At 73.6% G+C, this 115,343-nt stretch carries 99 protein-coding genes (1 of these 99 only partly in view); 54 read left to right on the top strand and 45 right to left on the bottom strand.

Annotated elements, in window-relative coordinates:
- Positions 1-1,174: the 5' portion of a glycoside hydrolase family 47 protein gene (locus PV364_RS07515; RefSeq protein ID WP_319658934.1), read on the bottom strand. The gene continues 245 nt to the left of window position 1, outside the view; only the first 1,174 of its 1,419 coding nucleotides appear in the window; the start codon lies at positions 1,172-1,174; its stop codon lies beyond the left edge, outside the window.
- Between the two features lie 91 nt (positions 1,175-1,265).
- Between PV364_RS07515 and PV364_RS07520 the strand changes: the two genes are divergently transcribed.
- Complete coding sequence (locus tag PV364_RS07520) at positions 1,266-4,436, top strand: alpha-mannosidase (protein WP_319658935.1); 3,171 nt, start codon at positions 1,266-1,268, stop codon at positions 4,434-4,436.
- On the opposite strand, the gene PV364_RS07525 is transcribed toward PV364_RS07520, so the two are convergent.
- A complete protein-coding gene (locus PV364_RS07525) occupies positions 4,394-5,806 on the bottom strand; it encodes a protein phosphatase 2C domain-containing protein (RefSeq protein ID WP_319658936.1) in 1,413 nt (470 codons plus the stop codon). The genes PV364_RS07520 and PV364_RS07525 overlap by 43 nt on opposite strands.
- Positions 5,807-6,063: 257 nt before the next feature.
- Here PV364_RS07525 and PV364_RS07530 point away from each other — a divergent pair, with 257 nt between their 5' ends.
- From PV364_RS07530 to PV364_RS07540, 3 genes are all read left to right on the top strand, one after another.
- Positions 6,064-7,053: a helix-turn-helix domain-containing protein gene (locus tag PV364_RS07530; RefSeq protein ID WP_319658937.1), complete on the top strand. Its 990-nt coding sequence runs from the start codon at positions 6,064-6,066 to the stop codon at positions 7,051-7,053.
- Between the two features lie 884 nt (positions 7,054-7,937).
- Complete coding sequence (locus PV364_RS07535; protein ID WP_319658938.1) at positions 7,938-8,780, top strand: polysaccharide deacetylase family protein; 843 nt, start codon at positions 7,938-7,940, stop codon at positions 8,778-8,780.
- Between the two features lie 70 nt (positions 8,781-8,850).
- Entirely contained in the window at positions 8,851-9,900 is a 1,050-nt protein-coding gene (locus PV364_RS07540; RefSeq protein ID WP_319658939.1) for a LacI family DNA-binding transcriptional regulator, read from the top strand.
- Positions 9,901-9,923: 23 nt separating this feature from the next.
- Here PV364_RS07540 and PV364_RS07545 read toward each other — a convergent pair whose 3' ends face one another.
- The 3 genes from PV364_RS07545 to PV364_RS07555 all read right to left on the bottom strand — a co-directional run bounded on the left by PV364_RS07545 (position 9,924) and on the right by PV364_RS07555 (position 11,925).
- Entirely contained in the window at positions 9,924-10,313 is a 390-nt protein-coding gene (locus PV364_RS07545) for a hypothetical protein (protein ID WP_319659239.1), read from the bottom strand.
- Positions 10,314-10,380: 67 nt separating this feature from the next.
- The gene (locus tag PV364_RS07550) at positions 10,381-10,809 is read right to left on the bottom strand and encodes a roadblock/LC7 domain-containing protein (protein WP_319658940.1); all 429 of its coding nucleotides are present in this window, start codon (positions 10,807-10,809) and stop codon (positions 10,381-10,383) included.
- Between the two features lie 66 nt (positions 10,810-10,875).
- Positions 10,876-11,925, bottom strand: coding sequence for a MarR family transcriptional regulator (locus PV364_RS07555; protein WP_319658941.1), 1,050 nt, complete (start codon positions 11,923-11,925; stop codon positions 10,876-10,878).
- 358 nt (positions 11,926-12,283) lie between these two features.
- Here PV364_RS07555 and PV364_RS07560 point away from each other — a divergent pair, with 358 nt between their 5' ends.
- A complete protein-coding gene (locus tag PV364_RS07560) occupies positions 12,284-12,412 on the top strand; it encodes a hypothetical protein (RefSeq protein WP_319658942.1) in 129 nt (42 codons plus the stop codon).
- Positions 12,413-12,483: 71 nt separating this feature from the next.
- On the opposite strand, the gene rsgA is transcribed toward PV364_RS07560, so the two are convergent.
- Both rsgA and PV364_RS07570 read right to left on the bottom strand, forming a co-directional pair.
- Positions 12,484-13,614 (bottom strand): ribosome small subunit-dependent GTPase A, encoded by a 1,131-nt coding sequence (gene rsgA, locus PV364_RS07565; RefSeq protein ID WP_319658943.1) that lies wholly within the window; start codon positions 13,612-13,614, stop codon positions 12,484-12,486.
- Between the two features lie 243 nt (positions 13,615-13,857).
- Positions 13,858-14,868: a hypothetical protein gene (locus tag PV364_RS07570; RefSeq protein WP_319658944.1), complete on the bottom strand. Its 1,011-nt coding sequence runs from the start codon at positions 14,866-14,868 to the stop codon at positions 13,858-13,860.
- 398 nt (positions 14,869-15,266) lie between these two features.
- Here PV364_RS07570 and PV364_RS07575 point away from each other — a divergent pair, with 398 nt between their 5' ends.
- The gene (locus PV364_RS07575; protein WP_319658945.1) at positions 15,267-15,662 is read left to right on the top strand and encodes a VOC family protein; all 396 of its coding nucleotides are present in this window, start codon (positions 15,267-15,269) and stop codon (positions 15,660-15,662) included.
- Positions 15,663-15,739: 77 nt separating this feature from the next.
- Here PV364_RS07575 and PV364_RS07580 read toward each other — a convergent pair whose 3' ends face one another.
- Together PV364_RS07580 and PV364_RS07585 are read right to left on the bottom strand one after the other, a co-directional pair.
- Entirely contained in the window at positions 15,740-16,420 is a 681-nt protein-coding gene (locus PV364_RS07580; RefSeq protein WP_319658946.1) for a helix-turn-helix transcriptional regulator, read from the bottom strand.
- A gap of 34 nt (positions 16,421-16,454) precedes the next feature.
- Positions 16,455-17,612, bottom strand: coding sequence for a YihY/virulence factor BrkB family protein (locus PV364_RS07585; RefSeq protein WP_319658947.1), 1,158 nt, complete (start codon positions 17,610-17,612; stop codon positions 16,455-16,457).
- Between the two features lie 18 nt (positions 17,613-17,630).
- Here PV364_RS07585 and PV364_RS07590 point away from each other — a divergent pair, with 18 nt between their 5' ends.
- The 15 genes from PV364_RS07590 (at position 17,631) to PV364_RS07655 (ending at position 32,843) form a co-directional block, all read left to right on the top strand.
- Positions 17,631-19,280 (top strand): acyl-CoA dehydrogenase family protein, encoded by a 1,650-nt coding sequence (locus PV364_RS07590; protein WP_319658948.1) that lies wholly within the window; start codon positions 17,631-17,633, stop codon positions 19,278-19,280.
- Positions 19,281-19,637: 357 nt separating this feature from the next.
- Positions 19,638-20,933 carry a helix-turn-helix domain-containing protein gene (locus tag PV364_RS07595; RefSeq protein WP_319658949.1) on the top strand — a complete coding sequence of 432 codons (1,296 nt, stop codon included), beginning with the start codon at positions 19,638-19,640 and terminating at the stop codon, positions 20,931-20,933.
- A gap of 327 nt (positions 20,934-21,260) precedes the next feature.
- Positions 21,261-21,845: a GNAT family N-acetyltransferase gene (locus tag PV364_RS07600; protein ID WP_319658950.1), complete on the top strand. Its 585-nt coding sequence runs from the start codon at positions 21,261-21,263 to the stop codon at positions 21,843-21,845.
- Between the two features lie 60 nt (positions 21,846-21,905).
- Positions 21,906-22,943 carry a PfkB family carbohydrate kinase gene (locus tag PV364_RS07605; protein WP_319658951.1) on the top strand — a complete coding sequence of 346 codons (1,038 nt, stop codon included), beginning with the start codon at positions 21,906-21,908 and terminating at the stop codon, positions 22,941-22,943.
- A 114-nt stretch (positions 22,944-23,057) separates the two neighbouring features.
- A complete protein-coding gene (locus PV364_RS41215) occupies positions 23,058-23,141 on the top strand; it encodes a putative leader peptide (protein WP_384281964.1) in 84 nt (27 codons plus the stop codon).
- A gap of 178 nt (positions 23,142-23,319) precedes the next feature.
- Entirely contained in the window at positions 23,320-25,014 is a 1,695-nt protein-coding gene (locus PV364_RS07610; RefSeq protein ID WP_319658952.1) for a nitrite/sulfite reductase, read from the top strand.
- Positions 25,011-25,190 carry a hypothetical protein gene (locus tag PV364_RS07615; RefSeq protein WP_319658953.1) on the top strand — a complete coding sequence of 60 codons (180 nt, stop codon included), beginning with the start codon at positions 25,011-25,013 and terminating at the stop codon, positions 25,188-25,190. The genes PV364_RS07610 and PV364_RS07615 overlap by 4 nt, the downstream gene beginning before the upstream one ends.
- Positions 25,187-25,894, top strand: a complete 708-nt coding sequence (locus tag PV364_RS07620; protein WP_319658954.1) for a phosphoadenylyl-sulfate reductase — start codon at positions 25,187-25,189, stop codon at positions 25,892-25,894. The genes PV364_RS07615 and PV364_RS07620 overlap by 4 nt, the downstream gene beginning before the upstream one ends.
- 35 nt (positions 25,895-25,929) lie before the next feature.
- Positions 25,930-26,475: an adenylyl-sulfate kinase gene (gene cysC / locus PV364_RS07625; RefSeq protein WP_319659240.1), complete on the top strand. Its 546-nt coding sequence runs from the start codon at positions 25,930-25,932 to the stop codon at positions 26,473-26,475.
- Positions 26,476-26,590: 115 nt separating this feature from the next.
- A complete protein-coding gene (gene cysD, locus PV364_RS07630) occupies positions 26,591-27,526 on the top strand; it encodes a sulfate adenylyltransferase subunit CysD (RefSeq protein ID WP_319658955.1) in 936 nt (311 codons plus the stop codon).
- A gap of 2 nt (positions 27,527-27,528) precedes the next feature.
- Positions 27,529-28,878 carry a sulfate adenylyltransferase subunit 1 gene (locus PV364_RS07635; RefSeq protein ID WP_319658956.1) on the top strand — a complete coding sequence of 450 codons (1,350 nt, stop codon included), beginning with the start codon at positions 27,529-27,531 and terminating at the stop codon, positions 28,876-28,878.
- 233 nt (positions 28,879-29,111) lie between these two features.
- A complete protein-coding gene (locus tag PV364_RS07640) occupies positions 29,112-30,254 on the top strand; it encodes an aliphatic sulfonate ABC transporter substrate-binding protein (RefSeq protein WP_319658957.1) in 1,143 nt (380 codons plus the stop codon).
- A gap of 37 nt (positions 30,255-30,291) precedes the next feature.
- Entirely contained in the window at positions 30,292-31,086 is a 795-nt protein-coding gene (locus PV364_RS07645; RefSeq protein WP_319658958.1) for an ABC transporter ATP-binding protein, read from the top strand.
- Complete coding sequence (locus tag PV364_RS07650) at positions 31,073-32,047, top strand: ABC transporter permease (protein WP_319658959.1); 975 nt, start codon at positions 31,073-31,075, stop codon at positions 32,045-32,047. Before PV364_RS07645 ends, PV364_RS07650 begins: the two co-directional genes overlap by 14 nt.
- A 4-nt stretch (positions 32,048-32,051) precedes the next feature.
- Positions 32,052-32,843 carry a sirohydrochlorin chelatase gene (locus PV364_RS07655; protein WP_319658960.1) on the top strand — a complete coding sequence of 264 codons (792 nt, stop codon included), beginning with the start codon at positions 32,052-32,054 and terminating at the stop codon, positions 32,841-32,843.
- 640 nt (positions 32,844-33,483) lie between these two features.
- On the opposite strand, the gene PV364_RS07660 is transcribed toward PV364_RS07655, so the two are convergent.
- The 3 genes from PV364_RS07660 to PV364_RS07670 are packed head-to-tail and all read right to left on the bottom strand — an operon-like array spanning position 33,484 to position 36,445.
- On the bottom strand, positions 33,484-34,959 hold the full coding sequence (locus PV364_RS07660; RefSeq protein ID WP_319658961.1) for a glycosyltransferase family 39 protein: 1,476 nt from the start codon (positions 34,957-34,959) through the stop codon (positions 33,484-33,486).
- 57 nt (positions 34,960-35,016) lie between these two features.
- Positions 35,017-35,805: a class I SAM-dependent methyltransferase gene (locus PV364_RS07665; RefSeq protein ID WP_319658962.1), complete on the bottom strand. Its 789-nt coding sequence runs from the start codon at positions 35,803-35,805 to the stop codon at positions 35,017-35,019.
- A gap of 22 nt (positions 35,806-35,827) precedes the next feature.
- Positions 35,828-36,445 (bottom strand): helix-turn-helix domain-containing protein, encoded by a 618-nt coding sequence (locus PV364_RS07670; RefSeq protein WP_319659241.1) that lies wholly within the window; start codon positions 36,443-36,445, stop codon positions 35,828-35,830.
- Between the two features lie 106 nt (positions 36,446-36,551).
- Here PV364_RS07670 and PV364_RS07675 point away from each other — a divergent pair, with 106 nt between their 5' ends.
- The 3 genes from PV364_RS07675 (at position 36,552) to PV364_RS07685 (ending at position 40,795) form a co-directional block, all read left to right on the top strand.
- Entirely contained in the window at positions 36,552-37,763 is a 1,212-nt protein-coding gene (locus PV364_RS07675; RefSeq protein WP_319658963.1) for a pyridoxal phosphate-dependent aminotransferase, read from the top strand.
- Positions 37,764-38,085: 322 nt separating this feature from the next.
- Positions 38,086-40,317 (top strand): MMPL family transporter, encoded by a 2,232-nt coding sequence (locus PV364_RS07680; RefSeq protein ID WP_319659242.1) that lies wholly within the window; start codon positions 38,086-38,088, stop codon positions 40,315-40,317.
- Positions 40,318-40,465: 148 nt separating this feature from the next.
- Entirely contained in the window at positions 40,466-40,795 is a 330-nt protein-coding gene (locus tag PV364_RS07685; RefSeq protein WP_319658964.1) for a hypothetical protein, read from the top strand.
- A gap of 21 nt (positions 40,796-40,816) precedes the next feature.
- Here PV364_RS07685 and PV364_RS07690 read toward each other — a convergent pair whose 3' ends face one another.
- The 15 genes from PV364_RS07690 to pstC all read right to left on the bottom strand — a co-directional run bounded on the left by PV364_RS07690 (position 40,817) and on the right by pstC (position 57,863).
- On the bottom strand, positions 40,817-41,002 hold the full coding sequence (locus PV364_RS07690) for a hypothetical protein (RefSeq protein ID WP_319658965.1): 186 nt from the start codon (positions 41,000-41,002) through the stop codon (positions 40,817-40,819).
- A 50-nt stretch (positions 41,003-41,052) separates the two neighbouring features.
- Positions 41,053-42,483, bottom strand: coding sequence for a carboxylesterase family protein (locus tag PV364_RS07695; protein ID WP_319658966.1), 1,431 nt, complete (start codon positions 42,481-42,483; stop codon positions 41,053-41,055).
- Positions 42,484-42,597: 114 nt separating this feature from the next.
- On the bottom strand, positions 42,598-43,311 hold the full coding sequence (locus PV364_RS07700) for a VC0807 family protein (protein WP_319658967.1): 714 nt from the start codon (positions 43,309-43,311) through the stop codon (positions 42,598-42,600).
- A 112-nt stretch (positions 43,312-43,423) separates the two neighbouring features.
- Positions 43,424-43,807, bottom strand: coding sequence for a tetratricopeptide repeat protein (locus PV364_RS07705; protein ID WP_319658968.1), 384 nt, complete (start codon positions 43,805-43,807; stop codon positions 43,424-43,426).
- Positions 43,804-44,793, bottom strand: coding sequence for a pirin family protein (locus PV364_RS07710; protein ID WP_319658969.1), 990 nt, complete (start codon positions 44,791-44,793; stop codon positions 43,804-43,806). Before PV364_RS07710 ends, PV364_RS07705 begins: the two co-directional genes overlap by 4 nt.
- A gap of 144 nt (positions 44,794-44,937) precedes the next feature.
- Positions 44,938-45,261 carry a GNAT family N-acetyltransferase gene (locus PV364_RS07715; RefSeq protein WP_319658970.1) on the bottom strand — a complete coding sequence of 108 codons (324 nt, stop codon included), beginning with the start codon at positions 45,259-45,261 and terminating at the stop codon, positions 44,938-44,940.
- Positions 45,262-45,277: 16 nt separating this feature from the next.
- Positions 45,278-45,910: an FMN reductase gene (locus PV364_RS07720; RefSeq protein WP_319658971.1), complete on the bottom strand. Its 633-nt coding sequence runs from the start codon at positions 45,908-45,910 to the stop codon at positions 45,278-45,280.
- Positions 45,907-47,004 carry an LLM class flavin-dependent oxidoreductase gene (locus PV364_RS07725; protein WP_319658972.1) on the bottom strand — a complete coding sequence of 366 codons (1,098 nt, stop codon included), beginning with the start codon at positions 47,002-47,004 and terminating at the stop codon, positions 45,907-45,909. The genes PV364_RS07720 and PV364_RS07725 overlap by 4 nt, the downstream gene beginning before the upstream one ends.
- A gap of 130 nt (positions 47,005-47,134) precedes the next feature.
- Entirely contained in the window at positions 47,135-47,857 is a 723-nt protein-coding gene (locus PV364_RS07730; RefSeq protein WP_319659243.1) for a phosphate ABC transporter ATP-binding protein, read from the bottom strand.
- Between the two features lie 279 nt (positions 47,858-48,136).
- The gene (locus PV364_RS07735; RefSeq protein WP_319658973.1) at positions 48,137-49,057 is read right to left on the bottom strand and encodes a sortase; all 921 of its coding nucleotides are present in this window, start codon (positions 49,055-49,057) and stop codon (positions 48,137-48,139) included.
- 75 nt (positions 49,058-49,132) lie between these two features.
- Positions 49,133-51,103, bottom strand: coding sequence for an Ig-like domain repeat protein (locus PV364_RS07740; RefSeq protein WP_319658974.1), 1,971 nt, complete (start codon positions 51,101-51,103; stop codon positions 49,133-49,135).
- 131 nt (positions 51,104-51,234) lie between these two features.
- Complete coding sequence (locus PV364_RS07745) at positions 51,235-53,856, bottom strand: hypothetical protein (RefSeq protein ID WP_319658975.1); 2,622 nt, start codon at positions 53,854-53,856, stop codon at positions 51,235-51,237.
- On the bottom strand, positions 53,853-55,553 hold the full coding sequence (locus tag PV364_RS07750) for a phosphate ABC transporter substrate-binding protein PstS (protein WP_319658976.1): 1,701 nt from the start codon (positions 55,551-55,553) through the stop codon (positions 53,853-53,855). Before PV364_RS07750 ends, PV364_RS07745 begins: the two co-directional genes overlap by 4 nt.
- On the bottom strand, positions 55,553-56,836 hold the full coding sequence (gene pstA / locus PV364_RS07755) for a phosphate ABC transporter permease PstA (protein ID WP_319658977.1): 1,284 nt from the start codon (positions 56,834-56,836) through the stop codon (positions 55,553-55,555). Before pstA ends, PV364_RS07750 begins: the two co-directional genes overlap by 1 nt.
- A 1-nt stretch (position 56,837) precedes the next feature.
- Entirely contained in the window at positions 56,838-57,863 is a 1,026-nt protein-coding gene (gene pstC, locus PV364_RS07760; RefSeq protein WP_319658978.1) for a phosphate ABC transporter permease subunit PstC, read from the bottom strand.
- Between the two features lie 349 nt (positions 57,864-58,212).
- Here pstC and PV364_RS07765 point away from each other — a divergent pair, with 349 nt between their 5' ends.
- The 7 genes from PV364_RS07765 (at position 58,213) to PV364_RS07795 (ending at position 69,902) form a co-directional block, all read left to right on the top strand.
- Positions 58,213-59,478: a cytochrome P450 gene (locus PV364_RS07765; protein WP_319658979.1), complete on the top strand. Its 1,266-nt coding sequence runs from the start codon at positions 58,213-58,215 to the stop codon at positions 59,476-59,478.
- Entirely contained in the window at positions 59,475-60,716 is a 1,242-nt protein-coding gene (locus PV364_RS07770) for an aminotransferase class I/II-fold pyridoxal phosphate-dependent enzyme (RefSeq protein ID WP_319658980.1), read from the top strand. Before PV364_RS07765 ends, PV364_RS07770 begins: the two co-directional genes overlap by 4 nt.
- On the top strand, positions 60,713-61,900 hold the full coding sequence (locus PV364_RS07775; protein ID WP_319658981.1) for a hypothetical protein: 1,188 nt from the start codon (positions 60,713-60,715) through the stop codon (positions 61,898-61,900). The genes PV364_RS07770 and PV364_RS07775 overlap by 4 nt, the downstream gene beginning before the upstream one ends.
- The gene (locus tag PV364_RS07780) at positions 61,897-62,805 is read left to right on the top strand and encodes an NAD(P)-dependent oxidoreductase (RefSeq protein ID WP_319658982.1); all 909 of its coding nucleotides are present in this window, start codon (positions 61,897-61,899) and stop codon (positions 62,803-62,805) included. Before PV364_RS07775 ends, PV364_RS07780 begins: the two co-directional genes overlap by 4 nt.
- Before the next feature lie 40 nt (positions 62,806-62,845).
- Positions 62,846-64,081 (top strand): condensation domain-containing protein, encoded by a 1,236-nt coding sequence (locus tag PV364_RS07785; RefSeq protein ID WP_319658983.1) that lies wholly within the window; start codon positions 62,846-62,848, stop codon positions 64,079-64,081.
- Between the two features lie 46 nt (positions 64,082-64,127).
- Positions 64,128-65,204: a glutamate--cysteine ligase gene (locus tag PV364_RS07790; protein WP_319658984.1), complete on the top strand. Its 1,077-nt coding sequence runs from the start codon at positions 64,128-64,130 to the stop codon at positions 65,202-65,204.
- Positions 65,205-66,242: 1,038 nt separating this feature from the next.
- Positions 66,243-69,902, top strand: coding sequence for a CHAT domain-containing protein (locus PV364_RS07795; RefSeq protein ID WP_319658985.1), 3,660 nt, complete (start codon positions 66,243-66,245; stop codon positions 69,900-69,902).
- Between the two features lie 30 nt (positions 69,903-69,932).
- Here PV364_RS07795 and PV364_RS07800 read toward each other — a convergent pair whose 3' ends face one another.
- Together PV364_RS07800 and PV364_RS07805 are read right to left on the bottom strand one after the other, a co-directional pair.
- A complete protein-coding gene (locus PV364_RS07800; protein ID WP_319658986.1) occupies positions 69,933-70,832 on the bottom strand; it encodes a hypothetical protein in 900 nt (299 codons plus the stop codon).
- 2 nt (positions 70,833-70,834) lie between these two features.
- Positions 70,835-71,191 carry a hypothetical protein gene (locus PV364_RS07805; RefSeq protein ID WP_319658987.1) on the bottom strand — a complete coding sequence of 119 codons (357 nt, stop codon included), beginning with the start codon at positions 71,189-71,191 and terminating at the stop codon, positions 70,835-70,837.
- Between the two features lie 33 nt (positions 71,192-71,224).
- Between PV364_RS07805 and PV364_RS07810 the strand changes: the two genes are divergently transcribed.
- On the top strand, positions 71,225-72,085 hold the full coding sequence (locus tag PV364_RS07810; protein WP_319658988.1) for an aminoglycoside phosphotransferase family protein: 861 nt from the start codon (positions 71,225-71,227) through the stop codon (positions 72,083-72,085).
- Positions 72,086-72,290: 205 nt separating this feature from the next.
- Here the strand turns inward: PV364_RS07810 and PV364_RS07815 are convergent, their stop codons facing one another.
- The 4 genes from PV364_RS07815 to PV364_RS07830 form a co-directional block, all read right to left on the bottom strand.
- The gene (locus tag PV364_RS07815; protein WP_319659244.1) at positions 72,291-72,998 is read right to left on the bottom strand and encodes a 3'-5' exonuclease; all 708 of its coding nucleotides are present in this window, start codon (positions 72,996-72,998) and stop codon (positions 72,291-72,293) included.
- Between the two features lie 94 nt (positions 72,999-73,092).
- Positions 73,093-74,340 (bottom strand): SAV2148 family HEPN domain-containing protein, encoded by a 1,248-nt coding sequence (locus PV364_RS07820; protein WP_319658989.1) that lies wholly within the window; start codon positions 74,338-74,340, stop codon positions 73,093-73,095.
- A 124-nt stretch (positions 74,341-74,464) separates the two neighbouring features.
- On the bottom strand, positions 74,465-75,763 hold the full coding sequence (locus PV364_RS07825) for a copper amine oxidase (RefSeq protein WP_319658991.1): 1,299 nt from the start codon (positions 75,761-75,763) through the stop codon (positions 74,465-74,467).
- A gap of 19 nt (positions 75,764-75,782) precedes the next feature.
- Entirely contained in the window at positions 75,783-76,562 is a 780-nt protein-coding gene (locus PV364_RS07830) for a Tat pathway signal sequence domain protein (RefSeq protein WP_319658992.1), read from the bottom strand.
- A 318-nt stretch (positions 76,563-76,880) separates the two neighbouring features.
- Between PV364_RS07830 and glgX the strand changes: the two genes are divergently transcribed.
- The 3 genes from glgX (at position 76,881) to PV364_RS07845 (ending at position 82,150) form a co-directional block, all read left to right on the top strand.
- The gene (gene glgX, locus PV364_RS07835) at positions 76,881-78,998 is read left to right on the top strand and encodes a glycogen debranching protein GlgX (RefSeq protein ID WP_319658993.1); all 2,118 of its coding nucleotides are present in this window, start codon (positions 76,881-76,883) and stop codon (positions 78,996-78,998) included.
- A 51-nt stretch (positions 78,999-79,049) separates the two neighbouring features.
- On the top strand, positions 79,050-81,518 hold the full coding sequence (treY, locus tag PV364_RS07840; RefSeq protein WP_319658994.1) for a malto-oligosyltrehalose synthase: 2,469 nt from the start codon (positions 79,050-79,052) through the stop codon (positions 81,516-81,518).
- A gap of 71 nt (positions 81,519-81,589) precedes the next feature.
- Positions 81,590-82,150, top strand: a complete 561-nt coding sequence (locus PV364_RS07845) for a hypothetical protein (protein ID WP_319658995.1) — start codon at positions 81,590-81,592, stop codon at positions 82,148-82,150.
- Positions 82,151-82,197: 47 nt separating this feature from the next.
- Here PV364_RS07845 and PV364_RS07850 read toward each other — a convergent pair whose 3' ends face one another.
- Positions 82,198-82,773, bottom strand: a complete 576-nt coding sequence (locus PV364_RS07850; protein WP_319658996.1) for a DUF1707 and FHA domain-containing protein — start codon at positions 82,771-82,773, stop codon at positions 82,198-82,200.
- 276 nt (positions 82,774-83,049) lie between these two features.
- On the opposite strand from PV364_RS07850, the gene PV364_RS07855 reads away from it, so the two are divergent.
- Both PV364_RS07855 and treZ read left to right on the top strand, forming a co-directional pair.
- On the top strand, positions 83,050-83,958 hold the full coding sequence (locus PV364_RS07855; RefSeq protein ID WP_319658997.1) for a GNAT family N-acetyltransferase: 909 nt from the start codon (positions 83,050-83,052) through the stop codon (positions 83,956-83,958).
- A gap of 29 nt (positions 83,959-83,987) precedes the next feature.
- Positions 83,988-85,766, top strand: coding sequence for a malto-oligosyltrehalose trehalohydrolase (gene treZ, locus PV364_RS07860; RefSeq protein ID WP_319658998.1), 1,779 nt, complete (start codon positions 83,988-83,990; stop codon positions 85,764-85,766).
- Positions 85,767-85,789: 23 nt separating this feature from the next.
- Here treZ and PV364_RS07865 read toward each other — a convergent pair whose 3' ends face one another.
- Both PV364_RS07865 and zapE read right to left on the bottom strand, forming a co-directional pair.
- Positions 85,790-86,656, bottom strand: coding sequence for a PPK2 family polyphosphate kinase (locus tag PV364_RS07865; protein WP_319658999.1), 867 nt, complete (start codon positions 86,654-86,656; stop codon positions 85,790-85,792).
- 437 nt (positions 86,657-87,093) lie between these two features.
- Positions 87,094-88,188, bottom strand: coding sequence for a cell division protein ZapE (gene zapE, locus PV364_RS07870; protein ID WP_319659000.1), 1,095 nt, complete (start codon positions 88,186-88,188; stop codon positions 87,094-87,096).
- Positions 88,189-88,275: 87 nt separating this feature from the next.
- Here zapE and PV364_RS07875 point away from each other — a divergent pair, with 87 nt between their 5' ends.
- The 5 genes from PV364_RS07875 to PV364_RS07895 all read left to right on the top strand — a co-directional run bounded on the left by PV364_RS07875 (position 88,276) and on the right by PV364_RS07895 (position 92,419).
- On the top strand, positions 88,276-89,076 hold the full coding sequence (locus tag PV364_RS07875) for a pyrimidine reductase family protein (protein ID WP_319659001.1): 801 nt from the start codon (positions 88,276-88,278) through the stop codon (positions 89,074-89,076).
- Positions 89,077-89,245: 169 nt separating this feature from the next.
- Positions 89,246-89,719, top strand: coding sequence for an indole-3-glycerol phosphate synthase (locus PV364_RS07880; protein WP_319659002.1), 474 nt, complete (start codon positions 89,246-89,248; stop codon positions 89,717-89,719).
- A gap of 104 nt (positions 89,720-89,823) precedes the next feature.
- Positions 89,824-91,215 (top strand): UDP-N-acetylmuramate--L-alanine ligase, encoded by a 1,392-nt coding sequence (gene murC / locus PV364_RS07885; protein ID WP_319659003.1) that lies wholly within the window; start codon positions 89,824-89,826, stop codon positions 91,213-91,215.
- 28 nt (positions 91,216-91,243) lie between these two features.
- Positions 91,244-91,651, top strand: a complete 408-nt coding sequence (gene msrB / locus PV364_RS07890; RefSeq protein ID WP_319659004.1) for a peptide-methionine (R)-S-oxide reductase MsrB — start codon at positions 91,244-91,246, stop codon at positions 91,649-91,651.
- Positions 91,652-91,792: 141 nt separating this feature from the next.
- Positions 91,793-92,419: a LysE family translocator gene (locus PV364_RS07895; protein ID WP_319659005.1), complete on the top strand. Its 627-nt coding sequence runs from the start codon at positions 91,793-91,795 to the stop codon at positions 92,417-92,419.
- 7 nt (positions 92,420-92,426) lie between these two features.
- Here the strand turns inward: PV364_RS07895 and PV364_RS07900 are convergent, their stop codons facing one another.
- From PV364_RS07900 to PV364_RS07910, 3 genes are read right to left on the bottom strand one after another with little or no spacing between them, the layout of a single operon-like run.
- Positions 92,427-93,098: an ABC transporter gene (locus PV364_RS07900; RefSeq protein WP_319659006.1), complete on the bottom strand. Its 672-nt coding sequence runs from the start codon at positions 93,096-93,098 to the stop codon at positions 92,427-92,429.
- On the bottom strand, positions 93,095-93,937 hold the full coding sequence (locus tag PV364_RS07905; protein ID WP_319659007.1) for an ATP-binding cassette domain-containing protein: 843 nt from the start codon (positions 93,935-93,937) through the stop codon (positions 93,095-93,097). Before PV364_RS07905 ends, PV364_RS07900 begins: the two co-directional genes overlap by 4 nt.
- Before the next feature lies 1 nt (position 93,938).
- Positions 93,939-94,616: an AIM24 family protein gene (locus tag PV364_RS07910; protein ID WP_319659008.1), complete on the bottom strand. Its 678-nt coding sequence runs from the start codon at positions 94,614-94,616 to the stop codon at positions 93,939-93,941.
- On the opposite strand from PV364_RS07910, the gene PV364_RS07915 reads away from it, so the two are divergent.
- The 5 genes from PV364_RS07915 to PV364_RS07935 all read left to right on the top strand — a co-directional run bounded on the left by PV364_RS07915 (position 94,558) and on the right by PV364_RS07935 (position 99,787).
- Positions 94,558-95,361, top strand: coding sequence for a peptidyl-tRNA hydrolase (locus tag PV364_RS07915; protein ID WP_319659009.1), 804 nt, complete (start codon positions 94,558-94,560; stop codon positions 95,359-95,361). The two genes, PV364_RS07910 and PV364_RS07915, sit on opposite strands and share 59 nt — an antisense overlap.
- Positions 95,362-95,481: 120 nt before the next feature.
- Positions 95,482-96,879, top strand: a complete 1,398-nt coding sequence (locus PV364_RS07920; RefSeq protein WP_319659245.1) for a DUF692 domain-containing protein — start codon at positions 95,482-95,484, stop codon at positions 96,877-96,879.
- A 160-nt stretch (positions 96,880-97,039) separates the two neighbouring features.
- On the top strand, positions 97,040-97,777 hold the full coding sequence (locus PV364_RS07925; protein ID WP_319659010.1) for a DUF4142 domain-containing protein: 738 nt from the start codon (positions 97,040-97,042) through the stop codon (positions 97,775-97,777).
- 13 nt (positions 97,778-97,790) lie between these two features.
- A complete protein-coding gene (locus tag PV364_RS07930) occupies positions 97,791-98,969 on the top strand; it encodes a DUF1996 domain-containing protein (RefSeq protein WP_319659011.1) in 1,179 nt (392 codons plus the stop codon).
- 71 nt (positions 98,970-99,040) lie between these two features.
- Entirely contained in the window at positions 99,041-99,787 is a 747-nt protein-coding gene (locus PV364_RS07935) for a TIGR04222 domain-containing membrane protein (RefSeq protein ID WP_319659012.1), read from the top strand.
- Between the two features lie 57 nt (positions 99,788-99,844).
- Here the strand turns inward: PV364_RS07935 and hemQ are convergent, their stop codons facing one another.
- Positions 99,845-100,576 (bottom strand): hydrogen peroxide-dependent heme synthase, encoded by a 732-nt coding sequence (hemQ, locus tag PV364_RS07940; protein ID WP_319659013.1) that lies wholly within the window; start codon positions 100,574-100,576, stop codon positions 99,845-99,847.
- Positions 100,577-100,580: 4 nt separating this feature from the next.
- Complete coding sequence (gene hemG, locus PV364_RS07945; RefSeq protein ID WP_319659014.1) at positions 100,581-102,050, bottom strand: protoporphyrinogen oxidase; 1,470 nt, start codon at positions 102,048-102,050, stop codon at positions 100,581-100,583.
- A gap of 126 nt (positions 102,051-102,176) precedes the next feature.
- Here hemG and PV364_RS07950 point away from each other — a divergent pair, with 126 nt between their 5' ends.
- On the top strand, positions 102,177-103,136 hold the full coding sequence (locus PV364_RS07950; protein ID WP_319659015.1) for a DUF4349 domain-containing protein: 960 nt from the start codon (positions 102,177-102,179) through the stop codon (positions 103,134-103,136).
- A 63-nt stretch (positions 103,137-103,199) separates the two neighbouring features.
- Here PV364_RS07950 and hemE read toward each other — a convergent pair whose 3' ends face one another.
- On the bottom strand, positions 103,200-104,243 hold the full coding sequence (gene hemE / locus PV364_RS07955; protein ID WP_401975107.1) for a uroporphyrinogen decarboxylase: 1,044 nt from the start codon (positions 104,241-104,243) through the stop codon (positions 103,200-103,202).
- A gap of 89 nt (positions 104,244-104,332) precedes the next feature.
- Between hemE and PV364_RS07960 the strand changes: the two genes are divergently transcribed.
- The 5 genes from PV364_RS07960 to PV364_RS07980 all read left to right on the top strand — a co-directional run bounded on the left by PV364_RS07960 (position 104,333) and on the right by PV364_RS07980 (position 111,133).
- The gene (locus PV364_RS07960) at positions 104,333-104,980 is read left to right on the top strand and encodes a DUF3000 domain-containing protein (RefSeq protein WP_319659017.1); all 648 of its coding nucleotides are present in this window, start codon (positions 104,333-104,335) and stop codon (positions 104,978-104,980) included.
- Positions 104,981-105,204: 224 nt separating this feature from the next.
- Entirely contained in the window at positions 105,205-105,867 is a 663-nt protein-coding gene (locus PV364_RS07965) for a response regulator transcription factor (protein WP_319659018.1), read from the top strand.
- 80 nt (positions 105,868-105,947) lie between these two features.
- On the top strand, positions 105,948-107,186 hold the full coding sequence (locus PV364_RS07970) for a ribonuclease D (RefSeq protein WP_319659019.1): 1,239 nt from the start codon (positions 105,948-105,950) through the stop codon (positions 107,184-107,186).
- A gap of 591 nt (positions 107,187-107,777) precedes the next feature.
- Positions 107,778-108,998: an acetyl-CoA C-acyltransferase gene (locus PV364_RS07975; RefSeq protein ID WP_319659020.1), complete on the top strand. Its 1,221-nt coding sequence runs from the start codon at positions 107,778-107,780 to the stop codon at positions 108,996-108,998.
- Positions 108,995-111,133, top strand: a complete 2,139-nt coding sequence (locus PV364_RS07980) for a 3-hydroxyacyl-CoA dehydrogenase NAD-binding domain-containing protein (RefSeq protein ID WP_319659021.1) — start codon at positions 108,995-108,997, stop codon at positions 111,131-111,133. The genes PV364_RS07975 and PV364_RS07980 overlap by 4 nt, the downstream gene beginning before the upstream one ends.
- An 80-nt stretch (positions 111,134-111,213) precedes the next feature.
- On the opposite strand, the gene PV364_RS07985 is transcribed toward PV364_RS07980, so the two are convergent.
- The 3 genes from PV364_RS07985 to PV364_RS07995 all read right to left on the bottom strand — a co-directional run bounded on the left by PV364_RS07985 (position 111,214) and on the right by PV364_RS07995 (position 114,372).
- Positions 111,214-112,155, bottom strand: a complete 942-nt coding sequence (locus PV364_RS07985; protein ID WP_319659022.1) for an SPFH domain-containing protein — start codon at positions 112,153-112,155, stop codon at positions 111,214-111,216.
- Complete coding sequence (locus PV364_RS07990) at positions 112,152-113,405, bottom strand: peptidoglycan-binding protein (RefSeq protein WP_319659023.1); 1,254 nt, start codon at positions 113,403-113,405, stop codon at positions 112,152-112,154. The genes PV364_RS07985 and PV364_RS07990 overlap by 4 nt, the downstream gene beginning before the upstream one ends.
- 88 nt (positions 113,406-113,493) lie before the next feature.
- Entirely contained in the window at positions 113,494-114,372 is an 879-nt protein-coding gene (locus PV364_RS07995; protein WP_319659024.1) for a DsbA family protein, read from the bottom strand.
- Positions 114,373-114,464: 92 nt separating this feature from the next.
- On the opposite strand from PV364_RS07995, the gene PV364_RS08000 reads away from it, so the two are divergent.
- A complete protein-coding gene (locus PV364_RS08000; protein ID WP_415924535.1) occupies positions 114,465-114,884 on the top strand; it encodes an NTP pyrophosphohydrolase in 420 nt (139 codons plus the stop codon).
- Positions 114,885-115,343: the final 459 nt, after the last annotated feature.

Here is a 115,343-nt window from a genome sequence, read left to right on the forward strand (position 1 = left end):
CCTTCTTCGTGATGAGCCAGAGGAAGAGGCAGGAGTCGACGTACTCGGGACGCAGGGGGTAGGAGGCGTCGACGGCGCGCAGGGTGGTGTAGTCGATCATCTCCGGGGGCAGGCGGTGGGCGGCGATCACGGCCGCCCAGCTGTCGTGGTAGGCCTCCCCGTCGGCGATCCGGCCGCTCTGGGCGAGCAGTCCGGCGTAGAAGGCGGTGAGCTCCGACTGGTAGTGGCCGGTGGTGCGGCCGGTGGTCATGTCGGCCTGGCGGAACCAGAGCCGGCCGTCGCGCCGCTCGGCCAGGTGGCGGAAGACGCCGGCGGTGAGCGTGGTGTACCAGGTCCTCAGGTCCTGGTCGCGGTACAGCTGCCAGCCGTCCCACAGGTATTCGAAGAAGGAGTCGACAGGCGGGTCGAGGGTGGCGGTGGTGCCGGTCCACGCGCCGGTCTCGACGTTCAGCGCCGTGCCCACCAGGTCGATCCGCGAGCGGCGGTCGTAGACGGCGCGCAACGCCTTCTTGGCCGCGTCGTAGTAGCGCCGGTCGCCGGTGAGCCGGGACAGCTCGCCGAACTCGGTGATGCAGGTGCCGATCTCGGCGAGGTTGTTCTCCTTGCCGCGCACGGCGCCGGTGGAGAGGTTGACGTAGCGGTACGGGGCCCCGGTGGGCGACCGGGTGAAGGCGGGCAGCAGGCGGTCGGCGAGGTCCCGCGCCCGGTCGAGCAGGACCGGGTCCTTGGTGGCCAGGTGACCGGAGAGCAGGCCGCCCACCAGCCGGATGATCGTCTCGAAGACCTGGACAGGGGCGTCCTGGTCGAGCACGAGGTCGTTCTTGACCCAGGCGACGCCCGCGGCCAGGTCGTCGTCCAGTTCCATCAGGTAGAGCGTGTCCAGCGCCTCGATGATCGTCAGGCCGAGGGTGCTGCCGGGGATGAAGAAGTCCGAGCCGGTGCCGCTGATCGGGCGCAGCTCGTCCCGTCCCCAGGCGAGGCGCCGGTAGGCGTCCCAGGCGCTGCGGAACGCGGTGACGGCCTCCTGGGCGAGCCCCGCGTAGGGGTCGGGGGCGGCGGCAGCGGCCGTACCGGACAGGGGCAGCGACGAGGCCATGGTGACAGGGGCGAGAGCGGCGGCTGCTCCGAGCAGCCTGCGCCGAGAGAGTCCGCCGGGACGCGCGAGTTTTCTCATGCCCCGAAAACCCCGTCCGTCTTGCGGGCGTTACGGGACACCGCCGCATTGACGGGGAATCCATCCGGTGAGCCGACCCCGAGGAGTTGAGATGCACGACGACCGACTGCTGGTCGAGGGACGTCTGACCAGGGCGATGGGCCAGTTCATCCGGCCCGCGACCTATGCCGACCGGGTGCCGCTCGCCCTGACGGCGTGGCATGTGGACGGCGAGCCGGTGCCCGTCGGGGAGGCGCTCAAGGCGCTCTCGGACGGCGCCTTCGAGCCGTTCTCCCCGGGTATGCCCTGGGGGCCGCCCTGGTCGACCAGCTGGTTCCGGCTGGAGGGCGCCGTCCCGGCCGGGTGGGCGGGCCGCCGGGTGGAGGCGGTGATCGACCCCGGCTTCGGCGGCGACGGACCGGGCTTCGTGGCCGAGGGACTGGTGTACGACGCCGAGGGCGCGCCCGTGAAGGGTGTCCATCCGCTCAACCGCCATGTCCCGGTCGCCGCTCCCGCCAGGGGCGGCGAGCAGGTGCGGCTGCTGCTGGAGGCCGCCGCGAACCCGGCGGTGCTGCGCGACTGGCGGCCGACCCGGCTCGGCGACGTGCGCACGGCCGGCCGCGAGCCGCTGTACCGCTTCGACACCGCGGAGCTCGCCGTCCTGGACGAGGACGTCTGGCACCTGGTGCTGGACATCGAGGTCCTCGAGGGACTCATGCACGAACTGGACTTCCACGACCCCCGCAGGCACGAGATCCTGCGCTCCTTGGAGGACGCGCTCGACGCCCTCGACCTGCACGACGTCCCGGGCACCGCGGCCGCCGCCCGCGGGGAGCTGGCCGAGGCCCTCGCCCGGCCCGCGCACGCCAGCGCGCACCGGGTCTCCGCGACCGGCCACGCCCACATCGACTCGGCCTGGCTGTGGCCGCTGCGCGAGACCGTGCGCAAGGCGTCGCGCACCTTCGCCAACGTCACCGCGCTCGCGCGCGACTATCCCGAGCTGGTCTTCTCCTGCTCTCAGGCCCAGCAGTACGCATGGGTCAAGGAGCACCAGCCGGTGGTGTGGCAGCGCATCCAGCAGGCGGTGCGGGCGGGCAACTGGGCGCCGGTCGGCTCCATGTGGGTGGAGTCCGACGCCAACATGCCCGGCGGTGAGGCGCTGGCCCGGCAGCTCGTCCACGGCAAGCGCTTCTTCCTGGACGAACTGGGCGTGGAGACCGAGGAGATCTGGCTGCCCGACTCCTTCGGCTACACCGCCGCCTTCCCCCAGCTGGCACGGCTGGCAGGGGTGCGGTGGTTCCTCACCCAGAAGCTGTCCTGGAACCAGACGAACAAGATGCCGCACCACACCTTCTGGTGGGAGGGCATCGACGGCACCCGCGTGTTCACCCACTTCCCGCCCGTCGACACCTACAACTCGCAGCTCGACGGCCGCGAACTCGCCCACGCGGTACGCAATTTCGCGGAGAAGGGCCGGGCCACCCGGTCACTGGTGCCGTTCGGCTGGGGCGACGGCGGGGGCGGCCCCACCCGCGAGATGCTGGAGCGGGCACGCCGGCTGCGCTCCCTGGAGGGCTCGCCGCGAGTGGAGATCGAGAAGCCCGCCGCCTTCTTCGCCGCCGCCGAGGCCGAGTACGGGGACCGGGCGCCGGTCTGGTCCGGCGAGATGTACCTGGAGCTGCACCGCGCCACGTACACCACGCAGGCGAAGACCAAGCAGGGCAACCGGCGCAGCGAGCACCTGCTGCGGGAGGCCGAACTGTGGTGCACGGCGGCGGCCCTGCGCGACCCGGAGGGGTACGCGTATCCGTACGAGGACCTGGACCGGCTGTGGAAGACGGTACTGCTCCACCAGTTCCACGACATCCTGCCGGGCAGCTCGATCGCCTGGGTGCACCGCGAGGCCCGGGACACCTACGCCGAGGTCCGCGAGGAACTGGAGTGGATCGTCGCGGGGGCGGTGGCCTCCCTCACCGGCGACCGCGCGGAGGACGACCGCGGGCCGGGTGTCCTCAACGCCTCGCCGTACGCGCGCCGCGAGGTCGTGGCGCTCGCGGCGGAGGCGCTGGCGGCACTGCCGCCGGACACGCCCGCGCAGCCGCTGCCGGACGGCGGGGCGGCCGTGGCGGTCGCGGCACCCGCGCTCGGGGGCGCCGCCGTCGACGGACCCTCGATCGGCGAACCGGTCACCGCGGCGCGGGAGGACGGCCTGATCGTCCTGGACAACGGGCTGCTCCGCGTGCACGTCGACCGCGACGGGCTGCTGTCCTCGGTGCACGACCTGACCGCGGGCCGCGAGGTGCTGGCCCCGGGCGCCCACGGCAACCTGCTGCAGCTGCATCCCGACCACCCCAACAAGTGGGACGCCTGGGACATCGACCGCCACTACCGCCGCAAGGTCACCGACCTGACGGACGCGGAGTCCGTCGACCTCGTCGAGCGGGGCCCGCTGCGCGCCGTGGTCCGGGTCGTACGGGCCTTCGGCGCCAGCCGGATCACCCAGGAGCTGCGCCTGACGGCCGGCAGCCGGCGGCTGGACGTCGTCACGGACGCCGACTGGCACGAGTCCGAGAAGGTGCTCAAGGCCGCCTTCCCGCTGGACGTGCTCGCCGACCGCTCCACCGCCGAGATCCAGTTCGGCCATGTGCACCGCCCCACCCACGCCAACACCGGCTGGGACGCGGCCCGTTTCGAGATCTGCGCCCACCGATGGCTGCACGTCGGCGAGCCCGGCTACGGGGTCGCGCTGCTCAACGACTCCACATACGGCCACGACGCGTCCCGCTCCGGCACGGACACGACGGTACGGCTGACGCTGCTGCGCGCCCCGCACAGCCCCGACCCGGAGACGGATCAGGGCTCCCACCGCTTCACCTACGCGCTGCTTCCCGGGGCGGCCGTCGGCGACGCGGTCGCCGAGGGGCTCGCCCTCAACCTGCCGCTGCGCCCCGCCGCGCAGGCGGAACCCGTCCGGCCGCCGCTGCGCGTCGGCCACCCCGGGATCACGGTGGAGTCGGTCAAGCTCGCCGACGACCGCTCGGGGGACGTGGTGGTGCGCCTGTACGAGTCCCGCGGCGGCCGGGCCTCGGGCACGCTCGTGCCCGGTTTCGCGCTCGCCGGGGCGCGCGTCACGGATCTGCTGGAGCGGCCGGAGCGGGACGCCCCGCGTGACGGGGACGGCGTCGCGGTGAGCCTGCGCCCCTTCCAGATCCTGACGCTGCGCCTGACGCCCGCGGCGCCTCAGGCGTCCCAGACGGCCACCACGGTGCGGTCGTCGGCGTAGCCCTTGACGCGGGTCCGGGCGTCGCCGAGGAAGGCCGGCAGCCCCGGCGGCTCGGCGGCGCCCCAGCGCTCCGCGAGGTGCGCGGCGAGCGCCGGCTCGCCGCGCAGCGGGTCGGCGAGGCCGCTGCTGCACAGCAGCAGCGTGTCGCCGGGGCGGGCGATCGAGGCCCGGAAGCGGAAGTCCACGGCCGGGCCGTCCTCGGGTTCGGCGGGCTCCCCCGACCGGAGCGGTTCCAGGTCCTGCCACTCACCGCCCCGGATGCGGAACAGCCCGCCGTCGCCGACGCCGAAGAACAGCCGGATGCGGCAGTCCGGGTCGACGGGCAGCAGCAGGCAGCGCAGGCCGGCGTCGTACTCGCCCGGGTCCAGGCCCAGTTCCTCGCCCTTGGCGCGCAGCCGGCCGCAGCAGCGGTCGGTCAGGCGCTGCAGCCCCGACTTGAGGGAGCCGCGCCGCGAGCCGCGGATGTCCTCCGCGAGGCGGGCGTGGCTGCGGCCCACGGCGGAGGCGATCCCGTGGCAGGCGTCGCGGGCGGCGCGGTGGGCGACGGCGGAGACGCGCGGGCCGGTGGCGACGGCGAACAGCAGCAGCGCGTCGTCCCCCGCCCCGAAGCGGGCGGTCAGCAGGGCGTCGCGGCGCGGCTCGCCCCGGTAGCGGGCGGAGTCGCCGCGCGTGACGGCCGTACGCACCGTCAGCACGCCGTACCGGGCGCCGTCCAGGACGGTGTCGGGGACCAGGTCGTCGAGAGCTCCGGGGTCCGCGAGCGGCCACGCGGTCGGCTCGGGCGCGTAGGTGGGCGGGCCGTCACCGAGGAACGCGGTGTCGGGGACCGTGACCGCACTGGTCGCGGACCCGCCGTCGCCCGGCGGGCCGGACGGGCCGGGTATGCGGACACCGGGTGCGGTACGGGCCTGCGGGACCCGGGCGTCGGGGGTCACGGGGGCGGTGGCCGCGGTCCTCCCGGTCTGCCCTGTCTTCCCGGTCTCCCCGGTCTCCCCGGTCGAGGGTTCGGCCGGCACCCAGCCCGGGGGCAGTCCCGGGGGCTCCGCCGCGCTCGGCTCCGGCGGGCTCTGGTACTGCCAGGGGCGCGGGACGTCACCCGCGGGCGGCGGCTCCTGGCGGCGCAGCCGCAGGGTGTCCGGCGGCCCGGGCTCGGGCTCCGTCCGGTCCCCGTCCGGACGGTCGGCTCCCGTGCCCGGCGGTCCCGGGTCCAGGTGCGGCTCACCGCCCAGCGCGCTGACCGCCGACGTGTAGCGGTCGTCGAGCGTGTCGTCCTGCTCACCGGCTCCGCCGGCCCCGGGATCGGTCCTGCCGTACAACTGCCGCCACCACTCGTCCTCTTGGCGGCGGCCGGTCTCCCCCTGCTGGCTCATGCCCCTATTGTCCACCGGGACGCGCACGGCGAAACAGACTTCGGGCACGCCGGCGGTCCGACGGGCGGCCGGCCCCCTCCTCGGGCCGCACGTCGGACGTTCCAGTGGGGACACCTTGCCAGGACAGGGGTTCGAGCAGGGATGATGTCCGGAGGCGGAATTACGCCATGGCTCATTCCCGCCATGCCCGCGTGTTGTCCGCGGCCGTTCCGGGATCCCCCCGCGAAGCTCCCGGAAGTCCGGGGAAAGGAGTGCCCGTGCTCGGTGCCATAGGGCTGGACGATGCCCAGGAGGCGGCCTACCGCGCCCTCGTGGGCCTGGGGGCCGCCGAGGTCGTCGACCTGTCGCACCGGCTCGGACGGCCCGACGAGGAGACCGTCGCACTTCTGAGGCGCCTGGAGCGGCACGGGCTGGTCGCGCAGTCCTCCGCCGGCTCCGGCCGCTGGGTGGCCGCACCGCCCAACGTCGCGCTCGGCGCCCTGCTGACCCAGCAACGGCACGGTCTGGAGCAGGCCGAGTTGGCCGCCGCCGTGCTCGCGCAGGAGTACCGGGCGGAGGCGGCCGAGCCGTCCGTGCACGATCTGGTGGAGGTCGTCACCGGCGCGAGCGCCGTGACGCACCGCTTCGCGCAGCTCCAACTGGGCGCGGAGAAGGAGGTGTGCGCCCTGGTCACGGGCAGCCCGATGGTCGTCAGCGGCATGGAGAACACCGCCGAGGAACGCGCCGTCGCACGCGGCGTCCGCTTCCGCGTGGTCGTCGAGCGGGAGGTGATCAGCGGCCCCAACGGCATCGTCGAGATCACCGCCGCCCTCAGCCGCGAGGAGGAGGTCCGCGTCGTGGACCGGGTCCCGACCAAACTCGTCGTCGCGGACCGCTCCCTGGCGATGGTCCCGCTCGGCCGCAACTCCGCGGGACCGGCCGTGCTGGTCGTGCACGGCAGCGGCCTCCTGGACTCGCTGATGGGCCTCTTCGAGAGCGTGTGGCGCGAGGCGCTGCCGATCCGCCTCGACCCCGACGGCGTGCCGGAAGAGGATTCGCCCGACGGTCCGGACGCGGTGGACCTGCGGATCCTCTCGCTCCTGCTCGCCGGGCTCACCGACGCCAGCGCGGCCAAGCAGCTCGACCTCGGCCTGCGCACGGTCCAGCGCCGCGTCAAGCGCCTGATGGAACTGGCCGACGTCACCACCCGCCTCCAACTGGGCTGGCACGCCTACGAACGCGGCTGGGTCGCCCGCACCCTCGACTGACGCGCCCCCGCGCGGCGACCGCACCTGCGACGCGCTGCCACCCGGCGGCCGGTTCGCCGCCTGCCCGCTCGACGCCGACGGCGAGCCGTACGGTCCGTCCCCTCCGGCCCCGCCCGAAAGCCCCGGCTCCGGACCCGGACCCGGACCCGGACCACGCCGCCGGCCGGCGCCCCGTGCGGATTCAGGTGCCCGTGGCCCCCGCGGCCGACTGCACGTCGGCGGCGGACGAAAAGAGCAGGCGCCGACCGGCGCAACCCGAGATGTCGTCCCCTGCCCCGAACCACGCCACCCCGCCCGGCACGACGCGGCGCCGCCTGGCGGTCGCGTCGGCCACACCGCCGCCGGGCCGCGAGATCAGCCCACCCAGCCCCGCTCCAGGACGACTCCGCCCCGGACGCGCACCACACCGCGCCTCCGGACCCGCCTCCATTCGAGACGGCGTCAGTGGTGCCGGAGGGCCGACGCCAACCGCCGTGCCCGCGGGGGACTCCTCAGCGGCAGGGCCCCGGACGGCACGCCGCGAGGCCGCATCCGACGGCCCTGGCCGCCCACGGCGACACGGGCCCCGGAGCCGGCTGACCCCGGCGGCCGGGTTCGCCGTCGCGCCTGCGACGTTGCGGTGCCCCGGAGGCATGCCCCTGCCCCAGGCCGGCCGGCCCCGGCCGGCCGCGGCGTCCGCCCACCCCTCCGGCGGCCCGAGGCCCACTTCCCACCGCGGGCCCTGCAGACGGCGGCGTCCGCGCCGCGGGATGCGCGGCCCCGCGCTGAGCGTTGCCGTCTCCCGGCGGAATCGTCCGGGATCCGTAACAGAGGGATCCCGGAGCGCCCGCGCTCCGTCCTCCTTTGTGCACAGCGGTACGGAGAACTCAGGGAGCGGGGCGGACATGGTGTGGAGCGGTATACGGGGGACGAACGGGCGTCTGCTGGGGGCGGCCGTCGGCCTCGCGGCCGTGACGGCGGCGGTGTCGGCGTGGACCGCCCAGGCGGGGTCCACCGGTGACCGGGCGGCGGCGGCCGTGCCCCATGCGTCCACGAAGCCCTCCGCGACGGCCACGGCCACGCCCACACCCCGCCCCATACCGGGGCAGACCTCCGTGCCGGACGCGCAACTCCCGGCCCCGCTGGTCAACATGGACATCGCGCACGCCTCGGACAAGGGCCCCCGGGGCGTGAACATCACCATCGACGACGGCCCCGACCCCGCCTGGACCCCGCAGGTTCTCCAGGTGCTCGAGGACAACGGCGTGAAGGCGACCTTCTGCATGGTCGGCACGCAGGCGCAGGCGCACCCCGATCTGGTGAAGGCCGTGGTCGCCGCCGGGCACCGGCTGTGCGACCACTCCGTCACCCACGACACGACGATGAACACCAAGTCGCGGGCCTACCAGGCCAAGGAGATCCTGGACGCCGAGCGCATGATCACCGAGGCGTCGGGGGGCGTCAAGCCGCTCTACTACCGCGCCCCCGGCGGCGCCTTCACCCCGTACAGCCGTCAGCTCGCCGCGTCGCGCGGTATGCGTCCGCTGGGCTGGAACGTGGACTCCGAGGACTTCAAGCAGCCGGGCACGGCCGCCGTGGTGGGCACCGTCAAGAACGAGATCGCCAACGGCCCGACCGTGCTCTTCCACGACGCGGGCGGCGACCGCGGGCAGACCGTGGAGGCGCTGCGCCAGATCCTGCCGTGGCTGAAGCAGCAGGGGTACACCTTCGGCTTCCCCGTGCGCTGACGGTTCGTCAGCGCGACGGTCACCCGCGCGGGCCGGGACTACGCTGTTGCCGTCCCGAGAGGAGCTCCCGTTGCCCGACCAGATCTCCACGCCGCGCCCCACACTGGAAGCCGTCGCCGAGCGGGCCGGTGTCTCCCGGGCCACGGTCTCACGGGTGGTGAACGGCGGGGACGGGGTGCGCGAGGTCCTGGTCGAGAAGGTCCGACGGGCCGTCGAGGAACTGGGGTACGTGCCCAACCAGGCCGCGCGTTCCCTGGTCACCCGGCGGACGGGGGCGGTCGCCGTGATCGTGGCCGAACCGGAGACCCGGGTCTTCGCGGACCCCTTCTTCGCCGAGCAGTTGCTCGGCATCAGCCGCGAGCTGGCCGTCCACGACTCGCAGCTCGTCCTGCTGCTGGTGGAGGGGACGGCCGACTACGACCGGGTCGGCCGCTATCTCTCGGGCGGTCACGTCGACGGCGCCCTGGTCTTCTCCCTGCACGCCGAGGACCCGCTGCCGGGGATCATCCGGCGGATCGGCCTGCCCACCGTCTTCGGCGGCCGTCCCGGCTGGCCCGGGGCGGACGGCGACCACGGGATCCTCTACGTCGACTCCGACAACCGGGGCGGCGCACGGGAGGCCGTGCGCCATCTGGTCTCCCTGGGACGCGAGCGCATCGCGACCATCACCGGACCGCTCGACCAAACCGCGTCCGTCGACCGGCTCGACGGTTACCGCGACGTCCTGCCGGACGCCGACCCGCGACTGGTCGCCGTGGGTGACTTCTCCGCAGGCGGCGGCGGACGGGCCATGGCCGAACTCCTGGAGCGCGCACCCGATCTGGACGCCGTGTTCGTCGCCTCCGACCTCATGGCCACCGGCGCGCTGCGCGTGCTGCGCGACCACGGCCGCCGGGTGCCGGAGGACGTGGCGGTCGTCGGCTTCGACGACATGGCCTCGGTGGCCGGGCCCGCCGATCCGCCGCTGACGACGGTCCGTCAGGAGATCGAGGAGATGGGGCGGCTGATGGTACGGCTGCTGCTGCGCGGTCTGGCCCGGCGTTCGGAGGAGGGCAGCGGCGGCCGTCCGCTGTCCTCGGTCGTCACGCCGACCCGGCTGGTACGGCGGGCCACCGCCTGACCCGCCGTACCCACCGGGCCTGGTCAGTACTCCCCCTGCTCCTTCATCACCCGGCGGGCCTGGGCGAAGAGCATGCCGACATTGACCGAGCGGCGGCAGACGACGACCGCGACGATGTCCTCGTGCGTGGTGTTGCGCAAGAACAGGTGGGTGAGGTTCTCGCTGTTGACGAGGATCTCCTGGAAGTAGTGCTGGTCGGTGGTGACTCCGCGACGCTCCTTGAAGACGTCCTCGATCATCACCACCGTGCGGCCCTGGAACAGGTCGAGGGTCGCGGCGGCCAGCAGGTCCAGTACCTCCGGGGGATGGCTGTCGACGGTGTCGACGGACAGCAGCATGCCGGTCGCCATGTCGACCACGCCGGCGGCGAGGCAATCGGGGACCTCCTGCCGCAGGTTCTTCACCAGCATCATGATCTGGTCGGCCATGTTCGCACTCGGGCGCTTTCCGGTGGTGCTCACAGCACTCCTTCTTCGGGGGTCATCCGAGGACTCCTTCGTGGTCGGGCACGGGCTCGACCACCGATGCGGGGCCCGGTTCGGGCTGGAGGAGGATCGACGCGATCCGCTCGATCGCGGTGCGGGCCTCCACGTGGAGCTGGGGGACGTTCATCCCCTCGTCGCCCACGACGATCAACAGGGCGGTGTCGTCGACCGCGTACACGGCGGTGTAGCCGCCGCTGCTGCAGGTCACGGTCCTGCGCAGGGAGCCGCGCAGGGCCGCGGACGCGATCCGCTGGGACAGGCCGAGGCTGGCGGCGGCCAGCGCGGCCAGGCCGTTGGGATCGATGGCGTCCTCGGTGTCCGCGGCGATCAGCAGACCGTCGACCGCCGCCACGACGGTGTCGGTGATACCGACCACCTGGTCCCGCAGAGCACGCATCTCGGCGACCAGGGCGTCATGATTCATGCACGTGCACCTCCTTGAATTCATTGCGGAATGGATGATGTGCCGTCACTGCCCCGTGAATCGACGTCAGGGGGAATCCGGCCGGCCCCGTCCCCGGGGCCGGAGAAATCCCTTCCAGCCCGAAGGCGGGCGGGAGGCCTCCAGTGCCTCGTGGATGCCGCTGGCCCCTGGAAGGCGACGCGGCAGCCCTTCCTCGGTGACGGTCATCGGCCCCGGAGCGGGACCGCGCGCGGCCGGGGGCCCCGGCGAGTACGGCGGCCGGGGCGGGTCGGGGTCGAGGTCGGGGTCGGGGTCGGAATCGGGTTCAGGGGCAGGGCCGGGGAGCGGCACCGCTTCCGGGTCCGGGGCGGGCGCGGAGGACCTGGGGGCGGGCGCGGAGGGAGGCGCGGGCGCGGGCACGGTCTCCACCAGGCCCTCGGCGAGCATCCGGGAGACCTCGACGGTGACGGTCCAGACCCCGCGGCCCAGGTGGAAGGCGATGTCCCGGGGACTGCGGCGGCCGTTGGCGCACTCCAGGATGTCCCGCCGGGTGGCGGGCAGCGTCTCGTCGTCCCCGGAACCGGCCAGGGCGATCACCCGGTCGCGGTCCGGGGAGACCGGGCGGGGCAGGGAGGCCAGCGCCGCGATCCGCCGGCCCGCCTCGACCAGCAGTTCCTCGGGCTCGACGCCGCGTCCGACGGCCGGCGCGAGGGCGGGCACCGGATCGTCGGGCCGCGCCGGGTCGAGGACGCAGTTCTCCAGCCGGCCGGCCAGGACGGCGAAGACCGCGTCCTGCGCCGCCATCAGGTGGATCACCTGGAACTCCGCGTTGCCGAGCCGTCCGGCACCGGCGAACGCGACCCCGGGCCACGCTCCGGTGGCGGCCGCGTCGTGCGCGGCGCCCCACTCGGCCTCGTCGATGCGCCCGGAACGCAGCAGCAGCGTGCCCACCCCCGGGGAGCCGGGGCTCTCCACGGCGACGACCGCGCCGCCGAGCAGATGGAAGGCGCCGCCGGGGCTGCCCTGCACTCTCAGCACGCCGCTGGCCCTCTCGTCCCGGCACCTGGCCAGCGCGCGGCCGAGCAGATCGTGGGCGGCATTCCGGGTGGGCACGGAACCGGTCGGTGCCGAGGTCATCGCTCCCCTTGCTGCGCGCATACGGGCATTCCGACAGGCGCCGAAATGCCGTACGTGTGCACGATCAATCGCGCCTGGGGGTAATTCCTACCAGCGCCCGGCGGGACCCCTCGGGGATTCCCAGGAGATGGCCGCGGAAGAGTATTTGAGTATGTTCACTGCCCCTATCGTGCCCATCCGCGACCGTTCCTGTGGCATGTGCGCGAAGCGGCCCACCTCCGGACCCAAAGGTCAAGAGGCCCACGTCTTCTGTGAGTTGACCCGCATCGCGTGTGGGAGGGACCGGTCACGGGAAGGTCACGGGCAGACAGCGAAGGCAAAGGCGCGGTAAACGCGTCCCGAACGGGCTGGAGGAGCCATGGTCTACTCGATCGTCCTCGGCGTCGTGATCGTCGCGCTCGGCCTCGGCAGCATCGTCTACACCTTCTGGCACGAGGGCAGTCCGCTGACCCTGCGCCGCCGGCAGCGGCACAACGGCGCCGGATGACCACCGGCCCGGCCCCCAGGGGGAGCCGGGCCGGCACGTCGGCGCACCGCGCTCGGCGCGGCGCGGCGCGCTCAGTACACCTTGCGGTGCCCGCCGCCTCGCTTGCGTTCGTACATCTCCCGTCCCGCCGCGGAGCGCTGCTTCCATTCACGGCGCATCTCCGCGCGCATCCGGGCGTCGGTGCGGGAGGCGATCCACGCGTTCTCGCGCAGCAACTTGCGGTAGCTGTCCAGCCGTCGGTGCGCCAGGGAGCCGTCCTCCAGCGCGGCGAGGACCGCGCAGCCGGGCTCGGCGGTGTGCGAGCAGTCCTGGAAACGGCACCGCGCCGCCAGGTCCTCGATGTCGGAGAAGGCCTGGGTGAGCCCGGCGTCGGCGTCCCACAGCCCGACCCCGCGCAGCCCCGGGGTGTCGATGACCACCCCGCCGCCGGGCAGCGGCAGCAGGTCGCGGGTGGTCGTGGTGTGCCGCCCCTTGCCGTCGCTGTCACGGATGGCCTGCACCTCCTGGACCTCACGGCCCAGCAGCGCGTTGGTCAGCGTGGACTTGCCGGCGCCCGACTGCCCGAGCAGCACGGACGTGGCCCCGGCCAGCGCCTCGGCCATCTCCGCCACGCCGTCGCCGGTCGCGGCGCTCACGACGCGCACGTCCACGCCCGGCGCGGCGGACTTCGCGTCGGCCAGCAGATAGGTGGTGTCGGGGACCAGGTCGGCCTTGGTGAGGACGACCATCGGCTGGGCGCCGCTGGTCCACGCCAGCGACACGAAGCGCTCCAGCCGGCCGAGGTCCAGTTCCGCGGCGATGGACACCGCGATGACCGCGAAGTCGACGTTCGCGGCCAGGACCTGCCCCTCGGAACGCTTGGAGGAGGTGGAGCGGACGAAGGTGGTGCGGCGCGGCAGCAGGGCGCGTACCGCGGGCCCGGTGGCCGGCGTGAGGTCGACGGCGGCCCAGTCGCCGGTGCACGCGACCCGCATCGGGTCACGGGTGAAGACGTCCTCGGTGTCGGCGCGTACCGTCACGGTGCCGTGGGTACCGCCGGGGCCGTCGGGGACGACGACGTCGCACAGTCCGCGGTCGACGCGGACCACGCGGCCGGGGACGAGGCCCCGCTCCGCGTGGGACGCGAAGGCGGAGTCGAGCAGGGAGTCCCAGCCGTAGGCGACGAGCGCGGTGGACGGCTGCGGGACGGTTCCGTTCTTCAACGGGGAGAGCCCTTCGGGAGGGCGGTCGCGCGCGGCTGCGCCGTCAGGGCGTACGAGACGTCGGGACGGACGCGGTCAGCCGAGGACCGCCGAGGTGGGGTTGATGGTCTTCTGGATGCGGGCAGCGCCCGGCACAGTGACAGTCATCGCTCCAACACCTCCTCGATCGCTCGCGGTCCGACGGCGAAACCATAGCCCGGCCCCCCGAGGGGCGCGCAACTCGTTTTCCGCGGCTCCCGCTTCTCAGGCCGTCTCGGCGTAGCGCTCCCCCGCGTACGCCCGGAGGACCGGTACGACTGCCTCCGCGCCGCCGGGCAGACGGTCCAGCCGGACCAGGGCGTAGGCCTTGTGGCCGTCGACCAGGTAGCTGGGGTTGGAGCCCGGCCTCGTGCCCGGCAGCGGCCACACCACGAGCCAGGGCCGCTTGTCGGTGGTCGCCTCCGACGTGCCGACCGTGACAGCCGCGATCTCCGCCCAGGCGAAGTGCTGTTCGTCCTCGGTGACCTCGCGCATGCTGATCCCGGTGGGGCCGATCCGCAGCCGCAGCGGCTTGCGCCAGCGCCGGTACGAGCGGGCGGTGAGGAACCAGCAGCCGATGGCGCCCAGCGGCCCGAAAGCGCTGAAGGGCTCCGGGCCCACGGTGCGGCCGTGGACCAGTTCCCAGAACGAGTAGCTGAAGACGACGGCCGCCGCCGCCCAGACCAGGGCCCAGGTACCGGCCTGCCGCCCGTCGGCGAAGACCTGTTCCCCGCCCGGCACGCTCCGTTCGGGCCCCGACACGGTCACCGGGATCGGCGGGCGCACGGCGCGCGGCGCCGTCTCGAAGCGCGCACCGGCGTTCCCGGCGAGGGCGGTCGTCACCTCGGTGACACTCTGGTCCAGGTCCTCGCAGTCCACGAGGGTGTAGCGGATCCGGTTGTCCCATGTGCGGTCCGCCTTCCGGGGCAGCGTCACGCCCGGCGCGGTCCACAGCGTCAGCCGCGGCTTGGGGGGCGTCGTCTCCTCGCTGTGCTCGCCGGTGTTCGGGACGTGCCACAGGGCGACCGCCTCGATCTGCTCCCAGGCGAGCTCGGCGTCGTGCAGCGTGATCCCGAACCCGTCGATCCGCAGCCGGAACGGCCGCGCCGCCTTGCGCAGGTCCTGCCGGCCCCTGAAGACCGCCAGCAGCGACAGGAACATCAGGATCAGCGGTGCCGAAGCACCGCCGGCGCCGCCCAACGCGGCGACCAGCCAGGCCAGGGTGCCCGCCGTCACGACGGCCCCTCCCGCGACCCACCGCCGGCCGCGTCGTCGCAGCGTCCGCTCGACCGTGAATTCCACCGCTCCGTCCCCCCCCCTTGTCCTCTCCGCCCAGCACTCATGATGCGGCCCCGCCGACCCGGCTCCCAGCCCCTCGGACCCGCTGGTTGCCCAACCGTGACGCCCACGGGACACCGCCGCCCGCGGGCCGTACGTCCGCCTCCGGGCGTTCACCCGGGCGTCCCCGCCCGGTGGGTTTCCCGCCGGGGCCGGCCGTGCGGGCGCCTTCCCGGCGCATCGGCGCGCGCGCCGAGGATGCCGTGCGGCGGGTCCCCGGGGCCGTGGGGTACCCGGTGGCGTAGGCGTCCGATTCGTTCAAGACGAGGCGCTGGAGGGCTGCGTACGGTGGCGGCATGACCGTGCGAATGGGACTGATCGAGATCGTGGTGGCCGACATGGGGGCGTCGCTGGCGTTCTACCGGCGCCTGGGGCTGGAGATCGCCGAGGGGGTGGAGGGCGAACCGCACGTGGAGGCGGAGGTGCCCGGAGGCCTGCGGATCGCCTGGGACACCCAGGAGACGATCCGCTCCTTCGACCCGGAGTGGACGGCGCCTGGTGGCGGCGGGCACGGCATGGCGCTGGCGTTCGCGTGCGACGGCCCGGCGGAGGTGGACACGGTGTTCGCGGAGCTGACGGCCGCCGGGTACGAGGGGCACCTCAAGCCGTTCGACGCCGTGTGGGGGATGCGGTACGCGACCGTGCGCGACCCGGACGGCAACGCGGTGGACCTCTACGCGCCGCTGGCCTAAGGCTGGGCCCTGTCGTCACGTCGGCTCCCCCGGCTTTCGGCCCGGGGGAGGCGACGTGACGACAGAACACCTGAGGACTACCGCGTGAGCAGCCGGCCGAGCGGGACGCCGGTGAGGGCGCGGACGTCCCGGGCGAGGTGCGCCTGGTCCGCGTAGCCGGCGCGGCCGGCGAGCTCGGCGAACGGGAAGCCGTGGCGGGCCAGGCGCAGCGCGCGCTGGAGGCGCAGGATACGGGCGAGGGTCTTGGGGCCGTAACCGAAGGCGTCCAGGCAGCGGCGGTGCAGTTGCCGCTCGCTGACGCCGAGGGCCGCGGCGACGTCGAGCACCCTGGCGCCGGCGGCGAGGCCCGCGGCCGTCTCGGGCGCGTAGGGGACCGGGGGCCGCGACGGACGGCCCAGCACCACCGCCTCCAGAGCCGTGCCGGGGTCGGTGGCCGCCGCCACGCGCTCGGTCAGGCGCCGCGCCTCCGCGCTCGGCCAGAGCGCGTCCAGCGGCACACGCCGGTCCCGCAGTTCGTGCGCCGGCGCGCCGAGTACGGCGGGCCCGACCCCGGGGGCGAAGCGCAGCCCGGCGTAGCGGGTGCCGGGCGGGCTCGCGGAGAGATGGGCGCGGGTGTCGGGCCCGGCGGCGAAGAGCCCGGCGTCCTCCCCCCAGATGAGGTCGATGCAGCCGTCGGGCAGCACCCGGGCCGCCCCGGCGTCCGCTGTCCTGGTCCACAGCACGGCGCCAGGGACGGCGGAGGCACGTTCCCGGTACATGCCACCAGGATGGCACCGCCCTGTGACAGCGCGCTCACTCCGCGGTCGGCGGCCCGCCCTTCCCGTGCGGGCGCCGGCCGCGCAGCCGGCCGCGGACGTCCTCGGGCGGCAGGAAGCCCGCCCAGCGTTCGGGGAATTCGGCGGGCGGGTCCACGGGGCCCACCTCGTCGTCGGGGCCGTCGTCGAAGGCGGCCCGGCGGGCGGCGGCCTCGGCGAGCCGGTCGGCGGCCTGGCGCTGGCGCACCCGGGCGTTCTTCTCCCGTGCCGCGGCGGTCTCGATGGACGGCCAGACCCGGTCGATCGCGGCGTTGACGGCCGCGCCGACCAGCACCGCGAAGGCCGAAACGAAGATCCACAGCAGGACGGCGACGGGCGCGGCCAGTGATCCGTAGATGGTCGGGCCCTCGACCGTGTGGGTGAGGTAGATGCGCAGCACGAAGCTGCCGAGGACCCACATCAGCAGGGCGACGGCGGCCCCGGGCATGTCTTCGTACCAGGGCGACCGCACCGGCACGGACACGTGGTAGAGCGTGGTGAGGAAGGTGATGGACAGCAGCAGCACCACGGGCCAGTACAGGATGCGGACGACCCACTCGCTCCACGGCAGGAACGCCACGACCGCGTCCGGGCCGACGACCATCAGCGGCATCACGACGGCGCCGATGACCAGGGCGACGACGTAGAGCAGCAGGGCCAGCAGGCGGGTCTTGACGATGCCCCGTATGCCCTCCAGCCCGTACATGATCGTGATGGTGTCCACGAAGACGTTCAGGGCCCGCGAGCCCGACCACAGAGCGATGACGAAGCCGATGGAGATCACGTCGGGCCGGCCGCCGCCGAACACGTCGTCGACCAGGGGGCGCATCAGCTGGTCGACGCCCTTGTCCGACAGGACGGTGGCCGCCGCGGTGAGGATGTTGCGCCGGATGTTGTCGATGGTGTCGGTGCCGATCACCTCGTCCACGTACCCGATGGCGCCGACGAGGCCGAGCAGAAGGGGCGGCAGGGACAGCAGCACGAAGAAGGCGGCCTCGGCGGCCAGGCCCGTGACGCGGTACTCCAGGCAGGAGTTGACCGTGTCCTTGAGCAGCAGCCAGCCGACCTTGCGCTTGGAGACGTTCCGGTAGAGGGACCGCGCCTGGAGAAGCCGGCCCTTCCGGGGCCGCTCGGGTGTTTCATCTGCTGCCTGCACGCGCCTACGGTAGCTGTCATGAGCGCCCCCACACACACCGTGACCAACCAGCCCCCGCCGCTGGTCGGGTATGACGTGTACGCCGCCGACGACGCCCTCGTGGAGGGGGTGGCCCGGCACGCCGCGCCCGAGCGCCGGCCGGAGATCGACCAGGAGCTGGGCGAGATCGGCCGGTCGGCCGGCTCGGTCCAGGCACAGTCGTGGGCGCAGGAGGCGAACACGCACTCCCCCGTGCTGCGCACCCACGACCGCTACGGCAACCGCCTCGACGAGGTGGACTTCCATCCCTCCTACCACCGGCTGCTGGGCCGGGCGGTCTCCTCGGGGCTGACCGACGCCTGGTCCCGCCCGGACGGCCACCTGCGGCGCGCGGCGGGCTTCCTCGTGTGGTCCCAGGTCGAGCAGGGCCACGGCTGCCCGGTCTCGATGACGCACGCGGCGGTGCCCGCCCTGCGCACCGATCCGGCCCTGGCGGCGGAGTGGGAGCCGCGGCTGGGGTCGCGGGTCTACGATCCGCAGCTGGTGGCAGCGGGGCGGAAGCCGGGCGCGCTGTTCGGGATGGGCATGACCGAGAAGCAGGGCGGCTCGGACGTGCGCGCGAACACCACGCGGGCGGAGCCGCTCGCCGAGGAGGGCGCCTACCTGCTCACCGGGCACAAGTGGTTCTGCTCGGCGCCGATGTCGGACGGCTTCCTGGTGCTCGCCCAGGTGACCGGGTCCGCCGGCGACGGCGGCCTGACCTGCTTCCTGCTGCCCCGCGTCCTGCCGGACGGCACCCGCAACGTGTTCCGCATCCAGCGGCTGAAGGACAAGCTGGGCAACCGCTCCAACGCCTCGTCGGAGGTCGAGTTCGACGGCACCTGGGCGCGCCGGGTCGGCGAGGAGGGGCGGGGGGTGGCGACCATCATCGAGATGGTGGCGGCCACCCGGCTGGACTGCGCGATCGGCTCGGCGGCGGTGATGCGGCAGGCGGTGGCCCAGGCGGTCCACCACACCGCCCACCGCAGCGCCTTCGGCGGTCCGCTGATCGACAAGCCGCTGATGCGCAACGTCCTGGCGGACCTGGCGCTGGAGTCGGAGGCGGCGACGACGACCGTGCTGCGGCTGGCGGCCGCGTACGACGCGGACACCGAGCAGGAGCGGCACTTCCGGCGGCTGGCGGTGGCCGTGTCCAAGTTCTGGATCACCAAGCGCTGCCCCGTGGTGGCGGCCGAGGCGCTGGAGTGCCTGGGCGGCAACGGCTACGTGGAGGAGTCCGGCATGCCGCGGCTGTTCCGCGAGTCGCCGCTGAACTCGGTGTGGGAGGGCTCCGGCAACGTCCAGGCGCTGGACGTGCTGCGGGCGCTGCAGAGGGAGCCGCAGGCGCTCAACGCGTTCCTCGGGGAACTCGGGCTGGCGCGGGGCGCGGACCACCGGCTGGACGGGGCGATCAAGTCGCTGCTGACCGAACTCGCCGACCTGGAGGGCATCGAGGGGCGCGCGCGACGGGTCGTGGAGCGGATGGCGCTGGTGCTGCAGGGCTCCCTGCTGGTGCGTTTCGCGCCGGCGGAGGTCTCGGACGCCTTCTGCGCCTCCCGGCTCGGCGGCGACTGGGGGGCGACCTTCGGAACGCTTCCGCGCGGGCTGGACCTGGAGGCCGTGGTGGAGCGGGCGCGCCCGGTGGCGTGAAGCGCGGGCGCGGCGGCGGTCCCCCTGTTCCCGGTGGAAGGTCCGGGATCACGGGAGAAACGATCCGCCGCCGCGCCGCGCGGAAGGTGGTGCCGCGCCGACTCGGCACCACCCCCGGTCTCCAACCTCACCGTCGCACGGATGGTGTTCCGTACGAGTAGCGTGATGCGCCGTCACTGTCCGTCGGGGGCGTGCATATTCGCAACCGTTGCAGACCGTTGCAAGCTATTGGCCGGATATGCCGCCGGAACACCACCGACGGCGGCACCATATGCACAGGGTGTGGTCGCCGATGCACCGTCGCGATCACTGCCGGGCGCACAGCGCAGACCAGCGCACACGCACGCGGGGAGCACCATGAGCCAGGTTCCGTTCGACTCCCGGTCGTTGTCGGCACAGTCGGCCCAGGAGACGCGCCGGTCGGCGCGGATGCTGGGCGGGATGCGGGAGGCCGCACTGGGTGGTGGCGGGAAGGCCGCCGCGACGGTCCCCCGGCAGATCATCCAGGACTCCTGGCGGCGTGCCCTGGACCTCGGCGTCGACCCCGACAACGGCAGCCACAACGCGATGCTGACGGCGGACGAGATCGAGCAGCGCCGGCGCCGCACCCCGCTGGTCGAGGTGATGCCCGCGCTGCGCGACGGGCTGGTCTCGGTGGCCGACGAGGCCCGGCACATCATGGTCGTCACCGATCCCGAGGGCCGGGTGCTGTGGCGCGACGGCAGTGTCGCCGTCCGCAAGAGCGCGGACCGGCTGGGCTTCGCCGAGGGCGCCTCGTGGGCCGAGGACACGGTGGGCACCAACGCGATCGGCACCGCGCTGGTGGCCGGGCGCCCGGTGCAGGTGCACCAGGCCGAGCACTTCGTGCGGGAGCTGCACCAGTGGACCTGCGCGGCGGCGCCGCTGCACGACCCCCGCGACGGACGGCTGCTCGGCGCCGTCGACGTCAGCGGCCCGGCGGCCACCGTGCACCCGGCGATGCTGTCGCTGGTCACGGCGGTGACCAAGGTCGCCGAGGGCGAACTGCGCTCCCGGCACTGGGCGGCGGTCGACCGGCTGCGCTCGGTCGCGGCCCCGCTGCTGGCCCGGATGTCCGGCCGGGCGGCGGTCGTCGACCCCAACGGCTGGACGGCCGCCGTCACCGGCATGCCGGCGGTCGAGCGGATCACCCTGCCCGCCTCCCCGAGCGCCGGGCCCACCTGGGTGCCCTCGCTCGGCCTGTGCACCCTGGAACCGCTGCCCGGCGGCTGGCTGGTGCGGGTCCGCGACGAGGCGGAGGACCGGACACCGGCGGGCCGGGTGGTGCTGGACGTGAGCCGCCCGCGGACCTGGAGCATCACGGTCTCCGGCGGCGCGGGCGGCTGGTCGCAGGAGCTCAGCCCGCGCCATGCGGAGCTGCTGTTCGTCCTCGCCCTGCACCGGGCCGGGCGCAGCGCCGCCGAACTGGCGGGCGACCTGTTCGGCGACACCACCCGCACGGTCACCGTCCGCGCCGAGCTGTCCCGGCTGCGCCGTACGCTCTCCGGCGTCCTGGACCACCGGCCGTACCGTTTCGCCGACGGTGTCGAGGTCGAACTCCTGCGCCCGGCGCACCCCGCCGACCTGCTGCCGCACTCGGCGGCCCCGGCGGTCCGCGCGGCGCGTTTCTCGTGACCGCGGGCGACCCGCCCACCCGGTGAGCCCCGGCACCACGGCTCGGCCCCCTGCGAACGCAGGATCCGCTGCCCGCGGCCGCCGCGGGGTCGCGGCCCCGCGTACACGCCCCGGCGCCAAGGCCTCCAGGACCGCCGGCCCCGCCAGGTCACCGTCGGCCGGCCCCCTCGACCCCGCGGGTTCCCACGGCACGCTCCGCGTGAGCGCGAGGACTCGCGGCCCCGCTTCACTGGTCGTCCCTCCAGGAGTACGTACTCCTCCACCCATGGTCCGCGTGACCGCGGGGCACCCCGCCGCCGGGGCCGCCGGCGTGGTTGGCTGGGCCCCATGAGCAACACCGTCACCGTGACCACCTGGTCGCTGGAACAGACCTCACCGGCCGATATGCGGCCGTCGGTGCCGGCCATGGAGCCCGATCCCGCGACCGCGGGGGTCAGGATCGTCCGGGCCGAGGTGCCGTCCCCGGAGTTCAGCCGCTTCCTCTACACCTCGGTCGGCGCCGACTGCGCGTGGACCGACCGGCTGCCCTGGACGTACGAGCAGTGGCGCGCCTGTCTGGACCGCCCCGGCGTGGAGACCTGGGTCGCCTGGGACCACGGAACGCCCGCCGGCTACATCGAGTTGGACGCGCAGGACGAGGCCCAGGTCGAGATCGCGTACTTCGGGCTGCTGCCCGCCTTCCGGGGGCGCCGGATCGGCGCGCAGCTGCTGTCGTTCGGCATCGCGCGGGCCTGGGACCTGGCCGAGCGGTGGCCGGACCGGACGCCGACCAAGCGGGTGTGGGTGCACACCTGCAGCCTGGACGGCCCGCACGCGCTGGCCAACTACGAGAAGCGCGGCTTCCGCATCTTCCGTACCGAGACGGGGGAAGAGGAGAAGAGGCCGATCGACGGTCCCTGGCCCGGGGCCTGACGGCGACCGCACCGCGCGGGCCGGGCGGTGCGGGGCGAGAACGCCGTGGAAGGGGAGGGCATGGACGTCGTCGGGGTCGGGGCGCTCAACCTGGACCTGATCACGGGAGCGTCCGCCGTGGGCGGAAGCCCGGTGCTGGCCCGGCTCGACGCGCACATGGGACTGCGTCCCCCGCTGGAGAGCGGTTCCGAGCGGCTGGTGGAGGAGCCCGCCGTCCGCGCCGCCCTGGAGTGCCTGCGCACGGAAGGGGTGCCGCTCACGCCCGAGCTCGGCGGCTCGGCCTTCAACGCGCTGCACGCCCTGGCCCGGCTGGGCCGTGGGCTGCGGCTGGGGTACGTGAGCGTCGCCGGCCGCAGCCCGCTGGACGCGGTCGATCCGCTCGCCCTTCTCGACCGGCTCGGCATCGACCGCTCCCTGGTGCTGGCGGACCCCGAGCGGCTGTGCGGCATCTGCCTGTCGGTGTACGACGAGGGAGAGCGCACGCTGCTCACCCACACCGGCGCCAACACGGGCATCGCCGGGCATGTGCGGCGGCACTTCGAGGAGATCGCCGGCACCCTGGCGCGGGCCCGGGTGGTGCACGTGACGTCCTTCCTGGACCCCGACGGAGGGGCGGCGCTGCGCGGGCTGCTGGCGGCGGTCCGGGAGCGCTCGCCGCGCACGGTCGTCACCTTCGACCCGGGCCACGCGTGGTCCACCGCGCCGAGCGACGACGTGCTGGCGATGGCCGCGGCGAGCGACTATCTGCTGCTCAACGGGCGCGAGTTCACCGATCTGGCGCCGCTGCTGCCCGGACTGCGCGGCACGGCGGTGGTGAAGTACCCGGACCGTGTGGAGGTGCGCCGGCCGGGTTCGGTGGAGCGCTACGCCCACCGTCCGCTGCCGGACGGCGAGATCGAGGACGCGACGGGGGCGGGCGACGTCTTCGCGGCCGGGGTGCTCGCGGCACTCGCCGCCGACCGCGCGCTGCTGGGCGCCGGGGTGCGGCTCGGCTCCGCACTGGCGGCCCACAAGCTGCGGCACATCGGCACCCGGGGGCACGACGGGTTCCGGGCGATCACGGGCGATTTCCTGCGGCATCCGAGCAGGGTGCGGTGATCTGTCCGGTCCGTCCGGTCGCGGACACCGCAGCCGTATCAGGATGTGGGATGATCGGGTCCAGATAGCGGATAACGGTGGACTCGCCCGAGATCCGCGTGACACGCTTTCGACATGTCTCGCACTGGAATCGCCTTGGTAGGTCGGCTGCACGTCGACCTCGGACGCATGTCCAGCGCCATCTGTCGGGCGTACTGAGCCCGCACGCCGTCCCGCCCCGGACTGACCCGGCCGTCCCCGACGTCGCGGACGTGCACCGGCCCCCGCACCTCGGACCGCCGCTGAGCGCGCCGTGTTTCCGCAGGCCGCAGGGGCCCTTCGCCGTACGATCCCATCCTGCCGAGCCTCCTCAGCCTGCCAGAAGGACTGCATCGCCATGGCTTCCACCCCCGACCAGCAGGGCGCCGCCGCACGCCGCAAGGTGAGCCGTCACCGTGGTGAGGGCCAGTGGGCGGTCGGCCACATGACACCGCTCAACGCCAACGAGCAGTTCAAGCGCGACGACGACGGTCTCAATGTGCGGACGCGCATTGAGACGATCTACCAGTACCGCGGTTTCGACGCGATCGACGGGGCCGACCTGCGCGGCCGCATGCGCTGGTGGGGGCTGTACACCCAGCGCAAGCCCGGGATCGACGGCGGCAAGACCGCGATCCTGGAGCCGGAGGAGCTGGACGACAAGTACTTCATGCTGCGGGTCCGCATCGACGGCGGCCGGCTCACCACCGAGCAGCTGCGCGTGATCGGCGAGGTCTCCCAGGAGTTCGCCCGCGGCACCGCCGACATCACCGACCGGCAGAACATCCAGCTGCACTGGATCCGCATCGAGGACGTGCCGGAGATCTGGCGCCGCCTGGAGGGTGTCGGGCTGTCCACCACCGAGGCCTGCGGCGACACCCCGCGCGTCATCCTCGGCTCGCCGGTGGCCGGCATCGCCGAGGACGAGATCATCGACGGCACCTGGGCCGTGGACGAGGCCCACCGCCGGATCATCGGCAACAAGGAGTTCTCCAACCTCCCCCGCAAGTTCAAGTCGGCGATCTCCGGCTCCCCGCTGCTGGACGTGGCCCACGAGATCAACGACGTCGCCTTCGTCGGCGTCGTCCACCCCGAGCACGGCCCGGGCTTCGACGTGTGGGTCGGCGGCGGCCTGTCGACCAACCCCAAGATCGGTGTCCGGCTGGGCGCGTGGGTGCCGCTGGAGGAGGTGCCGGACGTCTTCGAGGGGGTCATCTCGGTCTTCCGCGACTACGGGTACCGGCGGCTGCGCACCCGCGCCCGGCTGAAGTTCCTGGTCGCCGACTGGGGAGTGGAGAAGTTCCGGCAGGTGCTGGAGGACGAGTACCTGCTGCGCAAGCTGGTCGACGGCCCCGCCCCCGACCAGCCGGTCCAGCAGTGGCGCGACCACGTCGGGGTGCACCGTCAGCGGGACGGCCGCTTCTACGTCGGCTTCGCGCCCCGCGTCGGGCGGGTGGACGGCACCACGCTCAGCAAGATCGCGGAACTGGCGGAGGCGCACGGCTCGGGCCGGCTGCGGACCACCGTCGAGCAGAAGATGATCGTGCTCGACGTCGAGCAGGACCGCGTCGACTCCCTCGTCGCGGGCCTGGAGGCGCTGGACCTCCAGGTGAAGCCCTCGACTTTCCGGCGCGGCACGATGGCCTGCACCGGCATCGAGTTCTGCAAGCTGGCCATCGTCGAGACGAAGGCGCGCGGCGCCTCCCTCATCGACGAACTGGAGCGCAGGCTGCCGGACTTCGCCGAACCGATCACCATCAACGTCAACGGCTGCCCCAACGCCTGCGCCCGCATCCAGGTCGCCGACATCGGCCTGAAGGGCCAGCTGGTCCTGGACGGCGACGGCAACCAGGTCGAGGGCTTCCAGGTGCACCTGGGCGGCGCGCTGGGCCTGGAGGCCGGTTTCGGCCGCAAGGTCCGCGGCCTGAAGGTGACCTCGGACGAGCTGCCGGACTACGTGGAGCGGGTCCTGCGGCGCTTCCAGGCCGGACGCGAGGACGGCGAGCGGTTCGCCCAGTGGGTCACGCGCGCGTCGGAGGAGGACCTGTCGTGAGCGAGCGTGCCGCACCGTTCTACTGCCCGTACTGCGGCGACGAGGACCTGCACCCCGCGGAGCAGGGCCACGGCGCCTGGGAGTGCCGCGCCTGCAACCGCGCCTTCCAGCTGAAGTTCCTGGGCCTGCTGGCCCGCGGCCTGCAGACCGGACCCTCCGAAGGAGGCAGTTCGTGACCACCGCGCAGCAGCACTCCGCGGACGAGTACCGGCTCCTGGCCGAACGGGCGGGACGCGACCTGGAGGACGCCCCGGCCGCGGACATCCTGGGCTGGGCCGTCGACACCTTCGGGCCGCGCTTCTGCGTGACCTCCTCCATGGAGGACGCCGTCGTGGCGCACCTGGCCTCGCGGGTGGCGCCGGGTGTCGACGTGGTCTTCCTGGACACCGGCTACCACTTCCCGGAGACCATCGGCACCCGCGACGCCGTCGCCGCCGTGATGGACGTCAACGTGATCACCCTGACGCCCCGCCGGACCGTCGCCGAGCAGGACGCCGAGTACGGGCCGCGGCTGCACGACCGCGACCCCGACCTGTGCTGCGCGCTGCGGAAGGTCCAGCCGCTGGAGGAGGGGCTGACCGCGTACGACGCCTGGGCGACCGGACTGCGCCGCGACGAGTCCCCGACCCGGGCGAACACCCCCGTCGTCGGCTGGGACGCCCGGCGCGCGAAGGTCAAGGTCTCCCCCATCGCCCGCTGGACCCAGGCCGACGTGGACGCCTACGTCAGCGAGCAGGGCGTGCTCACCAATCCGCTGCTCATGGACGGCTACGCCTCGGTCGGCTGCGCCCCCTGCACCCGGCGGGTGCTGGAGGGCGAGGACGCGCGGGCCGGCCGCTGGGCAGGCCGCGGCAAGACCGAGTGCGGGCTGCACGGCTGATGACGACGACGGAACGGACCGACCGGGAGGGGCGGATGGGCGTCACGGACGCGGGGGCCACGGTGTGGCTCACGGGCCTGCCGAGCGCGGGCAAGACGACGATCGCCCGCGCGCTGGCGGACCGGCTGCGCGGCGACGGACACCGGGTGGAGGTGCTCGACGGCGACGAGATCCGCGCGTTCCTCTCCGCGGGGCTCGGCTTCAGCCGCGAGGACCGGCACACCAATGTGCAGCGCATCGGCTTCGTCGCCGAACTCCTGGCCTCCCAGGGGGTCAAGGTCCTGGTCCCGGTCATCGCGCCGTACGCCGACAGCCGCGAGGCGGTCCGCAAGCGGCACGACGCCCGGGGCACCACGTACCTGGAGGTGCACGTGGCCACGCCGCTGGACGTCTGCTCGGCGCGCGACGTGAAGGGCCTGTACGCCCGCCAGGCCGCGGGCGAGATATCGGGCCTGACCGGTGTCGACGACCCGTACGAGGCGCCCGCGACCCCCGACCTGCGCATCGAGACCCAGGACCACACCGTGGACGACTCGGCGGCGCTGCTCGTGGCGCTGCTGGTGGAGAGGGGACTGGCGTGAGTCCGGGGCACCGCCCAGCGGTGGCTGGGGAAGTACGCGCGGCCACCGGGCCGCAGCCGACCCACGACCCGCGCGTTCGCCGCGCGGGCGGAGAAGCTCACAAGGGGGACGCAGCGTGACAACCGTCGTCGCGATCGACGAGAGCACCGAGAACCCCTTCGCGCTGTCGCACCTGGACGCGCTGGAGTCGGAGGCGGTGCACATCTTCCGTGAGGTGGCGGGGGAGTTCGAGCGCCCGGTGATCCTCTTCTCGGGCGGCAAGGACTCGATCGTCATGCTCCACCTGGCGCTGAAGGCGTTCGCCCCCGCGGCGGTGCCCTTCTCGCTGCTGCACGTCGACACCGGGCACAACTTCCCCGAGGTGCTGGAGTACCGGGACCGCACGGTCGCCCGGCACGGGCTGCGGCTGCACGTCGCGTCCGTACAGGACTACATCGACGACGGGCGGCTGCGCGAGCGCCCCGACGGCACGCGCAACCCGCTGCAGACCGTGCCGTTGACCGAGGCCATCCAGGAGCACCGCTTCGACGCGGTCTTCGGCGGCGGGCGCCGGGACGAGGAGAAGGCCCGCGCCAAGGAGCGCGTCTTCTCGCTGCGCGACGAGTTCTCGCAGTGGGACCCGCGCCGCCAGCGCCCCGAACTGTGGCAGCTGTACAACGGCCGGCACGCCCCCGGCGAGCACGTGCGGGTCTTCCCGCTGTCCAACTGGACCGAGCTGGACGTCTGGCAGTACATCGCCCGCGAGGGCATCGAGCTGCCGGGGATCTACTACGCCCACGAGCGCGAGGTGTTCCGCCGCGCGGGGATGTGGCTGACCGCGGGCGGCTGGGGCGGGCCCAAGGACGGCGAGACGGTCGAGACGCGGCTGATCCGCTACCGCACGGTGGGCGACATGTCCTGCACCGGCGCGGTGGACTCCGACGCCGCCACCATCGACGCGGTGATCACCGAGATCGCCGCCTCCCGGCTCACCGAACGCGGGGCCACCCGGGCCGACGACAAGCTCTCCGAGGCCGCGATGGAAGACCGCAAGCGCGAGGGGTACTTCTAACGATGACCGCCGGCATCACCGCCGCCGAGCACCTCGCGGCCACCTCCCTGCTGCGCTTCGCCACCGCGGGTTCCGTGGACGACGGCAAGTCCACCCTGGTCGGACGGCTGCTGCACGACTCCAAATCGGTCCTCGCCGACCAGTTGGAGGCCGTGGAGCTCGCCTCCGCCCGCCGCGGCCAGGACGCGCCGGACCTGGCGCTGCTGACCGACGGCCTGCGCGCCGAACGCGAGCAGGGCATCACGATCGACGTGGCGTACCGCTACTTCGCCACGCCCCGGCGCCGGTTCATCCTGGCCGACACCCCCGGGCACGTGCAGTACACCCGCAACATGGTCACCGGCGCCTCGACCGCCGAACTGACCGTGGTCCTGGTGGACGCGCGCAACGGCGTGGTCGAGCAGACCCGCCGGCACGCGGCCGTCGCGGCCCTGCTGCGCGTCCCGCACGTCGTGCTGGCGGTCAACAAGATGGACCTGGTGGACTGGTCGGAACCCGTCTTCGCGGCCATCGCCGAGGAGTTCACCGCGTACGCCGCCTCGATCGGCGTGCCGGAGGTCACCGCCATCCCGATCTCGGCGCTGACCGGGGACAACGTGGTGACCGCCTCGGCCGCCATGGACTGGTACGGCGGCCCGACGGTGCTGGAGCACCTGGAGACCGTCCCGGTCGGCACCGACCCGAGCGCGCACCCGGCGCGCTTCCCGGTCCAGTACGTCATCCGGCCGCAGAGCGCCGAGCATCCCGACTACCGCGGCTACGCCGGGCAGATCTCCTCCGGTGTGCTGCGCGTCGGTGACCATGTCACGGTGCTGCCGTCTGGTCTGACCAGCACGATCACCGGAATCGACGCGCTGGGCACGGCGGTCGGCGTGGCGTGGGCGCCGCAGTCGGTGACGCTGCTGCTCGGCGACGACCTGGACATCTCCCGCGGCGACCTGATCGCGCCGAGCGCGGCCGCCCCGGCCACCACGCAGGACGTCGAGGCGACGGTGTGCCATCTGCACGAGCGCCCGCTGACCGTCGGGGCCCGCGTGCTGCTGAAGCACACCACGCGCACGGTGAAGGCGATCGTCAAGCGCCTCCCGTACAAGATCGACCTGACGCACGGACTGGAGCACCGCGACGAGCCCGCCGAGTTCGGAGTCAACGACATCGGCACCGTCGTCCTGCGCACCTCCGAGCCGCTGCCGCTGGACGCCTACGCGGACTCCCGGCTCACCGGCTCCTTCCTGCTGATCGACCCGGCGGACGGCATCACGCTGACCGCCGGCATGGCGGGCGAGGCCTTCGCCGCCCGCAACGCCACGGCCGCGAGTGACGCGGCCGGTGACGAGGGGTGGGACTTCTGATGGCAGGCAAGAGCGGCTTCGACGCGTTCGCCGGATTCGCCAAGGAGGGCGGCCGTGTCGGCAGCGGCTGTCTGGGCAGCGGCACGGGCGGTGTGACGCGATGTGCGCGCTGACACCGACCGAGCACCGCACCACGGCCGCGCACGCGGCATGGCACCACCTGGAACCAGACAGCCACCACTCCGGCGCGCCCTAGAGAGCGCGACCCGGGGCCTTCGAGAGGACCACCTCCCGTGACTGCCGATCGCACCACCGCCCCGAGAACGGCCACCCGCCGCCGTGTCATCGCCGGCGCCGCCCTTGCGCCGCTGCTGGCCCTGGCCGCCTGCGGCTACGGCTCCGACAAGAAGGACGACACCTCCGACGCGGCCGCGAGCAGCGGCGCCAGCAGCAGCGTCGCCAGCAAGAAGCTCTCCGCGTCCACGGTGAAGATCGGCTACTTCGCGAACCTGACGCACGCCACGCCGCTGGTGGGGCTGAAGGAGGGCTTCTTCGCCCAGGAGCTCGGCTCCGGCACCACGATCAAGGAGTCGGTCTTCAACGCGGGCCCCGCCGAGATCGAGGCCCTCAACGCCGGTTCCATCGACATCGGCTGGATCGGCCCCTCCCCCGCCGTCAACGGCTGGACCAAGTCGGGCGGCAAGAGCCTGAAGATCATCTCGGGCTCGGCCTCCGGCGGCGTGAAGCTGGTCGTCAACCCCAAGAAGATCAAGAGCCTGAAGGACGTCAAGGGCAAGCGGATCGCCACCCCGCAGCTCGGCAACACCCAGGACGTCGCGCTGCTCAACTGGATATCCGAGCAGGGCTGGAAGGTCGACGCGACCAGCGGCAAGGGCGATGTCTCCGTCATCCGCACGGACAACAAGATCACCCCGGACGCCTACAAGTCCGGCTCCATCGACGGCGCCTGGGTCCCCGAGCCCACCGCGTCCAAGCTGGTCGCCGAGGGCGCCAAGGTGCTGCTGGACGAGAGCAGCCTGTGGAAGGACGGCAAGTTCGTCATCACAAACGTGATCGTCTCCCAGAAGTTCCTCACCGAGCACCCCGACGTCGTCGAGGCCGTGCTGCGCGGCTCGGTGAAGACCAACGCGTGGATCACCGCCAACCCCGACAAGGCCAAGGCCGACGCCAACGCCCAGTTGGAGAAGCTGTCCGGCAAGCCGCTGCCCGACGACGTCATCGACCCGGCGTGGAAGAGCATCCAGGTCACCGACGACCCGCTGGCGTCCACGCTGCAGACCGAGGCCGACCACGCCGTCACCGCCGGACTCCTGGAGAAGCCCGAGCTGAAGGGCATCTACGACCTCACGATCCTCAACAAGATCCTCACCGCCGAAGGAAAGACCGAGCTCGGCAACGCCGGTCTCGGCAGCTGACCCGTCCGCACGCCCAGCCCCCAGGAGGTGACGTTCCATGACCACCGCACTCAGCACCCAGCCCGCCGTGACGGACGAGGCGGCGCCCTACGCCGCCCGGCTCGCGCACGTCTCGAAGTCCTTCGGCCGCCCCGGCGCGCAGGCGCAGGTGCTGGACGACATCAGCATCGATGTCGCTCCCGGTGAGTTCGTCTGCCTCCTGGGGGCCTCCGGCTGCGGCAAGTCCACCCTGCTCAACCTCGTCGCCGGGCTCGACCTGCCGTCCGCCGGGGGCATCGAGACCCCCGGCGGGCGCCCCTCCCTGATGTTCCAGGAGCACGCGCTGTTCCCGTGGCTGACCGCGGGCAAGAACATCGAACTCGCCCTGCGCATGCGCGGCGTGCCGCGCGCCGGACGGCGCCCGGAGGCCGAGCGGCTGCTGGAGCTGGTCCGTCTCGAGGGCGCCTACGGCAAGCGGGTGCACGAACTGTCCGGCGGCATGCGGCAGCGCGTCGCGCTCGCCCGCGCGCTGGCGCAGGACAGCCAACTGCTGCTGATGGACGAGCCGTTCGCGGCACTCGACGCCATCACCCGGGACGTCCTGCACGAGGAGCTCACCCGCATCTGGACGGAGACCTCGCTGTCCGTGCTCTTCGTGACCCACAACGTGCGGGAGGCGGTACGGCTCGCGCAGCGCGTCGTGCTGATGTCGTCGCGCCCCGGACGGATCGCCCGCGAGTGGCGGATCGACATCCCGCAGCCGCGGCGCATCGAGGACGCCGCCGTCGCCGAACTGTCCGTCGAGATCACCGAGCACCTGCGTGGGGAGATTCGCCGTCATGGCCAGCACTGAGACCAAGGCAGACAGCGGTCCCGCCGGTTCCGCGGGCTCCGCCGGTTCCGCGGGCTCCGCCGGTTCCGCGGGCTCCGCCGGTTCCGCGGGCTCCGCCGGTTCCGCGGCGGACCTGGCGGGCCTCGGGGCGGGCCTGGACGCACTGGAGACGCCCTCGGAGCCCCGGGTCCCGCTCGGCCGCCTGCTGCGCGAGAAGGCCCTGCCGCCCGTGCTGGCCGTGGCCCTGGTACTGGTGGTCTGGCAGCTCGCCTACCACTTCGAGGTCAAGCCGCACTACCAGCTGCCCAGCCCGGCGGACGTCGGCCGCGCCCTGCGGGACAAGTGGCTGGACGGCACACTGCTCGGCTACGTGTGGACCAGCCTGTCGCGCGGCGCCCTCGGCTTCCTCGCCTCGGTCGTCATCGGCACGCCGCTGGGCCTGCTCGTGGCGCGGGTCCGGCCCGTGCGCGCGGCGATCGGACCGATCCTGTCCGGGCTCCAGTCGCTGCCGTCGGTGGCCTGGGTGCCCGCGGCCATCATCTGGTTCGGGCTGACCGACGCCACCATCTACTGCGTGGTGCTGCTCGGCGCGGTGCCCTCGATCGCCAACGGCCTGGTGGCGGGCGTCGACCAGATCCCGCCGCTCTTCCTGCGGGCGGGACGGACGATGGGCGCCAGCGGGCTGCACTCCGTACGGCACGTCCTGCTGCCCGCGGCCCTGCCCGGCTACCTCGCCGGCCTGAAGCAGGGCTGGGCCTTCTCCTGGCGCTCCCTGATGGCCGCCGAGCTCATCGCCACCTCGCCCGATCTCGGCATCGGCCTCGGCCAGTTGCTCGAACAGGGCCGCGAGCTGTCCGACATGCCCACCGTCCTGGCCGCGATCCTGCTCATCCTCGTCGTGGGCATCGGCATCGAACTGCTGGTGTTCGCCCCGCTGGAGCGGTCGGTACTGCGCAGCCGCGGCCTGTTCGCGCGGGGGTGACGCGATGAGCCCGTCCCCGGCAGCCCCCGTCCTGCTCGTCATCGCCCACGGCAGCCGCGACCCGCGGCACGCGGCGACCGTCCACGCGCTCACCGGACGGGTCCGCGCGGCCCGTCCGGGCCTGCGCGTCGAGACCGCCTTCCTCGACCACTGCGCACCCGGCGTGCCGCAGGTCCTGGAACGCCTCGCCGCGGACGGCGTGCGCGACGTGGTGGCACTGCCGCTGCTGCTGACCCGCGCCTTCCACGCCAAGGCCGACATCCCGGCCGCGTTGCGCGAGGCGACCGCCCGGCACCCGCGGCTGCGGGTGCACCAGGCCGGGGTGCTCGGGCCCTCGCCGCTGCTCGTCGGCGCGCTGGAGCGGCGGCTGTCCGAGGCCGGGGTCGGCCCCACCGACGCCGGCGATCCGGGCGACCGCGGCCGGACCGGGATCGTGCTGGCCTCTGCGGGCTCCTCGGACCCGGAGGCGATCGCGGTGATCGCGCGCATCGCGCGGGAGTGGCGGCGCACCGGCTGGCAGGCCGTGCGTCCCGCCTACGCCGCGACGCTGTCCGGGTCCCTGCCCAGCACCGCCGACGCGGTGCGCGCCCTGCGCGCCGAGGGCGTGCGGCACATCGCGGTCGCCCCCTACGTCATCGCCCCCGGCTTCCTCCCCGACCGCATCGCGCGCGGTGCGCGGGAAGCCGGCGCCGACGTCCTCGCCGACGTCCTGGGCGACGCCCCGGAGATGGCACGGCTCCTGCTGCGCCGCTTCGACGAGGCCCTGATGCCCCGCCTGGCGCTGGCGCTGGCCTGAGGGCACGCCGTGCCCCGCACCCCGGGGCCGGGCCGGGCCGCCGGGCCCACCGCGCAGAGTCCCGGCCCATGCCGACGGAGTTCAGCGACGCCTTCCTCCACGAAGCCGAACGGCGCGCCGCCTGGGGTGCCGGACGACCCGAGGCGGCCCTGGGCGCCTTCCTGCCCGAGGGGCCGTGCACGGCGGACGTGCCCTCCCGCCTCCACCGGCATGGGCACCAGGAACCGCGCGTCGCGGTACCGGGCACGCACGACGAGCGCGGGAGCGGTCCTGGATGCGGGGCCGGCCCGGCCGGGGCTGGGCGGTACCCCGGTGGTCTCCCTGCCGGGTCCCCCGAGACCGGCGAGGCGGCGTGGGTTCCGGTGAACACGCCGGACGGCCCCGGTGTGCCGGTGCGGTCCGACTCGGACTGCGTCCCCGCGGGCCGCCGAACCCGGGAAGGCCACGGCGCGGCTGCCCACCGCTCCGACCGGCCGTCGCGTCGAAGGCCGGTGGCCCGGCACCCGTGGCCGCGTGGCAGGCCCGGTTGCCGGCCGAGTGGGTCACGGCGTGGAGAACGGCCGCGGCCGTTCGGCCGCTTCGGGTCTCTCCGTCCCCTGCCGAACGACCGCAGCGTCCGCGGGGATGAGCGGGCGCCGGCCTAGTAGAAGTGCCGCAGCGACGGCCAGAGGGTCGACCAGGGGGCGGCGGGGCCCGCGCACAGGACGATGGCGGCCTGCTGTTCCTCGTTGTCGAGGCCGTGGCCGTTGTCGACGGTGCCGACCCGGCGGCAGCCGGTGAAGTGGGCCTCGATGCCGTCGGCCTCCCGCTGGCGGACCAGCAGGACGGGCCCGTCGGCGGAGTCCGGGGGCGGGCCCCAGTCGTAGAAGCTCATGTGGCCGGAGTAGGGGGCGGGCAGGCCGCGGGAGGGGCCGTAGTGGGCGAGGGCGCCGGCCTCGCCGTAGTTCTGGGCCAGGAGGACCGCGCGGCCCCGGTCGCCCTCGGGGATGCGGGACCACGCCGCGGCGGTGGCGTCGGCCAGCCGGGGCCAGCCGATCTGCTCGCCCTGCTCGGGGTTGACGGCGTTCACGACGGAGACCGCGCCCGGCGGCAGCACGGGCAGCGACAGCAGGGCGGTCAGCACGGCCGTCAGCGCGACCGGGACGATCGTGTCGCGGGGTCTGGCGGCGTAGCGCTCGCAGCCCGCGGCGAGCAGGACGACGAGCAGTGGAAGCGCGTAGTACGGCTTGCCGCCGCTCGCGAGCACGAGGACGCACAGGATCAGGTAGGCCGGGGCGAAGGCGCGGGCCCAGCGCAGTTCCGGGTCGCGCCACAGCCGCAGACCACCGGCGATCCAGACCGGGACGAACACCGGCGAGAGGTAGAGGAGTTGCTCCGGCCCGAACAGCAGCCGGTTCTCGACGCCGTCGTCGGCGCTGATGCCGCCCGCGACGGTGAACTGCGGCCAGCCGTGCCGGGCCTGCCACCACAGGTTGGGCAGGGCCAGCGCGAGCGCGAGCGCGGCGCCCGCGACCGGCCACCAGCCGCGCAGCAGCCGGCGCGGCCCCGTGACCAGCACTCCGCCGAGGAGGGCGAGGACCAGCAGCGCCACCAGGTACTTGTTCTCCAGGCCGACGCCGACCGCGGCGCCGACGCCGAGCCACCAGCGGCCGTCCCCGGTGCGCAGCAGCCGCAGGACGAACCAGCAGACGGCGAGCCAGGCGAGCACGTCGAAGGTGGCGGTGGAGACCATGTGGCCCACGGCGAGGACGAATCCGGAAACGGCCGTGAAGACCGCGGCGAGCACCTGCGCCCGCCGGCTCCCGCCCAGTTCGCGGCAGACTGCGGCGGCCAGGACGACGATCGCCGCGCACGCGGCGGTCGCCACCGCGCGCAGACCGGCCGGGCTGTCGCCGAAGACGGCGGTGGACAGCCGCGCGGCGAGCGGGGTCAGCGGCGGCTGGTCCACATAGCCCCAGGCGGGGTGGTCGCCGGCGACCAGGAAGTACAACTCGTCGCGGTGGAAGCCGTACCGCCCCGACAGGGCGGTCAGGACCGCCGCGAACGCCACGGCCACCACCGCGACGGGTCGCGTGGCGAAGGCCGCCACCGCGGGCCGCTCGATCGTCAAGGTCATCCCCCACCCCCGGGACGACGATACCGGCGTGCCACGCCGGGATCCATGGGCCGCGCGTCAGCCGACGTCGAACCGGCTGAAGCGTGAACCACCCTTTACTGAAAGGCGGTTGAGGAATCCGGTGAGCACCCGGCGCCCCGGGGTGAGGCGGGCGCGGGCCTCGGGCGGCAGCTCCCACAGGGCCCGCGAGTCGCGCACCCGCACGCCCCAGTCGGCGAGCGCGCGCGGGTCGTCGCAGCTCCAGGCCACGTTGACGGAGCGCTCGCGGCGGGCGACGGCGGCGGAGACGGTGTCCATGAGCAGGACGGAACCGGGGAAACGCCTCGCGATCAGCCCGATCGCCGTTTGGACCTCCGCCTCGGTGAGGTAGACGAGCACGGCCTCGGAGACGAAGAGGTACGGGCCCGGGGCGGCCTCGACGGCTGCGGTCCAGCCCGGCTCGGTGACCGAGCCGGCCACCATGTGCCGTCGCCGGTTCTCCTCCAGCAACGCGCGGCGGAGCGCGATGACGTCGGGCAGGTCGATGTCGACCCACGTCGCGGTGCCGTTGTCCAGCCGCTCGTACCGGGTGCCGAGGCCGGCGCCGAGTTCGACGACCGTCCCCGCGGGATGCGCGTCGAGGAACTCGCGCACCCAGGCGTCGAGGATGACGCCGCGCAGCACCGCGCCGAGGAGCCCGGGGCCGCCCCCGATGCGGGAGAAGTCGTAGTCCAGGGCCTCCACCAGCTCCACGGCCTTGGGGTCGCGGGTCAGCGGCCGCCTCCTGGCCGTCTCGACCGCGCGGGCGTGCAGCGGGATGAGCAGGGTCTCCTGGACACGGCCGAGTTCCACGCGCTGACGTCCCATGCGGTCACCGTATCCCGCCGCGTCAGGCTCCGGCCCCCCGCAGGGCGTCCGCGAGGGGGCCCTCCCCGGTCACCTCGGCGGCACCGTCCCCCAGCGCGTCGGGCAGGGCGCGGGCGCCTGCCGGCAGGGCGAGGACCGCGTCGGGGCTCTTGGCGGGGCCGTCCGCGTACGACGGGGCCGGGCCGCCCAGTTCGATATGGAAGGCGCCCTCGTCGAGGCGGACCTCGACCACACCGCCGGGCAGGCCGGGCAGCGCGGCCAGCCGCCGCATCAGGGGCACGGCTGCCCAGTGCGCGCGGACGGCGTCGGTGGGGCGGGGCTCGCCCAGGTCGGCGGTGCCCCAGGCGGCGAGCGCGCCGAGCACGGACAGCAGATCCCGGCCGCGGGGGGTGAGTTCGTAGACGTACGCGGCGCCGGGGGGCGGCAGGCGGCGGCGGGTGACCAGCTGGTCGCGCTCCATCTCCTTCAGCCGGGAGGCCAGCACGTCGGTGCTGACGCCGGGCAGGTCGGCGTGGAGATCGGTGTACCGGCGGGGACCCGCCAGCAGCTCACGGACGATCAGGAGCGTCCAGCGCTCGCCGACCGTGTCGAGGGCACGGGCGACGGCGCAGTACTGGTCGTAACTTCGGCGCGGCATGATCCCAGTGTAGACAAAGAGTTGGACTTTCCAAGCTCACACTTGGTAAAACCAAGCAGTAGCCTGTGCCTGTGCAGCAGGGTGCGGGACCGGACCGGGAGGCCGTCGCATGGAGTACAAGCAGTCGAGCAAGCTGGCCGAGGTCTGCTACGAGATCCGCGGTCCGGTCATCGAGCACGCCAACGCGCTGGAGGAGGCCGGGCACAGCGTCCTGCGGCTCAACACCGGCAATCCGGCGCTGTTCGGCTTCGAGGCCCCCGAGGAGCTGCTCCAGGACATCATCCGCACCCTCCCGTCCTCGCACGGCTACAGCGACTCGCGCGGCATCCTCTCGGCCCGCCGGGCGGTCGCCCAGCACTACCAGGAACGCGGCCTCGCCGACGTGGGGGTGGACGACGTCTTCCTGGGCAACGGTGTCTCCGAGCTGGTGCAGATGGCCGTCCAGGCCCTGGTGGACGACGGCGACGAGGTGCTCATCCCGGCCCCCGACTTCCCGCTGTGGACGGCCGTGACCAATCTGGCGGGCGGCAAGGCGGTGCACTACGTCTGTGACGAGTCCGCCGACTGGTTCCCCGACCTCGACGACATCGCCTCGAAGATCACCAGCCGCACCCGGGCGCTGGTGATCATCAACCCCAACAACCCCACGGGCGCGGTGTACCCGCGCGAGCTGCTGGAGGGCATGCTCGACCTGGCCCGCCGTCACCACCTCGTGGTCTTCGCCGACGAGGTCTACGACAAGATCCTCTACGACGACGCCGTGCACCACACGGCCGCGCTGCTCGCCCCCGACGTGCTGTGCCTGACCTTCAGCGGGCTGTCCAAGGCCTACCGCGTCGCCGGCTTCCGCTCGGGCTGGCTGGTCGTCACCGGCCCGCGCCAGCACGCCAAGAGCTACCTGGAGGGCCTGACGATGCTGGCCTCCATGCGGTTGTGCCCCAACGTCCCCGCCCAGCAGGCGATCCAGGCCGCCCTCGGAGGACGGCAGAGCATCAAGGACCTGGTGCTGCCCGGTGGCCGGCTGCACGAACAGCGCGACAAGGCGTGGGAGAAACTCAACGAGATCCCCGGCGTCTCCTGCGTGAAGCCCAAGGGCGCGCTCTACGCCTTCCCGCGCCTGGACCCCAAGGTGCACCGCATCCACGACGACGAGAAGTTCGTGCTGGACCTGCTGCTGCGCGAGAAGATCCAGGTGGTCCAGGGCACCGGCTTCAGCTGGCCGCGCCCGGACCACTTCCGCATCCTCACCCTCCCCCGGGCCGACGACCTGGACGCGGCCATCAGCCGCATCGGCCGCTTCCTCGCGGGCTACCGCCAGTGATCCGGGCCCCCCGCGACGCGCGGACGTCCGGGGGCTGACCCCACCACCCCGACCGGCCGGAACGCCCGTGAACAGGCGACGGATGTAGGGGCCACCGAAGTCCCGGGCGGGGGTTTTCCCCACGTCGCGGGGAGGAGAAACCCGCCGCTGAGTCACCGGTCAGCCGGATGGGGCGGCGGCCGCGGGGCCCATAGCGTCGTTGCCGAGGCGGTGGTGAGGTGCCACCGCCCGGCTCCGAGGGGGTTTCGACACCGTGGCAAGCGCACACGGCCGCGCCCGTACCGCGGGTACGGCACACGGCAAGCAAGGCATCGCCGCCGCCATGGGCGGCTGGAGCGCCCGGCACCGGTGGACGGCGGTGGGCGGCTGGCTGCTCTTCGTCGTCCTCGCGCTGGCCATCGGTTCCATGGCCGGCCGCGTCGACGTGACCGACAGTGAGGAGGTGCCCGGCGAGTTCGGCCAGGCCGTACGGATCCTGGACGACGCGGGGCTGAGCAACGGTCCGGCGGGCGAGATGGTGCTCGTCCGGGGGACGGGCTCGGGCTCGGGCTCGGTCAAGGCGACCGACCCGGCCTTCCGCGCCACCGTCGACGACGTCATCGGCGCGGTGAAGGGCACCGGCGAGGTCACCTCGGTGCAGTCGCCGTACGACGTCAAGGCCGTCTCCGAGGACGGCCGTTCGGCCCTGGTGAAGTTCGACATGCGCGGCGACCCGGACACCGCGCCCGACCGTGTGCAGCCGGTGATCGACGCCGTGCGGGGCGCGCAGGAGCGGCACGCCGGCTTCGCCGTCGAGCAGTTCGGCGAGGCCAGCTCGCAGAAGGTGTTCGACGAGGCCTTCGGCAGCGACTTCCAGCGGGCCGAGTACTCGGCCCTCCCGGTCGCGCTCGGCATCCTGCTGATCGCCTTCGGCGCCCTGGTGGCCGCGCTGCTGCCGGTCGCGCTCGCCATGACGGCCTTCCTGGCGACCTCCGGCCTGGTCGCGGTCGTGAGCCACACGGTGCACATGAGCGACACCGCCAACTCCGTGATGCTGCTGGTCGGTCTGGCGGTCGGCGTCGACTACTGCCTGTTCTACCTGCGCCGTGAACGCGAGGAGCGCGAGGCCGGGCACGACCAGCAGACCGCGCTGCGCATCGCCGCCGCAACCAGTGGACGGGCGATCCTCGTCTCCGGCGTGACCGTGATCGTGGCGATGGCGGGCCTTCTGTTCACCGGCATCGGCGACTTCAAGGCCATGGGCCTGGCCACGATGATGGTGGTGGCCGTCGCGATGTTCGGTTCGGTCACCGTGCTCCCGGCGCTGCTGTCCCTACTGGGCGAGCGGGTCGAGAAGGGCCGGGTGCCCTTCCTGCGCCGGCGCGGCCGGGCCCGCAGTGGCGAGTCCCGCTTCTGGGGCACCGTGCTCGGCGGCGTGCTGCGCCGCCCCGCCGTGTCCGCCGCGGTCGCCGGCGGAGCTTTGATCGCTCTCGCACTGCCCGCGGTCGGCCTGAACACCGCCAACCTGACCCTCAGCCAGGAGCTGGGCGACAAACTGCCGGTCGTCCGCGCCTACGAGGACATCAGTGCGGCCTTCCCCGGCGGTCCCGAACCGGCGCAGGTCGTCGTCAAGGCCTCCGACATCTCCGCACCCGAGGTGCGCCGGGCCATCGACGCCTTCTCCCATGAGGCGGTGGCCAAGGGCGCCAGCCCCGGCCCGATCGAGACCGAGACGCACCCGAAGGCGAATGTCGCCGTCCTCAAGGTGCCGCTGACCGGCGGTACGGACGAGAACAAGGCGGAGGCCTCACTGCGGATCCTGCGGGACCAGGTGCGCCCCGACACCCTCGGCAAGGTCGCTGGCGTCACCGCGCCGATGGCAGGGTCGACGGCCGCCTCGATGGACTTCACCGACAAGATCGGGGACGCCGTGCCCCCGGTGTTCGCCTTCGTCGTGGCCTTCGCCTTCCTCCTGATGCTGCTCTCCTTCCGGTCCCTGACCATCGCCCTGACCTCGATCGTGCTCAACCTGCTCTCGGTGGGCGCCGCCTACGGCATCCTCACCGTGGTCTTCCAGCACGGCTGGGGAGCGGGCCTGGTGGGCGCCGAGGGCGTCGGCGCGATCGTGGCCTGGCTGCCGCTGTTCCTGTTCGTGATCCTCTTCGGGCTGAGCATGGACTACCACGTGTTCGTGGTCTCCCGGATCCGCGAGGCCCGCATGCGCGGTCTGACCACCCAGGGCGCGATCCGGCACGGAATCACCACCACGGCGGGAGTGGTGACCAGTGCGGCACTCATCATGGTCGCGGTGTTCGCGATCTTCGGAACGCTGTCCATGCAGAGCATGAAGCAGATGGGCGTGGGCCTCGCCGCCGCGGTGCTGATCGACGCCACCGTCATCCGCGGAATCCTGCTCCCCGCGGTGATGGCGCTGCTCGGCGAGCGCAACTGGTACTTCCCCTCGTGGCTGCGGTGGCTGCCCGACATGACCCACGACGAGACGGCGATCGCCCCGGCGCCGGTCCGCCCGGACGGTGTGCCGGTCCCGGCCGAACCCACGGGCGTGGGCCGCTGACCCTCCGTTCACCGCAGGCCCCCCGGCCCGGCCCCCGCGTTGCGGGGCCGGGCCGGCTGTCAGCGCCGCGCGCCATCATGGCGCCGTGGACACACGGACACGCATCGACACCTGGTGACGGCTCCTGGACGACCCCCGCACCTGCTGGGTGCTCTTCGAGCACGGCACGTACGCGGTGCTGACGCGGCCCTCGGCGGACGCCCTGGCCGGCCAGGCCGCCCCGGTCCCGCGGGAGTTCGGGCCGATGCACGTCGGCAGCCCGGCGGCGGACTTCTCGGTGATCGACGTGGGCGAGGCGGACCGCTGGGTGGTGACGGGGGATCATCCGGACGTCCTGATCCATGTCGCGCCGGACGAGCACGGCGGGGCCGCCGGCACGCCCGACGTCGCCGTCGGCCTCCACGGCCGCTCGAAGCGCCATCAGGACGGGACCGGACTGCCCCTCGCCCATGGGGAGGACGCCCGCGCCGGCGGCTGAGTCCGCGCGCCGGTCAGCGGGTCAGCCGGACAGCGGGGGACGCGCGCGTATCGGCTCCCGCCCCTCCCCCGCCCTGGGGCCGGCCACCGGACCGGCGGGCGCCGGAGCGTGGAAGGGATCGAGGACCGGCGCGGGGCCGCGGACCGGGGCGGGAGCGGTCAGGTCGGGATCGGAGAAGAGCGCTGGCTCGTCGTGTGAGGTCGACATGTCCAGCAGACTATCCGGTGTTCGAATATCTGTGCGATCCCCCAAAAGAGTTATCGAGGCGCGGGCCCGAACCGCATGACGTCCGGCCCCGGCCCGGACCCCGCCCCGGACCCCGACCCCGCTCCTTGCTCCGGCCCGGCGCCTCCCGGGATCCACGGCCGCCACGGCTCCAGCCCCGGCCCGTTGGGGCTGCCCGTCGCCGTGAAGGCGGCGAGCGCCCCGCCGAAGGCTCGCCCGAGGGCGCGGTCGGCCGCGTCCACCCGGCCGAGCATCGGCGCGTCGCGGAAGGCGTCGAAGGTACCGAAGAGGAACGGCAGTTCCGCACAGTGCGTGGCGCCCAGGGGAACGCCACCCACGTCCGCCTCCCCGGGCGGCCGCCGGGTGAAGCGGTACACGTACGCGGGGGCCCCGTCGCGGGCGCAGCGGCCCGCGATCTCGGTGGTGCCCGCATGGAAGAGCTGCTCGGCGACGACGTCCAGAGGCTGATCGAAGGACGTGACGGCCAGGAAGGCGGTCATCTCGTCCTGCGTACCGCCCAGCAGGACGTCCGTGCCTCTCAGGGCACCGCCGGCCACCGCCTCCCGCCATCCGGTCGCGGTGAGCGCACCGCCGCGCACCGGATAGGTCGGCGGCGCCGTGCCGCCCGGCCGGGCGCGTTCCACGACGAGCCGCCCGTAGGCCTCCAGCAGGCGTTCGACGGGCAGACCGCGCAGGGCGCCGGCCCCCGGGACACCGAGCAGGCGCAGGTAGTGCGCGGCGGCGTCGGCGGCCTCCGCCGGCTCCTGCGGGTCCAGCCCCCACGGACCGCTCTCCCCGATCACCCGCCGGACGAGCCCGCGCGTCCCCGGGTCGAGCGCGAGGGCGAGCGCGGAGTACGCGCCCGCGGACTGGCCGCCGACGGTGATGGCCGCGGGGTCGCCGCCGAAGGCCGCGACGGAGTCCCGCACCCAGCGCAGCGCGGCGGCCTGGTCCCGGCTGCCGATGTTGTCGGCGCCGAGCTCCGGCAGTTGCAGATAACCCAGCGGCCCGAGGCGGTGGTTGATGGTGACGACGACGATTCCGCCGAGTTCCGCCAGCCGCCTGCCGTCGTAGAGGTCCCAGCCGCCGGAGCCGGTGGTGTAGCCGCCGCCGTGGATCCACAGGAGCACCGGGCGGGGCGGCGCCCCGCCGTCGAGGGCGCCCTCGGGCACCCACACGTTGAGGGTGAGGCACCCGGCCTCGTCGCCGCGCGGCTCCCGCGGGCCCAGGATCGCCTCCAGGCGGCTGTGCCCCTGCGGGGCCTCGGGACCGGAGCGCGCCGCGTCCCGCACGCCGTTCCAGCCCGGGTGCGGGCGCGGGGAGGAGAACCGCAGGTCGCCCACCGGCGACGCGGCGTACGGGATCCCGCGGAAGGCCGCCACTCCGCCCTCCTCGGTCACCCCGCGCACGGAGCCGCGCTCCGTGACCACCACCGGCCGCCGGTGTTCGTGCCTGGTATCCATGACTGCTGGTCTACCGTGCCCTCATGGCGGGCGCGCGCCGGAGACCCCGCGGCGCGCCCGGAGGCCCGCGAGGACGCCCGGACCGCCGAACACCCACGGGTCCGCGGGGCGCGGTCAGACCGCCCCGGACCCGGCCGGGGCAGCCGGCTCGCCTTCCGCCCCCGCCTTCGAGGCGTCCGCCGCCTGCCGCGCGCGCTCCTGTCCACGGGCCGCCGAGCGGCGGCCGTAGAGGATCGTCCAGGCCACGAGGACGCCGGTGACGGCGTACGAGAGCACCGAGTTGACCGTCACCATGGTGGCGGTGGACAGCCGGTACGACAGGCCGACGCGGGCCAGGGCCTCCAGGACGTAACTCACCCCCCAGACGACGGTCATGGTGCGCATCACGTGCCGGAAGCCCGCGTACTGCCAGAGGCCGTCGAAGCGCTCGGCGCCCTCCTTGGTGCCGTCGGTGCCGAATCTGCGGCCGAACCAGAACATCAGCGGCCGCGGCGCGAGCAGGCTGGCCAGGCAGACCACGCCGAACAGCCCCGTCACGGCCGAGTCCTTGACCAGAAGCAGCCGGGTCGAGTGCGGCCCGACGACGGTGACCAGCACGGTGATGGCCAGGAAGATCAGGGTCATGATCGCGAACTCGTCCACCTTGTGCCGCCAGGCCAGCGAGACGGCGGTCTCCAGCACCGGCCAGACGCCGGAGACCAGCAGGGCAGGGAACTCGTCCCAGCCGGCGCCGGTGAGCAGGTTGTAGGTCACGACAGGCAGGACGATGTTGCACAGGATGGTGAGCGCCCAGCCGAGCGCGGACGACACCCGTGAGTGTCCGGACATGGTTTCCCCCCGTTGCAGACCGATGTCCGGGGGAACATATGTGCCGCGCCACCGTCCGGGCCAGGGCTTTACCCGGCCTTGGGAACAGTGGCGCGGCGCTGCCGGGGTGGTGTCAGCCCTCCGGCGGCAGCTCGCCGGAGAAGGCCGCGGCCATCCGCAGCCAGGGGGTGGCCTCGTCGGCGCGCCCCTGCCGCTGGAGGGTACGGCCGAGCATCAGGTGCGCGTAGTGCTCGACGGGGTCGCGGTCGATCACCGCCCGCAACTGCTCCTCGGCGCGGCCGAGCTGGGCGGAGTGGTAGTAGGCGCGGGCCAGCAGCAGGCGCGGCGCGACCTGCTCCGGGACCTCGTCGACGACGTCCGTCAGCAGCCGGGCGGCCTCCGTGTACTCCTTGGCCTCGAAGAAGAGCCCGGCGCGCTCCCAGCGCTCCGCCGTGGTCTCCCCGGCGGCCTCGAAGGGCTCGGCGGCCTCGTACAACTCGGAACGGGTGGGGGTCACGTGAGCTCCTCTCCGGGTGCGGTGTGCGGCATGCGGCTCGCCTGCTCGAAGCCGAGCCGGCCCTTGTCGAAGTCCTCGATGGCCTGCAGGACCTCGGCCTTGGTGTTCATCACGAACGGCCCGAAGTGCGCGACCGGTTCGCGGATCGGGCGCCCGCCGAGGACGAGGACGTCCAGGTCGGGGGTGCGGCTGTCGGGTTGGGCGGTGGCCTCCAGCGTCAGGGTGTCGCCCGCCCCGAAGACCGCGAGCTGGTGCGCGTCCAGCGGGCGCCGCTCGGCGCCGGCCGTGCCGCGCCCCGACAGCGCGTACGCCAGGGCGTTGAAGTCCGGCCGCCAGGGCAGGACCAGCCGGGCGCCGGGGCTCAGGGTCGCGTGCACCAGGGTGATCGGGGTGAAGGTGCTCCCCGGCCCGCGGTGTCCGGCGACGTAGCCGGCGATGACGCGTACCAGCGCGCCGCCGTCCGGGGACGACAGCAGCGCGGCCTCGGGTCCGTCGATGCTCTGGTAGCGCGGCGGGTTCCACTTGTGGGCGCGCGGCAGGTTGACCCACAGCTGGACACCGTGGAACAGCCCGCCGGAGACGACCAGTTCCTCCGGCGGCGTCTCGATGTGGAGGATGCCGCTGCCTGCCGTCATCCACTGCGTGGCGCCGTCGGTGATGGTGCCCCCGCCGCCGTGCGAGTCCTGGTGCTCCATGCGGCCGTCGATCATGTAGGTGACGGTCTCGAAGCCGCGGTGCGGGTGCCAGGCGGTGCCCTTGGGCTCGCCCGGGGCGTACTCGACCTCGCCCATCTGGTCCATGTGGACGAACGGGTCGAGCAGTCGCGGGGAGACCTCGGCGAAGGCCCGGTGCACCGGGAAGCCCTCGCCCTCGTAACCGCGCGGGGCGGTGGTCACGGTGCGTACGGGGCGCTGCTCGGAGCCCACCGGGTCGGGCTCGGTGACGCGGGGCAGGAGCAGCGTGTTCTCCACGGTCACGGCGGGCATGGGACGCTCCTCGCTCGTAGGAACTCTTCCGGGGTCCGGGCCGGAGCCCCGTCGGGTGGTTTAACCTTCAACCACTCGGATTCATTCCGGCCCCTCCGCCCGCCGTCCGCCCGCCCGCCGTCCCGCCGGGCCGGGGGCCGGGACTCAGAAGCCGAAGCGCGCGCGCTGACCCTCGGGCACCAGCTCCACGTACTCCGGGTGCTTGCCGATCCAGCCCCGGATGAAGGGGCAGTAGGGCAGGACGTCCAGCTCCCGGTCGCGCGCCGTGTCCAGCGCGGCGCGGGCGAGGACCCCGCCCAGGCCCCGGCCGCCGAAGCGGGGGTCCACCTCGGTGTGGATGAACGCGATCTCCTTGCCGTACAGGTGGTACTCGGCGAAGCCGGCGCGCTCCTCCTGGCCCCCCTCGTCCACGGCGTCGAAGATCTCGAAGCGCGACATGTCCGGGTTCTCGGTGACGCGTGCTGCCATGGTGCGGCCCCTCTTCCTACTCGGGCCGCAGGGCGGCCAGTTGCTGCTCGAACGGGACGACCGTATCGGCCGGCGGCCGGGGCGCGGGCGGCCGCGCCACCAGCAGCCCGGCCAGCTCGCCCGCGGCGCGCGCGATGCGGGTCGGCAGGGTGTCGGTCAGCGGGTCGCCGCTGCCGCCCCAGTCCTCCGAGGCGGCGTAGACCGCGGTCGGCACGACCACCGCGCGCAGGTACGCGAAGAGCGGCCGCAGGGCGTGCTCCAGCGCCAGCGAGTGCCGGGCGGTGCCTCCGGTGGCGGCGATCAGCACGGGCTTGCCGGTGAGCGCGTCCGGGTCGATCACGTCGAAGAAGGACTTGAACAGCCCGCTGTACGACGCGCTGAACACCGGCGTGACGGCGATGAGCCCGTCGGCCTCCGTGACCGCGGCGACCGCCTCCGCCAGGGTGCGCCCGGCGAAGCCGGTGACCAGGTTGTTGGCGATGTCCACGGCCAGGTCACGCAGTTCGACCACCCGCACCTCGACCGGACGGCCGTCGTCGGCGGCGGACTGCCGCACGGCCTCGGCGAGCCGGTCGCCGAGCAGCCGTGTGGAGGACGGGACGCTCAACCCGGCCGAGACGACCACGAGCTTGACCGGTTCACGGTTCACCGCACGACCTCCGTCCGCTGCGCGTCGCGGCGGGCGACGAGCGACGCATGGTCCGGCGCGTCCGGCACACCGGCCGGGCGGCCCTTGGCGAACTCCTCGCGCAGCACCGGCACGACCTGCTCGCCGAGCATGTCGAGCTGCTCCAGGACCGTCTTCAGCGGCAGTCCCGCGTGGTCCATCAGGAACAGCTGGCGCTGGTAGTCGCCGGCGTACTCCCGGAAGGACAGCGTCTTCTCGATCACCTGCTGCGGCGAACCCACGGTCAGCGGGGTCTGCTCGGTGAACTCCTCCAGCGACGGCCCGTGGCCGTACACCGGGGCGTTGTCGAAGTACGGGCGGAACTCGCGCACGGCGTCCTGCGAGTTCTTGCGCATGAACACCTGCCCGCCGAGCCCGACGATCGCCTGCTCCGGCGTGCCGTGCCCGTAGTGCGCGAAGCGTGCGCGGTAGAGCTCGACCATCCGCTTGGTGTGGTCGGACGGCCAGAAGATGTTGTTGTGGAAGAAGCCGTCACCGTAGTACGCGGCCTGCTCGGCGATCTCCGGCGAGCGGATGGAGCCGTGCCAGACGAACGGCGGGACACCGTCCAGCGGCCGCGGCGTGGAGGTGAAGCCCTGCAACGGGGTGCGGAAGCGGCCCTCCCAGTCCACCACGTCCTCCCGCCACAGCTGGTGCAGCAGCGCGTAGTTCTCCACCGCGAGCGGGATGCCCTGCCGGATGTCCTGACCGAACCAGGGATAGACCGGACCGGTGTTGCCGCGTCCCATCATCACGTCGACGCGGCCGCCCGCAAGGTGCTGGAGCATCGCGAAGTCCTCGGCGATCTTCACCGGGTCGTTCGTGGTGATCAGCGTCGTGGAGGTGGACAGGATCAGCTTCTCGGTGCGGGCCGCGATCCAGCCCAGCATCGTCGTCGGCGAGGACGGCACGAAGGGCGGGTTGTGGTGCTCGCCGGTCGCGAAGACGTCCAGCCCCACTTCCTCGGCCTTGAGCGCGATCGCGGTCATCGCCTTGATCCGCTCGTGCTCGCTCGGCGTCCTGCCCGTCGTGGGGTCGGTGGTGACATCACCCACTGTGAAGATCCCGAACTGCACCGGCCTCGCCCTCCTTCATCGCCTGTAGCTTGTTGACTATTCAACCACCTCCTCGAACGAGAACACCCACCCCCCTATTCCGCCGGTACCGCGTGTACCGCGTGCGATGCCGCGGACACGGTGGGCCCGGTCAGCCGAAGCGGCCCGCCACGTAGTCGGCGGTGCGCTGGTCGGAGGGGTTGCCGAAGATCTCCTCGGTGGCACCGTGCTCGACGATCCGGCCGGGCGTGCCCTGCTCGGCGAGGAAGAACGCGCACTGCGCGGAGACACGGGCGGCCTGCTGCATGTTGTGCGTCACGATGACGACGGTCACCTCGCCGGCCAGCTCCATGATCGTCTCCTCGACCCGCCGGGTCGAGGTGGGGTCCAGGGCGGAGCACGGCTCGTCCATGAGCAGCACCCGCGGGCGGACCGCGAGCGAGCGGGCGATGCACAGCCGCTGCTGCTGGCCGCCGGACAGGGCGCCACCGGGCTTGCGCAGCCGGTCGCGGACCTCCTTCCACAGGCCGGCGCGGCTCAGGCACTCCTCGACCAGCTCGTCCTTCTCCCGGCGCGTGGCCCGGGTGCCGGTGAGCTTCAGCCCCGCCACGACGTTGTCGTAGATGGACATCGCCGGGAACGGGTTCGGCTTCTGGAAGACCATGCCGATCCGGCGGCGCGCGTCGGTGAGGCGGCGGCCGGGCGAATAGATGTCCTCGCCCTCGAACAGCACCTCGCCGGACAGGGCGGCGGACGGGATCATCTCGTGCATCCGGTTGAGCGTGCGCAGGAACGTCGACTTGCCGCAGCCGGACGGGCCGATGAGGGCGGTCACCTCGCCGGCCGGCATGGTCAGCGAGACCCGCTCCAGCACCTTGTGGTCGCCGAACCAAGCGGAGACGGCGCGCGCCTCGAGCTCGGCCGGGGACGGAGCGGCGCCCGCGGGTGCCGCGGACGCCGCCGCTGCCGCTGCCGCACCGGTCACGGCGGGCAGGACGGCGGTGTCGGCGGCACTGGCGGCGTCGGCGGGCGCGGCGGTCTTCACGAGCGCGACAGGCGCGTCGGAGACGTCGGAGACGTCGGAGGCCTCGGCGGCCTCGGCGGCGCGGACGGGCTCTGCGGACTCGGCGATGTCGGTCATGGTTGGTTTCCTCTACAGCAGGTTCGGGAGCAGCTGGGTGACCTGGCCGGCGACCTGGAGGCCGACGACGGCCACCACCGGCAGGAAGACGATCCAGGTCTGGTGGCGGCCCCAGCGGTGCCAGGCCCACACGGCGGCGATGGAGACGAGGGCGAGCGCCTGCAGCCACATCACGAGCGGCCACGGCACGCCCGTGCCGGCGGCCATCGGCTGCTCGGAGTCGGGCAGGGTGCCGGACTGGATGACGGCGGGCGGGCTCTCGACGGTGGCGGACACCTGCTCGGCGTCGACGCGCAGCACACCGGCCGGCAGATAGGACGCGCCGGTCGCGGTCACCAGCACGAGCCGGCCCTTGCCGGCGGCGAGGGTGGCGGGCGCCGGGTCGCCGGCGCGGCGTATGTCCGTGACGCGGTAGGAGACCTTGCCCTGTCCGGTGGTGACCGTGAGCGGATCGCCGGCCCGCAGCCGCGCCAGGTGCCCGAACGGGCCGCCGTACGCGGCCGCGCGACCCATCAGCACGCTCGTACCGGCCTGGCCGGGCATCGGGGTGTCCCGGCGGTGGCCGGGGCCGTCGGCCAGCACCCGGGAGTCGGTCCCCTCCAGCACGACCTCGCGCACGTGCAGCGACGGAATGTCGATGAGCGCGAGCGGGGTCCCCGGGGCGAGCAGCTTGCCGTCCTGGTCGGTCTGCGCGACCGGGGCGGTGCCCAGCGCCAGGTTCGCGCGCAGTGCGTCGAACGCCCCGTGCTGCGCGGCCCGGTACTCCAGGTGGCTCACGACCACCAGTTGCGCGGTCAGTCCCAGCAGCAGCGCGGCCAGGGTCAGCAGCGCGCCCCGGGCGAGGTGCTGCGTGGTGGGTATCCGTGCGAGGGACAGCGTTACGGTGGCGCCCCGTTCACGGATACGGGGCGGATTCGGTGCGACGACCGTCACGGCGGTCTGCCTCCTGCGGATGCGGTCGGGGGGCGCCGGGGAGGCCGCGCGGACGCGGCCTCCCCGGCGGGTGGATCAGGTGGACTTGATGGTGAAGTTCGCGCCGTTGCGGGCGTTCACCGTCGAGGAGCCCAGGTAGCGCACGTGCAGCGTGTGCTTGCCCTTCTTGAGCTTCGGCAGGGTGACGGTCGTCTTGCCGGCGCTCAGGGTGCGGGTCGCGATCACCTTGGAGCCGTCGAAGATCTGCACCTTGCCGCTCGGGACGGTGCCCGAGGCGGTGACCTTCACCGAGACCTTGGCCTGCTTGGTGTGGCTGACCGAGACCGGGTGGGAGGCGGACACCGCGGGAGTGGCCTTGGTGACCGTCAGCCGCACGGTGGCGGTGGAGGTGTTCAGGCCGCCGTTGCCGGAGTAGGAGACCGTCAGGGTGTGCGTGCCGACCGGGAGGTGGCTGGACAGCGCGACGGACGCCTTGCCGTGGCTGTCGAGGACGGCCGTACCGCGCGTGGAGCTGCCTTCCTTCACCGTGACCTTGCCGCTCGGCTTGACCGAGTTGCTGCCGGTGACGGTGACGGCGATCCGCGGCGTGCGGCCGTAGGCGGTCGTGGCGGCGGCGGCGACGGTCTTGCTGGCGTAGCGGACCGCGCCGGTCCAGTGGGCCGGCTTCTCGCTCGCACCCACGAGGTTGTTCGCGACGAGGGTGGCGGAGTAGGTGCCGGCGGTCAGGCCGGTCGCCGTGTACGAGGTGGTGGTCGCCGTCAGGTCCTTGTTGACCACGACCGAACCGTCGGCGCGGGTGATCAGCACGCGGTAGTCGGTCACCGGGATCTCGTCGGCCGCGGGGGCGGCCCAGCTGAGCTTCAGGCTGCCGCTGCCGAGGGTGGCCTTGACCGCGGGGGTATCCGGCAGCTGCTGCTGGGTGCCGTCCTCCAGGCCGCCCTGCTTGGCGTGCCTGGCCAGGCTGATCGAGCCGTTGTACGGCTCGTTCATGAAGCCGAAGTCGTCGATGACGTCCTCGGCCGTCTCCGAGGCCAGGGCCGCGGTGTGGCTGCCGTTGGTGACGAAGATGTCGTACAGCGCCTTGTCGAAGAAGACGCTGGTCGGGTCGATCGCCCGGGTCGGGACGACGTTGTAGACGTCGCGGCCGAAGGTCGCGTTGTCGTAGTAGCCGGCGACCGGGGCGAGCTTGCCGTTGACCTTCGTGACCGGCGAGGTGGGGCCCTCATCATTGGCGAACTGGATGTTGGCCAGGTAGGCGCCGCTGGCGCGCGCCGTGCCGCTGTGGTCGGGGGCGATGCCGTTGTTCTGGGCGATCCAGCTGGCGACCGAGAACGGCACCAGGGCGCCGTCCGCCTTGAGGGCGTCGTCCGCCTGGTTCTCTTGGACAACCGTCGCGACCTTCGACACGATCTCGTCGTTGAGGCCGAGCGCGGAGACGAAGAACTTCCGGGTACCGGAGCCGCCCTGTGGGATGAAGGGGTGGACGGCCTGGCCGTTCAGCTCCTTCAGCGTGCCGCTGTAGATGTCGTGCAGCTGGTCGACCGTCAGGTTCTGCAGTTCGGAGCCGCGGGCGGCGACGCCCACCGCGTCCCGCGCCATCGGAATGTAGGTGAGGGCGGTACCGCTGGCGCTGGGGCCGCCCGAGGAACGGGCGAAGCTCACCTGGCCCTTGATGGCGACACCGTCGCCGTTGGGGTACTTGCTGCCGGACAGCGACGCGCTCAGAGCGATGCGTCCGTTGCCCGAGCCGTTGGGCCGGTTGAACGCGACGCCCTTGTCCCGGGTGGTGATCGTGGCGGAGCCGACCGCGTCGTAGGACGCGATGCGGGCGCTGCCCGAGGACACGGCGGTGCCGGCGTAGCTCTTGCCGTTGACGGTGTCGCCCGCGAGCGCGTTGAGGACGTCCTGGGTGGTGTCGGAGCCGACGCCGACCAGCTGGCGGAAGGCACCGGCATCCGGGTCGGCCTGGGCCGGGCTCGCGAGAGCCAGGCCGCCGGCCACGACGGCGGCCACGAGGGCCACGGCCGTAAGGCGCGTAGAGCGCATGAAAGGTCTCCTGCTCATGAACGTGAAACCGGTCGTTGCCAGGAATCTGGCAGGGTGGTGCCAACCGTCCGCCCCGACTGCCTTTCGGGGCGGACGGCCGTTCGTGGGAGCGGCTCAGCCGCCCGCGCGGATCACAGACCCACGCGGCGGCGCAGCCGCCCGAATTTGTCCCGCAGGACCGCCTCCTCCGGCAGCAGCGTGAGCCCGCGGCCGCCGGGAAGCGGGACGCGCAGCGGAAGCCGGGGCTTGGCCCCACCCGCGAAGGGCGCGCCCACGGCGGCGACGGCGCCGAGCGCCGCTCCGGCCGGGACGGCCCAGCGCAAGGTGTTGGCCGGGTCGGCGGGGGTGGTGCCATTGGCGGTGACCTGGACCGCGTCGCCGCCGTCGAAGGACGGCTTGGCGCTCGGCGTGGTGCTCACGGAGGCCGATGCGGTCGGATCGCCGGGGGTGCCGCCGTACGAGGGCCCGGTATCGTCCACCGCGCCGCCCCCGCCGCCGTCGATGTCGTCACCCGAGGCGTCGTCGCCGGCCGCCGAGTGGGCGGGCTTGAAGGCGGCGAGCGCGTCAGCGACCTTGTCGGCCCGCGCGCGTAGGCCGGCGGGCAGCGGGGCGTAGCCGGGCGGGAGTTCGCCGGGACCGGTGCCGGTGTTCTGGCCCGCGCCGGCGGCGAACCGGAGCAGGTTGGCGTAGTCCTTGCGGGCACCGGCGTCCAGCGCGGCGGGACGCACGGCGGCGTGGACCAGCTGGGCCAGCGGGTAGGCGTCCTTGGCCGTGGCCGTGGCCGGGTCGATCTCGGGAACCGAGGCGTCGGAAGAACTCGTGGCGGCCGCGGCGAGGGCGTTGCCGGTCGGAGCGGCGAACGCGCCGGCGGCGTTCAGCAGCCGTGCCGTCTGCAGACCGTACCGGTCCGCCGAGGCGGCGTCGGTGATGGTCAGCACGAAGCGTGAGCCGACGGTCTGCGGGCCGGGGCTCTTGAAGGCTGGCGGGCTTGCGAGCGCGTCCCAGGTGGACTTCCACAGGGTGTCGGCGCGACGGGTGTGCAGGGCACCGGCGTGCATGTCGTCCACGTAGGGGTGGAAGTCGATCATGCATTGCTTCTGGTCGGTGTCGGCGCCCGGCGGGACCGTGCACCAGGGGTCGCTCTTCGGGTAGTCGTCGCGGTTCGGGTCGAAGACCCCCGCGGCGTTCACGTCGGCGTTGGTGCTGTAGTTCGGGTTGACCGTCATGCCCCACTCGTCGGGGATGCCGGCGAGGAAACGCCGGGCGTCCCTGTCGGCGTTGATCCACCTCCACACCGCGCGGGCGGAGTCGGAGTGGCCGATGGCGGTGATCAGGTCGGTGTCGGTGGCCGGGGTCTCGGCGACCGACAGCTGTGCGAACTCCGGGTTGTACGTGAGGAAATCGGGGTCGCTCACCAGACCGTCCGGGTTCTTCAGGGCCCACCCGTAGCCCTTGGCCGGGGTCGGGGAGGACGCCGGGCCCGTGACCGAGCCCCACGTGGAGTTGCGGTACGACTCAGTGAGCAGCTTGGCCACCAGGCGCGGGGTGAGGTCGAGGGACTCCACCTTCGTGCCGGTCAGTTTGCGCACCGAGTCCGGAGCGCCGGCCCTGGCGCGGCGTTCGATGGTGAAGCCGATGACCACTCCGGACAGCGCGACCGGCGCGTAGGAGGCGTCGTCGGTTGCGTTCAGTGGCCGGGTGGTGAAGACCAGGCCGCTGTCGCCGTCGTTCTCCAGGCGGGCGCGGGCGTCGGGCTCACCGAGCTCGGTGTAGCCGTAGACCGAACCACTCGCGCAGAGCGCGGTCTGCCAGCTGGTGATGGCGTCCGCGGCGAGTTCGCTGCCGCTGGTCGGGCGCTCCTTGGAGCCCAGCGCGCAGGTCGCGCCGACCTTGTTGAAGTCCAGCTTGACAGCGATGCGGTTCTTCCAGTTGGTGGAGGAGACCGGCGAGCCGGCGTTGACCTGGGTGTGGTCGGCGTAGGGCTTGCCGTCCAGGTCGAGGTGGCCCTGCGGGACGATGACCAGCCAGCAGGAGCGCGGGGCGGTGTGCCCGTCTCTCGTCACCGGCATGCCGCAGCCCAGGTGCGGGGCCTCGTAGGCGGTCTGGACCTCGAAGAACTCCTTGCCCGTGCCGTCGGCGCTGGTGCGGGCGAAGTCGATCTCGTTGGTGGTGTTGTAGTTGTACAGCCGGTTGTTCTGCAGGTTGCTGGTGATCAGCGTGCCGTCGACCGACTTGAAGGGCACCTCACCCGGGGCGTTGGGATTGGCCGCCCCGTACTGACTGTCCTGCCCGTAGTTGGTGGGGTCGGCGCTGTAGAAGACCTTGCGGCTGTCGTCGATGTCGTTGCCCGGCCAGGAGCCGCGGCCGGTGGTCGGCGAGGCGCCGTACTGGCACTGGGTGCGCGACGGGCCGGGGTTGCCGGGGACGGTGCCGTCGTCGTCGCCCCAGCACTGCATGATCTGCACGAAATCGGTGTTGAACTGCGTGCCGGCGAAGGCGGTCGGCGTACCGCCCTTCCAGGAGACCGTGACGGCCTGACTGGTGAGGTGCTTGGTCTGACTGACCGTGAACGTCATGTCCTTGAACTCGCCACGTCCCTGGACGCTGACGGAGGAGTTCCCGGGGTCCGCGGCGACGGCGGGCTGCGCGGCCTGCGCGACCAGGCCGCCCAGCAGGGCGCCGACGGCGGCGCCGGCGGCGAGGCGCGCGAGGAGCCGCCGCACGCGGCTCCCCCGGGTGATCGGGCGCTTCATCGGGATCTCCTTCGCAGCAGCTGGGAGACGGCGGCGGGGAGCAGCACCAGGCCGAGCAGGGTGACCACGGCCAGCAGCATCAGCGTCTGCGCGCCGCCCCAGCCGCTCTGGGCCGCGACGGTGACCGGCTGCGCCAGCGCGACCGTGCCGGTGGCGCCGCCGGAGGTGCCGGTGCCGCCCGCGCCACCGTTGTCCGCGGCGACGTTCTGGCCGGTGTCGGGGTCGACCGAGGGGGTGCCGCCGGTACCGCCGGACGCGCCGGTGCCGCCCGTGGAGCCGTCGGTGCCCGTACCGCCGGTGGCGCCACCCGTGGTGCCGCCGGTGGTGGCGCCGCCGGACGACCCCGAGCCGCCGGAGGTGCTGGAGCTGCCCGTGGCGCCACCGCTGCCGGTGGTGCAGGGCGGTGCGCCCTTCTTGTCACAGGCCTTCGGGAACGGCGCGGTCTCGGCGAGGCGGTTGTGGCCGTCCGCGCTGAAGGTCGGGTTGTTGCAGTTCTTGATGTTGATGGACTGCGTCTTGACGCCGGGGATGCGGCGGATCTGGTCGAAGCCGGCCTGCACCAGGTTGATCGGCAGCGGCGAGTAGCCGAGCTGGGGCGCCTGCTGCTGGCCCTGGCACATGAAGTAGTACGAGAAGGCGCCCAGCGTCTTGCCCTTGGCCTTGGTGAAGGTGCCCTGCTCCTTCAGCGGAAGGATCATGTACGAGTAGCTGGACAGCGGGTAGTTGCGCCGGTCGGTGTCGTTGTAGACACCCTCGAGCTGCTGGGTGAGGTAGTCCGCCGAGCTCTTGTCGGTGTTGATCCGCGCCTTCAGCAGCGACACCGCGACGTTCTGCGCCGTGGGCTCGGTGTAGTAGCCCGCGTGGTTGAGGACCTTGGCGACCGGGAAGTGCGCGTTGCGGGCGTACGAGTAGTTGACGTAGCCGATCGCGCCCTCGCCGTAGCCCTGGGCGACGTAGCCCGCCACCCCGAGGTCACCGGACTGGGCGATCATGCCGGGGAGGGTCGGGAAGTACGAGGTCTGGCCGCACGCGCCGGAGCGTCCGACCTTGCCGCAGTAGGCCTGCCAGAGCGACTGGTGCTGGTTGGCCATCCACATCGTGAACTGCGCGGTGGAACCGGAGCCGTCGGAGCGCACGACGGGGATGATCGAGCGGTGCGGCAGCTTGACGCCGGGGTTGTCCGCGGCGATCGCCTTGTCGTCCCAGTAGCTGATGGCGCGGGTGAAGATCTTGGTGACCACGTCGCCGGAGAGCCGCAGGTTGGTGACCCGCTTGCCGTTGATCGTGAGGTGGTACATGAACACGGTGCCGCCGGCCACGATCGGCATGTACGCGTACGTGCCCTTGGCCGGGTTCTCGGCGGCGGAGCCGTCGGTGGGCTTGGTCTGGAACGGGATGTCGGAGACCGCGAAGTCCACCTGGCCGTTCAGGAACTGACGCCGGCCGTCGGAGCTGCCCGTGCCGGAGTAACTGACCCGCATGCCGTACTGGTTGACGCCGCGGCGCCACTCGTCGACCGCGTTCTCGGCCCAGGTGGAGCCGGCACCGGAGATCGGGGTGTAGCCGGCGTCGGCGACTGCGGGCTGCGCGGCCGGCACGACCACGGCGGCCAGCACGCCGAACAGCGCGGCGAGCGCGCTCAGAGCGCGCCGTCTGGCCCGGACGGCCGTGTGCCGTCCGGTGAGGGGATTGCGCATCAGTCGTTGTCTCCAGAAACGGTGGCGGCGGCTTCGAGCAGAAGGGCGACGGGGTGAGGCTGGGCGAAGCGCTCGGCGTCGCCGCGGGAGGCCCGCTCCGCGCGGCGCGCCTGGCGCTTGGTCTGCTGACCCGGTCCGCGGCCGCCGAGCACACGGGCGATCGCGAAGAGCACCAGGACCAGGGCCATCAGCACGGCAGCCGCGCCGAAGCCTCGGGCGATCATGGTGGGTTCCGGGGACTTGACGAAGTTGAAGACGGCCAGCGGCAGGGAGATCATCGGGCCCTGCAGCGGGTCCGCGTTGAGCGCCGCGGTGAAGCCCGCGGTGAGCAGCACCGGAGAGGTCTCGCCGACGCCGCGGGCGGTGCCGAGGATGACCGCGGTGGCCAGGCCCGAGCGCGCGGTGGGCAGCACGACGTGCCACACGGTCCGCCAGCGCGGCGCGCCCAGCGCCTCGGAGGCCTCGGTCAGCGTGCCGGGGACCAGCCGCAGCACCACGTCGGAGGCGCGGATCACGATCGGCAGCATCATCACGCTGATGGCGAAGGCCGCCGCCAGGCCCGACTTCTGCATGCCGAGGCCCAGGATCCAGGTCGCGTAGACCATCAGGCCGGCCACGATCGACGGGAGCGCCGTCATGGCCTCGACGATGGTGCGCACGAAACGGGAGAAACGGCCGGGGACCTGGTTGAGGTAGACCGCGCAGGCCAGGCCGAGCGGCACGGTGACGGCCAGCGCGATGGCGATCATGATGAGGGTGCCGAGCATGGCGTGCGCGATGCCGCCCGCGCTCAGCGGGTCCAGGGGCCCGGCGGCCTGCATGTCCTGGGTGAAGAAGTTGCCGTGCGGCAGGGCCGAGCGGCCGCGCCACAGCGTGAAGCCGACGACGAGGACGAGCGCGGAGAACAGTACGGTGGCGGCCGACCACAGCACGACCGTCATCACCCGGTCGCGGACGGCGGGACCGTCGTCCTCCAGGCCGGTCAGGATGGCGTAGGAGGCCAGGAAGGCCAGGTACGCGGTCACGGTGAAGCCCAGCGCGCCGGACAGCGGCGCGAGTTCGCCGAACAGCAGCACCGCCAGGCACAGGCCGGACGCGGCGGCACCGGTGAGGGCCAGCACCGCGTTGCGGTCCGCGCCGCCGATCCGGCGCGGCCGGTCGGGGGGTTCGGCTGCGCCGGGCGCGGCCGGGGCGCCGGCGGCCGCGGCGGTCGTGGGCGCTGTGGGCGTCGTGGCCGCGGCGTCCTGCACGGCGGCCGCGGGGGTCTCTTCGACGACGGTCATGTCATGCCTCGCTCTGCGAGCCGGAACGGGAACGGGCCACAACGGAGGAGGCGGTGAAGTTGACCACCAGCGTGAGCAGGAACAGCGCGAGGCCGGCCGCCATCAGCGCCGACATGCCGAAGTCGGAGGCGTCTCCGTAGTGGAGCGCGATCAGCGACGAGACCGAGTTGGCACCGGTCTGGAGGATGTGTGGCTGAATGGTGAAGACCGGCGAGATGATCAGGTAGACGGCGATGGTCTCGCCGAGCGCCCGGCCGAGGCCGAGCATGGTGCCGCCGATGATGCCGCCGCGCCCGTACGGCAGCACGACGGTACGGATCACGCCCCAGCGCGTGGCGCCGAGTGCGTACGCGCCTTCGCGTTCACCCGCGGGGGCCTGGGCGAAGACCTCGCGCATCACGGAGCACTGGATCGGCGCCACCATCAGCGCGACCACGAGCCCGGCGACGAAGGACGAGGCGGTGTAGACGCTGCTGGAGGCCAGCGGCTCGCCCGGCTGCGTGCCGTCCACGTGCAGGAAGGGGATCCAGCCGAACCAGTCGGACAACCAGCGGGACACGCCGATGACGTGGCCCTGCAGGAAGAACAGGCCCCACAGGCCGTAGACCACGGACGGGACGGCGGCCATCAGGTCGACCATCGCGATCAGCGTGCGGCGCAGCCGGCGCGGTGCCACGTCGGAGATGAACAGCGCGGTGCCGAGGGCCAGCGGAAGCGAGAAGACCACGGCCACGGCGGCGATCAGCAGCGTTCCGGTGAGGACCGCCGCGATGCCGAAGTTGTGGACGTCGGGCTGCCAGGCCGACGTGGTGAGGAACGACAGGCCGGTGGCCTTGAGCGCCGACCCGGCCCGCAGGAGCAGGAAGACGCCGACCGCGGCCATGATCGCGAGGACGGTCGTGCCGGCTGCCGTCAGCTGCCAGCGGAAGACGCGGTCGCCGGTCCCGCGGGCCGAGTCCTTCGGGCGCGGTGGTGCGCTCTCCGGCTCCGGTCTGACCGGCTCCACTCCCGCCGATGCGGTGGACATTGCTGCGCCCCTCCCTCGATTACGCCATTTACGGGCGTAGTTCCCGGCAGATTCAATGGGGGGCGCGTGTCGTGAGAGCCGTTCACAAGTGATGAAAATGTGAACAGTGAGTGTGCTACGGACGTGGAGGGCGTGGAAGTACCGCAGAGACCGAGGAAGGTGAACGGGCGACCGTAGCGGACCGACCTGCGCAAGCGCCAATTACGTTCACGAGTGGGTGAAATGTGCCGTCCAGGCTGGCTCCGGACGCATTCGCCGGAGCACTCTGCTGGGCACGTGCCAATCGCCCCGCCTTCCGGAGTGCCCTGCCCGGCGCGCCCGCCCCCGATGCCGGAGTCCGTATCCCCTCGTGATCCATCTGACCTCGCCCCCGCTCTCCCCCGCCCTCGACGCGCGCTCCGCGGCGGGCCTCGTACGGCGGTGGCGCAAGGCGGTGGAACCGGACGAACTCGCCCGCGTCTACGACGCGTTGGCCAAGGCCGGTCCGCTCGTGCCGACCCCCTGGGGCGCTCTTCTGGTCACCGGCCACGAGGACTGCCGACAGGTGCTCGCCGACCGGGTCTGGCGCACTCTCGGCGCCCGCTGGCGTGACGCCCACCGCCCGGGATGGCGGAGCAGCCCGAGCACGGTGGGGCTGTGCGAGACCCCGCTGCAGCAGGACCCGCCCGAACACACCGCGCGCCGCCGCCCGTTGAACTCCGCGCTGGCCCCGCGCGCGATGCGCGAGGCGGCGGAGAACCTCGTGGAGCCGCTCGTCGCCGCGTACGTCGACCGGTTCGCCGCCGCCGTGCGGCGCGGCGGCAGCGCCGACGTGGTCGCCGAGGTGTGCCGTCCGCTGCCCACCGCCGTGCTGGCGGGGCTGACCGGGCTGCCGCCCGAGGTCGACCGGGCCTGGCTGGCGGCCGAGAGCGCCGCGATGGTGCGCGTGGAGGAACTGGCCGCGCCACCCAGCGTGGTGCGGCGCGCGGACGCCGCCGCCGTGGCGCTGCTGGACCGCTACGACCGGGTGCTGGCCGAACGCCTCCGGCGCCCCGCCGGCGACCTGCTGTCGCGGTGGGCGGCCGAGGACCCGCACGGGGCCCGCTATCTGCTGCTCACGCTGTTCTCCGCGGGGGTGCCGACCACGGCGGCCCTGCTGGCCGCCGTGGCCCTGGCGCTGACCACCCGGCCGCTGCTTGCCGAAAGGATCCGTCAGGACCCCGGATTCGCCGAGCGGCTCACCGACGAGGTACTGCGCTGGGACCCGCCCGGACGCGTCGTGACCCGGGTCGCCGCGGCCGGCACCGAGCTCGCGGGCCGCATCCTGCCGGCCGGACAGGTCGTCCACGCCCTCATCGGCGCCGCCCACCGCGATCCGCTCCTCTTCCCCGACCCGCACGCCTTCGACCCCGACCGGCCCCCGCAGCGGCTGCTCGCCTTCGGCACCGGCCTGCACTACTGCCTCGGGTCCCACCTGGCCCGTACTCAGGCGGTGGCCTTCGCGCGGGGCTTCGCCCGCGCGCTGCCCGGGGCGCGCACCGCGGCGCCGCCGGAGCGCCATGCCGGCCCCAGCATGGCCGACATCGCCCGTCTTCCCATCCACTCGCCCCTCAGTCAAGGGAGTCCGAGCCAGTGACCGACATCCAGGACGCCACCGACGTGTTCGACAAGGACCTGTCCTCGTCGACGTTCGTCCGGGCCATGGAGACGACCGGCATCCGGCCCTTCTACCGGCCGATGCACGCCTCGGCCGACGGCGAGGCCCTGGTCGAGGGCCGCCCGGTGGTGATGGCCGGCTGCAACGACTACCTGGGCCTGTCCACCGACCCGCGGGTCACCGCGGCCGCCGCACGGGCGCTGACCCGCTACGGCGCCTCCTGCTCCGGGGCCCGCACCCTCAACGGCACCCTGCCGCTGCACGGCGAACTCGAGCGCCGCGTCGCCGACTTCCTCGGCACCGAGGCGGCCGCCGTGGTCACCACCGGCTTCCAGGCCAACCTCGCCATCGCCGCCCTCCTGGGCAAGGGCGACATCGTCTTCAGCGACATGGCCAACCACGCCTCGCTCGTCGACGGCATCCGGCTGGGCGCCGCCCGCCGCGCCCTGTACCCGCACTCCGACACCGGCCACCTGGACACCCTGCTGGAGCAGGCGACGGCCGCCGACCCGGCCGCCGGCAAGGTCATCGTCACGGACGGCATGTTCTCCATGGACGGCGACCTGTGCCGGCTGCCCGACCTCACCGCGCTCGCCACCCGGCACGGCGCGCGCCTGATCGTCGACGGCGCGCACGACATCGGGCTGCTCGGCGCGGGCGGCCGCGGGGTGGCCGAGCACTTCGGGCTGCTGGACCGGGTGGACCTGTTCACCGGAACGCTGTCCAAGTGCTTCGGCTCCACCGGCGGCTTCCTCGCCGGACCCGCCCGGGTCATCGACTACCTGCGCTACACCGCCCGTTCCGTGCTCTTCTCCGCCTCCATGCCGCCGGCCGCGCTGGCGGCCGGACTGGCCGCGCTCGACATCGCCGAGACCGAACCGTGGCGGCGCATGCGCGTCCTGTCGCTCGCCGACCGGCTCCGCGCGGGACTCCGCGACCTCGGCTACGACACCGGGAACTCCGTCACCCCCGTCGTGCCCGTCCTGATCGGCGACGCCGCCGACTGCGCCCGGATGTGGCAGGCCCTGCTCGACGAGGGCGTGTTCACCAACGCCGTCGGCGCGCCCGCCGTGCCCGAGGGGCGCTGCGTCATCAGGGTGACCGTGCAGGCCACGCACTCCGACGGTCACCTCGGCCGCATCCTCGGCGCCTTCGAGGCGGCCGGCCGCCGCGTCGGCCTGCTGCCCGCGCTCCCCCGCCAGGCGGCCACCCGATGAGCGCCGCCGGCTCCGCCGCCGCCACGCGCACCGCCCCCGGCGCTCGCGTCACGGTCTCCCCCGTCGAGGGCCGGGCCGACACCAACGCCTTCATCCGCCTGCCGTACGCGCTCTACCGCGACGACCCGCACTGGGTCGCGCCCCTGGAGCGGGAGATGCGCGCCTTCCTCGACCCGCGCCGCAACCCCACCTTCGACACCGCCGAGATCCGGCTGCTGCTGGCCCGGCGCGGCAAGGCCGTCGTCGGCAGGATCGCGGTCATCTCCGAACCGCGCTACCAGGAACGGCACGACTTCACCTGCGGCCACTTCGGCCTCTTCGAGTGCGCGGACGACACCGAGGCCGCCGCGGCGCTGTTCGACGCCGCTGCCGGCTGGCTGGCCGAGCGGGGGCTGACCCGGATGCTCGGCCCGCTCAGCTTCTCCGTCAACGACGAGTGCGGGCTGCTCGTGGACGGCTTCGACGGACCGCCCAGCGTGGGCATCCCGTACAACCCGCCGTACTACCCGCGGCTGCTGACCGAGTGCGGCTTCGGCAAGGCCAAGGACCTGCTGTCCTGGCTGGTGCCGATGCCGCCCGACGGCGAGCCGCCGGCCGGCATCCGCAGGGTCGCCGAGCGCACCCTGTCCGACCCGTCGGTCACGGTGCGGCCGCTGGACCCGGCCCGCTGGGACGACGAGATGGCCGCCATCAAGGACATCTACAACGACGCCTGGGCCGAGAACTACGCCTCCGTCCCTTTGACGGACCAGGAGTTCCGGCACATGGCGGCCCAGCTGAAGGCCGTGCTCAAGCCCGAACTGGTGCGGATCGCCGAGGTCGACGGCGAGCCCGCCGCCTTCACCCTGTGGCTGCCCGACGTCAACCAGGCGCTGCGCCCCGCACGCGGCCGGCTCACCACCTGGGGGCTGCCGGTGGGGCTGCTGCGCGTCACCCGCGGCATGGGCCGCATCACCCGGGTGCGGGGCGGCACTTCGGGCGTGCGCAAGGAGCACCGCAGCCGCGGACTGGTCGCGGTGCTGCTCGCGGACGCGCAGCGCGCCGCGCACCGGCTCGGCTACACCGAGACCGACCTGTCCTGGATCCTGGAGGACAACCGCGGCTCCAACCGGCACGCCCAGGCCATGGGCGGCGTCCACTTCCGCACCCACCGGCTGTACGTGCGCGACGGCGGCCCCCGATGAGGTACCTGGTCACCGGCGCGACCGGTTTCGTCGGCGGTCACCTCGTCCGCCATCTCGCCGAACGCGGCGACCAGATCACCGCCCTGGTGCGCGACGGCCGCCGGGTGCCCGGGGCCCGGCTCGCCCCCGGCGACCTGCGCACCGGCGAGGGACTCGACGACGCGCTGCGCGACGTCGACCGGGTCATCCACCTCGCGGGGATCACCAAGTCGGCCGACCCGCGCGCGTACACCGCCGTCAACACCGACGGCACGCGGCGGCTGCGCGACGCCGTCGCCGGACTCCCCGTGCCGCCGCGGCTGGTCTACTGCTCCTCCCTGGCCGCCTCGGGTCCGGGACGCAGGCGCCGCGCGGAGGAACCACCCGTGCCCGTCTCCCTGTACGGGCGCAGCAAGCTCGGCGGCGAACTGGCGCTCCGCGAGTCGGCCGGGCAGGTGCCCGCCGTCACCGTCCGGCCGCCCATCGTCTACGGCCCGGGCGACCGGGAGTTCCTGCCCCGGCTGGTGGGCGCGGTGCGCACCGGACTGCTCCCGGCCGTCGGACGGCCGGGGCCGCGGCACTACTGCCTCATCCATGTCGACGACCTGTGCCGCGCGCTCATCGCCGCGGCCGACCCGGCGACAGCCCCCGGCACACACCACGTCTGCGACGGCACCGAGCACCGCTGGGACGACATCGGCGCCGCCGTCGCCGCCGTCCTGCGCCGCCGCGCCCCCCGCGTCGTCCACATCCCCGCCCCGCTGGCCGCGGCGGCCGCGCGCCTGGCCGGCCGCTCCTCCATGCTCAACCCCGACAAGGTGGCCGAGGCCCGCCATCCCGCCTGGACCTGCGCCCCCAGCGACACCCTGCCCTTCGGTCCCGCCACCCCGCTCGCCGAGGGCCTGCGCGCCTCCCTCACGGGCTGACCGGACCCGGCATGCACACCCCGAGGAAGGTGAGACCGTCATGCGCCGTCGACTGTCGCCGTACGAACGCGTGATCTGGGCGGCGGGCGAACGCCTCCCCGTCAACATCGCCGCCGTGGCCCGGGTGACGGGCCGGACGACCGCCGGGCAGGTGCGGGAGGCCGTCGCCTTCGCGCGGGAGCGGCATCCGCTGCTCGGGGTGCGGGTGGCGGACCCCGGGTGGTGGCAGGCACGGCTGACGACGGCGGGCGCCGAGGACCCGCCGGTGCGCGTGGTGCGGGCCACGGACGCCGGGGGAGCCGCCGGGCAGGACGTCTGGCCCCGCGTCGTGGAGGAGGAGCTCCAGCGTCCGTTCGACACGGCCACGGGCCCACTGGCGCGCTTCGTGCTGGTGGACGCGGGCGAGGCCTTCGACCTCGTCGCCGTCTTCCACCACCTCGTCGCGGACGCGGTGTCGGCGGGCGTGGTGGTACGGGACCTCCTGACGCACCTGGCCGCCGCCCCGGTCGCCGGCACCGGCCCCGTACTGGCCCCGCCCGCCGACCGCCTCGTCCCCGGCCCGCGGGCCAACCCCGCCGACCTGCTGAGGACCGCCCGTGCGCTGGGCGGCCCGGTGAAGGTGCCGCGTCCGCGCGGCGGGCCGCTGGCGTTCCACCCGTGGACGCTGGACCGGGAGGAGACCGCGCTGCTGCTCAAGCGGTGCCGGGCCGAGGGGACGACCTTGCAGTCCGCGCTGTGCGCGGCCTTCGCCCGGGCGGCGACGCCGGGGCGCGCCGCGCGCATCGCGGTGGCGGCGGACCTGCGCCGGGTCCTGGATCCGCCGCCGGGCGAGGCGGTCGGCCTGTACGCGGCCAGCTTCGTGATCTCCGCGGACGGCGGGGACGACCTGTGGACGGCGGCCAGGGACGCACGGACCGACATCCACGCCCGGCTGACCCCGGACGCGCTGCGGCCCCTGGTCCGCGTCTTCCGGCTGACCTCCGCCGTCCCGCACCGCGCGATCGGCGCGCTGCTGCGCCGCGGCGAGGAGCGCGGGCCCCGCTTCGACGTCTCCGTCAGCAACGCCCGGATGCCCATCCCGGAGGAGTACGGGCCGCTGCGGCTGTACGCGGTGCACGGCGCGGCGCACACCAGCCTGTCCGGCGCCCCGCTGGTCATCGTCATCGGCTTCGGCGGCCGGCTGTTCTGCAGCGTGACCTCCACCGACGGGGACGCCTCCGCGGACCTGTGCCGGCGCGCCATGGAGCACCTGACGGACGGCGGAACCGGGATCTGAACCGGCCGCCACGGGTACCGCCGCCCTCAGCGGGTATCGAACAGTCGTGGCACGCACCGTCGGGGTCGAGGAAGAACTCCTTTTGGTGGACGCGCGGACCGCAGAGCCGCGGGCCGTCGCAGACGCCGTGCTGGACGGCAGCCAGTGGGCCCGGGAACTGGTGGCGGAGCTCCAGCAGGAGCAGCTCGAACTCAACACGTCACCGTGCGTCACGCTCGACCAGCTGCGCGGGGAACTGCGCACCTGGCGCCGCCGGGCGGCGCGGCTCGCCGCCTCCCAGGGCGTGGACATCGCTGCCCTCGGCACCTCGCCGACGCCCGTCTCCCCGAGCCTGACGCCGCAGGGCCGCTACCGCAGGATGGTGCAGAACTTCGGCCTCACCGTGCAGGAGACGCTGACCTGCGGCTGCCACGTCCATGTGGGCGTCGCCTCCGACGAGGAGGGCGTCGCGGTCATCGACCGCATCCGGCCCTGGCTGCCGCCCCTGCTGGCCCTCAGCTCGAACTCCCCGCTGTGGCAGGGCACCGACACCGGCTACGCCAGTTACCGCTACCAGGTCTTCGGCCGCTGGCCGACCGCCGGGCCGACCGCGGGCTTCGGGTCCGCCGCGGACTACCACCGGGCGGTCTCGCGGCTGCTGGGCACGGGCATCCTGCAGGACCAGGGCATGGTCTACTTCGACGTCCGGCTGTCGGCGAAGTTCCCGACGGTGGAGGTGCGGATCTGCGACGTGTGCGCGGACTACCAGGACTCCGTGGTGCTGGCCGCACTGGTGCGGGGCCTGGTGGAGACCGCGGCCCGCGACTGGGCGGACGGCCGCCCGGCCCCCGGCCCGGGCCTCGACGTGCTCCGGCTGGCGTCCTGGCGGGCCAGCCGCTCCGGGCTCGACGGCGCCCTCCTGCACCCGGACACGCACCGCCCGGCGGGGGCGCACGACGTGGTCGAGGCGCTGGTCTCCCACGTCGAGGGCGCGCTGAAGGACTCCGGTGACCTGTACGCGGTCCGCGCCGGCGTCGACCGCCTCACGTCCCAGGGCACCGGCGCCCACCGGCAGCGCGAGGCCTACGCACGGGGCGGCCCGGTCGCGGTCGTCCGCGAAGCGGTCGCCCGTACCCGGGCGTGACCGGGCCACCCGAACGTCCGCGACGCACCCGGCGGGCCCCCACCAGGCACCCGGACGCGCCGCTTTCCGGCGGCCCGGCCAGAGGCCATCGACAACCAGCGGCACACGCGCGAACCGTCCAACGGCGCACCGGCGCCGCACACCCGGCGGCGTGCGACAGCACCGAGACCTCCGCGCCCGCCGACACAATCGCCTCACCGTGGCACTGGCCGGCTACGCGACGCGGCACGCGTCCGCGCCCAGCGGCATGCGGCAGCACCGGGCGGCACCCGCCCGCCCCTCGGTAGCCGGCCAAGAGGCCGTCGACGACCCGCGGCAGAGCGCGAACCGGGCAGATGGCGCCCGGGCGCGCCGCACGCGCCAAAACCGAGCGGCAGCGTCGCGGAGCCCACGGCGGCGGCCGATGCACAGCCGCCGCACACACAGCAATGTGCCGCAGCACCAAGACCTCCGCGCCCCCCACCTCGCGCCCACCGACACCAATCGCCCCACGGAGACGCTGGCCGGCAACGCGGCGCGGCCCGGACGACGGTCGTCCGGGAATCCATCGAGGGCCCGCGGCACGCGTGCGCACCCAGCGGCGTGCGGCAGCACCGGGCGTGACCGGCCCGCCCCTCAGTGGCCTGCCCAAGAGGCCGTCGCCCCATCCACGGCAGAGCGCGAACCGGGCAGATGGCGCCCGCGCGCCGCACGCGCCAAAACCGAGCGGCAGCGTCGCGGAGCCCACGGCGGCGGCCGATGCACAGCCGCCGCACACACAGCGGCGTGCCACAGCATCCGGCGGCGCGGCCCCGTCACCGTCGTCCGGGGAACCGTCGCCCACACCCCGGGCAGCACCCCAACGCCGCACTCCCGCAGCCCGTGTGCGCCGGCACGCGAGTCCTCCAGGGAGCCGTCGGCGGTCCAAGGTACGGGCACCGCAGCCGGGGGTGACCGGGCGGTCACGGGGAGCACGGGGGCGCGGTATCGTCCCCAGGGCCGCGTGCTGCCCCAGCACATGCGGCGCACGCGGCACTCGCACGGACCGGGGGACGGTGCATGAGCGACGCACGCGCGGCGGTGGACCGGATGCTGGCGCGCTTCGGGGTGTCCGCGCCGCCGCGGACCGACCGGATCGTCGCCGGTGCCGGTACGACCCCCGGGAGCCTGCTGCGCACGGCCATCGAGTTGCTGCGCGCCGCCTGGGGCGGCGAGCGCAAGCCCGCGGCCGCCGCCGCGCTCGCGCTGATCGTGCTGGCGCTGGACACCGCACCCCGGGACCACCCGCTGCGCGCCCGGCTCGTGCTCCATCTGCAACTGGCCGAGCGCACCTTGACGTCGTACGGCGACGTCCGGGTGTCCGCGGAGGTGCGCCACCACCTGGCCGCGCAGACCCAGCACCGCTCCCCCGACGACCTGGTGTCCGTCGCCGCCCGCTGGCCGGGCGGGCCCGCGCAGGAGCCGTTCGCCCCGGCCGACCCGATCGAGGCGCGGGTGGACGCGCTGCTCGCCACCCTGCCGCCGGACGACCTCTGCCGCCCGGGACTGCTGGCCAGGCTCGCGCACGAGGCGCTGATCCGGTACGAGTACGGGGCCATCGACGAGTTGCCCGGGCTCTGGCCGCGGGCCCGCGCCGCGTTCGAGGGACTGTCCCCGCGGCACGTCGACGCCCCCGACGCGGGCCGCGTCGCGGTGCTCGCGGGCGTCACCTGGATGCGCGCCCGTCCCCAGGACCGGGACGCCGTGGACGTCGCCGTGCGGGGCGGCCGGCTGGCCCTGGCCGCGACGCGGGAGCAGACGGCCTCGGGCGGGGTCCGCGACCGGCACAAGGTCCGCACCGTGCACCTGGCACTGGCGGCCGCCCTGATGTGCACCCTGCCGTGGGCACCGAGGCGCGAGACCGTCGACGAGGCGATGGAGCACCTGGAGGCCTACCGCGCCGAGGGCCTGCCGGACGACGATGCCGCGTACGAGATCAACGTGGCCTCGCTGCTGACCGCCCGCGCCCTGATGGCCTGGGATGTGGCCGACGCCGACGAGGCCGCGCGGATGCTCGGGGAGGTCCTGCGGCGGCTGCCGCCGGACCACCCGCTGCTGCCGCACATCGAGGACAAGGCGGCCCGGGTGGGCCAACTGCGGTCCGCCATCTCACGGTTCCCGCGCCCGATGGGCTCGATGGCGGCGAAGTTCCTGCCGATGGCGATGCGCGTCGCGCCCGCGCTGCCGCCACTGCAGCTCCGGACGGTGTTTCCGTCGCCCGGCGCGCCGGTCGACGCACCGCCGTCCGGCGGCTCCATGCCGCCGGACCCGCCGGAGCCCCGACCGGCCGCAGCCCCGCAGTTCACGATCCCCGTACCGCCCGAACTCGCGCCCCTGCTGGAGGCGCTGGCGAAGGGCCCCGGCGCCGGAGCGGGCTTCGACCCGGCCTTCGTCGCCGACGCCGAACGGAGGTTGCGGGCGGCCCTGGACGAGACCGCGCCCGGCAGTCGCGAACGCGTCGAGGTGGCGGGCGCGCTGATGTCCGCCGTCGGTATGCGTTACATGAAGGACCAGGACGCCGCCGCCGTCGAGGAGGCCACCGCCATCGGCGACCGCATACTCGCCGAACTGCCCGACGGGTCCCCCGCCCGCACCGACCTCGTTCTCCTGGCCGCGCCGTGGCATCACATGCGGGCCATGGTCGCCATGGACGTCGACGCCCTGCGGGTCTGCTGCGAGGACCTGCGCGCCGCCCTCGACCGGCTGCCCGAGGACAACCCGAGGCGCATCGCCGGCGAGGTCGAGTACGCCAACGGCCTCACCAACCTCGCGGGCCTGACCCAGAACGCCGCCCAGGCCGCCGAGGCCCGCCGGCTGAGCAGGCGGGCCGCCCGGCGCGTCCTGCAGACCCCGGTCCTGGCGGACCTGCTGGGCGGCGTGGCCACCTCGTACGGCCACTGGGCGGACTTCACCGAAGCGGTCGTGCGCGGCGACCCCGACGAGATCCGCGCGGCGGAGGCCGTCCTCGCAGGCGAGTTCGGCAGTGACGTACCGGCGGTGCGCTTCGAGTCCGCCCGGAACGCGATGGGCGACGCCCTGGAACGCCATGCCTGGGGCGAGGCGGCCGACGCGGCCGAACGCGCCCTGGAGATCCTGCCTCTGATCGCCTCACGTGCCGTGGGCCGGGACGACCGCCGGACCCTGCTCGACCACGCCCTGCTGGGACGCCGCTACCCGATCGCCCAGCCCGGAACGGACGGTGCCGGCGACCCGGACGCCGCAGGACGCCCGGATCCGCTGACCGGCACCAGCCTCAGCCGCACGGGATGCGCGGCGGCGATCGCCGCCGGACGCCCCGCGCAGGGGCTCGCCCTGCTGGAACAGGGCCGCGCGGTCCTGATGAACCAGGACCTGGAGGGCCGCGCCGACCTCGGCGGCCTGGCCGCCGCGCACCCGGCGCTGGCCGCGGAGTTCCGGACGCTCGCGGCGCGCCTGCGGCGGGCCGAGACGCCGGACGAGGCGGGCGCGGCGGACGCGGGGACCGGGCGTCACCTGGAACGCCACGTCGCGGCGGCCGAGTGGGAGGGGTTGCTGATGCGGGTCCGCGCCCGCCCGGGCTTCGAGCGCTTCCTGCTGCCGCCGACCGAGGAGGAGATGCGGGCCGTCGCCGCCGAGGGCCCGGTCGTCGTGGTCAATGTCGACCGGTTGCGCTGCGACGCGCTCGTCGTCACCGAGGAACGGATCACCGCCGTCCCCCTGCTGGAGGTGACAGAAGGTCAGCTCGCCTTGCGCGCCCGAGCGTTCCTGGCGGCCGTGAACCTGCGCCGGGACGCACCGCGCGAGGAGCACGAACGCGCCCGCGAGACCGTGCTGGACACCCTCGCCTGGCTGTGGCACACCACCGCGGAACCGGTGCTGCGCGCGCTCGGCCTCACGCGGCCGCTGCCGCCGGACGCGCCCGCGGCGGACGCGCCGCGCCTGTGGTGGTCCGCCTCCGGGCCGCTCGCGTACCTGCCGCTGCACGCGGCGGGGTTGCAGCGCAAGCACCAGCTCGCGGAGCGCCGCACCGTCCTGGACCACATCGCCTCCTCCTACACCCCCACCCTGCGTGCCCTGCGGCACGCCCGCCGGGCCCCCTCCGGCCGCACCGGGGGCCGGCTGCTCGCGGTTGGCAGGCCGACCGGGCACGGCGGTTCCGCCGGTGCCTCCGCCCGCGAGATCGCCGCGATATCCGACGCCCTGGGCGGCGTACGGGCCCTGGAGGGCGAGGCCGCGACGCCCGGGCGGGTGCGGGAGGCCCTGCGCACCGCGCGCTGGGTGCACTTCGCCTGCCACGGCGTCAGCGACACGGCCGACCCTTCCGAAAGCCATCTCGCGCTGCACGGCGGGACACTCAGCGTCGGCGAGGTCTCCCGGCAGGAGCTGCGCTACGCCGAACTCGCGGTGCTCCTGGCCTGCCACACCGCCCACACCGGCCTGCTGCCCGACGAAGCGGTCCATCTCGCCTCCGCCTTCCAGGTCGCGGGATATCCGCAGGTCGTCGGCGCCCTCTGGGAGGCCGGCGACACCGCCTCCGCCGTTCTCGCCGGCCGCCTCTACGCCGCACTGCGGGCACCCGCCCCCGGCGCCGTCGCCTCCCTGGACGCCGGCCGCGCCCTCAACCACATCACCCGCGCCCTGCGCACCCGCTACGCGCGTTCCCCCGAGGCCTGGGCCGCCTTCGTCCACATCGGCCGCTGAGGCCCGGGCGGCTCCGCGGCCGACGCGCCGTCACCGCTGGCGGCGCAGCAGCAGGTCGAGTTCCAGCCAGGTGGCCGGCGCCACCGGCCCCGGGGGCACGGGCAGGCCCGCCGCGCGGGCCAGGGACCGCATGCGGAGGTCGACGAGGGCGTCGGCCAGGTCGGCGAGGACGAAGAGGCGTTCGCGCCCGGTCCACCACGCCGCCGCCATGACGGCGGCGCCGGCGATCAGGGCGGGCCACCACAGGGTGCCCGCCGCGAGCAGGACGTAGAGCAGGCCCCAGGCGGACAGCCGGGCCGCCGCGTCGAAGGAGGCGGCGGCGGCGCGGATCTCCGCGCGGTCCGCCTCGGACGCGGCCAGCCACAGCCTCGGCCAGAGCGCCGTGAAGGGCACGGCGTAGTACTCCCCGACGCGGTGCTCCAGCGCGTGGACGCGGTCCCCCATGCGGGTGGGACGGGCGGGCGGCACCGGGGAGATGCGGTCCCGGCGCGCCTCCGCCGCGTGGGCGGCGGCGAGTTCGGCGGGGTCGCCGTCGGTCTCGTGGCGCCGGATGTGCTCCGCCACCCGCTGGTCGGCCCGGGAGCGCCGCTCACGCCGCCTGCGGACGAGCCGTTCACCGGCGCCGGCCGGCCACGGCCCGAGCCACAGGAGCTGGACACCGCGCGCGAGCAGCTGCACGACGAGCCCGGGGACGACGGCGAGGAGCAGCAGGGCGACCAGTACGAGGACCAGTCCGGCGGCCCCGTGGGCGTCGGTCCAGCGCATTGGGCGTTCGGCCTCCCGCAGCAGCCGTGCGGCGTCGAACGGCCGTCGTGCGCCGAGCACATGGGCGGCCCACGCGGTGCCGAGGAAGAGGGTGCCGGGCAGCGCGAGCAGGGCGACCCAGCGCTCGGCGAGCTTGCCGCCTATCGCGTCCAGCAGGCCGGCCACCTCTAGTACCGCACGCGTCGCAGCTCGGCGCCCCAGACCGCGCAGCGCGGCGCGGAGACGGACGCCGTGGGGTCCTCGCTCCGCGCGCACATCCCGCGCGGGCAGCGGTAGCGGAGGATGCCGCCGCCGCCACCTGTCAGGCCGGGCACGGTGGCGTACGTCCCGGCGTCGCCGCGCCGGCCGTCCAGCCGGACGCCGAGCCGCGTGGCCAGGTCGCCCACCACGATCAGGTCGCCGCGGCCCGCACGGACGGCCTCGGCGACCGCCTCGACCTCGGCCGCCTCGTCCGGGTCGGCGCGGGCCGTGCGCCGCAGCTCCGGCAGCGCCTCACAGAACGTCATCACCGCGGCCTCGTCCACCGGCCCAGCGTACTGATCTGCGATCATTGCCGTATGGCGTTCACCGAAGAGCTCGCGCGGGCCGTGCTCGCGGCGGACGGGCACCACCAGGCGAAGCTGATCGCCCTCGGCGAGAACGCGGTCTTCGAACTCGCCGACGGCACGGCCGTCGCGAAGGTCGGCCGCGGTCCCGAGCTGCTGGAGCGGGCGGCCCGCGAGCTGCGCACGGCGACCTGGCTCGCCGCGCACGGCGTGCCCGCGGTGCGGGCGGCGGAGCCGGAGGCCCGGCTCGTGGACGGCCACCCGGTGACGTACTGGGAGCGCCTGCCGGACACCGTGCGCCCCGCGGAGCCCGCCGACCTGGCCGCGCTGCTGCGGCTCGTGCACGCCCTGCCGGAGCCGGACTTCGCCCTGCCCCGCCGCGATCTGCTGGACGGGGTGGAGCGCTGGCTGCGGCTCGCGGGCACGGCGGTCGACCCGGCCGACGCCGCGTATCTGCGTGAGCGGCGTGACGGGTTCGCCGCCGCGGCCGCCGCCCTGACGCCGCACATCGCGCCGGGGCCGATCCACGGCGACGCGCTGCCGCGCAACGTCCACATCGGCCCGCAGGGGCCCGTGCTGGTCGACCTGGAGACCGTCTCCAGCGATCTGCGCGAGCACGACCTCGTCGTCATGGCGCTCAGCCGGGACCGCTACGGCCTCGACCCGGCGGCCTACGACGCCTTCACCGCCGCCTACGGCTGGGACGTCCGCGACTGGGAGGGCTGTGCCGTCCTGCGCGGCGCCCGTGAGACCGCCAGCTGCGCCTGGGTCGCCCAGCACGCGCCCGGCAACCCGGCGGCTCTCGCCGAGTTCCGGCGCCGTGTGGCATCCCTGCGCGACGACGACCCGACAGTGCGCTGGCACGCGTTCTAGGCCTGGTTGTCACATCCCCCATGCCCCGCGGCGTTCCCCCCGGCCTTCGGCCCGGGGAAATGGCCGAATCGTCCCAGCAGCCCCGCTGCAAGAACGGCTGACGACCCTCCGCCCGCTGGGATGCACCGCAGACCAATAGCGCCTGCCCGCGGCAGCCGGGGAGCCAAAGCGACGACTGGGCCCGGCCCCGCCGTGCGACGGCCCGTCAGGCCGGCTCGCGCAACGGCCAGCGCGTGTCGATCTCGACCTCGGGGGCACCGCCCTGGCGCACCAGCCAGCGCTGGTAGCCCTCGGCCCAGTCGGCGTACCAGCCGATCTGGGAACGGTGCAGTTCGCGCAGGCCGCCCGCGGCCCGCGGGTAGCGCTCGGCGATGGCGCAGGCGACCCGGACGGCGGCCAGCGCGTCCGCGCTCGCCTCGTGCGCGTCGTCCAGGGTGACGCCGTACTCGCGGCAGGCGGCCTCCAGGTTCCGCTTGCCCTTGCGGTAGCGGTCGAGCGTGCGGTCCATGACGAGCGGATCCACGACGGGCCCGACCTCGCCGCCCAGCCGGTCCTCCAGGGACGGCAGCTGATGCCTGCGCAGCTCGGCCGCGAGCAGGCTGAGGTCGAAGGGCGCGTTGTAGACGACGACAGGGACACCGGCCGCCCAGTGGGCGACAAGGGCGTCGGCGATCTCGTCCACCGCCTCGGCCGCCGGCCGGCCCTGCTCCGCAGCGTGCTCACTGCTGATGCCGTGCACCGCGGTGGCCTCGGCGGGGATGGGGACGCCGGGGTCGACGAGCCAGCCCAGGTGGCGTATCGGCTCCCCGTCCCTGACCTCGGTGACGGCCGCCGTGACGATCCTCGACCGGAGCGGATCCGTGCCCGTCGTCTCCAGGTCGAAACCGACCAGCAGTTCCCGGTGCCATCCCATGGCCATTGGCGTACGTCCTTCCCGCGGTTCCCCCGTGTGCTGTGCCATCATCCCGTGCGCCACTGACAGTCCCGCCGCCGGGCGGCCGCCGGCCTCAGGACACCGGCCGGGAGTCCACCCACACGCCCTCGAACTCCTCGCGGTAGATGCCGAAGAGCCCTTGCTCCGCCTCGGCCGCCTCGCCGTCCTTGGTCTGCACGAGGTCGCGGGGCCCGCCGCGGAGGATGATCACCGGGGACTCCATGCCCCGGGCCCTGCGCAGGTAGGACTGGACGACGGCGACACCGTTCGCGGTGTCGCCGTCCACCAGGTAGGCGGTGAAGCGCGGGGTCTCGTCGAAGACCCGGATCTCGAAGGCGCCGGGGTCGCGCAGCCGCGCCCTCACCCGGCGCATGTGCATGATGTTCATCTCGACGGCGCGGCTCAGCTCCCCGCGGCCGAGGCCGAGTTCGCGCTCGCGGCGCCGGACCGCGCTGCTGGCCGGGTTCAGGAAGAGCAGCCGCATCCGGCAGCCGGACTCCGCCAGCCGCACCAGCCGCTTGCCGGAGTAGTTCTGCACGAGCAGGTTGAGCCCGATGCCGACGGCGTCCAGCCGCCGGGCGCCGCCGAACAGGTCCTCGGCCGGCAGCTGACGCTGGAGCCGCACCCGGTCCGGGTAGACCCCGACGACGTCGGCGTACCGGTCGGCGACCAGTTCCTCGACGGCGTCGACGGGCAGGCGGTCGGCCGACGGGTAGCCGGGACCGGAGCCGAGCATGTCGAGCAGCCGGGCGGCGGCCCGCTCGGCCTGGTCCAGTACGGTGCGGGACAGCGCGCGGTTGCGGGAGACGACGTGCCGGGCCACCTCCAGTTCGTCCAGGGCGAGCTCGAGTTCACGGCGGTCGTCGAGGTAGGGCTCGAAGCACGGCCAGTGCTGGACCACCAGCTCGCGCAGCTGCGGCAGCGTCAGGAAGCTGAGGATGTTGTCGTCCGCGGGGTCGAGCAGGAAACCCTTGCGGCGGCTGACCTCGCGCACGGCGGCGGCGCGCTGCACCCATTCGTGGCCGGCGGGGCCTGCCGCGGCGACCACCCACTCCTCGCCGTGCACGGGCTCGTAGATGGGGCGCAGGACGGCGTTCACCACGGCGCGGAGCCGCTGCTCGACCAGATTGAGCCACACATAGGCCCGCCCGGCGCGGCGGGCGCGGGTGCGCACCTCGGCCCACTCGTCGGCGCCCCAGTCCAGTTCCGCTCCGATCTCCAGCGGCAGTGCCAGGGAGGCGGTTCCGGTGCCGTTCCCCTCGCCGATGCCGCCCTGGTCCCCCTGATCACCACCACCAGGGAGCACCAGACCTCCCGACATCACGACTGCACCCGCCTTCCCGCCCCCGTACACGATCAAGGAAGGGTACTGCGGGGCGGTGGGCGGTGCAGCCGTAACGACGCTACTTCACCACATGCTTACTCGCTTCGACCTGCCAACGGCCTCAATGGGCACGGCCGTTGTGGCCCGCGAGGTCGTCCGGGGTGAGCGGGCTCATCGCCGTGACGTCCCGGGGCACGAGCTGGAAACCCTGCCAGTGGATCGGCATGGGCGTCTGGTCCTCGTCGCGGGGGATGTGGTGGAAGCCGACGTTCACCCACACCACGGGGTGGGTGAGGGTCTCGGCGTTCGCCCACTTGTCCACCGAGGTGCCCCGGCCGGCGCAGGCCGGGTCGCTGTTGCCGCTGGCCAGTTGCTCGCAGGCGCGGTACTGGGTGACGTACACGTCCTTGGAGGTGTAGGCGTGGGCGTCGTAGTGGTCGGAGTGCTGCTGGACCAGCTCCCAGGAGCGCGGGTGCCGGTCGGTGTTCTTCGCGGTCGGGGAGACCACGCGCCACCAGCGCCGCAGCGCGGAGGTCGCGGCCAGTTCCTTCGCGACCGGGGTCCGGGTGGTCTTCAGGACGGCGGAACCGCTCCCCCGGCCGGCCGTCTTGGTGTCGTACTGCTCGACCTTGGAGCGGGCGGAGCCGTCGGCGGCGAAGTCCAGCCGCCAGAAGACGGAGTGGTAGTGGCTGGTCGCGTGGTCGTGGCCGCCCTTGCCGATGGGCCAGCCGGTGCCCTCGCCGCTGTAGTCGGAGGGCGACAGGTCGCCGGTGGCGCCGACCTTGGCGGTGACGGTGCCGTCGTCGGAGAAGTTCCACTGGGTGACGTACTCGTACCAGCCGAGCTGCGAGACGGAGAAGACCACCAGGTCACTGCCCTGCTTGGTGTACTTCTTTGCGTTGCCCCGCTCGTCCTGGACATCGCTGCGGTAGGCGTAGCCGTGCGGCGCGGTGGTGGCGCACAGTGCCTTGACGGTGCGTTCCTGCTGCGGGACGTAGGCGGAGCCGATGGTGCCGCCGGGGCACTCGTCGCTGCCGATGTCGACGGCCGTGTTGCCGAAGCCGATGTCGGACAGGTCGTTGTACTCGGTCAGGCCGGAGTCGTAGGGCACGTTGACCTGGGCGAGTGCCGCGGAGTCCAGCACCTTGATCGGATGCGGTTCCTTGCGCGGCTGGTAGGCGATCTTCTCCAGGACCAGGCCCTTGGTGCCGCTGATGCGCCAGCACATGGTCCAGGTGGTCCCGTTCGGCAGCTTCTTGGTGAGGGCGGTGGCGGTGCCGCAGCCGGCGGCCGCCTGGGCGGCGCGTGGCGCCGCGACGGCCGCGGTGGCCGTGCCAGGTGTCGTCCCCGCGACGAGCGCGGGCAGGAGCAGGAGCGCCGAGGCCGTACCGACGGCCCGGCGCACGTGTGCGGTGCGCATGGTTGCTGGGTCTCCGCTCTTAGTGGATCCGGCCGACGGTGCGGTCGCTGAGATCGACGACGAACCGGGTCGTGTCGATCCACGGCCCGTCCTTCACTTGCGTGAACAGACGTACGCACCGGTGCTCGCCGCACTTGCGCAAGCCGGCCGGTGCGGACTGCTCCGCGGTGTTGAAGGAGATGCCGCGCAGCCGCAGCTGATCGGGCGAGGTGAGCGCGGCTCCCTCGGTGGCCGCCGAGAAGTCGTCCCGCAGTCCCTGGCCGAGCGGGTCCTTGATGAGCAGCCCGGCCGCCTCGGCGGTCTCGTCGGCCGAGGGAGGCGGCTGCAGGCCGGAGGCGGTGTCCGTGCGCTCGACGGTGCCACGGGTGAGGTCGACGGTCTTCTTCACGAGCCGGTCGTGCCCGTAGTCGTAGAACAGCACCTCGGCCCGGCGGTCCTCATCGGTCCGCGCGGGGTCGTCCGCCGGGGCCGCCAGGTCGGTGTCGAGGTACTCCGGCCCCCGCCCACCGTCCACGTCCCGCGCACTGCGCAGACCGTCGCGCTGCAGGGCTATGGACTTCGCCCGGTCGACCTCGGCCCTGGTCAGGGGCCCCGGTCCGGTCTGCTGTCCGCCCTGGGGCGCCTGAATGCCCGTCACGGCGTCACTGCCCGTGCCGGTACCGCTGTCGCCACCGGCTCCCTGCTGCGACGGCGCTCCCGACGGCACGGCGGAGCCGGCCGTCGTGGAGTGGTCGTCGCCCGCGGAAGCGGCGCGCGGAAGGGTGATGCCCACCATCACCGCGGTGGCGGCGACGGCCATGCCGGCGCCCCATAAGACGCGCCTGACGCCACGTCCGGCCGCCCCCGTTTTCCCCGTGGGACGGCTTTCCCCCTGATCTGTCACGTAAGTCCCTCCTGTGTCGTACTGTCACCTGTTCAGATGACGGCGCGGCGACCCAGGTTGCCCGTGGCGAGCGGATTCTTGCGGCAGGCAGGGGAATTGGAACACTCGTACCGGGGAAGATCTCGGCAATAGCGTGCCATCGCGGGTGCGGGTGCGTGACGATGCCCTTTCGGCACGTTGTGACCGGGGGTGCGGGCTACCGGCGCCCGGCAGTGGAGTGGAAGAGTCGACGACATGCAGGTCTGGCCGGGTCAGGCATACCCCCTCGGCGCCACGTACGACGGCGCCGGCACCAATTTCGCGGTCTTCTCGGAGGCGGCGGAGCGGATCGAGCTGTGTCTGCTGCACGACGACGGGTCGGAGACCGCCGTCGAGCTGCGTGAAGCCGACGCCTTCGTCCGCCACGCCTATGTGCCGGGCATCATGCCCGGTCAGCGGTACGGCTTCCGGGTCCACGGACCCCACGAGCCGACCCAGGGGCACCGCTGCAACTCGGCGAAGCTGCTCCTGGACCCGTACGCGAAGGCGATAAGCGGCTCGATCGACTGGGACGAGGCGGTGTACGGCTACCGCTTCGGTCAGCCGGAGTCCCGCAACGACCTGGACTCGGCGCCGCACACGATGTCCTCCGTGGTGGTGAACCCCTACTTCGACTGGACCGACGACCGCAGCCCGCGCATCGACTACCACCGCACCGTCATCTACGAGGCCCACGTGCGCGGCCTGACCATGCAGCACCCGGAGCTCCCTGAGGAGATCCGCGGCACCTATGCGGCACTCGCCCATCCGGCGGTCATCTCCCACCTGGTGGAGCTCGGCGTCACCACGCTGGAACTGATGCCGGTGCACCAGTTCGTCCACGACCACCGTCTGGTGGACGAGGGGCTGCACAATTACTGGGGCTACAACACGCTCGGCTTCTTCGCCCCGCACAACGCGTACTCCTCGATGGGCGACCGCGGACAGCAGGTGCTGGAGTTCAAGACCGCGGTGCGCGCGCTGCACAAGGCCGGCATCGAGGTGATCCTCGACGTGGTCTACAACCACACCGCCGAGGGCAGCCACCTGGGGCCGACGCTGTGTTTCCGGGGCATCGACAACGCCTCGTACTACCGGCTCGCCGACGACCCGCGCTACTACATGGACACCACCGGCACCGGCAACTCGCTGCTGATGCGCAGCCCCCACGTGCTCCAGTTGATCATGGACTCACTGCGCTACTGGGTCACCGAGATGCACGTGGACGGCTTCCGCTTCGACCTCGCCGCGACGCTCGCCCGGCAGTTCCACGAAGTCGACCGGCTGTCGTCGTTCTTCGACCTGGTGCAGCAGGACCCGGTGGTCAGCCAGGTGAAGCTGATCGCCGAGCCCTGGGACGTCGGCGAGGGCGGCTACCAGGTGGGCAACTTCCCCCCGCTGTGGACCGAGTGGAACGGCAAGTTCCGTGACACGGTGCGCGACCTGTGGCGCGGGGAGCCCGCCACGCTCGCCGAGTTCGGCTCCCGGCTGACCGGCTCGTCCGACCTCTACCAGGACGACGGCCGCCGCCCGCTCGCCTCCATCAACTTCGTGACCTGCCACGACGGCTTCACGCTGCGTGACCTGGTGTCGTACAACGAGAAGCACAACGAGGCCAACGGCGAGAGCAACCGGGACGGCGAGAGCCACAACCGCTCATGGAACTGCGGCGCCGAGGGCGACACCGACGACGAGGCCGTGCTCGCCCTGCGCGAGCGCCAGATGCGCAACTTCATCGCCACCCTGATGCTCTCCCAGGGCGTGCCGATGATCTCCCACGGCGACGAGTTCGGCCGCAGCCAGCAGGGCAACAACAACGCCTACTGCCAGGACAACGAGCTGGCCTGGGTGCCCTGGCCCAAGGAGGGCGACACCAGGGCCGAGCAGCTGCACGAGTTCACCCGGCAGATGGTGTGGCTCCGCCGCGACCACCCGGTCTTCCGGCGCCGCCGCTTCTTCCACGGGCGGCCGATGGAGGGCACGCACGACGAGCTCTCGGACATCGCCTGGTTCACCCCTGAGGGTGACGAGATGACCCAGGACGACTGGGAGGCCCAGGCCAACGCCCTGGTGGTCTTCCTCAACGGCAGCGCGATCTCCGAGCCGGGCGACCGCGGCGAGCGCATCGCCGACGACTCCTTCCTGCTGATGTGCAATGCCTGGCACGAGCCGCTGGACTTCGTGGTGCCGGTCAACCACGGCAAGGAGTGGCAGGTCGTCGTGGACACCCAGCGGCCGGAGGGCGTGCCGGCGGGCAGCGGGCGGAAGGTGACTCAGGGCGACCGGCTGCGGCTGGCCGACCGGAGCATGGTGGTGCTGCAACGGCCGGCGTAACCGGCGTCCCGGTGTGATGGGCACACCGGCCGGCGGGGTAGGCAGAAAGCTATGACAGAAAGCGCCGCGACCCCGCCGACCGCTGTCGCCCCCGCCGTGCCGACGGCCACCTACCGCCTGCAGCTCCAGCCGGACTTCCCCTTCGCCGCCGCCGAGGCCGTCGTCCCCCATCTGGCCGCGCTCGGCGTCTCCCATCTCCACCTGTCCCCCGTGCTGCAGGCCGTCCCCGGCTCCACCCACGGCTACGACGTCGTGGACCACACCCAGGTGCGCGAGGAACTGGGCGGCGAGAAGGGCCTGCGGTCGCTGGCCCGCACTGCCCGGTCGCACGGCCTCGGCCTGGTGCTGGACGTCGTGCCCAACCACATGGCCGTACCGGCGCCGGAGTACCTGGCCCGGCCGCTGTGGGAGGTGCTCCGGGAGGGCCCGGAGTCCCCGTACGCGCGCTGGTTCGACATCGACTGGGCCGCACAGGGCGACCGACTGCTGCTGCCGGTGCTCGGCGCGCCCCTGGAGGACGTGCTCGACGACCTGCGCGTGGAGCGCGACCGGGACGCCGGCGAGCGGGTCCTGCGCTATCACGACCACGCCTTCCCGCTGCGGCCCGGCACCGGGGAACTGCCGCTGCGGCGCCTGCTGGACGCCCAGTGGTACCGGCTGGCGTGGTGGCGGCAGGCCCGCTCGGAGCTGAACTACCGGCGCTTCTTCACCATCTCCGAACTGATCGCCGTCCGCGTCGAGGACCCCGAGGTCTTCGCCGCCACCCACGCCACCCTGCTGCGGCTGCTGGACGAGGGCGTGGCCGACGGCCTGCGCATCGACCACCCGGACGGCCTCGCGGACCCGGCCGGCTACCTGCGGCGGCTCGCCGAGGCCTCCGCCGGCCGCTGGACGGTCGTGGAGAAGATCCTCACCGGTGACGAACGCCTCCCGGCCGGCTGGGCCTGCGCCGGCACCACCGGCTACGACGCCCTCGACCGCCTGGACGGGCTGTTCACCGACCCCGCGGGGGCCGAGGAGATCGCCGGCTTCTACCGGGAGTTCACCGGCGCGGCCGCCGAGCAGGGCGGTCTCTGGGAGCCGACCGTGCGGGCCGCCGCGCACCGGATCGTCGTCCACGACCTCGCCGCCGAGGTGGACCGGCTGACCCGCGCCGCCGTCCGGGCCACCGGAGGGGACGAGCGGGTGCTGCGCGAGGCGCTCCGGGAGGTCCTGGTGCGGCTGCCGCGCTACCGGCCGTACGTCGTGCCCGGCGAGCCCGCTCCCGAGGAGGACGTCGCGCTGCTGGAGGCCGCGGCGGAGGCCACCGGGCTGCCCGCCGCGGAGACCATCCGCGACCTGGCGCTCGGGCGGTTCGGTGACGGCGGCGGGGACGGGGACGGCGCCGAGGGCGGCGCCGAGGCCGGTGGCGCGCTCGGCGGCGAGGACGGGGACGGCGGCGCGGACGTGGCCGATTTCGCCGTGCGCTTCGCGCAGGTCTCGTCCGCGCTGCGCGCCAAGTCCGCGGAGGACACCGCCTTCTACCGCTACTACCCGCTGCTGTGCCTCAACGAGGTGGGCCGCGAACCGGACCGCCCCGCCACCTCACCCGAGGAGTTCCACGCCTTCTGCGAGCGGCTGCGCTCCGACTGGCCGCTGACCGGGACCGTGCGCTCCACCCACGACACCAAGCGCAGCGCCGACGTCCGCGCACGCCTGGCCGCCCTCACGGAGCTGCCCGGCCCCTGGGCTCGGTGGCTGACGGAGACCTCGGAGCAGCTGCGCGCCTACCTCGCCGGCCGCGGGGTGCCGCTGCCCGAGCGGCACGTGGAGTACCAGGCGTGGCAGTACGCCGCGGTCTTCTGCGACCCGGCCGCCGCGGACCTGGTCGCGGCCACCATGCTCAAGTCCGAGCGGGAGGCGGGTCTGCGCACCGCGTGGACCGACCAGCGCCCGGAGTACGAGCGGGAGCTGACGGACTTTGTCCGGGAGCTGGTCGGCGGGCCGTCGGCCTTCGCCACCGGGCGCATCGCGGACGAGCTGGCCGCCCCGGAGCGCGTCAACGCCCTCGGCGCGCACCTGGCGCACCTGACCATGCCGGGCGTGCCGGACGTGTACCAGGGCGACGAGGAGCGGCAGTTGCTGCTCGTCGACCCCGCCAACCGCGCGCCCTACGACCCGGGCGCGGCCGACGGCCCGCCGAGCGAGAAGCGCCTCGTCACGGTCGCCGCGCTGCGGCTGCGCCGGTCCCGGCCGCAGTGGTTCACCGGCCCCGAGGCGGGCTACGAGCCGCTGTACGCCCGCGGCACGGCGGGCGCGCACTGTGTCGCCTTCGTCCGGGGCGGCCGGGCGCTGACCGTGGTCACCCGGCTCTCCCGGCGGCTTGCGGAGGCCGGCGGCTGGCGCGGCACCGAACTGGTCCTGCCCGAGGGGGTGTGGACGGAAGTGCTGACGGACCGCAGGTTCGAGGGCGTGCTGCCTCTGGAGGCGCTGCTGGACCGGCTGCCCGTGGGTCTCCTGGTGCGCGACATCGAGCACTGACGGGGAGCCCGCCGCGGACCTGGACGTCCGCGGCGGGCCGGAGTGTCGGACCCCGCGGCTAGCTTTTCCCCATGGACGCATCGAACTCGGCGCACCTTTCCGCCGTACCTGAGGACCTGCTCGCCCGCCTCGCGAGCGACCCGGCCGTGACCGCGTACCTCGCGTGGCCGGGCGATTTCGACCTCGGCCGGCGGTCGCCGGTGGAGGAACTGACCCTTCCCTCGGGCGATCCGCTGCGCCCGATAGCGGGGGACGGCGCGGGAGGCACGTACTTCCTGGTGGGGAAGGAGGGCGACCCCGTCCGGCCGGTCCTGTACGCGGACTCCGAGGGCCAGGCGGCGTTGATCGGGGCGAGCCTGCGGGAGGCGGTCGAGCTGGTGGTCGTGTGCCCGCTGTGGCGCGACGCGGCAGCCGGTTTCCCGCTGCCCGAACTGGAGGCGCAGGTCCGCGCCGACATGCCGGACTTCGACCGCGCGCGGGAGGAGGTGGCCGCCGCCCTCGGGCTGACGCCGCCGCCGGCGGACGAGGCGGTGGCCCGGCTGCTGGCGACCGCGGCGCGCACGGTGCCGGACTTCCTGCCGTACGTGGACGACGACGACCACGAGCCCTACGAACCGCTGATCGGCGGCTAGGACGAGCCGGGGTGGGACCGCCGGCGGCGGACCCCGGGCCGTGCCCGTCAGACCGCCGCCAGGCGGAAGTGCATGGCGCCGAAGGTGACCCGGTCGCCGGGGCGGACGACCGCCGCGCCCATGACCCGGCGACCGTTGACCCAGGTCCCGTTCATGGAGCCGAGGTCGCGCAGCACCCAGATGCCGTGCTCGTGGCGCAGTTCGGCGTGGATGCGGGAGGCGGAGGCGTGGCTGAGGCGGAAGCCGCAGGACAGGTCGCGGCCTATGCGCAGCGGGACCGGCCCGGGGGCGGGGAAGAGCAGCGGGGGCAGCTTCTCGGCCTGCCAGGCGTCGCGGAAACGGACCTGCAGGGCGGAGATCCTGGCGACGCCGCGCTCCAGCCACCGGCCCAGTCGCGCCATCCGGCCCTCGGCGGGCGGGAGGTCGGCGATGAGCGCGTCCAGCTCGTCGGAGCGGCCGGCCGTGAGGGCGAGTTCCACCCGCTGCAGGAAGGTGTCGTGCGAGAGCCGTCCGTCCACGGCACCGCCGCGCAGCACCTCGATGGCGTGCTCGCGCTCCGCCTCGGTGGGCCGTGGCGCGGGTGCGGACGGCGGCGCGGAATAGGTCGGGAACTCGTGGCTCACGTGCGTGATTGTCGGGCCGAACGCCCCGGAGTGTCCAGAAGCCCGGCCCCGACGCGCCGTTGTCGGCGGGACCGGTCGCCCGGCTCCGCGGGCGCGGGCGCAAAAAGCAATGGACGCGCGGGAGTCGGCATGGCTACGGTGCTCACACGCCCGTGACCGAGGAAGGAGGCGGAAGCCATGTACGTGTTCACCACTCCGCGCTCCCGCCCCGATGTCCGCAGGGCGATCTCCGTCTGACCGGGAGCGCCCCACTCTCCCGTGAGGACTCCTCCTGTCATGACCGACCTGGTCATCCGCCCGCTCGTCGCGGGTGAGACGCATCTCTTCCACTCCCTGGTTCCCGAGGACACCGGCCTGGTCGGCCGGTCCCTGCTGGGCCACACCTACGCGATGCCCGACGAGGGCGGCGAGTACCGCCCCGACTGGACCTGGGTGGCCCTGCGCGGCGGCACGGTCGTCGCCCGCGCGGCCTGGTGGGGCGCTCCCACCGACGACAAGCCGATCGCCCTGGACTGGTTCGACTTCACCGACGCCGACGCCGCCGTGCGGCTGCTGCGGACAGCGCCGCTGAAGGCCGAGTTCGAGCTGTTGCTGCCGCCCGGCTGGCGGGAGCGGCGGGAGGTCCGCGAGGCCGCCCAGACCCGCATCGACGCGGCGATCGTGTCCGGCATGGAACCGGTCGTCGAGCGCTACCGCTACACCTGGACGCCCGAGTGCGGGCTGCCGCAGCGCACCGGACGGCTGGAGTACCGGCCGGAGCCGGACGACGCCGTGATCCTGGACGTGCTGAAACGCATCGGTACCGGCAGCCTCGACGCCCACACCCGCCGGGCCGTGGCACTGCACGGGGCCGACGCCGCCGCGCGCGAGGAACTGGACGTCCTCAACTGGTTCCCGTCGCCGCGCGAATGGTGGCGGCTGGCGTACACGCCGGAGGGCGCGCTCGCGGGCATCCAGGTGCCCGCGCGCAATCCGACCGCGTTCTGCGTCGGCTTCATCGGCGTCCTGCCGGAGCAGCGCGGCCACGGCTACGCCTACGACCTGCTGGTGGAGTGCACCCACGACCTGGTCGGACACGGCGCACGGCAGATCGCCGCCGCCACCGACCAGACCAATCTGCCGATGGCGGCGCACTTCGCCAGGGCGGGTTATCCGGTCACCCAGGAGCGCGTCAACCTGGTGTGACCCCCCGGCCTGCGGGCAGCATGGTGCCCATGCGCTTCGACGTGTGGGCACCGGACGCCGGTGAGGTGGAGGTACGGGTCGACGGACGGGCTCACGACATGGAGCGCGACCCCGGACGCGAGGGCTGGTGGTGCGCCGAGGCGCCCGCCGGACACGGTTCGCGGTACGCTTTCGCGCTCGACGAGGGCCCGCCGTTGCCCGACCCCCGCTCCCGCCGCCAGCCGGACGGTCCGGACGGCGCGAGCGCGGTCGTCGACCACGACGTCTTCGACTGGACCCACGACTGGGCGGGCCGCCCGCTGCCGGGCGCGGTCCTGTACGAGCTGCACGTGGGCACCTTCACCACCGCCGGCACCTTCGACGCGGCCGTCGAACGCCTCCCGCACCTGGCCGGGTTGGGGATCACGCACATCGAGCTGATGCCCGTCTGCCCGTTCCCCGGCACGCACGGCTGGGGCTACGAGGGCGTGTCCCTGTGGGCGGTCCACGAGCCCTACGGCGGCCCGGACGGCCTCAAGCGGTTCGTGGACGCCGCGCACGGCCACGGGCTCGGGGTGGTGCTGGACGTCGTCCACAACCACCTGGGCCCGTCCGGCAATCACCTCCCCCGGTTCGGGCCGTACTTCACCGACCGGCACCACACGCCCTGGGGCGACGCCGTCAACCTGGACGCGCCCGGCTCGGACGAGGTCCGCGACTTCCTCGTCGGCAGCGCCCTGGCCTGGCTGCGCGACTACCGCCTCGACGGACTGCGGCTCGACGCCGTGCACGCCCTGGTCGACACCCGCGCGGTGCACCTGCTGGAGGAGCTGTCCACGGCCGTCGACGCGCTGTCGGCGTCGCTGGGCCGGCCGCTGTTCCTGATCGCCGAGTCCGACCGCAACGACCCGCTCACCACCACGCCCCGCGACGCGGGAGGGCTCGGGGTGCACGCCCAGTGGAACGACGACTTCCACCACTGCCTGCACACGGCCGTCACCGGCGAATCCGCGGGGTACTACGCGGACTTCGCCGTCTCGCCGACCGCGGCCCTCGCCAAGGTGCTGGAGCGCGTCTTCTTCCACGACGGCACGTACTCCGGCTTCCGCGGCCGCCGGCACGGCCGCCCGGTCGACCGCGCGACCGTGCCCGGGCACCGCTTCCTGGCGTACACCCAGACCCACGACCAGATCGGCAACCGCGCCACCGGCGACCGCCTCGCCGCCACCGTGCCCCCGGGCCTGCTGGCGGCGGCCGCGGCACTCGTGCTCACCTCGCCGTTCACCCCGATGCTCTTCATGGGCGAGGAGTGGGGCGCCCGTACGCCGTGGCAGTTCTTCACCGACCACAGCGACCCCGAACTCGCCGCCGCCATCACCCGGGGCAGGCGGCGGGAGTTCGCCTCGCACGGCTGGAACGCCGAGGACATCCCGGACCCGCAGGACCCCGCGACCCGGCTGCGCTCGTGCCTGGACTGGTCCGAGCCGGACGGGCTCCCGCACGCCGGCCTGCTGGCCTGGTACCGCCGTCTCATCGCGCTGCGGCACGCCGAACCGGCGCTGACCGACCCGGCCCTGGACGCGGTGCGGGTCACCGCCGGCGAGCACACCCTGTGCCTGGAACGCGGCCCGTTCCGCGTCGCCGTGAACCTCTCCCCCGAGGACGCCGGGATCCCCCTGCACGACGCCGGCCGGGCCGGGGCTCCCGGCCACGGGGGCTACGAGGTGCTCGCCTCCTGGCAGCCCTGCGCCGACCCCGCGGACTCCCGCTTCCTCACGCTGCCGGGCCACTGCGTCGCGGTCCTGCGGGAACGGCTGCCCAGGGCCTGAACCCGGCCGGGCCCGTGCCCCGTTCAGTCGCCGAGCAGCCGCTTGCGGGCGTGCTCCACGTCGAAGGACGCGGGCGGGCACTGCGGGTCGATGAGTTCCAGGTGCTCCATGAGCAGCCGGCCCACCGCCCAGTCGCGGTACCACTTGCGGTCCGCCGGCACGACGTACCAGGGGGCCGTCTCGGTGGAACAGCGGTTCAGCACGGCCTCGTACGCCTCCTGGTAGGCGGGCCACAGGGCCCGGTCGTCGAGGTCGTCGGGGGTGAACTTCCAGTGCTTGCACGAGTTGTCGAGGCGCGCCAGCAGGCGGGCCCGCTGCTCGGCGTAGCCGATGTGGAGGAAGATCTTGACGACGCTGACACCGTCGTCGGCGAGGGAGGCCTCGAAGGAGTTGATCGTCTCGAAGCGCTCCTCCCAGACCTCCGGGGGGACCTGTCCGCGGACCCGGGCGGCGAGCACGTCCTCGTAGTGGGAGCGGTCGAAGATGCCGATCTGCCCGGCGTGCGGGAGGGCCCGCTTGATGCGCCAGAGGAACGGGTGCGACTTCTCCTCGGCCGTGGGTGCCTTGAAGGCGGTGATGCGGCACCCAGCCGGGTTGAGCAGGCCCGCGAGATGGCGGACGGCACCGCCCTTGCCCGAGGTGTCGGTGCCCTGGAGGACGACGAGCACGGAGCGCGGATCGCCCGCGGTGGCCTGTGCGAAGAGGCGTTCCTGCAGCACGGTCAGGCGGTCCCGGGTACCGGGCACGGCCTCCCGCGCCTCGCGCTTGCCGGGCGGACCGCCGGGGGTGGCGCGGGGGTCGTACGCGCGGAGCCGGACGTTCCCGCCGGCGCCCGGGGGGACCCGGAGCAGCGAGCGCAGTCCGTTCGTTGCGGCCCGTCGATCCGGCACGGCGCCCTCCCTGGCATCGAACGTCTTGTCCGATGGTCCGCCGGATCCGCGGCGCCCGCCAACGGACGCGTCCCCCGGCCCGAGCAGGTTCCGCCGGAAGGCCCCGTACCCCTGTACGGGAGCCCGTGACACCGCGCCCTCCCCGACCCGAGCGGCCGGCCGCGCCGCTCGACGCCCGGAAGGCGTGCCCGCGGCACGCACCGACCCGCCGGGCGGCGACCCGGCCCACGGGAGCCTGGGCACGTGCCGCCGGGCCAGGGCGACGACCCACCAGACACCCCCGGCCCGAAACGGCCACGCCGCTCCCCCGCACCCCAGTTCACCCGAACCGGTCACCCCCGCCAGGCACTCATGCCCCCGGAACGACTCCCCCGGCCGTCACACCGACCCGCCGGGCAGCGGCACGCGAGGACCGCGAGAGGGTTCGACCGGGGCGGTCAGTCCGCCAGGCGTGCCGCGTCGCGGGCCAGGGCGGTGAGCCGGGAGATCGCCCGGAAGTACTTCTTGCGGTAGCCGCCCGCGAGCATCTCCTCGCTGAAGATGCGGTCGAAGGGCTGGCCGGAGGCCATGACGGGGACCTCGCGGTCGTAGAGCCGGTCGGCCAGGACGACCAGGCGCAGCGCGGTGGCCTGGTCCTGGACAGGTTCCACGCCGCGCAGGAAGACCGCCTCGACGCCGTCGCAGAGGGCGCCGTAGCGGCTGGGGTGGACCCGGGCGAGATGTGCCAGCAGGGTGGCGAAGTCGTCGAGGGAGGCACCGGCGGTGCGGCCGGCGGCGGCGGTGACCTCGTCGTCCGAGAACGGTGCCGGCGCCTCGGGCAGACCGCGGTGACGGTAGTCCTGGCCGTCGATGCGCAGGGACAGGAAGCGGGCGGACAGGCCCTGGATCTCGCGCAGGAAGTCCGCGGCGGCGAAGCGGCCCTCGCCGAGCTTGCCGGGCAGGGTGTTGGAGGTGGCGGCGAGCCGCACGCCCGCGTCGGCGAGCTTGCCGAGCAGCGTCGAGACCAGCACGGTGTCACCGGGGTCGTCGAGTTCGAACTCGTCGATGCAGACCAGCCGGTGCCCGCTCAGCGCCTGGACGGCCTGCTGGAAACCGAGGGCGCCGACGAGGTTGGTCAGCTCCACGAAGGTCCCGAAGGCCTTCTGCTCGCGCGGCGCGTCGGTGGCGTGCCAGAGCGAGGCCAGCAGGTGGGTCTTGCCCACGCCGTAGCCGCCGTCGAGATAGACCCCGCCGGGGCCGGCGGGCGCCGCGGGGCCCGCCGCGCGGCGGAACCAGCGCCTGGGCCCGGGGGCGGCGGGAGCGCCGCTCGCCGCGGCGAAGGCGGCGAGCGTGCGCACGGCCTCGGCCTGGCTGGGCTGCCCCGGGTCCGGGATGTAGTTCTCGAACCGTACGGAGTCGAACCTCGGGGGCGGGACCATCTCCGCCACCAGCCGGTCGGCCGGCACCTGCGGCTCGCGGCCGCTCAGCGACACGGGGGGTTCACCACCGGGTATCGGGGTGGATTCGGGCGCTGCGGCGTAGGACGAGGACACAGCTCTCCAGGGTAGTGCCTCGCGGCGGGTCCCCCGGCCCCGAGTGGCCCACCCCACGCCTCCGGGGGCACGTGGAAGACTGCTGCCATGCGCCGCCTGTTCCCCCCGCCCGAGACCCTCAGGACCACCCCGGCCCCGAACGGCCCCGCCGCGTCGCCGGAGGCGGACCTGGACACACCCGAGTCGCTGGCCGACGCGTACGCGTACCCGGCCGGGGCAGACGGGCTTCCGTGGCTGAGGGCGAACATGGTGGCGTCGCTGGACGGCGCGGCACGGCACGACGGGCGCTCGCAGCCGCTGTCGTCGGAGGCCGACATGCGGGTCTTCGGGGTGCTGCGGGCGCTGGCCGACGTGGTCGTCGTCGGGGCGGAAACGGTTCGCCAGGAGGGCTACCGCCCCGCCCGGGCCCGCGAGGCGTTCGCGGCCCGCCGGGCAGCCGCCGGGCAGCCGCCGGCCGCGGTGATCGCCGTGGTGAGCGCCCGGCTGGACCTGGACTTCTCGTTGCCGCTGTTCACCTCGCCGCTGGTGCCGACCCTGGTGCTGACCGGTGCCGCCGCCCCCGCGGACCGGGTGGCGGAGGCGGAGAAGGCCGGTGCGCGGGTGGTCGTCGCGGGCGACGGTGCCGGTGTGGAGCCGGCCCGTGCCAAGCGGGAGCTCGCCGCGCTCGGACTGCGGCGGATGCTCACCGAGGGCGGCCCGCGGCTGCTGGCGCAGTTCGCGGCGGCCGGCGTGATCGACGAGCTCTGCCTGACCATCGCCCCCCTGCTGACCGCCGGGGACGCCATGCGGATCATGAACGGCCCCGGCGTCGCGGAACCCGTCCGTCTCTCCCCCGTGTCGATTCTCGAGGAGGACGGGTTCCTGTTCACGCGCTACACGCGCGGATGACGGATCGGCGGCGGGCCGGACACCCGGCAAACGCCGCCCGCCGATCCGCCGCCATGCACAATCCGCTTGCTGCCATGCGGGAAGACTTCCACCGCGTGCTCCACAGCCGGACGGGGCAGGATGGTTCCCGTCACCGGCCTGTGGGGCCGCGAGAAAGAAGGACACGTCCGTGTTCACGACCGTACTCATGATCGAGCAGCCGCTCGTCCCCGCCGACGTGGAGCTGGTCACCACGCTCCACGGCGACGAGCCCGTCTCCTTCGTCGTGCTGATGCAACCCCGCGGGGACCAGGACCGGCTGCTGCGGTCCATCGACGACGTCGCCCTGGGCGAACTCGACAAGGCCGTCCACGAGCACGACCGGCCCGAGGGCGAGAACGCCCTGCTGCCCGCCGAACGAGCGCTGAGTCACAGCCTCAAAGCGCTGCGGGACCACGGCAAGGAGGCGGTCGGGGAGGTCGTCGAGCGTCACCCGATCGAGCTGCTGAAGTCCGTCGTCGAGCAGACCCACGCCGACGAGGTGATCGTCCTGACCGCACCGCACCTGGTCGAGGAGTTCTTCCACCGCGACTGGACCTCGCGCGCCCGCCACAAGGTCGGCGTGCCGGTCCTGAAGCTGTTCGCCCACAACGCCGAGGACTGAGCGGCGGGGGCGGGGGACGGGCGTCCCCCGCCCCGCGCGGATGGAAGAATCGGAGGTGGCCCGACCACCACGGCACACGCCCGAGCACGCAGGGAGCAGCGCGCATGAGCCCCACTCTTCCCCCCGCCATGGACCGACCGCACTTCATCGGGATCGGCGGCGCCGGGATGTCGGGCATCGCGAAGATCCTCGCCCAGCGCGGTGCGAGCGTCGCGGGCAGCGACGCCAGGGACTCGGAGACCGCGCAGGCGCTGCGGGCGCTCGGCGCGACCGTGCACATCGGGCACGCCGCGGAGCACCTGGCGCCGGACGCGACCTGCGTGGTCGTCTCCAGCGCGATCCGGGACGACAACCCCGAGCTGGCCGCCGCTCGCGGGCGCGGCGTCCCGGTGGTGCACCGCTCCGACGCGCTCGCCGCGCTCATGGTGGGCCTGCGGCCGATCGCGGTGGCCGGCACGCACGGCAAGACCACGACCACCTCCATGCTCGCGGTGAGCCTGTCGGCACTGGGCCTGGACCCCTCGTACGCCATCGGCGGCGACCTGGACGCCCCGGGCTCCAACGCGCACCACGGCACGGGCGAGATCTTCGTGGCCGAGGCGGACGAGAGCGACCGCAGCTTCCAGAAGTACGACCCCGAGGTGGCGATCGTGCTCAATGTGGAGCTGGACCACCACGCGAACTACGCGTCGATGGACGAGATCTACGAGTCCTTCGAGACCTTCGTCGGCAAGATCGTCCCCGGCGGCACCCTGGTCGTCGGCGAGCACGCCGGGGCACGCGAGCTCGCCGCCCGCGTCGCCGGCCGCGAGGGCCTGACCGTGGTCAAGGTCGGCGAGGACGCCGGCGCGGACCTGAGGATCGCACGGATCACCCCGCAGGGCATGGCCGGCGAGGTCACCGTGTGCCTGGGCGGCCGGGAGCACACCTTCACCGTCTCCGTCCCGGGCCGCCACTACGCGCACAACGCGGTCGCCGCGCTGGCCGCCGGCATGGCGCTGGGCGTCCCGGCGGAGGACCTGGCCAAGGCGCTCGGCACGTACACCGGCGTCAAGCGCCGTCTGCAGCTGAAGGGCACCGCGGGCGGCGTCCAGGTGATCGACTCCTACGCGCACCACCCCACCGAGATGACCGCCGACCTGGAGGCGCTGCGCGAGGCCGCGGGCGACCGGCGCATCCTGGTGGTGTTCCAGCCGCACCTGTTCAGCCGCACCCAGGAGCTCGGCCGCGAGATGGGCCAGGCCCTGGGGCTGGCCGACGCCTCCGTGGTGCTGGACATCTACCCGGCCCGCGAGGACCCGGTCCCCGGCGTCACCAGCGCGCTGATCATCGACGCGGCGGCCGCCCACGGCGCCGACGTCACCGCCGCGCACGACAAGGACGCCGTGCCCGCGCTGATCGCCGGAATGACGGGACCCGGTGACCTTGTTCTCACCATGGGCGCCGGAGACGTCACGGACCTCGGTCCGCGGATCCTGGCCCGACTGGAGAGCTGAGCACGAGGGACACGAGGGAGAGGACACCATGGCGTACGAAGTCGACAAGTCCGAGGAGCAGTGGCGCGAGGAGCTGACGCCGCGGGAGTACGCCGTCCTCCGCAAGGCCGGGACGGAGCCGGCGTTCACCGGTGAGTACACCGACACCAAGACCAACGGCGTCTACTCCTGTCGCGCCTGCGGCGCGGAGCTGTTCACCTCCGACACCAAGTTCGAGTCCCACTGCGGCTGGCCGTCCTTCTACGACCCGCGGGACAGCAAGGCCGTGGAGCTGATCGAGGACCGCTCGATGGGCATGGTCCGCACCGAGGTGCGCTGCGCCCGCTGCGGCTCCCACCTGGGCCATGTCTTCGAGGGCGAGGGCTACCCGACCCCCACCGACCAGCGCTACTGCATCAACTCGATCTCGCTGCGGCTGGAGCCCGCGGAGGGCTGACCCCGACCGGCGTCCTGACCGCCTCCCCGTGCGGCGCGTCCTCACGGACCGCCGCCGGGTGGGTAGCGTGCCGGCCCCCGGCGAACCCGACGCGGGGAAAACAGCTGGTGCGGTCGTGGGCGGCGGCCCCACCATGAGCGGATGCCGACCTTTCTGCTGCCGTTCCTCGGGGCGTGCCTGCTGATCGCCGCCGCCCCGGGGCCGAGCACCGTACTGATCATCCGCCACTCGCTGCGGAGCCGCCGCGCGGGTTTCCTGACCGTGCTCGGCAACGAGACGGGCGTCTTCCTGTGGGGCCTGTCGGCGGCCCTCGGTCTCACTGCGCTGCTCGCGGCCTCGCAGGCCGCGTACGACGCCGTACGGATCGTGGGCGCGGCGGTCCTGCTCTGGTTCGGCGTCCAGGCGCTGCGGTCGGCCCGCCGCGGCCGCGGGGGCGACGCGGAGGAGCCGGAGCCGCGGGCCGTTCTCGTGACGCCCGGGGCGGCCTACCGGGCCGGGCTCGGCATGAACCTGGCCAACCCCAAGGCGGCCGTCTTCGCGATGTCGTTCCTCCCCCAGTTCGTTCCCGCGGAGGCGCCCCAACTGCCCACGATGGTGGGGCTGGCGGCCCTGTGGGCGGTCTTCGAGGTCGGCTGGTACGGCTCGTACGTCTGGTTCGTCGACCGGCTGAGGTCCGTCGTCGGCCGCGCCGCCGTCCGGCGCAGGCTCGAACTCGTCTCGGGCGGGGTGCTGGTGGCGCTGGGCGTGCGCATGGCTCTGGAGAACTGACGGATCGTCACCCGCGACGGGAGCTCAGCAGCCCCGCGACCGCCACGGCACCCGCCGCCAGGACCACGGCGGCCAGGAGTGACGGCAGCGGGTAGGGGACGCTGCCGGTGTGCGAGGCCGTGACCAGGTCGCGCACGGCGGCATTGGCGGGCGAACCACCCGCGACGAGCACCGCGACCGCGGCGCCCGTGGTGACCGGCACCGCCCAGCCGGGACGCACCAGGACCGGCGGATTGGTGAGCGCCCCCACCGCCGTGCCCAGGAGCGCCGACACCAGGACCGTCAGCACCCCCGACACGGCGGCCGGCCCCAGCGGCACGGCCTTGAGGTGGTCGGTGGTGTGCGGATCGGCGACCCACAGGACCACACCGGTGCCCACGACGCCCGTCAGCGCCGAGCACCCCAGCGCGGCCAGCACCGCCGCCGTGTGTGCCCGCGCCGGTCCCGCGGCCGCGGCCACCACCGCGCGGGCGGCGGGGGGCTCGCCGGTGACGCAGACCCGGACCAGCCACGCGGCGGCCGGCAGCAGCGCGGCCGCGTTCCAGCCGAGGGAGTCCAGCAGCGGCTGCGGCCCCGCGGTGAGGCCGATCGCCAGGAGCGCGGCGTACAGCAGCAGCGGCGCCGGCCAGCGGTACGAACGCAGCAGCAGGGCGGTCTGGTAGCGCAGCAGCGCGGTCATGCGTCCTCCGTCGGCCCGGCCGCCGGGCGCACCGCCCGGATGTGCCAGGGCGGGTTCGCGTCGAGCAACCGCCGCAGGACGGCGTCGGATTCGCGGGCGGGGACGGTCAGCCGGAGCGTGCCGGGCGCGGACGTGCCGTCACCGAGGCCCGCGGGCGGTTCTCCGCGCCCTTCGGCCTCGACGACCACCAGCGGCCCGGCGTCCCCGTCGCGCGACACGGGCACGGGCACGGGGACGGGCACCAGCCGGGCGTCCGCCACGCGGTGCGCTGCCGTGGTGTCCCCGGCCAGCCGCCGGACGTCGTGGTCGACGAAGACCGCGGTGCCGCCCGCGGCGACGATGGCGCGCACGGCGTCGTCCAGCACGGCGCGCGCCTGCGGGTCCAGCCCCGTCCACGCCTCGTCCAGGAGGAGCAGTTCCGGCTCGGCGAGCAGCGCCTGGACGACGGCGACCTTCTGGCACGTGCCCTTCGACAGCTCCCGCAGCGGCGTGCGGGCGTACCGGGCGATGCCGAAGCGCTCCAGCCACTGCCCGGCACGGTCGGCCGCGGTACGGCTGCCGAGGCCGTGCACCCGCCCGAGGTGGACGAGATAGCCCAGCGCGTCGAAGGGCAGCGCGGGCGGGAAGCGCTCGGGCACGTACGCGGTGCGCGGGCGCCCGGTGACGCGCCCGGCGGTGGGGCGGTCGATGCCGGCCAGGACGCGCAGGAAGGTCGACTTGCCGCTGCCGTTGGCGCCCTCGACGCGCAGCAGCTGGTGCCCGGGCAGCTCCAGCCCCACGTCCCGCAGCACCCACGGCCCGCGCGCCCCATAGCGCCGGCCGACCGCCTCCAGCCGCACGTCAGTGGGCGCTGGGCTGGTGCGGCTGCGACTCGCTGGGCCGCACGATCACGAAGCCCTCGCCCTGCAGCATCAGCTGGACCGCCTCGCCCGAACCGCCGCGCAGCATCGAGCCGAAGCTCTGTGAGCGGTGCAGCGAGGTCTGCAGCTGCGCGCTCCAGCCGACGACGGCGTCGGTGTCGACGTAGACCGGCGCCTGCGGGGTGACCGGGATCACGATGGGGTTTCCCTCGCACATCACGCCCAGGCGGCCGTGACCGGTGAACACGCTGTTGAACAGGCCGCCGCCGACCATGCCGGCGCCCTTGACGACCTTTATCTCGTAGGCGAGCGTCGCGTCGAAGACCAGCACGTTGCGGCCGTTGATGGTGAGGCTGTCGCCCGGGTCGATGTCGATGACGAAGCAGTTGGCGGCCTCGTGCGCGAACCAGGCCTCGCCCTGGCCGCGCACCGTCATCAGCGGGAGGCCCTCGCCGGTGAGGGCGCGCTTGAGGAACTTTCCGACTCCCTGACCCTTCACCTCGAACTGCAGGTTGCCGCGGAAGGCGATCATCGAGCCCTGCCGCGCGAAGCACTCGCCGTTGACGGCGTACTTGATCGACTTGGCGTTCTGCAGGGTCATGCCGGGCTCGGTGGCCGGCCGCGCCGTGTTCTCGGTCGCGAAGAGGTCGCTGCGCACGGGCACATCCTGGCCCGGAGGGATCGCCCCTGCCAAGCCCGTCCGGGCCGGGTGGCAGACTGTTGCGGTGAGCACCGATCCTCGTGACAGCCGTCCCCAGTTCGTTCTCCCGCTGGTCGTCCGCATCGAGCGGGACGCGCCCCCCGCCCGCACCGACGCCCTGGAGACCGCCGCCCGCGCGGTCCTGGCGCTGCGCTCCGACGAGCGCGCCACGGCGGAGGACGGCGAGTGGGCCGAGGCCGTGCACGGCTGGGAGGACGCCCGCATCCGCAAGGTGGTGCGGCGGGCCCGAGGGGCCGAGTGGCGGCGCGCCGAGGCGCTGCCGGGGATCACGGTGACGGGCAAGTCGGCCGAGGTGCGGGTCTTCCCGCCCGTGCCGCTGGACGGCTGGCCGAAGGACCTGGCCAGGCTGCAGGTCTCCGGCACCGAGCTGGAGGACCCCGAGTCGCCCGCGGAGGCCGAGCCGGGCACCCCCGTGCTCTGGCTGAATCCCGGGGTGGAGATGTCGGCGGGCAAGGCCATGGCGCAGGCCGGGCACGGCGCGCAACTCGCCTGGCTCGCCCTGTCGCCGGCCGACCGGGAGCTGTGGCGCGAGGCGGGCTTCGCACTTGCCGTGCGCACCGCGCACCCCGAGCGGTGGGAGGCGCTCGCATCGGGCCGTCTGCCCGTCGTGCGGGACGCCGGGTTCACCGAGATCGCGCCGGGCTCGTGCACGGTCGTGGCGGACCACCCGGCGCTGCGGTGACCGCGGCCGCCGCGGCGGCCGAAGCTCAAATCGAGCTCTGAACCGGCGGCGGACACGGTTCGTGCCACTTCTGCGGGGCCACAACCCCGGCAGGAGGAAGGGGGACCGGTGGAGCACTCGATGTTGGGCACGGGGATCGGCTGGCGTCCGGAGATCGCGGACACCGTCGAGGAGCTGGCGGAGGCCGGCCGCGTCGACTGGGTCGAGGCGGTCGCGGAGAACGTGTGTCCGGGCCATGTCCCGGACTCCCTGGTACGGCTGCGCGAGCGCGGCGTCACCGTCGTCCCGCACGGGGTGTCGCTCGGCCTCGGGGGCGCCGAGCGGCCCGACCCGGAACGGCTGGCCGCGCTCGCGCAGCGCGCCCGGGCGCTGGGCGCACCGCTGGTGACCGAGCACATCGCCTTCGTCCGCGGCGGCGGCGAGACGACCGGCTCCGCCCCGCTGGAGGCCGGGCACCTGCTGCCGGTGCCGCGCACCCGCGACGCGCTGGACGTACTCTGCGAGAACGTGCGCATCGCACAGGACGCGCTGCCCGTGCCGCTCGCGCTGGAGAACATCGCCGCGCTGGTCGCCTGGCCGGACGAGGAGATGAGCGAGGGCGCCTTCCTCGCCGAACTCGTGGAGCGCACCGGGGTACGGCTGTTGATCGACGTGGCCAACCTGCACACGAACCACGTCAACCGGGGCGAGGACCCGGTCGCCGCCCTGGGCGCGCTGCCGGCCGGCGCCATCGCCTACGTCCATGTCGCTGGCGGCTACGAGAAGGACGGCGTGTGGCACGACAGCCACGCCCACCCCGTGCCCCCGGCCGTGCTCGACGTGCTGGCGGCGCTGTACGAGCGGGCCTGCCCGCCCGGCGTCCTGCTGGAGCGCGACGACGACTTCCCCGCGGGGGACGAGCTGGCGGCCGAACTGGCCTCCGTCCGCGCGGTGGTGGAGGGCGGGGCACGTCTCCCGGCCGGTGCGCCGCCCGCCCTGCCCGACGCGGTCGCGCCGGCGGCGCGGGCCGCGCGGCAGCGGCTCGCCCTGCGCCAGACGGCACTGCTGTCCGCGCTCGTGGCCGGCACTCCGGTGCCCGAGGGCTTCGACCGGGTCCGGGTCGGCGTGCAGAGCCGGGCCCTCGCGGCCAAGCGGGCCGGCATCGTGGCGAAGGTCGCGCCCGAACTGCCGGAGATCCTCGGCCCGGTCTACCGGCCCGCGTTCCTGCGGTACGCCGCCGCCCGACCGCTCGGCGGGGGCTACCGGCGCGACGCCCTCGACTTCGCCGCCCACCTGCTCGACGGGGCGGGCACACCCGGCACAGCGCGCACAGCCGGCGCTTCCGGCACTGCCGGCACCACCGCGCTGCCCGACGCCGCGGCCCTGCGCCAACTCCACGTCTGGTGGCGGGAACGCTCGGGTCCGGCCCCCCTGAACGGATGGCAACGACGGCTGCTGCGGCACCGGTCCGCGATCTCGCGACAGCCCTCACGCGTATTCATACGTATGCGGGACACGCTCCGTTCAAAGCTGCCATAATCTTTTTCAACAGGCCTCCGACCTGCGACGCAAATACCAGCGGAGGCCGTTCACCGGGAAACGCAACAACGTACCAAGAACTGCGCGGTGATTCCCCGGATTCGCGAATACGTGATGTTAACTCGCCCGGACCGCGTCAAACGCACTAACGTGCGGTCCCATGCGATCCACCCGTTACGCCACCGGACTGAGCCTTGTGGTCGGGGCTTTCGTGGTCACCCTGGCCGCGCTGGCCTACCCGGTCATGTCAGGGCTGAACAGCCCCGCCGTCACCGCGGCCGCCGCCCAGACGGTCGCCACGCAGTACGGTCCGCTCACCCAGCTGGACCGCACCTTCGTCACCAAGGTGCGACTGGCCGGCCTGTGGGAGTTCCCCGCCGGACAGATGGCCCTGCAGAAGGGGACGACCCCCGCCGTCAAACGTGCGGGACAACACCTCATCGACGGGCACACGGGCCTGGACGAGACGTGTCGCACGATCGCCCCCCTATTGGGCATCACCCTGCCCAATCAGCCCACTCAGCAGCAAATGGGCTTTCTGGCCACCTTTTCCGCGGCCAATGGCAAGGACTTCGACCAGAAGTTCGCGAACATCGTGCGGCTCGCCCACGGCCAGGTCTTCTCGGTGATCGCCCAAGTGCGTGCCACCACCCGCAACTCACTGGTCCGCCAGCTCGCGGACCAGGCGAACGCGACGGTGCTCGACCACATCACCGTCCTGGAGAAGACCGGGCTGGTGAACTTCGACCAGATCGCCGTCGACACGACCGCGAGCCCGACCAACCCCGCGGCCGCGATACCGGTCTCCCCGGCCCCCGGAGAACCGACCTTCGTCGTCACGCCGTCCCCCACGTACTCCCTCCCTCCCGCGGCGTCCTCACCCCAGCCGTCGCAGTAGAAATGAGCTATCCATGCCCACACGACAACAGATGAACCACCGGCGCAGGTTGAGCACCAAGCAACTCGTGCTGATAGCCGTGCTGGCACTGCTCGGCTCCGGCGGCACCTTCGCCCTGGTCACCGGCTCGGCTTCGGCCCACTGGCGGCCCTCCTCCGGCCACTCCGACGGGTGGCAGAAGCCCAACCCGTGGAACAGCACCAAGGCCGACACCGGGAACAACAACGGAGGGAACCAGAACAACGGCGGCCAGAACGGCGGGACCGCCGCGCCGTCGGCCTCCGCCTCCGCCTCGGCGTCCGCGTCCGCCCCCGCCGGCGGTACGCAGACCAACGGGCCGGTCGCGGCGGACTTCGCGGACATCCGCTCGGTCCAGCCCAACGTGCAGCGGGCGGCCAACCAGCGGGGCGCCTCGCGCGGCGCCTTCACCGCGCGCTGCGGACGCAACGAGAACAAGCACAACAACCCCGACAACTTCATCGTGGCCCCGGGTGTCTCCAACGGCGCGCACCACGTGCACGACTACGTGGGCAACCTGAGCACCGACGGCTTCTCGACCAACGAGACGCTGGCGGCGGCCGGCACCACCTGCGCCCGCGGCGACAAGTCGGCCTACTTCTGGCCGGTGCTGCGCACCCGCAGCGCCAACGACGCGCCCGACGCCGACGGCAACACCGGCACCATCCTCCAGGCCCGGTCGGTCAGCCTGACCTTCAAGGGCAACCCGACCGCCAAGGTGGTCGGCATGCCCTCCACCCTGAAGATCATCACCGGTGACGCCAAGTCCTTCACCAACGGCGTCGCCAACGCCAAGGCGTCGTGGAGCTGCACGGGCTTCGAGAACCGCCAGCTCACCGACAAGTACCCGCTGTGCCCGCGGGGCAGCCAGGTGGTCCGCACCCTCAACTTCCCCAGCTGCTGGGACGGCGTGAACACCGACAGCGCCAACCACCGCACCCACATCGTCTTCCCGGACGGCGCCGGCCAGTGCCCGTCCGGCACCAAGGCGGTCCCCCAGCTCCAGATGCGCCTGACCTATCAGGTGCCGCAGGGTCCGAACTACGCGGTCGACAGCTTCCCGGAGCAGCAGCACAAGCCGGTGACCGACCACGCGGACTTCGCCAACTTCATGCCGGCGAACCTGATGAACCAGGTCGTCAGCTGCATCAACCGCAACCGCACCTGCGGCTGACGCCCCGGGGCCGCCCGCCCGTTCCGGGAAACCCCGGGCGAACCCCACGGGGGTTGGGCTAGAACTCCCCCATGTGGATGCTGTTCCTCTGCGTGGCCTGGGCCGCGGCGATCGTCTCCTGCGCACACCTGTGCAGGGCGGCGGTCGCCGCGGCCCAACCGCCGTCCCGGGCCCCCAGCGAGGGAGAGCGCCGGCTCGGGCTGTACGAGATGGCCTACCTGTCCGGCGGGCCGCGCAGGGTAACGGACCTGGCGATGGTCACGATGGGCCGCCAGCGGCGTCTGCACCTGGCGGGGACCGGCTGGGCGACCGTCGTCGACCCCGAGGGGCGCAACGCCATCGAGCGCGCCCTGATCGCCGCGATCGGTCCCGAGGGCCAGCGGGAGATCCCCGCGACCCGCGTCGCGCACGCCGGCTCCGACGTCGTCGAAGCCCTGGCCGACCGCCTCACCGCGGCCGGTCTGGCGGTTCCCGCCGCGGCCCGCGAGTCCGTCGCCGCGGGCATGCGCGAGGTCCGCGCCGCCCTCGTGGTCATCGTCGTCGCGCTGGCCGCCGCGACCGCGGGCAACCCGGGCGGCGGCGCCCCGATCGCGCCCTGGTTCGCGCTTCCGCTGCTGCTGACCGCCGGCTGCCTCGGCATCGCCCACGTCGAGGTCCACCCCTACAGCCGCTGGGCCTCCCCCACCGGCCAGGACCTGCTGCGCGCCGTCCCCGTCCCGCGCGCCCCCGCCCCCGACGACCCCCATCTGCTCACCGCCCTCGCGGTCCGCGGCCCGTCCGCGCTGCCCGACCCCGAGCTCCGGGCGGCGCTGGCCTGAGGACGCCGAAGGGGCGGCCGGTTCCCCGGCCGCCCCTTCACACGTACGGCGGCGCCGTCAGGCCAGGCCCGCCACCAGTTCCGCCACCGACCGGCGGCGGCCGGTGTAGAACGGAACCTCCTCACGGACGTGCATCCGCGCTTCGGAGGCCCGCAGGTGGCGCATCAGGTCCACGATCCGGTGCAGTTCGTCCGCCTCGAAGGCCAGGATCCACTCGTAGTCGCCCAGCGAGAACGACGCCACCGTGTTCGCCCGCACGTCCGGGTAGCCCCGCGCCATCTTGCCGTGGTCGGCGAGCATGCGGCGGCGGTCCTCGTCGGGCAGCAGGTACCAGTCGTAGGAGCGGACGAAGGGGTAGACGGAGACGTAGTCACGGGCCGTCTCGTCGGCCAGGAAGGCCGGGATGTGGCTCTTGTTGAACTCCGCGGGGCGGTGCAGGGCCATGTTGGACCAGACCGGGTCCAGACCGCGGCCGAGGCGGGTGCGGCGGAAGCGGTTGTAGGCGTCCTGGAGGGCGTCCGCGGTCTCCGCGTGCCACCAGATCATGACGTCCGCGTCGGCGCGCAGACCGGAGACGTCATAGGTCCCCCGGACCGTCACGTCCTTGGCGGCGAGCTGTTCGAAGAGCTCCTCGACCTCCTCCGCCCAGCCGGCGCGGTCCTCGGGCAGGACGTCGCGGAGCCGGAACACCGACCAGAGGGTGTAGCGGATGACCTCGTTGAGGTCCTTGGCCTTCTTGCCCGCGTTGGGGGCCTTGGCCGGTGCGTCGGAAGCAGTCGAGTCGGTCATGGGGCTATTGTCCCGCGCCCGGTTCCGCGGACGGCCGCAGGGTGCCCAGCACCTGGTCCGCGGCGCCGCGCGCGCTCGCCACGCAGGCGGGGACGCCCACGCCCTCGTACACCGCCCCGCAGACCGCGAGGCCGGGCAGCTTGGCGACCTGCTCGCGCACGCGGGCGACGCGGGCGAGGTGGCCGACCGGGTACTGCGGGAGGCCGCCGTCCCACCGGGTGACCCGGGCCGCCACCGGCGCGGCGGTGAGCCCGACGGCCTCGCCGAGGTCCTCCCGGGAGAGCCGCACGAGGTCGGTGTCGTCCCAGGCGAGATCGGCCTCCTGGCCGTACCGCCCGACCGAGGTGCGCAGCACGTAGACGTCGGAGTCGGCGGTCCCGCTCCAGTGCCACTTCTGGCTGGAGAAGGTGGACGCCTTGATGGTGCGCCCGTCGACCGGCGGGACGAGGAAACCGCTGCCGGGCAGGGCGTGCGTGATCTCGCGGCGCCGGAAGGCCATCGTCACCAGGGCCACGCTCGCGTACTCCACCGCCGCGAGATCGGCCGCGGCACCCGGGGACTCCGAGCCGAGCAGCTTGGCCGCGGCGGGCGCCGGCACGGCCAGCACGACCGCGTCGGCCTCCAGCACCTCGCGGACGCCCTCGTGGTCCCAGGTGACCTGCCAGCCCTCCGGGGTGCGCCGCAACTGCCGTACGGGCGCGTCGGTCACGATGCGGGCGCCGGCGGCGCGGCACGCCTCGGCGACCGCGACGGGCAGCCGTCCGACACCGCCGCGGATGCCGGCGAAGACCGGCGCCGGCTCCTTTTTCGCGGAGGCGGCCGCGGAGGCCGCCGCGGCCGCACGGCGCTGGGTCTCGCGGACCGCCTCGATGAGGGAACGGCCGGAGCGGGCGCTCTCGTACAGCTGCGGGATGGCGGCGCGCAGCGAGATCTCGTAGGCGTTGCCCGCGTACACCCCGCCCAGCAGCGGGTCGACGAGCCGGTCGACGACCTCGTGGCCGAGCCGCGCCGCGACGTAGTTGCCGACGGCGACGTCGTCGCCCACCTTCGTGCGGGGCAGCACGTGGTCCAGCGGCAGCCGCGCCAGACCGGCCGCGGAGAGCACGCCGGAGGCGGCGAGCGAGCCGATGTCGCCGGGGACGCCCATCACCCCGCCCTTGGGCATGGGCCGCATCCTGCCGCGCGTCCAGAGCCCGGCGGTGGTCGTCGCGGGCGGCTCCAGGTCGTCGCCGAGGCCGACGGCACGGGCCAGGTCCACCGCCTCGGGGCGGCGGGCCAGCAGCGACTCCGCGCCGAGGTCGACGGGGACGCCGGCGATCTCGTCCGCGTACAGCTTGCCGCCCAGCCGGCCGGAGGACTCCAGCACCGTGACGCGTGCCGCACCGCCCTCCAGCAGGAAGTGCGCCGCGGAGAGTCCGGAGACCCCGCCGCCGACGACCACCACGTGTCCGGCCCGGGGCTGCGTTTCGCTCATGCCTCCACTGTCTCAGACGCCGGAACGAGCCCTAACCGTGACCTCTTCGGGATCACGGATCCGAAACCCCCCTCGGGTCGGCGGCGTCGAACCTGCAACATCGGCACCGGCCCCAGGGGGGACCCCATGAACGCACCAACGACCACTGCCCGCAGAGCACTTGCCGCGCTCGCGCTGGCGGGCGTGCTGGCGCTCACCGGATGCGGCGCGTCGGCCGACGGCGGCAGCCTCCAGAGCAGCGCGGACGACAAGGCCGCCGCGGCGCCGGAGAAGGCGGCACCGGCGGACGGCATGGCCCAGGCGCCCTCCGGCGCCACCGGTTCGTCGGGGGCGAAGGGCACCCGGACCCCCGTCCTGGACCGCAGCCTCATCGTCCGTACCGCGACGCTCACCGTCGAGGCCAAGGACGTCCCCGACGCACTCGCCGAGTCCCGCACCCTGGTCGAGGCCGCGGGCGGCTACATCGGCGACGAGAGCACGTCCCTGGACGACGAGGGCCGCGAGCACTCCCGCGTCACCCTGCGGGTGCCCCCGGCGGACTACGAGCGGGTGCTCGGGGACCTGGCCGGCCTCGGCAAGCTGCTGCAGCGCAAGGTCACCGCGGAGGACGTGACGAGCCAGGTGGTCGACGTCGAGAGCCGCATCAAGTCGCAGCGGGCGAGTGTCACGCGGGTGCGGGAACTGATGGACCGGGCGACCCGGCTGAGCGACGTCGTCACGCTGGAGGGCGAACTCAGCACCCGCCAGGCCGATCTGGAGGCACTGGAGGCGCAGCAGGCCTCGCTCAAGGAGCGGACCGGCATGGCGACGGTGACCCTCGTCCTCACCGAGCCGGAGAAGGCCGCGGTGCCGGAGAAGGCCGACGGGTTCTGGGCCTCCGTGGGCGACGCGCTCGGCGCGGGCTGGCACGCGTTCTACGTGACCCTGCGCGCCCTGCTGATCGCCCTCGCCGCCGTGCTGCCGTTCGCCGTTCTCGCCCTGCTGGGCGTGTTCGCCGTCCGCATGCTGCGCCGCCGCCGCGGCGGCCCCGTCGCGCCCGCGCCGGTCACCGCGCCGGTCGCCGCGCCCGTGGAGCCGCGCCCCTGAGGCGACGCGCGCACGGTCCGTGCGGCACGGCTCCCGCCCGCCGCACGGACCGTGCGCGGAGCCTCAGCGCGCCGTCTGCTGGTGGACGAACTCCACGAGCCGGGTGAGCGCGTCCGGGTCGGTCGACGGCAGGACGCCGTGCCCGAGGTTGAAGATGTGCCCGGGCGCGGACTGCGCGGAGTACAGCACCTCGCGCGCCTTCTTCTCCACGGCCGCGGTCGGGGCGAAGAGCACGGCCGGGTCCAGGTTCCCCTGCAGCGCCTTGTCGGGGCCGACGCGGCGCGCCGCCTCCTCCAGGGGCACCCGCCAGTCGACCCCGACGACGTCCGCGCCGGCCTCGCCCATCAGCCCGAGCAGCTCGCCGGTGCCCACGCCGAAGTGGATGCGGGGCACGCCGTACCCGGCCACGGCGTCGAAGACCTTCACCGAGGCCGGCATGACGTAGCGCCGGTAGTCCTCCGGGGCCAGCGCGCCGACCCAGGAGTCGAAGAGCTGCACGGCGCTCGCGCCGGCCTCGATCTGCACCTTGAGGAAGGCCGCGGTGATGTCCGCGAGCCGGTCCAGCAGCCGGGCCCACAGCTCGGGCTCGCCGTACATCAGCGCCTTGGTGCGCTCGTGGTTGCGCGAGGGGCCGCCCTCGACCAGGTAACTGGCCAGCGTGAAGGGCGCGCCGGCGAAGCCGATCAGCGGCGTGGCGCCCAGTTCGTCGGTGAGCATGCCGATCGCCTCGGTGACGTACTTGACGTCGTCGGGCTCCAGCGGACGCAGCCGGTCGAGATCGGCGGCGGTGCGGATGGGCTCGGCGAAGACGGGGCCGACCCCGGGCTTGATGTCGAGGTCGAGCCCGATCGCCTTGAGGGGCACCACGATGTCGCTGTAGTAGATGGCCGCGTCGACCTTGTGGCGGCGCACCGGCTGCAGCGTGATCTCGGTGACGAGGTCGGGCCGCATGCACGACTCGAGCATCGGGATGCCCTCGCGCAGCTTGAGGTACTCCGGCAGGGAGCGGCCTGCCTGGCGCATGAACCACACGGGGGTGTGCGGCACGTGACGACGCCGGCACGCCAGGATGAAGGGGGAAGCAGCGGTCTGCTGGTGCGCACTCACCCCCAAATCTTCGCATGCGCCAAGTGGGCGACCCGCCCAACCGGGTGTCGTCCCTCACTGAAGCCGCCCTTCGGCCTACGCTTCCGGGCATGGCAGCGGCTCATGGGCACCTCTCGGACGGGAACGACGCCCCTCTCCCGTTCCAGCACGCGGTCGACGCGCTGCGGCGCGCTCGCGTCCGGAACGAGGTCGAGCTCGAACCCGTACCGCCGCCCAAGCGCCTGGCCCCGCACGCGTACGCCGTGGAGGCGGCCGTCGTGGTGGACGGCGAGGAACTGGCGGACGGGCGACTGGTGCTGCTGTACGACGCGGACGGCCAGGAGGGATGGCAGGGCGCCTTCCGTCTGGTGACGCTCGTCCGGGCCGAGCTGGAACCGGAGATGGCGGGCGATCCCCTGCTGCCCGAGGTCAGCTGGTCGTGGCTGACGGGCGCCCTGGAGACGCACGGCGCGGCCTTCGAGGCCGCGGGCGGCACGGTGTCGCGCAGTTCCTCGCACCACTTCGGCGCGCTCGCCGAGCGCGAGGACTCCACCCGTATCGAGATCCGCGCCTCGTGGACCCCGGTGGCGGCCGCCGGCGGCGTGCCGGACGTCGCCGCGCACCTGGCGGGCTGGTGCGACCTGATGTGCACGAGCGCCGGGCTGCCTCCGGCACCGGCCGACCCGCGCCCGCCGCTGGGCGGGGCGCCGTCCGTCGTACCGCTGCCGAAGCGGCGCGGTCCGCAGCAGACCCGCTGACGCGAGCACATCCCACCCCTGCGCCCGACCTCGCGCTTTACCGCCGTCAACACGGGCTCACACGCGATGAACGCGATCTTCACACCTTCGATCGACAACGATCGACAGGGCGTCCGAATTGCCGGAATTGTTACTAAACAAACCGTGATCTTTCTCTAAAGCCGGGCGAAGTTGCTGCCGAAGGAACCTGTGACCCTTCCAGCCACAGTCCCCCAGGAGGCCCGGTGTCGGTTCTTCTCGAGCACCCCACAAGCCTGGTCGCCTACCGCCCGAACAAGCCGACCGCAATGGTGGTTGTCGCCGACCCCCGCGTTCGCTCCACCGTGACCCGCCACCTGTGGGCGCTCGGGGTGCGCGACGTGATCGAGGCGTCCTCCGTCGCTGAGGCCAGGCCGCGGGTCGGCACCCCCCGAGACATCTGCGTCGCCGACGTCCACCTCCCCGACGGATCCGGGCTGACCCTGCTCGCAGAGACCCGCGCCGCAGGCTGGCCCAACGGCCTGGCCCTCTCGGCCGCCGACGACATCGGCGCCGTGCGCAACGCCCTCGCGGGCGGCGTCAAGGGCTACGTCGTCACCGGTACGCGCACCAATCTCGGCATCCCCGGGCGCCCCGGCGGCGCCCCCATCGGCGCGGCAGGACAGCGCGTCCAGCGCCGGCCCCCCGGCGCCCCCGGCCACGGGGGCGGCTACCGGGAGCTGTCGGGCCGCGAGGTCGAAGTCCTCCGGCTGGTCGCGGAGGGCCAGTCGAACAAGGCGATCGGCGTCTCGATGGGCCTGTCCGCGCTCACCGTCAAGAGCCACCTGGCGCGCATCGCCCGCAAACTCGGCACGGGCGACCGCGCGGGCATGGTCGCGGTAGCGCTGCGTACCGGCATCATCCACTGATCGCAGTCACCGCCCCGGGGGCGCCCGCCGACGGAACGTTCCGTCGGCGGGCGCCCGCCGTACACGGATACTCTTGACTGGTGACCGACGCCCGAGAGACCGCAACAGAAGCACCACCGGCGCCGGTCCCGCTGCTGGACCCGCGCGAGGGAATCCCGCCGGTGACCGCCAGCCCGGAGGCCTTCGCCGACGTCGTATCGGCCTTCGCCGCGGGCTCCGGACCTGTCGCCGTCGACGCCGAGCGCGCATCCGGTTACCGCTACGGACAGCGGGCCTACCTGGTCCAGCTGCGCCGCACCGGAGCAGGGACCGCGCTGATCGACCCCGTCGCCTGCCCCGACCTGTCGGCGCTGAGCGAGGCACTGGGCGACACCGAATGGGTGCTCCACGCCGCGACGCAGGACCTGCCCTGCCTCGACGAGGCGGGCATGCGGCCCACGCGACTGTTCGACACCGAGCTCGCCGGACGGCTCGCCGGATTCGCCCGGGTCGGACTCGGCGCGATGGTCGAGAACGTCCTCGGCTTCGCCCTGGAGAAGGGGCACTCGGCGGTCGACTGGTCCACCCGGCCGCTGCCCGAGCCGTGGCTGCGCTACGCCGCGCTCGACGTCGAGCTGCTGGTCGACCTCCGCGACGCGCTGGAGGAGGAACTGCGCGAGCAGGGCAAGCTGGACTGGGCGATGCAGGAGTTCGAGGCCATCGCCGCCGCCCCGCCGCCCCCGCCCCGGGTCGACCCCTGGCGCCGGACCTCCGGCATGCACAAGGTGCGCCGCCGCCGTCAGATGGCCGTCGTCCGCGAACTGTGGAACCTGCGCGACCGGCTCGCCCGCGAGCGCGACGTCTCCCCCGGCCGCGTCCTCACCGACGCGGCGATCGTCACCGCGGCCCTCGACGCCACCCCGAACGCGCACGCGCTCGCGGCGCTGCCCGGCTTCGGGCACCGCATGGGGCGGCGCCAACTGGAGCAGTGGCAGGCCGCGATCGACCACGCCCGCCTCATCCCCGAACGCGAGCTCCCCCAGCCGGGCCCCGCCTTCACCGGCCCCCCGCCGCCGCGCGCCTGGGCCGACAAGGACCCGGTCGCCGCGGCCCGGCTCTCGGCGGCCCGAGCGGCGGTCTCCGAACTCGCGGAGCAGCTCAATCTGCCGCAGGAGAACCTCATCACCCCGGACACCGTGCGGCGCCTGTGCTGGGCGCCGCCGCGGGACCGTACGCCGGAGGCGGTGTCCGCGTTCCTCGCGGAGGCGGGGGCGCGGCCGTGGCAGGTCGAGCTCACCACCCCGATCCTCACGGGAGCGCTCGCCGCGCATCCCGGTTGAGGTTCTTTCCCCGCCCAAGCCCGGCGCGGTAAGTGCGGGCCCTGCGCTCTGTTCGCGTGGCGGTCGGTGCCGCGCCGGGGTCCTCCCGCAGCTACCGCTGGGAGGTGCCCCAGCGGTGGCCCCCCGCCACACCCTCCGCCAGTGACGACTGCGCCCCTGGACGGCGCCGCGCCGGCGAAGGGCCCGAGCACGGTGCCGTCTCTACCCATCCTCCGGGGATCAGGCGCGATACGAGACGGAGGGGGCGGGGGAGTTGGGGGCACCCCCGGCCGGAGGCTGGAGGAGGGTGGGTGTTCTGGACTGTGGGGCACATGTGGGTGCATGACCCGGGGTGATCAGATGAGAGCGCTTGAGGCACCTAAATGTGCTGTCCAGAATGCCCAGCCCCGGAGGTCCCGACCCCGGCACCCCACGAAACGCGCGTCGGGGTGACCGACCGCGCCGGGCGCTCGGGCGGGAGGGTGGGAGAAGACACGACGTGTGACCCCCCACACCCGCACTGGGCACATCGGTTACCGATGAGTAGCATGGACTCCGGAGCCGCCGTCTTCTGCCCGCGGCAAGCGAACCCGCATCCTGAGGAGAGCCAACGTGCCTCGTACCGCTAGGGACGTCGTCTTCGTCGACGGCGTCCGCACCCCGTTCGGCAAGGCGGGCCCGAAGGGCATCTACCACGAGACCCGTGCCGACGACCTGGTGATCAAGTCCATCCGGGAGCTGCTGCGGCGCAACCCCGCCCTGTCCCCGGAGCGGATCGACGAAGTCGCGATCGCCGCGACCACCCAGATCGGCGACCAGGGCCTGACCCTGGGCCGTACGGCCGCGATCCTGGCCGGGCTGCCCAAGTCGGTGCCCGGGTTCTCGATCGACCGCATGTGCGCGGGCGCGATGACCGCGGTGACCAGCGTCGCCGGCGGTGTCGCCTTCGGCGCGTACGACGTGGCGGTCGCGGGCGGCGTGGAGCACATGGGCCGGCACCCGATGGGCGAGGGCGTGGACCCCAACCCGCGCTTCGTCTCCGAGAAGCTGGTCGACGACTCCGCCCTGTTCATGGGCATGACGGCGGAGAACCTGCACGACCGCTTCCCGCACCTGACCAAGCAGCGCGCCGACGAGTACGCGGTCCGCAGCCAGGAGAAGGCCGCGAAGGCGTACGCGAACGGCAGGATCCAGCAGGACCTGGTGCCGATCTCGGTGCGCCGCACCTCCCCCGAGGGCGGCGAGACCGGCTGGGGCCTGGCGACGACGGACGAGCCGATGCGCCCGGGCACCACGCTGGAGAACCTGGCCGGCCTCAAGACCCCGTTCCGCGCCCACGGCAACGTGACCGCGGGCAACTCGGCGGGTCTGAACGACGGTGCCACGGCTTCCCTGATCGCCGCCGAGGACGTCGCCCAGGAGCTGGGCCTCCCGGTGAAGATGCGCCTGGTCTCCTACGCCTTCGTGGGCGTCGAGCCCGAGGTGATGGGCGTCGGCCCGATCCCGGCGACGGAGAAGGCGCTCGCCAAGGCGGGCCTGTCGATCTCCGACATCGGCCTGTTCGAGGTCAACGAGGCGTTCGCCGTGCAGGTGCTGTCGTTCCTCGACCACTACGGCATCGCCGACGACGACGCGCGCGTCAACCAGTACGGCGGCGCCATCGCGTTCGGCCACCCGCTGGCCTCCTCCGGCGTCCGTCTGATGACGCAGCTGGCCCGCCAGTTCGAGGAGCAGCCGCACGTCCGCTACGGCCTGACCACCATGTGCGTCGGTTTCGGCATGGGCGGCACCGTGATCTGGGAGAACCCGCACTTCGACGGAGGCAGCAAGTGACCACCACCGCCGAGCTCCTCAAGGGAGCGGCCGAGCTGTTCCCCGACGAGGTCGTGACGCAGGCGCACGTGCGCCACCTCGACCTCCCCCAGGACGCCGGGCGCTTCGCGCTCATCACCCTGGACAACGGCCTGGACCACACCAAGCCGACCACCTTCGGCCCGCAGTCGCTGGCCAACCTGAGCGCCGCCCTCGACCAGGTCGAGAAGGAGGCCGCGGACGGCGAGATCGTCGGTGTCGGCGTCACCGGCAAGCCGTTCATCTTCGCGGTGGGCGCCGACCTCAAGGGCGTCGAGCTGCTGGGCCGCCGCGAGGACGCGCTGGCCATCGGCAAGGGCGGCCACGACGTCTTCCGCCGCCTGCAGGGCCTCGCGGTGCCGACGTTCGCGTACTACAACGGCGCGGCCATGGGCGGCGGTGTCGAGGTCGGCCTGCACTGCTCGTACCGCACGGTCTCCTCTTCCGTCCCGGCGTTCTCCCTCCCCGAGGTCTTCCTGGGCCTGGTCCCGGGCTGGGGCGGCTGCGCGCTGCTGCCGAACCTCATCGGCGCCGAGCGCGCGGTGAGCGTCATCATCGAGAACTCGCTCAACCAGAACAAGCAGCTGAAGGGCGGTCAGGTCTACGACCTCGGCATCGCCGACGCGCTGTTCGAGGGCGCGGACTTCCTGGAGCAGTCGCTCTTCTGGACCTCCGCCGTCCTCAAGGGCGAGATCCAGATCATCCGCCCCGAGGTGGACCGCGGCGCGGCATGGGACGAGGCCGTCGCCAAGGGCCGCGCCTTCGCCGACTCCAAGGTGCACGGCGCCGCTCCGGCCGCGTACCGCGCGCTGGACATCATCGCCGCCGCCAAGGACGGCGACCTGTCGGCCGGTTTCGACGCCGAGGACGAGGCCCTGGCGGACCTCATCATGGGCGGCGAGCTGCGCTCCGGCATCTACGCCTTCAACCTGGTGCAGAAGCGCGCCAAGCGCCCGGCCGGCGCCCCGGACAAGAACCTGGCCCGCCCGGTGACCAAAGTGGGCGTCGTCGGCGCCGGTCTGATGGCCTCCCAGCTGGCGCTGCTCTTCGCGCGCCGCCTGGAGGTGCCGGTGGTCCTCACCGACATCGACCAGGAGCGCGTGGACAAGGGCGTCGGCTACGTCCACGGCGAGATCGACAAGCTGCTGCTCAAGGGCCGCGTCCACCAGGACAAGGCGAACCGCCTCAAGGCCCTGGTGTCCGGCTCCCTCGACAAGGCCGCCGCCTTCGGCGACGCGGACTTCGTCATCGAGGCGGTCTTCGAGGAGATCGGCGTCAAGCAGCAGGTGTTCGCCGAGGTCGAGGCGGTGGTGAAGCCGGAGACGATCCTGGCCACCAACACCTCCTCCCTGTCGGTGAGCGAGATGGCCTCCAAGCTGCAGCACCCGGAGCGGGTCGTCGGCTTCCACTTCTTCAACCCGGTCGCGGTGCTGCCGCTGCTGGAGATCGTGCGCGGCGAGCAGACCGACGACGCGTCGCTGGCCACCGCGTTCGCCGTGGCGAAGAAGCTGAAGAAGACCGCGGTCCTCACCAAGGACGCCCCGGCGTTCGTCGTCAACCGGATCCTGACCCGCTTCATGGGCGAGATCCAGAACGTCATCGACGAGGGCACCCCGGTCGAGACCGCGGAGAAGGCCATCGAGCCGCTCGGTCTGCCGATGTCCCCGCTGGTGCTGCTGGAACTGGTCGGCCCGGCCATCGGTCTGCACGTCTCCGAGACGCTGCACCGCGCCTTCCCCGACCGATTCAAGGTCTCCCCGAACCTGGCGGCCGTCGTCAAGGCGGGCAAGCGCGGCTTCTACGTCTACTCCGCCGAGAACGGCTTCAAGCCGGAGCTGGACCCCGAGGTCGCCGCGCTCCTGGTGCAGGGCGACACCGTCCTGACGGAGGACCAGGTGCGTGCCCGGGTCCTGGACGCCGTCGCGCAGGAGATCGGCATCATGCTGGAGGAGGGCGTCGTCGCCGAGGCGCAGGACATCGACCTGTGCCTGATCACCGGCGCCGGCTGGCCCTTCCACCTGGGCGGCATCACGCCGTACCTGGACCGTGAGGGCGTCTCCCGACGGGTGAACGGCAAGCCGTTCCTCGCCCCGGGCGTCGCGAGCGTCCCGGCGTAGCGTCGCGGTACGGCCGAAGGGCCGCCCGGGTTTCCTGCCCGGGCGGCCCTTCGCCTTGTACGTCGCGGCACGGCGGCCGGCTACTTCGCGTACGCGACCGTCAGATCCCGCACCAGGGCCCGGCGTTCGTAGTCGTCGAGCTCCACCAGGCCGCGCTCGGTGAGACCGCGCACGGTGTCGTCCACGGCCGTCAGCACGTCCTCCAGGACGGCGCGGCGGTGCCGGGCGTCCAGGGCCGCCAGCCGGGCCCGCTGCATCGCGGGCTCGACGGAGGGCGCGTAGGCGACGCGCACGGGCTGTGCGGAGAAGACCTCGACGCCCGCGGGGCGCAGGTCGCGCGCGAGCACGCGGGTGAGCTCCTCGGCGAGGATGTCCACGTCGCGCAGGGTGGGGCCGGTGCCGCGGAAGTCGTCGGCGGGCAGCCGGGACGCGCAGCGGGTGACGGCGGCCTCGGTCTGCTCGCGCAGGAAGCGTACGTGGTCCTCTACGGCGAAGCAGGCACGGGCGGTGTCGCGCACCCGCCACACCAGCAGGACGGTGACGAGCACCGGCGTACCGGCCGCGTCGGTGGCCTCCACGGGGCTGCCGCGCCAGTGCCGGACGGTGGTGTCCACCCGCCGCCGCGGCAGCAGCGGGTTCATCCACAGCAGCCCGGTGCGGCGTACGGTGCCGCGGTAGGCGCCGTGCCGGGTGAGCACCCACACGGAGCCGGAGCGGCCGCGCGCCAGGCCGAGCGCGGCGAAGGCGGCGAGTGCCGCGAGGAGGACGGTCGCCACGTAGCCCAGCGAGTGCGGGTCTCCGCCGAAGCGCAGCGGCACGACCGCCGCCGCGATCGCCGCGGCGCAGGCGACGGCCAGCGCCGGAACACCCGGCAGGCAGCGTCCCGGGCGCTCCGCGCCCTCGGTGTCCGTGCTCGGCGGGGGGAACCCGGCCGGGGAGAGGTGCGGCGTGGGGGACGGCGCCGGGATCAGCGGCACCGGGGGGTTCACCGCGGGGAACGGCGTCGTGTCGGTGGTGGTCACGAGAACAGTCGCCTCCAGGTCTCGGGTCCGGGATGGCCGTCGGCCTCACGGCCCGACCATCCCTGTGCGCGCTGGAACGCCTCGACGGCGCGCCGGTCGGCCTCCCCCCAGCGGGGGCCCGGGCCGGACCGGTAGTACCTGCCGAAGCCCTTGGCGACCAGTTGCCGGCCCAGCAGCAGGACGCGGGGGTCGGACTGTCCGGGGCGGAAGGTCCCGGGTCCGGGGTAGGCGGTGGGGGCGGCGCCTGCCGCCGTGCCGGCGGGAGCCGGGGCCGTGCTGCCGGGGGCCGCGGGGTCCGCCGGGGCCGCCGGTCCCTGCCCGATGTTCGCCCCCTTGCCGTCGACGAGGTAGCGCCATGTCGTCGGGCCGGGGATGCCGTTGGCGGCCGGTCCCTTCCAGCCCTGCGCCCGCTGGAAGGCGCGGGTGGCGCGCTGGTCCGCCGCGCCCCAGCGGGGGCCGGGCCCGGAGCGGTAGTACGGACCGCCGCCGCGCGTCCGCAGCATCCGGCCGAGCCGGGTGACGTTGCGGTTGGAGCTTCCGGCGCCGAACGACCAGCTCCCGGGGAAGTCGTCGAACAGGTCGCCGCCGGAGTCCCCGCCGTCGCTCAGGTACTTGTAGCGGTAGGGCCGGTAGCCGGAGTCCGGCGGCAGCGGGATCTCGGACATCTGGGCGTGCGGCGGAGCCTGCTCATAGGCGTTGTAGGCGGTGTGCTCGTCGTCCGCCCAGCCGGCGAAGATCCGCACGTGAGAGCCGCCGTGGGGGCTCCTGCGGCTCTGGTAGAGCAGGATGTCGCCGGGCTCGAGATCGTCGACGCCGATGCGGTAGGCGAAGCGGGGCAGACTGCCGGTCCACTCGCTGCGGTTCAGGCCCCAGGCCATCGAGACGAAGCCGGAGCAGTCCTGCCGGTAGCCGTCGCTCCAGTACTCGTCCATCCGGTACGGGACTTCGGCGTCCACCCAGGTCTGGGCCCGGTCCAGGATCTCATTGCCCGACAGGCGCTGCGGAGCGGCGGCGAGTTCGTGCCCCGCCTCGACGCGGTTCCCGGGTGCCGGGGCCGCGACGGTGACGCCGGGGACCGCGGCGACCGCGCCCGCGGCGGCCACCACCGCCACCGCCACAGGTGCCGCCCGCGGGCCCATGGATGACCCCCGTGACCTGCGCGCCGTCACCTCGATCAACCGTGCGCGGGCGCAGTCCTCGCACCCGCAGCCGGGCCGCGGCTCGACGTCGACGAACACCGGCGTGGACATGCGCACCACTCCTCTGAATCGGATGCCACATGCCCCCCTTACCCCATTTCATAGGAAAAGCTGCGAAATGGGGTAAGAGTGCGCGCGATCAGCCGACCGGAGTGACGCTCTCGCCCGTCGTCGCGGACGGATCCGCCCCGATGCCCGCGGTGTCCGTGGCGGTGGCCGACGGGGTGCCCGTCGGCGTGCTGCCTGCGGTCGCACCGTCCGTCGGGCTCGGCGACGAACTCGGACTGGGGCTCACGGCCTGACGGACCGCCAGGGCCACGGCCTTCTTCACCAGACCGCGCAGCCGCGCCGGCGTCAGCCCGCCCGCGCCGCCCGTCGGGGCGGTGACGGTCTCACCGTTGACCTGCACGACCGGCGCCGCGGTGAACCCGGCCTCGGCGAACTGCCGCTGGGACTTCTTCACCCAGGCGTAGTGGTCGCGTTCCTCCAGGCACGGCACGAACCTGCCCTCGTCGATCCTGCCGGTCGTCCTCGAGACGGCCTTGAGCAGCTTCTCGTTGTTGAGGGCGTCGTCCTGGACGTCGGCGGGCTGCACGGCCCACAGCGCGTCCACGAACTGCGTGAAACGGCCCTGGTCCTGCGCGCACGCGGCCGCGTTGGCCGCGGCAAGGCCGCCCTGGCCGCCGTTCACGGTGTCGGAGGGCCTCACCAGGCGGTAGTCGATCTGGACCTGCCCCGAGGCGAGCAGCTGCGTGAAGGTGTCCGCGAACTCGGCGGCGAACGCCTTGGACTCCGGGGCGCGCAGGTCCTCGTACACGGTCAGCGTCACCGGCAGCACGCTCGGCCGCACCGGCACGTCCAGGCCGTCCTCACCGGCGGCACCCGTCGGCGCCTTGGCCGTGTGCTCCTTCTCACCGCGCACGTGCGCCCCGATGACGGCCGACCCGCCGAACACCACGACCAGGACGACCGCGGTCGCGGCGTACGAGCGCAAGAGCTTGGACTTCGTCTGCTTCACCGGGCCTTTCTACCACCGGCCCCGGTGCCCGGATGCGGGCGGGGGGCATCCCGGCGGAAGGAGGGGCCGCCTCCCCGGGGCGCTGTGCCAGGCTGGTGGGTGTGAACGGCATTCCCGTCCCCCTGATCGTGGTCGACGCGGCCAACGTCGTGGGCTCGGTGCCCGACGGCTGGTGGCGGGACCGGCGCGGGGCGACCGAGCGGCTGCGGGACGTCCTCGCCCCCCTCGCGGCGACAGGACTCCCGCAGCGGCCGGACGTGCCGGACTGGGCCCGGGAGCCGCCGCTGGAGCTGCTGCTCGTGGTGGAGGGCGCGGCCCGGACCGTGGCCTCGGTCCCCGGCGTCCGGGTCGAGGCCGCCCCCGGCCCCGGCGACGACCGGATCGTGGAGCTCGTCGCGGACCGCCGGCCGCCGGACCGGCCCTGCCTCGTCGTCACGGCCGACCGCGAACTGCGCGAGCGCGTGACCGCGCACGGCGCCGCGGTGGCGGGACCGCGGTCGGTGCGCGCGTAGCCCCGCGCTACGGGGGCGTGGATCGCACTGAAGCCCGCAGACGTCTGCCCGAACCGGGCGAGTTGGGCGTCGAGCGCGGCTGCCGCCGATCGCGTCCCGGAATGCGGCCCCGTCCATGCCGTGGAACGAGGGGGAGCCGAGTTCGCGCTTCAAGACGGCGTGCACGTCGCGCTCGTCGCGGACCGGGCCGACGCCGATCACCACGCGTGCCGGCGCTTCGGGCTCCGGCTCCTCGGGGCGCCCCCAGAAGGACGGCGGCCACTGGCACAGCTCCGCCGTCCGGTCGTCGGGCAGGGGGGCGAGGCGCGGCGTCCGTCCGTTCCTCGAACACGTCAACGGCCGGATCGACCGGGCGCCGGTCGGGCCGCGCGCATCGCCTTCCGTACTGGTCGCAGGCACCGTGGCACGGACATTCCGCGCCGCCTCGTCCCCTCCCGACGACCGGACGCGATGCGGGCA

This window comes from Streptomyces sp. MI02-7b (assembly GCF_033793585.1).
Taxonomy (GTDB): Bacteria; Actinomycetota; Actinomycetes; order Streptomycetales; family Streptomycetaceae; genus Actinacidiphila.

Coding starts and splice junctions, on each gene's coding strand:
- PV364_RS07520 (WP_319658935.1), top strand. CDS start 1,266: ATGCACGACGACCGACTGCTGGTCGAGGGACGTCTGACCAGGGCGATG.
- PV364_RS07525 (WP_319658936.1), bottom strand. CDS start 5,806: ATGAGCCAGCAGGGGGAGACCGGCCGCCGCCAAGAGGACGAGTGGTGG.
- PV364_RS07535 (WP_319658938.1), top strand. CDS start 7,938: ATGGTGTGGAGCGGTATACGGGGGACGAACGGGCGTCTGCTGGGGGCG.
- PV364_RS07545 (WP_319659239.1), bottom strand. CDS start 10,313: ATGATGCTGGTGAAGAACCTGCGGCAGGAGGTCCCCGATTGCCTCGCC.
- PV364_RS07550 (WP_319658940.1), bottom strand. CDS start 10,809: ATGAATCATGACGCCCTGGTCGCCGAGATGCGTGCTCTGCGGGACCAG.
- PV364_RS07555 (WP_319658941.1), bottom strand. CDS start 11,925: ATGACCTCGGCACCGACCGGTTCCGTGCCCACCCGGAATGCCGCCCAC.
- PV364_RS07560 (WP_319658942.1), top strand. CDS start 12,284: ATGGTCTACTCGATCGTCCTCGGCGTCGTGATCGTCGCGCTCGGCCTC.
- PV364_RS07575 (WP_319658945.1), top strand. CDS start 15,267: ATGACCGTGCGAATGGGACTGATCGAGATCGTGGTGGCCGACATGGGG.
- PV364_RS07580 (WP_319658946.1), bottom strand. CDS start 16,420: ATGTACCGGGAACGTGCCTCCGCCGTCCCTGGCGCCGTGCTGTGGACC.
- PV364_RS07590 (WP_319658948.1), top strand. CDS start 17,631: ATGAGCGCCCCCACACACACCGTGACCAACCAGCCCCCGCCGCTGGTC.
- PV364_RS07595 (WP_319658949.1), top strand. CDS start 19,638: ATGAGCCAGGTTCCGTTCGACTCCCGGTCGTTGTCGGCACAGTCGGCC.
- PV364_RS07600 (WP_319658950.1), top strand. CDS start 21,261: ATGAGCAACACCGTCACCGTGACCACCTGGTCGCTGGAACAGACCTCA.
- PV364_RS07605 (WP_319658951.1), top strand. CDS start 21,906: ATGGACGTCGTCGGGGTCGGGGCGCTCAACCTGGACCTGATCACGGGA.
- PV364_RS41215 (WP_384281964.1), top strand. CDS start 23,058: ATGTCTCGCACTGGAATCGCCTTGGTAGGTCGGCTGCACGTCGACCTC.
- PV364_RS07610 (WP_319658952.1), top strand. CDS start 23,320: ATGGCTTCCACCCCCGACCAGCAGGGCGCCGCCGCACGCCGCAAGGTG.
- cysC (WP_319659240.1), top strand. CDS start 25,930: ATGGGCGTCACGGACGCGGGGGCCACGGTGTGGCTCACGGGCCTGCCG.
- PV364_RS07635 (WP_319658956.1), top strand. CDS start 27,529: ATGACCGCCGGCATCACCGCCGCCGAGCACCTCGCGGCCACCTCCCTG.
- PV364_RS07645 (WP_319658958.1), top strand. CDS start 30,292: ATGACCACCGCACTCAGCACCCAGCCCGCCGTGACGGACGAGGCGGCG.
- PV364_RS07650 (WP_319658959.1), top strand. CDS start 31,073: ATGGCCAGCACTGAGACCAAGGCAGACAGCGGTCCCGCCGGTTCCGCG.
- PV364_RS07655 (WP_319658960.1), top strand. CDS start 32,052: ATGAGCCCGTCCCCGGCAGCCCCCGTCCTGCTCGTCATCGCCCACGGC.
- PV364_RS07660 (WP_319658961.1), bottom strand. CDS start 34,959: ATGACCTTGACGATCGAGCGGCCCGCGGTGGCGGCCTTCGCCACGCGA.
- PV364_RS07665 (WP_319658962.1), bottom strand. CDS start 35,805: ATGGGACGTCAGCGCGTGGAACTCGGCCGTGTCCAGGAGACCCTGCTC.
- PV364_RS07675 (WP_319658963.1), top strand. CDS start 36,552: ATGGAGTACAAGCAGTCGAGCAAGCTGGCCGAGGTCTGCTACGAGATC.
- PV364_RS07680 (WP_319659242.1), top strand. CDS start 38,086: ATGGGCGGCTGGAGCGCCCGGCACCGGTGGACGGCGGTGGGCGGCTGG.
- PV364_RS07690 (WP_319658965.1), bottom strand. CDS start 41,002: ATGTCGACCTCACACGACGAGCCAGCGCTCTTCTCCGATCCCGACCTG.
- PV364_RS07695 (WP_319658966.1), bottom strand. CDS start 42,483: ATGGATACCAGGCACGAACACCGGCGGCCGGTGGTGGTCACGGAGCGC.
- PV364_RS07700 (WP_319658967.1), bottom strand. CDS start 43,311: ATGTCCGGACACTCACGGGTGTCGTCCGCGCTCGGCTGGGCGCTCACC.
- PV364_RS07710 (WP_319658969.1), bottom strand. CDS start 44,793: ATGCCCGCCGTGACCGTGGAGAACACGCTGCTCCTGCCCCGCGTCACC.
- PV364_RS07715 (WP_319658970.1), bottom strand. CDS start 45,261: ATGGCAGCACGCGTCACCGAGAACCCGGACATGTCGCGCTTCGAGATC.
- PV364_RS07740 (WP_319658974.1), bottom strand. CDS start 51,103: ATGCGCTCTACGCGCCTTACGGCCGTGGCCCTCGTGGCCGCCGTCGTG.
- PV364_RS07745 (WP_319658975.1), bottom strand. CDS start 53,856: ATGAAGCGCCCGATCACCCGGGGGAGCCGCGTGCGGCGGCTCCTCGCG.
- PV364_RS07750 (WP_319658976.1), bottom strand. CDS start 55,553: ATGCGCAATCCCCTCACCGGACGGCACACGGCCGTCCGGGCCAGACGG.
- pstA (WP_319658977.1), bottom strand. CDS start 56,836: ATGACCGTCGTCGAAGAGACCCCCGCGGCCGCCGTGCAGGACGCCGCG.
- pstC (WP_319658978.1), bottom strand. CDS start 57,863: ATGTCCACCGCATCGGCGGGAGTGGAGCCGGTCAGACCGGAGCCGGAG.
- PV364_RS07775 (WP_319658981.1), top strand. CDS start 60,713: ATGAGCGCCGCCGGCTCCGCCGCCGCCACGCGCACCGCCCCCGGCGCT.
- PV364_RS07780 (WP_319658982.1), top strand. CDS start 61,897: ATGAGGTACCTGGTCACCGGCGCGACCGGTTTCGTCGGCGGTCACCTC.
- PV364_RS07785 (WP_319658983.1), top strand. CDS start 62,846: ATGCGCCGTCGACTGTCGCCGTACGAACGCGTGATCTGGGCGGCGGGC.
- PV364_RS07795 (WP_319658985.1), top strand. CDS start 66,243: ATGAGCGACGCACGCGCGGCGGTGGACCGGATGCTGGCGCGCTTCGGG.
- PV364_RS07810 (WP_319658988.1), top strand. CDS start 71,225: ATGGCGTTCACCGAAGAGCTCGCGCGGGCCGTGCTCGCGGCGGACGGG.
- PV364_RS07815 (WP_319659244.1), bottom strand. CDS start 72,998: ATGGGATGGCACCGGGAACTGCTGGTCGGTTTCGACCTGGAGACGACG.
- PV364_RS07820 (WP_319658989.1), bottom strand. CDS start 74,340: ATGTCGGGAGGTCTGGTGCTCCCTGGTGGTGGTGATCAGGGGGACCAG.
- PV364_RS07825 (WP_319658991.1), bottom strand. CDS start 75,763: ATGCGCACCGCACACGTGCGCCGGGCCGTCGGTACGGCCTCGGCGCTC.
- PV364_RS07830 (WP_319658992.1), bottom strand. CDS start 76,562: ATGGCCGTCGCCGCCACCGCGGTGATGGTGGGCATCACCCTTCCGCGC.
- glgX (WP_319658993.1), top strand. CDS start 76,881: ATGCAGGTCTGGCCGGGTCAGGCATACCCCCTCGGCGCCACGTACGAC.
- treY (WP_319658994.1), top strand. CDS start 79,050: ATGACAGAAAGCGCCGCGACCCCGCCGACCGCTGTCGCCCCCGCCGTG.
- PV364_RS07845 (WP_319658995.1), top strand. CDS start 81,590: ATGGACGCATCGAACTCGGCGCACCTTTCCGCCGTACCTGAGGACCTG.
- PV364_RS07855 (WP_319658997.1), top strand. CDS start 83,050: ATGACCGACCTGGTCATCCGCCCGCTCGTCGCGGGTGAGACGCATCTC.
- treZ (WP_319658998.1), top strand. CDS start 83,988: ATGCGCTTCGACGTGTGGGCACCGGACGCCGGTGAGGTGGAGGTACGG.
- PV364_RS07875 (WP_319659001.1), top strand. CDS start 88,276: ATGCGCCGCCTGTTCCCCCCGCCCGAGACCCTCAGGACCACCCCGGCC.
- murC (WP_319659003.1), top strand. CDS start 89,824: ATGAGCCCCACTCTTCCCCCCGCCATGGACCGACCGCACTTCATCGGG.
- msrB (WP_319659004.1), top strand. CDS start 91,244: ATGGCGTACGAAGTCGACAAGTCCGAGGAGCAGTGGCGCGAGGAGCTG.
- PV364_RS07895 (WP_319659005.1), top strand. CDS start 91,793: ATGCCGACCTTTCTGCTGCCGTTCCTCGGGGCGTGCCTGCTGATCGCC.
- PV364_RS07900 (WP_319659006.1), bottom strand. CDS start 93,098: ATGACCGCGCTGCTGCGCTACCAGACCGCCCTGCTGCTGCGTTCGTAC.
- PV364_RS07915 (WP_319659009.1), top strand. CDS start 94,558: ATGCCGGGCTCGGTGGCCGGCCGCGCCGTGTTCTCGGTCGCGAAGAGG.
- PV364_RS07920 (WP_319659245.1), top strand. CDS start 95,482: ATGTTGGGCACGGGGATCGGCTGGCGTCCGGAGATCGCGGACACCGTC.
- PV364_RS07925 (WP_319659010.1), top strand. CDS start 97,040: ATGCGATCCACCCGTTACGCCACCGGACTGAGCCTTGTGGTCGGGGCT.
- PV364_RS07930 (WP_319659011.1), top strand. CDS start 97,791: ATGCCCACACGACAACAGATGAACCACCGGCGCAGGTTGAGCACCAAG.
- PV364_RS07935 (WP_319659012.1), top strand. CDS start 99,041: ATGTGGATGCTGTTCCTCTGCGTGGCCTGGGCCGCGGCGATCGTCTCC.
- hemQ (WP_319659013.1), bottom strand. CDS start 100,576: ATGACCGACTCGACTGCTTCCGACGCACCGGCCAAGGCCCCCAACGCG.
- hemG (WP_319659014.1), bottom strand. CDS start 102,050: ATGAGCGAAACGCAGCCCCGGGCCGGACACGTGGTGGTCGTCGGCGGC.
- PV364_RS07950 (WP_319659015.1), top strand. CDS start 102,177: ATGAACGCACCAACGACCACTGCCCGCAGAGCACTTGCCGCGCTCGCG.
- PV364_RS07960 (WP_319659017.1), top strand. CDS start 104,333: ATGGCAGCGGCTCATGGGCACCTCTCGGACGGGAACGACGCCCCTCTC.
- PV364_RS07990 (WP_319659023.1), bottom strand. CDS start 113,405: ATGTCCACGCCGGTGTTCGTCGACGTCGAGCCGCGGCCCGGCTGCGGG.